Raw genomic sequence first — 113075 nt, 5'->3', positions numbered from 1 at the left:
GCTCTATGACGATGCCAAGATCAGCCTGCATCAGCCGCCGAAAAGCTTCATCAACATCTAATAAGCCATCGTTTGAATGGCGAGCCGTGAGGAAACACCATGAAATACCGCCTGGGCGACGCCCGCGTCGAGACGCACCCAAACAGTTGGGTGGCCCCCAATGCCACGCTGGTGGGCAAGGTCAAGCTGGAGGAGGGCGCCAACGTCTGGTTCAACGCGGTGTTGCGTGGTGACAACGAACTGATCCTGATCGGCAAGAACAGCAACGTGCAAGACGGCAGCGTTATGCACACCGACATGGGTTACCCATTGACCCTGGGCACCGGCGTGACCATCGGCCATAACGCCATGCTGCATGGTTGCACGGTGGATGACTACAGCCTGATCGGCATCAACGCGGTGATCCTCAACGGCGCCAAGATCGGCAAGCACTGCATCATCGGCGCCAATTCGCTGATCGGTGAGGGTAAGGAAATTCCTGACGGTTCGCTGGTGATGGGCTCGCCGGGCAAGGTGGTACGCGAGTTGACCGAAGCGCAAAAGAAGATGCTCGAAGCCAGCGCTGCGCACTATGTGCATAACGCCCAGCGCTATGGGCGTGACTTGGTTGAGCAGGAAGAATGAACACGATTGAACGCCCCGTTGCGTCGCCATGCGTGAGTATTTGCGCGTTGGATGATGACGATATTTGTACCGGTTGCCAGCGTACGGTGGATGAGATTACGCGTTGGGGTCGCATGGACAATGCCGAACGCCGGGTGGTGTTGGGGTTGTGTCATGAGCGGGCGGTGGCGGGGGGGATGGTGTTTATGGTTCCGGGGAAATTGGGCGCCTGATAGATTGCTATCGCAGGCAGCCAGCTCCCACAGTTGATCGCGTTTATCCTGTAGGAATACGGTCAAAATGTGGGAGCTGGCTTGCCTGCGATAGGGCCCTTCCCGACGACATATTTCCAATTGTGAAGTACCCTGTGCGGCATAACCCACAGGTCCACTTCCCCATGCTCTTCCTGATCGCCTACATCAGCAGCGTCGTGCTGATCAACTTCGCCTTTTCCACCGCCCCGCATCTGGATGTCATCTGGTCCGCCTGGGGTGGCTTGGTCTTCATCCTGCGGGACATGGTGCAAACCCGCTTCGGCCACGGTGCAATCGTCGCCATGCTGGCCGCGTTGGTGCTGTCGTATATCACCTCCGACCCGGCCATCGCCCTGGCCAGCGCCACGGCGTTCGCCGTGTCCGAATGCATCGACTGGCTGGTGTTCAGCATCACCAAGCGCCCGCTCCACGATCGCCTGTGGATAAGTTCGGCGCTGAGCATTCCCCTCGATACCTTTATCTTCTTCGGCCTGATCGGCGCGCTTACCCCGGCCGTAGTGGGCACCGCGCTGGCGTCGAAATTCGCCGGGGTCACGGCGGTGTGGCTGATCATGGCCTGGCGCATTCGCCGGCGCGCCGTCGCCAACTGAGGCCAATTCTTCCAGTTCATGTAAAATGCCGGCCTTTCTCCAAACGATCCGCTCCCCTGAGGACCTGAGATGACCCGAATCGGAACTCCATTGTCGCCAACCGCGACCCGCGTTTTGCTGTGTGGCTGCGGTGAGCTGGGCAAGGAAGTGGTAATCGAACTGCAACGCTTGGGCGTTGAAGTGATTGCCGTGGATCGCTACGCCAACGCCCCTGCCATGCAGGTTGCGCACCGTAGCCATGTGATCAACATGCTCGACGGCGCCGCCCTGCGTGCGGTGATCGAAGCCGAGAAGCCGCACTTCATCGTGCCTGAAATCGAAGCCATCGCCACCGCCACCCTGGTGGAACTGGAAGCCGAAGGCTTCACCGTGATCCCGACCGCGCGCGCCACCTCGCTGACCATGAACCGCGAAGGCATTCGTCGTCTGGCCGCCGAAGAACTGGACCTGCCAACCTCGCCGTACCACTTCGCCGACACCTTCGAAGACTACAGCAAGGCCGTGCAAGACCTGGGCTTCCCATGTGTAGTCAAGCCGGTGATGAGTTCGTCGGGCAAGGGCCAGAGCCTGCTGCGCAGCGCTGATGATGTGCAGAAAGCCTGGGACTACGCCCAAGAAGGCGGCCGCGCCGGTAAAGGCCGGGTGATCATCGAAGGCTTTATCGATTTTGACTACGAAATCACCTTGCTGACCGTGCGTCACGTCGGCGGCACCACCTTCTGTGCACCGGTCGGGCATCGCCAGGAGAAGGGCGATTACCAGGAATCCTGGCAGCCACAGGCCATGAGCCCGATTGCCCTGGCCGAATCCGAGCGCGTTGCCAAAGCGGTGACCGAGGCCTTGGGTGGTCGTGGCCTGTTTGGTGTAGAGCTGTTCATCAAGGGTGATCAGGTGTGGTTCAGCGAAGTGTCGCCGCGCCCGCATGACACTGGCTTGGTGACCCTGATTTCCCAGGATTTGTCGCAGTTTGCCTTGCACGCCCGCGCGATCCTGGGCCTGCCGATCCCTTTGATCCGGCAGTTCGGGCCTTCGGCTTCGGCGGTGATTTTGGTGGAAGGCCAATCGACCCAAACGGCGTTTGCCAACCTGGGCGCGGCCTTGAGCGAGCCGGACACGGCGTTGCGCCTGTTTGGCAAGCCAGAAGTGAACGGTCAGCGTCGGATGGGTGTGGCGTTGGCGCGGGATGAGTCGATCGAAGCGGCGCGGGCTAAAGCTACCCGTGCTTCGAGTTCTGTTGTTATAGAGCTGTAACCGAGTCGCGCCCATCGCGGGCAAGCCCCGCTCCCACATTTGACCGCGTTTATCCTGAAGGAATGCGGTCAAATGTGGGAGCTGGCCTGCCTGCGATAGCGGTCTATCAGGCGACCTTGTTCAAATCATTATCCCGCGTCTCTTTCAGGCACAGCACTGCAATCAAGCTAAGCAACGCCGCTGCCGACACATACCCGCCGACATAACTCAGCCCGCCCATCGCCACCAGCTTGGTCGCGAAGAGCGGTGCCGCCGAGGCCCCCACAATCCCACCCAGGTTATACGCCGCCGAAGCACCGGTATAACGCACGCGGGTCGGGAACAGTTCCGGCAGCATCGCGCCCATCGGCGCAAAGGTCACGCCCATCAGGAACAGCTCCAACGCCAGGAACAACGCCACCGCCCAGGTCGAACCGTGGGTCAGCAGTGGCTCCATGGTAAAGCCCGACAGGATCGCCAGGATCGCGCCGACGATCAGTACCGGCTTGCGCCCGTAGCGATCACTGGCCAAGGCCGCCAGCGGTGTCGCCAGGCCCATGAACAGCACTGCAAAACACAGCAACCCTAGGAACGTCTCGCGGCTGTAACCCAGGGTTGAAACGCCGTAGCTCAGGGAAAACGCGGTGGTGATGTAGAACAGTGCATAGCACACCACCATCGACGCGGCACCCAGCAGCACCGGCAGCCAGTGCTGACTGAACAGTTCCACCAGCGGAACTTTGACCGGGGCTTCCTTGGCCACCGCATTGGCGAACACTGGAGTCTCGTGCAATTTCAGTCGCGCATACAGCCCAACCATCACCAGCGCAGCACTGAGGATAAACGGGATGCGCCAGCCCCAACTGCGGAACTGTTCGTCGCTCAGGCTCATGGCCAGGATCAGGAACAGGCCGTTGGCGGCCAGGAAGCCAATCGAAGGTCCCAACTGCGGGAACATACCGAACCACGCGCGTTTGCCCTTGGGGGCGTTCTCGGTGGCCAGCAACGCTGCACCACCCCATTCCCCGCCCAGGCCAAGGCCCTGGCCGAAACGCAGCACACACAGCAGGATCGGCGCCCAGGCCCCGATGCTGTCATACCCCGGCAGCAAGCCGATCAGCGTGGTGCACACGCCCATCAGCAGTAGCGAGGCCACCAGCGTGGATTTACGCCCAATGCGGTCGCCAAAGTGGCCGAACAACGCCGAGCCGAGCGGGCGGGCGATAAAGGCGATGCCGAAGGTCAGGAACGACGCCAGCATCTGCGCGGTGCCGGAGGTCTGTGGGAAGAACACCGGGCCGATCACCAGCGCAGCGGCCGTGGCGTAGATATAGAAGTCGTAGAACTCGATGGCGGTGCCGACGATGCTCGCGGTGGCAACCCGTGCGGTCGAGTTGGTCGGGGCGGCGGTGGTCGCGGCCTCGTTGTAGGTGGTGCTCATGGCGGTATCCCTGGCAGTCATTGCGCGTTTGGACGCGGATTATTATTAGTCGAACACCCATGGATCATGGGTTGTGCGCGGGGTGGCTCGGGATGGGAGCGAACACCGGTCAGACACGGTAAAGCGGTGCCTGGACGCTTGAAGTGCGGGTAGCACGCGGACGGGCGGGGCTTGGGTAAGCCGCAGGGATTATAGGAAGGGGTTTTGAAATACAACAAGAGGGACTGATGCACCGCAAATCAAATGTGGGAGCGGGCTTGCTGTGGCGAGGGAGCTTGCTCCCGTTCGACAGCGTAGCTGGCGGCGGCTTTTTGGGAGCGCTTCGCACTCCAGCGGGAGCAAGCTCCCTCGCCACAACAAGCCCCACATTGGATTGTGTTTTGTCTGGGGCTTAGGCGGCGATCGGCATTCTGCTGGTGTGCCAGATCAGCACCTTGCTCACCCGGTTGTCCTCGGTCTCAAGGATTTCCAGGCGATAGCGCCCGATCTTCAGGCATACCGCACAATCGGGAATGGTCTCCAACGCTTCAGTCACCAAACCGTTGAGGGTCTTGGGGCCGTCGCTGGGCAGGTGCCAGTTCAGGCTCTTGTTCAGCTCGCGGATCGAGGCGGCGCCGTCGATGATGTAGCGGCCATCCGGCTGGGCTTCGATATGCGGGTTGTCTGCGCTCTGTTCACTCTCGAATTCGCCGACGATTTCCTCGAGGATGTCTTCCAGGGTAACGATGCCCAGTACTTCGCCGTACTCGTCAACCACCATGCCCAGGCGCCGTTGCTGCTTGTGGAAGTTGAGCAGTTGCAGTTGCAGGGGCGTGCTTTCCGGGACGAAGTAGGGTTCGTGGCAAGCGGCGAGCAGCGCCTCCTTGGTCAGGCTGGCGTCCGGCAACAGGTGCTGGATCTGCCTGGTATTGAGTACCGCTTCAACCTGGTTGATGTCGCTGTGGAACACCGGCAGGCGGGTGCGCTGGGAGGTGCGCAATTGTTCGATGATCTCGTCGATCGAATCGTCCAGGTTGATGCCGTCCACTTCGCTGCGCGGTACCAGGATGTCATTGACGGTGATGTTGTCCAGGGCGTGGATGCCGGGCATGCCGGGGGTGCGGCCTTCGTCGGCGTTGAGCTCTGGTTCGTCATCATGATCGGGTAGCGGCTCGTCGCTTTTTTTCACCATGCCGGGCTTGCGTGCGAAGGGGCGCAGCAGCAGCAAAGCGATGCCGTTGAGCAGCCAAGCCAACGGGTAAAGGATCTTCAGCGGCACGCCCAGCAACGTGTTGCCAAAACCCAGCACGGCTTGCGGATGGCGTACGGCGAGGGCGCGGGGCAGGTAGTCGGCGAGTATCAGCAAGATGGCACAGGAGATCAGCCAGCCCAGCCATGGGCCGTTTTGTGCCCAGGCGTAGATCGCCAGCAAAGTGCACAGAATCACCACCGCCGCTCGGCACAGGCTGTTGCACAGGATCAGGCTATGGCGTGGAAAGTTCAGGCGTGCGGCGGCTTTGTCGCCCTGGCGTGTGCCGGGGCGCAGGGCCAGTAAATGTTGCTGGGCGGCCTCGATGGCGGTAAACAGCCCTGCCCATAACACCAGCAGGGCGATTACGGCGAGCATCGGTTCCAGGGGCAAGTTGTCCATGTGTGCTGCCCGTCAGATATGCAGGATGTATTCGCGGACCAACTTGCTGCCGAAATAGGCCAGCATCAGCAGGCAGAAGCCTGCCAGGGTCCAGCGGATTGCCTTGTGCCCACGCCAGCCGAGGCGATTACGGCCCCACAGCAGCACGCTGAACACCACCCAGGCCAGGCACGCCAGCAGGGTTTTGTGCACCAGATGCTGGGCGAACAGGTTTTCGACGAACAGCCAGCCGGAGATCAGCGACAGCGACAACAGCGTCCAACCGGCCCACAGGAAACCGAACAGCAGGCTTTCCATGGTTTGCAGCGGCGGGAAGTTCTTGATCAGCCCGGACGGGTGCTTGTGCTTGAGTTGGTGATCCTGCAGCAGCAGGAGCAACGACTGGAACACCGCGATGGTGAACATGCCGTAGGCCAGGATCGACAGCAGGATATGGGCGAGGATGCCCGGCTCTTCATCAATTACTTGCACGGTGCCGGTGGGGGCAAATTGCGCCAGCAGCACCGTCAACAGCCCCAGGGGGAATAAAAGGACCAGCAGGTTTTCTACCGGGATGCGTGCGCAGGCGATCAGCGTCAGGGCAATCACGGCGGCGGCGATCAGGCTGGCGGCACTGAAAAAATCCAGGCCCAGGCCGACCGGCGTCATCAGGTGGGTAAACAGGCTGGCAGCGTGGGCCAGTAGGGCGAGGACGCCAAGGCCTGCCAGCAGGCGTTTGTCAGCCTTGGCGCATTTGGCCAGGCGGGTGCCCTGGTAGAGAGTCGCAGCGGCATATAAAAGGGCGGCGGCGAGGCTGGGTAGCAAACTGGGTGACAAAGGGAGCATAAATCCTGTTAGGCAAGCCCGAAAGGCGCTGAGTTTGGCATACCCCCGCGTAACACGAAAGACTCTCAGGCCAGACAGCGGGTGTGCACGGCGGCAGTCTTCGCTATAATCCGCGACCTGCCCACGCCGCAGGCTCGCCGAGCGCTGTTTTTAATAGCGATTTACCACAGCCTGGGCCGTCATTACCTCGGTCTACCACTGCATTTCGATGAGTAGGGCCTGAAAGGATCGCGCATGTTTGAAAACTTGACTGACCGTCTCTCGCAGACGCTGCGCCACGTAACCGGCAAGGCCAAGCTGACCGAGGACAATATTAAAGACACCCTGCGCGAAGTGCGCATGGCGTTGCTGGAAGCTGACGTCGCCTTGCCGGTGGTGAAGGACTTCGTCAACTCGGTCAAAGAGCGCGCAGTGGGCACCGAAGTGTCCCGCAGCCTGACCCCAGGCCAGGCGTTCGTGAAGATCGTCCAGGCCGAACTCGAAAGCCTGATGGGCGCAGCCAACGAAGACCTGAACCTCAGCGCCGTGCCACCGGCCGTCGTATTGATGGCGGGTCTGCAAGGTGCGGGTAAAACCACCACCGCCGGCAAGCTGGCGCGCTTTCTTAAAGAGCGCAAAAAGAAATCCGTGATGGTGGTGTCGGCCGACGTGTACCGTCCGGCGGCCATCAAGCAGTTGGAAATGCTCGCGGGTGAAGTGGGCGTGACCTTCTTCCCGTCCGACCTGAGCCAAAAGCCGGTCGACATTGCCAATGCGGCTATTAAAGAAGCCAAGCTCAAGTTCATCGACGTGGTCATCGTCGATACCGCCGGTCGCCTGCACATCGATGAAGAGATGATGGGCGAGATCAAGGCGCTGCATGCCGCGATCAACCCGGTCGAGACGCTGTTCGTGGTCGATGCCATGACCGGCCAGGATGCGGCCAACACCGCCAAGGCCTTTGGCGATGCGCTGCCGCTGACCGGTGTGATCCTCACCAAGGTCGACGGCGACGCCCGTGGCGGTGCCGCGCTGTCGGTACGCGCCATTACTGGCAAGCCGATCAAGTTCATCGGTATGGGCGAGAAGAGCGAAGCGCTCGAGCCGTTCCACCCTGAGCGTATCGCCTCGCGCATCCTCGGCATGGGCGACGTGCTCAGCCTGATCGAACAGGCCGAAGCCACCCTCGACAAGGACAAGGCCGACAAGCTGGCCAAGAAGCTGAAGAAGGGCAAGGGCTTCGACCTCGAAGACTTCCGCGACCAGCTGCAACAAATGAAGAACATGGGCGGCCTTGGCGGCCTGATGGACAAGCTGCCGAATATCGGCGGTGTGAACCTGGCGCAAATGGGCAATGCCCAAGGCGCGGCAGAGAAGCAGTTCAAGCAGATGGAAGCCATCATCAACTCCATGACCCCGGCCGAGCGCCGCGACCCTGAACTGATCAGCGGTTCGCGTAAACGTCGGATCGCCATGGGTTCCGGCACCCAGGTGCAGGACATCGGTCGCTTGATCAAGCAGCACAAGCAGATGCAAAAGATGATGAAGAAATTCTCCGCCAAGGGCGGTATGGCCAAAATGATGCGCGGTATGGGCGGTATGTTGCCCGGCGGCGGCATGCCGAAAATGTAAAGAATTCGAGCGGGAGCCTGCTCCTGCTCCGACCCACAGGGATGTGGGATCTCCAGCAAACCCGCCGTTGGCGGGGGCTGACCTGCCGTTTTAATCGACGGCTCTATAGCAGATCTGAATGGCACGCTGATAGGCGCCAGAAAAAGACATTTGCAAAAGTCCGGATATTCCTTAGAATATGCGGCCTTTCGGGCACCTATGCCCGCTGTGCATTTAGATTTGCAGCACCGACTACAGGAACGATGTTCACATGCTAACAATCCGTCTTGCCCTTGGCGGCTCCAAAAAGCGCCCGTTTTACCACTTGACCGTAACTGACAGCCGCAACCCACGTGACGGCTCTCACAAGGAACAAGTTGGCTTCTTCAACCCGATCGCTCGTGGTCAAGAAGTTCGTCTGTCCGTGAACCAAGAGCGCGTAGCCTACTGGCTGAGCGTTGGTGCACAACCATCTGAGCGTGTTGCTCAGCTGTTGAAGGACTCGGCTAAGGCCGCAGCCTGAGCAATATGAACGCGACGCCAGCTGTTGCTGATGATTTGATCGTTATCGGCAAGATTTACTCTGTTCATGGCGTTCGCGGCGAAGTGAAGGTGTATTCCTTTACTGATCCGACTGAAAACCTGTTGCAGTACAAAACCTGGACGCTCAAGCGCGAGGGTAGTGTGAAACAGGTCGAGCTGGTCAGTGGACGCGGGAGCGATAAGTTCCTGGTGGCAAAGCTCAAGGGTCTTGATGATCGTGAAGAAGCTCGTCTTCTGGCCGGTTATGAGATCTGCGTGCCGCGCAACCTGTTCCCTGAATTAACCGACGGCGAGTACTACTGGTACCAGCTGGAAGGTCTGAAGGTTATTGATCAACTCGGGCAATTGCTCGGGAAAATCGATCATCTTCTGGAAACCGGCGCCAATGATGTAATGGTGGTCAAGCCTTGCGCTGGCAGCCTGGATGATCGTGAACGCTTGCTGCCCTATACCGGGCAATGTGTGTTGGCCGTCGACCTGGCAGCGGGCGAGATGAAGGTGGAATGGGACGCGGACTTCTAAGCGTGGCTAATTTGCGCATTGAAGTGATCAGTTTGTTTCCCGAGATGTTCTCCGCCATCAGCGAGTACGGCATCACCAGTCGGGCGGTGAAACAGGGGCTGTTGCAGCTGACCTGTTGGAACCCGCGAGACTACACGACGGATCGACATCACACTGTGGACGATCGCCCATTTGGCGGTGGCCCGGGCATGGTGATGAAGATCAAGCCCCTGGAAGATGCGTTGGCCCAGGCCAAGGCCGCTGCCGGGGAGAAGGCGAAGGTAATTTACCTGTCCCCTCAAGGCCGCCAGCTGAAACAGGCTGCGGTACGCGACATGGCGAATGAGGAAGCACTGATCCTGATTGCCGGTCGCTATGAAGGCATTGACGAGCGTTTTATTGATGCTCATGTCGATGAAGAGTGGTCGATTGGGGACTATGTCCTGTCTGGCGGCGAGCTGCCGGCGATGGTCCTGATAGATGCGGTTACACGACTGCTGCCTGGAGCTTTAGGGCATGCGGACTCCGCGGAGGAAGATTCCTTCACGGATGGTTTGCTGGATTGCCCGCACTACACCCGACCGGAGGTGTATGCGGATCAGCGTGTTCCCGACGTATTGCTAAGTGGCAATCACGCACACATCCGGCGTTGGCGTTTACAGCAGTCCCTTGGTCGGACCTATGAACGACGCGCCGATCTTCTGGAAAGCCGCTCGCTTTCTGGAGAAGAGAAGAAGCTGCTCGAGGAATACATCCTCGCGCGGGACGATAGTTAACAACGTATCGATGGTAGGTCCATTGACTTACCTTAGGAGCACAGCATGACTAACAAAATCATCCTTGCACTCGAAGCAGAGCAGATGACCAAAGAGATCCCTACCTTTGCCCCGGGCGACACTATTGTCGTTCAGGTGAAAGTGAAGGAAGGCGACCGTTCGCGTCTGCAAGCGTTCGAAGGCGTGGTAATCGCCAAGCGTAACCGTGGTGTGAACAGTGCTTTCACTGTTCGTAAAATCTCCAACGGTGTTGGCGTAGAGCGTACTTTCCAGACCTACAGCCCGCAAATCGACAGCATGGCCGTTAAGCGTCGCGGTGACGTACGTAAAGCCAAGCTGTACTACCTGCGTGACCTGTCCGGTAAAGCAGCTCGCATCAAGGAAAAACTGGCTTAAGTCCAGCTTCCCGATGCAGAAAAAAGCAGCCTACGGGCTGCTTTTTTGTGCCTGAAATTTGTCCATTTACCGGTATTTGTCCATGACCACCCGCCTAGAAGAAATCCAGCGCCGTACTGATCTGTCTGTTACCCATGTGACCAAGGCCGTGTTCCCGCCGACCACCAACCACCACAACACCTTGTTCGGCGGCACTGCGCTGGCCTGGATGGATGAAGTGTCGTTTATCACCGCCACACGGTTTTGCCGTTTGCCATTGGTAACGGTTTCTACCGACCGTATCGACTTCAATCATGCGATCCCGGCCGGCTCCATCGTTGAATTGATCGGCCGCGTGATCAAAGTGGGGAACACCAGCCTCAAGGTTGAAGTGGAAGTATTTGTGGAAAGCATGAGTGCCGATGGTCGTGAAAGGGCGATCCAGGGTGTGTTCAGCTTTGTGGCCATTGATGCCGATAAGCGCCCGGTGCCGGTGCTGCCTGGGTTTGTAGACTGATTTGAAATGCACTCCCCTGTGGGAGCGGGCTTGCCCGCGATAGGATGTCACTGACCACACTTTTTCCAGGCCCGAGCCCCCATGCCCGCCATTGACCACCCTCTGATCGACCGCTTCCTCGATGCCCTCTGGCTGGAAAAAGGCCTGTCGGACAATACCCGCCAGGCCTATCGCAGTGACCTGGCCCTGTTTAATGGCTGGTTGCAGGAGAAAAACCTGGAGCTGGCCAACGCCGGTCGCGAGCTGATCCTCGATCACCTGGCCTGGCGTCTGGAGCAAAACTACAAGCCCCGTTCCACCGCACGATTTCTCTCCGGCGTACGTGGCTTTTATCGCTACCTGCTGCGGGAAAAACTGATCGCCCTCGACCCGACCCTGCAGGTCGACATGCCACAACTCGGCAGGCCTTTGCCCAAATCCCTGTCGGAAGCCGACGTGGATGCCTTGCTCGCCGCACCGGACCTAAGCGAAGCCATCGGCCAGCGCGACCGTGCCATGCTCGAAGTGTTGTACGCCTGTGGCTTGCGGGTAACCGAGTTGATCAGCCTGACCCTGGAGCAAGTCAACCTGCGTCAGGGCGTATTGCGTGTGATGGGCAAGGGCAGCAAGGAGCGGCTGGTGCCGATGGGGGAGGAGGCGATCGTGTGGGTTGAGCGTTATATGCGTGATGGCCGCAGTGAGTTGCTTGGCGGGCGCCCCAGCGATGTGTTGTTTCCCAGTCAGCGCGGCGAACAAATGACGCGCCAGACGTTTTGGCACCGTATCAAGCACCAGGCCAAGGTTGCCGGGATTGGTAAGAGCCTGTCGCCCCATACACTGCGTCATGCATTCGCCACCCACTTGCTTAACCACGGTGCGGATTTGCGGGTCGTGCAAATGCTGCTCGGCCACAGTGACTTATCCACAACCCAGATCTACACCCACGTCGCGCGTGCGCGCTTGCAGGATATGCACGCCAAGCACCACCCGCGCGGGTGAATAACGCCAATTTAAGCCGCTGCGGGCTGCCCTGCGGCCCAACTGTGGTAGGCTTTGCCGGTTAGTTAGAGGGATGGCCCAAACCCGTGTTTCCAAGCCGGTGTTCCTGCTCCCATCCCTGCATCTGCCTTCAGGAGTTCCCATGCGCTTGACCCAGATTATTGCCGCCGCAGCCATTGCGTTGGTTTCCACGTTTGCCTTCGCTGATGACGCCGCCGAGCAGACCATCCGCAAGAGCCTGGCCAACCTGCAACTCGATACGCCTATAGAGAGCATCAGCGCCAGCCCCATGGCCGGCCTGTACGAAGTCAAGCTCAAGGGCAGCCGTGTGCTGTACGCCAGTGCCGATGGCCAGTACATCGTCCAGGGCTACCTGTTCCAGCTTAAAGATGGCAAGCCGGTCAACCTCACCGAGAAAGCCGAGCGCCTGGGCGTGTCCAAGCTGATCAACGGCATTCCGGTAGCGGAAACCGTGGTTTACCCGGCCATCGGCGAGACCAAGACCCACATCACCGTGTTCACCGACACCACCTGCCCGTACTGCCACAAGTTGCACGCCGAAGTGCCGGCGCTGAACAAGCTGGGCGTGGAAGTACGCTATGTAGCGTTCCCGCGCCAGGGCCTGGGTTCGCCGGGTGACGAACAGTTGCAGGCAGTCTGGTGCTCGGCCGACAAGAAAGCGGCCATGGACAAGATGGTCGATGGCAAGGAAATCAAGGCAGCCAAATGCGCCAACCCGGTCTCCAAGCAGTTTGCGCTGGGCCAGTCCATTGGCGTGAACGGTACACCGGCCATCGTTTTGGCTGATGGCCAAGTGATTCCGGGCTACCAGCCAGCACCACAAGTTGCCAAACTGGCGCTCAGTGCCAAATAAACCGTATCGTCAATTTTAAGCCGCAGTCGTGCGGCTGTTTTCCACGGCCGACCTCGCGTCGGCCGTTTCATGGGGAGTTCTTCAGTGAAACCGGTCAAAGTAGGCATCTGTGGGTTAGGGACCGTCGGTGGCGGCACCTTCAACGTACTTCAGCGTAATGCTGAAGAAATTTCCCGCCGCGCAGGCCGTGGGATTGAAGTGGCGCAAATTGCCACGCGTTCGCCAAAGCCTCAGTTCCAAACGACCGGTATTGCGATTACCAACGATGTCTTCGCCGTTGCCACCAACCCTGAAATCGATATCGTCATCGAGCTGGTGGGCGGCTACACCGTGGCCCGCGAGTTGGTGCTCAAGGCCATCGAGAATGGCAAGCACGTGGTCACCGCCAACAAGGCGCTGATTGCCGTGCACGGCAACGAGATCTTCGCCAAAGCCCGCGAGAAGGGCGTGATCGTGGCGTTCGAAGCTGCCGTGGCCGGTGGTATCCCGGTGATCAAGGCGATCCGTGAAGGCTTGTCTGCCAACCGCATCAACTGGGTCGCGGGCATCATCAACGGCACCGGTAACTTCATCCTCACCGAGATGCGCGAGAAGGGCCGTACCTTCGAAGACGTGCTGGCTGAAGCCCAGGCCCTGGGCTACGCCGAGGCCGACCCGACGTTTGACGTGGAAGGCATCGATGCCGCCCACAAGCTGACCATCCTGGCGTCCATCGCCTTTGGTATCCCGCTGCAGTTCGACAAGGCCTACACCGAAGGCATCACCAAGCTGACCACTGCGGACGTGAACTACGCCGAAGCCCTGGGCTATCGCATCAAGCATCTTGGTGTGGCGCGCAGCACTCCAGCCGGTATCGAGCTGCGTGTGCACCCGACGTTGATCCCGGCCGACCGGCTGATCGCCAACGTCAACGGCGTGATGAACGCTGTGATGGTCAACGGTGACGCCGCAGGTTCCACGCTGTTCTACGGTGCCGGTGCCGGCATGGAGCCGACCGCTTCGTCGGTGATCGCCGACCTGGTGGACGTGGTTCGCGCCATGACCAGCGACCCGGAAAACCGTGTGCCGCACCTGGCCTTCCAGCCGGATTCGTTGTCGGCCCATCCGATTTTGCCGATCGAAGCCTGCGAAAGTGCCTACTACCTGCGCATCCAGGCCCAGGACCACCCGGGCGTGTTGGCTCAGGTTGCCAGTATCTTGTCGGAGCGCGGCATCAACATAGAGTCGATCATGCAAAAGGAAGTCGAGGAGCAAAACGGCCAAGTGCCGATGATCCTGCTGACCCATCGCGTGATCGAGCAGCACATGAACGATGCCATCGCCGCCCTGGAAGCCCTGCAAGGCGTGGTCGGCCCTGTGGTGCGCATCCGCGTCGAACACTTGAACTAACCGATTTGTTCCAGAGGCCCCGTGCGAGCGGCGGCCTCTGTTCGAGAATGTTTTAGAGGAGCCAGTCATGCGTTACATCAGCACCCGCGGCCAGGCACCGGCCCTGAATTTTGAAGACGTCTTGCTGGCAGGCCTTGCCACTGACGGCGGCCTGTACGTGCCGGAAAACCTGCCACGCTTCACCCAGGAAGAAATCGCTTCGTGGGCTGGCCTGCCGTACCACGAACTGGCATTCCGCGTGATGCGCCCGTTCGTCACCGGCAGCATTCCGGATGCGGATTTCAAGAAGATCCTGGAGGAGACCTACGGCGTCTTTTCCCACAGCGCTATCGCCCCATTGCGTCAACTGAACGGCAATGAGTGGGTACTGGAGTTGTTCCACGGCCCGACCCTGGCGTTCAAGGACTTCGCCCTGCAACTGCTGGGTCGCCTGCTCGACTACGTGCTGCAAAAACGCGGCGAGCGCGTGGTGATCATCGGCGCGACTTCCGGCGATACCGGCTCGGCCGCCATCGAAGGCTGCAAACACTGCGAAAACGTCGACATCTTCATCCTGCACCCGCACCAGCGCGTGTCGGAAGTACAGCGTCGCCAGATGACCACCATCTTCGGTGAGAACATCCATAACATCGCCATCGAAGGCAACTTCGATGACTGCCAGGAAATGGTCAAGAACAGCTTCGCTGACCAGAGCTTCCTGAAGGGCACGCGTCTGGTGGCGGTGAACTCGATCAACTGGGCGCGGATCATGGCCCAGATCGTCTATTACTTCCACGCGTCCCTGCAGTTGGGTGGCCCGGCGCGTTCGGTGTCGTTCTCGGTGCCCACCGGCAACTTCGGCGACATCTTCGCCGGTTACCTGGCGCGCAACATGGGCCTGCCGATCAACCAGTTGATCGTCGCCACCAATCGCAACGACATCCTGCACCGCTTCATGAGCGGCAACCAGTATGTGAAGGAAACCCTGCACGCTACGCTGTCGCCGTCCATGGACATCATGGTCTCGTCGAACTTCGAACGCCTGCTGTTCGACATGCACGGTCGCAACGGCGCGGCGATTGCCGGCCTGATGGACACCTTCAAAAGCGGCGGCGGTTTCAGCGTGGATGAAGAGCGCTGGACAGAAACCCGCAAGCTGTTCGACTCCTTGGCCGTGGACGACGCACAGACCTGCGAAACCATCGCAGAGGTCTACGCCCAGACCGGCGAACTGCTCGACCCGCACACTGCCATTGGTGTGAAGGCCGCCCGCGAATGCCGTCGCAGCCTGGATATCCCGATGGTGATCCTTGGCACCGCCCACCCGGTTAAATTCCCGGAAGCGGTGGAGAAGGCTGGCGTTGGCAAAGCGCTGGAATTGCCGGTGCACCTGGCCGACCTGTTCGAGCGTGAAGAGCGTTGCACGGTGTTGGCCAATGACCTTAAGGCTGTGCAGGCGTTTGTGAGCCAGCATGGCAACCGGGGTAAGCCGTTGTAAGGCGAACCGCGTAGACAAAAACGCCGCTTTCCCTTCCTTGGGTCAGCGGCGTTTTTTGTTTTTTACAGGCCCAGCGGGTGATGAATTATAAGAAAAGCTTAATGGCCATTCCTGTAATGGAAGCAATCGTTGCGACAACGGCCATTGCAACACCCATGGGGTACCAGAAGTTCTCGCGGGTTATTTTGTGAGCCTCGGCGTTGAGCTTGCGTTGCTCCGCATAGATGCGCGATATGTCGGCGTGAATTTTCTCCAATGCAGCATGCTCTTTGTCGTATTCCAGCATCGTCTTCATCCTTCGCAATAAGGGCCTTTTGACATGCGCTTTTATCTGCGTAGCAGCGTGACCAGCGCTCATCGAGTATAGGATTCACCTTCGGCCGCAGCCGCCGCCAAACCCCAAAACAACCACCCATTGCGTAAGCATTCATGTGCGGCCGTTTTTTCCCTGTCATGTTGCAAGCGCATGCTGGAATCCGTCACCCCTGGCGGCCCCATAAAGACGATAAAGCGAACTTTCCTACGTCACGACCAGTCACTTAGGATAGATGCAGCTCCCGTTGAACCGATTGTTCCCGAACTATTGAGTGGTGATCGAGATGGAAAGTATCAGCCTATTGCTCGAAGAAGCACTGAGCCCTTATCAGGTTACGCTGACCACCTCTGGTGTGCAGGACTCCATCGTGACCGTGAAGAACCCTGCCGGCGCCATCGTGGTCGAGCGTGACGTTGACCGGGCCCAATTGATGGACAAGCGTGTGTTGGTGGATGTGGTGGACTGCCTGCTACGGGACATTAAAATCGCCGAAGGGCGTCTGGAACCCTCGGTCATCGCGGCCTTGCGCAGCGCTGCCCAGACGCGCAACGCCGCCGCTGCATGAAGAATTGTTTATAGATGGAAACTTCCTACAACGTGGCCGGTCAGATTTCATAACAGCAAGAGCAAACATTGTGCTCCGGTGTTTGTGCCTTGTTGTACTGGTCTTTATTTACAGGCCACGTTTAACCCCGAAGTGTCTCCCCACGCTTCGGGGTTTCTTTTTGCCTGCGATCCGTCACGGTTCCGGCGAGTCTTGGAAAAAACTTGGATTGTCGTGCAGGTAGCGCTCGCGCATCACCGGGTCCAACCACGAGGCGTAGGACTGTTGTACCTGCTCCAGTGGAATTTCGCGCAGTACCTGGTTGATCCGCTCAATGGCCTGGCGCCCTTGGGCCGTGTCCGAGCAACCAATGTGCGTGCGCTGGTAAGGCGCTGAACCCTTGATGGGATAGAAGCTCAGCTCGTCTGCGGCGATGTCCTGCTGCATCGCGTGGTAGCGGATCTCTGGCCAATAGCCCAGCACCGCCTCCAGCCGCCCCAGGCGTTGCATTTGCAGCAGGCTGCCCAAGGCATCGTTGCCGTAGTGAAGTGCCAGTTTATGGGCATCGGCATATTTGAGTCGTTCATCGATGATGGGCCCATAGCTGCGCTCCGCAATGGCACCCACCCGTGCTTTATGCGCATCGAGGAACGCCTGCAAGTCGAACTGGCCCTCGGAGATGTAAGGTGCCATGGCTTCCTGTTGGCTGCGTCGGATCGTGACCCCATTGCTGGCAACCACAAACGCCTGGCTGGAAAACACGATGTACTTGGCCCGCTCCGCCGTCCACAGCAATGATGGGTCGCAGGTGAAGCTGGGCTCACGCATCATCTGCATGCCGCGCGCGCGATTGACGTGTAGCACCTGATGCCGATACTCCGGCAGATGCTCGATCAGTATCGGCAGCAGTTGGTCCAGCGCGCCCTGGCCTTTGCCTGGCCCTTCGAAAATGGTCAGCGGCGGCAAATCGCGCAGCAACCAAATCAACGTGTCCTCGGCATGCGCAGGCAAGGACCCGCCACCGAGGATTGCGGCGGTGAGGCTTAGCTGCGTGAACCAGCGTTTGCACCATTGGGGCATCAGATTGCGCCTTCCTCACGCAAGCGGATAATGGCGGCGGCGTCATACCCCAGCCCGTTGAGCACCACGCTGTTATGTTCGCCCAGCTGCGGCCCCACCCATTCGCAACTGCCGGGGGTGTCGGACAGCTTGGGCACGATGCCTGGCATCTTGAAGTCTTTGCCGCCGGGCAGTTGGGCCTTGAGGAACATCTCCCTGGCAAGAAATTGCGGGTCACCCAGCATGTCCTCGGCGCTGTAGATGCGGCTCGCTGGCACCTCGGCCTTGTTCAGGGCGTCGACCACCTGGTCCAGCGGCAACGAGTTGACCCAGCGATCAATCACCCCATACAACTCGTCGCGACGGCCATCACGCCCGTCATTGCTGGCAAGCTGCGGATCATTGGCCAGGTCCTCACGGCCGATGGCGGCCATGAAGCGCTTGAAGATGGCGTCACCGTTAGCGCCAATCTGCACATGTTTGCCGTCGGCGCTGGTGTGGATGGAGGAGGGTGTAATGCCCGGCATGATGTTGCCGGTGCGCTCGCGAATGAAGCCGAACACGTCGAACTCGGGGATCATGCTTTCCATCATGGCGAAGATGGCTTCATACAGCGCCACATCCACCACTTGGCCCAGCCCGCCGTTGACCTCGCGATGCCGCAGCGCCATCAGTGCCCCGATCACCGCCCACAAGGCCGCGATGGAATCGCCGATGGAAATGCCCGTGCGCACCGGCGGGCGGTCCTCGAAACCCGTGATGTAGCGCAGCCCGCCCATGGACTCGCCCACTGCGCCAAACCCCGGTTGATCTTTCATCGGTCCGGTCTGGCCAAAGCCTGAGAGGCGCACCATTACCAGCTTGGGGTTGAGCGCGTGCAGGGTTTCCCAGCTTAGGCCGAGCTTTTCCAGCACGCCGGGACGGAAGTTCTCGATCAGGATGTCGGCGTCTGCCAACAACTGCTTGAGGATCGTCAGGCCTTCCGGGTGCTTGAGGTTCAGTGTTAGCGATTGTTTGTTACGCGCCTGCACGAACCACCACAACGAGGTGCCCTCGTACAGCTTGCGCCATTTGCGCAGCGGATCACCGCCGTCCGGGGACTCCACCTTGATCACCTCGGCACCGAATTCGGCGCAGATGCGTGAGGCGAACGGGCCGGCGATCAGGGTGCCGAGTTCGATGACTTTCAGGCCGGCGAGGGGTTTGGCATTAAACGACATGAGGATCCTTGTCTGCGCGATGGCGGTAGCGTTAAGCCTTTTAACATAGGCGGGTGGTCATGGATAAGGATCATGATTCGTTGAATGGCCTCGCCATCGGTTAGACTGGCCGCCTTTCCCTGTCTCTAGAAGTCCGTTCATGGCCCAGCCGTCCACGACCTACAAATTCGAACTCAACCTCACCGACCTTGATCGCTCGGTGTACGAGAGCGTCAAACAGACCATCGCCCGCCATCCTTCGGAAACCGAAGAGCGCATGACCGTGCGCTTGCTGGCTTATGCCCTCTGGTACAACGAGCAGTTGGCATTCGGCCGTGGCCTGTCAGATGTCGACGAGCCAGCGCTGTGGGAAAAAAGCCTGGATGATCGGGTGCTGCACTGGATCGAAGTCGGCCAGCCCGACGCCGACCGCCTGACCTGGTGCTCGCGCCGCACTGAACGCACCAGCCTGCTGGCCTATGGCAGCCTGCGTGTGTGGGAAGGCAAGGTGGTGCCGGTGGCCAATAACCTGAAAAACGTGCACATCGCCGCTGTGCCGCAGGACGTGCTGGAGACCTTGGCCAAGGACATGCCCCGGGTGATCAAGTGGGATGTGATGATCAGCGAAGGCACCATTTTTGTGACCGATGATCGCGGCCAGCACGAAGTGCAGCTGCAATGGCTGGTCGGCGAACGCGGCTGACCCCTGTAGGAGCGAGCTTGCTCGCGAAAAACCTGAGGGCGCCGCGTTAAGCCAGGCAACCCGTGTCATCGTTAACGATTTTCGCGAGCAAGCTCGCTCCTACAGTTGCATTGAAGAGAATTCACCTGCGTCCCATGCGTATCGATCCCCGTCCATTGCCCGCTGTCCTGCCATTCCTCGGCGAATTGCCACCGCTGTTGACCCGTCTCTACGCTGCCCGCGGTGTGCAGTCGCAGGCTGAGCTGGATAAAAGCCTGGCGCGATTGATTCCCTATCAGCAGCTCAAGGGTATCGATGCCGCTGTGGACCTGCTGGTGACGGCTCTGGAACAGCGCCAACGCATCCTGATCGTCGGTGACTTCGACGCCGATGGCGCCACCGCCAGTACCGTAGGCACCTTGGGCCTGCGCTTGCTCGGTGCGGCCCATGTGGATTACTTGGTGCCCAACCGGTTTGAATACGGCTACGGCCTGACCCCGGAAATCGTTGCCGTGGCCTTGCAGCGCGAACCGCAGTTGCTGATCACGGTGGATAACGGCATCTCCAGCGTTGAAGGCGTGGCGGCAGCGAAAGCGGCGGGGCTGCAAGTATTGGTCACTGACCACCACTTGCCCGGGGATGAACTGCCAGCGGCGGACGCGATCGTCAACCCGAACCAGCCAGGTTGCGAGTTTCCCAGCAAGGCCCTGGCCGGTGTGGGCGTGATCTTCTATGTGTTGATGGCCCTGCGTGCGCGCCTGCGCAGCCTGGGCTGGTACGAGAACAAACCCCAGCCGAATATCGGCGAACTGCTCGATCTGGTGGCCCTGGGCAGCGTGGCTGACGTGGTGCCGTTGGACGCCAACAACCGCATCCTCGTGCACCAGGGCCTGGAGCGCATTCGTGCTGGTCGTGCGCGGCCGGGGATCAAGGCGATCCTTGAAGTGGCCAAGCGCGATGCGGCGCGTATCACCTCTACCGACCTGGGTTTTATTCTCGGGCCACGCTTGAACGCAGCGGGGCGCCTGGATGATATGAGCCTGGGCATCGAATGCTTGCTCACCACCGACTTCGCCGCCGCCCGGGAAATGGCCGCGCAGTTGGACGGTATGAACCAGGACCGCAAATCCATCGAGCAAGGCATGCAGCGCGAGGCCTTGGCCCAGCTCAAGGACTTGCCGGTGGAGTCGATGCCTTATGGCTTGTGCCTGTTCGACCCGGAATGGCACCAAGGCGTGATCGGCATCCTGGCCTCACGTATGAAAGAGCGCTACTTCCGCCCGACCATCGCCTTCGCCGATGCCGGTGATGGCCTGCTCAAGGGCTCAGGGCGCTCTGTGCAGGGCTTTCACATCCGTGATGCGCTGGCGGTGGTGGCGAGCCAGCATCCCAACCTGATCGCCAAATACGGCGGCCACGCCATGGCGGCGGGGCTGACACTGCCGGAGGAAAACTTCCCACTGTTCGCCGAAGCGTTTGACGCCGAAGTGCGTCGGCAACTGCGTGAAGAAGACCTGACCGGACGCTTGCTGTCCGATGGCACGCTGGCGGTGGAAGAGTTTCACCTGGAACTGGCCCGTGCACTGCGCCATGCCGGTCCTTGGGGCCAGCACTTTCCCGAGCCGGTGTTTCACGGTGTGTTCCAGTTGGTGGAGCAGCGCGTGGTGGGTGAGCGGCACCTGAAGGTGGTGCTCAAGACCGAGTGCGGGTCGGTGAAGCTCGATGGCATTGCGTTTGGGGTGGATCGTGAGGTGTGGCCGAACCCGACGGTGAAGTGGGTGGAGTTGGCCTACAAGCTGGATGTGAACGAGTTTCGGGGCAATGAAACGGTGCAATTGATGATTGCCCATATCGAACCGCGCTAAATCTCAAGAACACCACAAAACCAAATGTGGGAGCGGGCTTGCTCGCGAAGACGGAGTGTCAGTCAATGTTGCTGTGACTGATCCACCGCTTTCGCGAGCAAGCCCGCTCCCACATTTTTAAACCGCGTACAGCCTGAAGTTACTCAGCTTTATTCTTGGCCTGATGCTTGACGATGATATCCACCAACCGCTTGGCCAGCGCCGGGTAGTTCTCATCGAAGTGATGCCCGCCTGGTAGCTTCAAGGCTTCACCCACTGCGGTCTTGTCGGTGCAACCACTTTCATCGACTTCTTCGGCACCATAGATGCACACCACTTTGTCCGCCGGCAGCTTGGCCATTTCCGGGCCGGTGGCGGCTTCTTTACCGGCGTTACCCAGCCAGCCTTCCACTTCGATCTCAAAGCTGCCAGTACGGGCGAATGCCAGCAGGATGATCGCGTCTACACGCTGCTGCTCGTTCTCCGGCATGCGGTTGTAGATCGCGGGCAGCACGTCGGCGCCGAACGAGTAACCGGTCAGCACGAAGCGCTTGGTGCCCCACTTCTGCCGGTAGTGCTGCATCAGCTCGGTGAGGTCCTTGGCGCTTTGTTCGGGAGTCTTGTGCTGCCAGTAGTAGCGCAGGGTGTCGATGCCCACCACCGGGTAGCCGATCTTGGCCATCTCGCCGGCCACGTCGCGGTCCAGGTCACGCCAGCCGCCGTCACCGGAGAGGAACAGGGTGACGGTGTCCTTGGCTTGGCCAGCGGGTACTTCGACCACTGGAATTGCCAGGCCGCCGTTGTCCGAACCCACCAGTTGCTTGCGCAGCTCGTTGTTCAGCACCTGTGGGTAGTGAATGTCGTAGTCGCTGATGCTGGTGGTGGCGCGCGGTGTATCGCGTACGAAGCTGGCGCTTTCATCGTCAGGGTTATCGTTCCAGGCCACCAGCCAGTTGCCGTGGGCCGAGGTTTTTGGCAGTGGGTCTTTGCAGCCTTCCTGTACCAGGGCGAAGCCAACGGAGATGGCATTGGCCTTGTCGTCGCTCTGGGTGGCCAGCCAGCGCCAGGCGAGGGCTGCGCCAGGGCCGATGCCGCTCACCAGCGTTGCCGGGCCCTTGAGCTGGCCCAGGGCGCTTTGCAGCGCTTGTTCCTGCTGCGTGCAGTCATCCTTGGGCAGGATCACCTGAACAATCTGCGCCTTGCCACCCTGGCTCAGGGCAATCAGTTGGCTGTCGGTCAGGATTTCATCGGCCATCACCGCCACGGCAACGCGGGCTTTGGGCGTGCCGTTGGGGGTCACGCGGGTCATCACCGAGCCATCAGCCTGGGGCAATTGCTCCAGGGTCGGCTGCGGGGCAGGGCGGTTCCAGTACCAATAGCCGCCACCCAAGACCAGGGCGAGCAGCACTACAAAGGCCAATACATACCGCCAGGAGCGTCGAATCATCAGCGTTTCACCAATCCAGTCAAGCCGCCCGCGATCAGGGCGGCGGTATCGGCCAGTGCCACCAGCGGATCAAGTCCTGCGGGCACGGCCATGTAACGGGGTTCCCAGTCAGGCTGGAACTTGTCTTTGAAGCGGCGCAAACCTTGGAAGTTATACAGTTGCTCGCCACGGCGGAACACCATCGAGCCCAGGCGTTGGGTGAGCGGTGCGCCCCGGCGCGGCTGCAGGCCCGACAACGGCACCATGCCAAGGCTGAAACGGGCGTAACCGTGACTCTTATAGTGTTGAATCAAGCCGACCATCATGAACTCCATGGTCAGCTTGGGCGCGTCCGGGTGGGCACGCATCAGGTCGAGACTGGCCAAGTCGTGGTTGTAGGTCTCGAGCAGGTTGGCGAAGGCCACCGGGCGCCCTTCGAAGCGAATGATCGCCATGCGAAAGTGCTTGAGGTAGTCGTCGCTGAAGCGTCCCAGGGAAAAGCCCTTTTCCCGCACGTTCTTGCCGGTCAGCCAGGCGTCGGAGATGACTTTGAGTTCATCCATCGGCGCCATGCCCGGCTCATGGATCTCCAGGGACAGGCCGTCCCGGGTGCCACGGTTCCAGGTGTAGCGCAGGTCCTTCATCTCTTTGCCCTTGGCTTCCAGGTCAAAGCGCTTGAGGTCTACGCGGGCTTCTTCGCCCAACTTGATCGCGGTGAGGCCGATGTCCATGTAGTACGGCAGGTTCTCTGCCCGCACCTGGTAGAACACCGGGCGCGCATGGTGAATGTCGCACAGGTCGCGGAACTGCCAGATCATCTCGGCGCGGGGTTGGGTCGGGCCGATCGGATCGTACAAGGCTACCAGGCTGCGCCCGCGGCGGGCGTACATGAGGAAAGCTTCATCATTGGGATGGAACAGCAGTGCCTTGTCGCCAGTGAGCGCCAGTCCGCCGTCGGGCTGGGACGAAGCCATCAGGATCTTGGTGGCGCGTTCCAGTTCATCCGGTGTGGGCAGGTGGATCACCGGGCGCGCTGTACGCAGCAGCCAGGTCAGCGACACGATTACTAACAGCACGGCCGCACCGAGCAACGAGCGCAAGCCGCGCGGGGCGTTGGCGTCGAGGGTGAACTGCCACCACAGTTGATGGCTGTAGGGTACGTCTTGATAGGCAAACAGCAGCAGCCAGATCGAAGCGCCGAGCACGCACACGCTGGCTACCAGGTACAGCGGCGAGAACGGCAGTTCGGTCAGACGGCTGGCGCGGTAGAACGAGCGACGGAAGATTGCCAGCAGGATCGCCGTCATGGTCATCAGGCTGGCTTCTTCCCAGTCAAAACCCTTGAGCAGCGAGAGCAGGGCGCCGGTCAACAGCAGCACCATGGTCAACATCCAGGCGGCCGACAAGCGTCGGCGCAACCCCTGGGCCAGCAACAGGCACAGCACGCCGATCAGGCTGGCGCCGAAGTGGGAGGCGTCAATCAGGCGATGGGGAATCAGGAAGCCGATGTTTTCCAGGCGTGAGTCGATCTCCGGCGTGGCGCCGGAAAACAGCAGGACCACGCCGGACAAAAAAACCAGTACGGCCAACACCGGCGCCGCGAGACCCGAGGCCACCCGCAGGCTCTGCTGGGTCTGGAACAGGCGCTGGGCCTCGTTGACCAGCAGGAACACACAGGCGATCAGCAGCGGCAGCACCACGTAGATCATGCGATATAGAAGCAGGGCCGCAGCCAGGGGCGCCGCACCGAGCTTATCGGCAAAGGCGGCAAGCAGGATCGCTTCGAATACACCGACCCCACCCGGTACATGGCTGAGCACGCCAGCGGCCAGGGCCAGCAGGTACACCAGCAAGAACGGGCCGAAGGGCGGTGCCTCGGGGAGCAACATATAAAGGACGGTGGCGGCAGCGGCTACGTCCAGTGCGGTGATGATCAGTTGCAGGAAGGTCAGGCGACGACCCGGCAGGCGCAGCGTGCGACGGCCAGCCTTGACCAGCAGGTTGTCCGGGTAGGGTTGCTCCGGCAGGCGACGGCGATAAATACCGATGCACAACACGGCCGACAACAGCAGCACCGCGCCAGCAATCCCGCCAAGCACCGCTTGTGGCAAATGCAGGTAGGTCGATGCGGCGGGCAGGTTGCTCAGTGTCGCCAGCGCAGCCAGCGGCGGCAGGGCAGTGCCCAGGGCCAGGCTGGCAAACACGGTCATGTGGGCCACTTCCGAAGCCCCGATGCCGTGGCGCGCATATAAACGGTAACGCACCGAACCGCCGGAGAGCATCGACAAGCCAATGGCATTACCGATGGCAAAGGCGGTAAAGCCGCCGAGGGCCAGGGTCTTGGCGGGCAGGTTTACCCCGGCGTAACGCGCACCGGAAAACTCATAGCCCAAGAGAATGACGAACCCTGCGACGGCCGCCGCAAACGCACCGAGCAACGCGGGCTTGGGGACTTCCAGGATCGAGTCGTGGAGCGCGTAGAGGTCCAGTTCCAGCAGCAGGTGTCGGCAGGCGATCAGGGCAATGGCGAACAGCAACAGTGTAACGGCCAGCCCAATGGGTTGCCGGTATTTACTCACCAGATCCAGCCAACGCAAACGTGTGGGAGTGATCGGTTGTTCTGCTGTGACGGTGTCTTGTGGTTCAGACGAGTTGGCGCGCATCAATCACCTCGTGGATTGTGCGCGACAGGATGGAGGTATCCAGCCAAGTTACCAATCCCTATGGACAAAATAATTACAAATATTAACGCGTATCACCGGGTGGGGCGACTGCGGCCATTGGTCGTAGAAGGTAGCGCTTGAGCGTTGAGCATAGCTTGCAAAGAGATGGACTCAACAAACCGCGCAGGGTTTCATGAAATATGCCATCTCATTGTTTCAGAAGAACTTTTTCACCGGATACAAAAAAGGCCACTCTTTCGAGTAGCCTTTTTTGATGTTTGGTTGCGGGAGCCGGATTTGAACCGACGACCTTCGGGTTATGAGCCCGACGAGCTACCAGACTGCTCCATCCCGCGTCTGTGGGCGGCATTCTACAGCCAAGCGGCGGGGTGTCAACTGTTAATGGATATATTGGTCAAATAAGTGTGAATTAACCGTAGCTTGCCGGCTGAGCACCTTAAGTGCGCGATAGACAAAGGTTTTTTGTCCGACAATCAAAAAACAGGCGCGCACAAAAAAGGCCACTCTTTCGAGTAGCCTTTTTTGATGTTTGGTTGCGGGAGCCGGATTTGAACCGACGACCTTCGGGTTATGAGCCCGACGAGCTACCAGACTGCTCCATCCCGCGTCTGTGGGCGGCATTCTACAGCCAAGCGGCGGGGTGTCAACTGTTAATGGATATATTGGTCAAATAAGTGTGAATTAACCGTAGCTTGCCGGCTGAGCACCTTAAGTGCGCGATAGACAAAGGTTTTTTGTCCGACAATCAAAAAACAGGCGCGCACAAAAAAGGCCACTCTTTCGAGTAGCCTTTTTTGATGTTTGGTTGCGGGAGCCGGATTTGAACCGACGACCTTCGGGTTATGAGCCCGACGAGCTACCAGACTGCTCCATCCCGCGTCTGTGGGCGGCATTCTACAGCCAAGCGGCGGGGTGTCAACTGTTAATGGATATATTGGTCAAATAAGTGTGAATTAACCGTAGCTTGCCGGCTGAGCACCTTAAGTGCGCGATAGACAAAGGTTTTTTGTCCGACAATCAAAAAACAGGCGCGCACAAAAAAGGCCACTCTTTCGAGTAGCCTTTTTTGATGTTTGGTTGCGGGAGCCGGATTTGAACCGACGACCTTCGGGTTATGAGCCCGACGAGCTACCAGACTGCTCCATCCCGCGTCTGTGTGTCGGCATTCTACAGAGGAACGCGGGTGTGTCAACCTGTGAATTGAAGAAAAGCGCTTGTGGTTCAATTGGTTAGCTCTCCAAAGCGGTGCTCGGAAGCCTTCGGGGCCAGTCTGGCTAGGGCTTTCAGCTCTATTGGAAGCTCAGATTCGATTGAAAAAATAAATTCATCTGGGAATCTTCCTACCGCTTATGCGGAAGATTCAAACTACTGGTGCTATATACAGGGGTGAGTGCGATACTGGTCGCCCGTTGAATCAACCCTCTGTTTATATGACGCAACGCAAAATCATCCACGTCGACTGTGATTGCTTTTACGCCGCCATCGAGATGCGCGATGACCCGAGCCTGGCGCAAAAACCCTTGGCAGTGGGCGGTTCGGCAGACCGACGTGGTGTGATCGCGACCTGCAACTACGAGGCGCGGGCGTACGGGGTGCGTTCAGCCATGTCGTCCCGCCATGCCTTGAAGCTGTGCCCGGACCTGACCATCGTCAAGCCGCGCATGGATGCCTATAAAGAAGCATCGAAGGAAATCCAGACGATCTTTCGCGACTACACCGACTTGATCGAACCGTTGTCCTTAGATGAAGCCTATCTGGATGTGTCCGACAGCCCACACTTTGGCGGCAGCGCGACGCGTATTGCCCAGGACATTCGCCGCCGCGTGTCCAACCAGTTGCATATCACCGTTTCTGCAGGCGTGGCGCCGAACAAGTTCCTGGCCAAAATCGCCAGCGACTGGAAGAAGCCTAATGGTTTGTTTGTGATTACCCCGGACCAGGTCGAAGACTTTGTCTCGCAGTTGCGGGTGAGCAAGTTGCACGGCGTGGGCAAGGTCACTGCCGACAAGCTGGCCCGCCTGGGCATTGAAGACTGTTTGCAACTGCGCGAGTGGAACAAGCTGGCGCTGGTGCGGGAATTCGGCAGTTTTGGTGAGCGGCTGTGGAGCTTGGCGCGTGGGATTGATGACCGAGTGGTGCAGAACGACAGCCGCCGGCAATCGATCAGCGTAGAAAACACCTACGATGTGGACTTGCCGGACCTTTCAAGCTGCCTGGCCAAACTCCCCGAATTGATGGAAACCTTGGCCGGGCGCATGGCGCGCATCGACAGCAGTTACCGAGCGGGCAAGCCGTTCGTGAAGGTGAAGTTTCATGACTTTACCCAGACGACCTTGGAGCAGGCGGGGGCGGGGCGGGATTTGGAGAGTTATCAACAGCTGCTGACGCAGGCGTTCAATCGGGGTGGGAAGCCGGTGCGGTTGTTGGGGATTGGGGTGAGGTTGCTTGATCTGAGCAGCGGCAACGAACAACTCGAATTTTCCTGGTAGAAACCGGATAAAGCTGTGGGAGCTGGCTTGCCTGCGATGGCATCACCTCGGTGTTACTGACACTCCGAGGTGTCTGCATCGCAGGCAAGCCAGCTCCCACATTTAGATCTGCGGCGTTTGTAACATGTCAGCGAGCGCCGGGGTCTGCCACCAACCGCCCCGCATCCTTGGTCAGCGCCTGCAAAAACTCCTGCTGCAACTCCGGATCATTGCGAGTCAGTTCAATCAAGCTCTGTTCCAGCTCACTGGCTTCTTCTTCCAGTCCCAGTTCCGACAGGCGTTTGACCCGGTGCACCCACTGGTTCACCTCGTCATCTTCCAGGTCGTCATAGATCAGGCCGTGGGCTTCCAGCAACTTGCCGCGCAACGTACTGCTAATCGCCAGGGTCGAGTCCGAATGCACATCGTCCTGGCCATCTTCCACGCTGATCTTCAAGGTGCTGATGCGGTTCAGGTCCTGTTCGGCAAATGGGCTGTCCAGCAGGTTCAGGCGCAGTACGCCGTTGCGGTCGGTGGTCAGCTCATGGGTTTGCTTGCCGGCGGTGACCTGCACCGGGCGTTCGCTCCAGGGTAGGCTCGAATACTCCACGCGCTTGTCGCGCTGGACTTCATCAATGCCCGCCAGGTTCTGTTGCGCACGGCCGTGGGACTGCACGTTCATGAACGGGTTGAGGCCGTCCACGCCGTAGGTCAGCCAGTCGCGGGTCACGCTGGTGGGCAGGTTGCCAAGGGCGAAGATATTCACCACGTTGGCACCTGCGCCAGCCACCAGGGCTACGGCGCCCAACGGCATCTCGTAGACTTTGCGCCAGGGTTGGTAAGGGGTGTAGCGGTCGTAGCGACGGGTGACTTCGAACTCGGTGACCTCAAAGGTCTTCTGTTCGTGAATCCGCACCCGGCGTTGCGGCAGCTCCAGCACTTTGGGTTCGCCTACATCGATCTGCAGGCTGTGGTCGAGCAACTTACGCTCAACCCGCTCCTCGTGCTCACTGCGTTGCGACATCTGGTTGGCGCAGCCGCTGACCAGCAGGGCGCCGCACAAGGCGGCGCCCCCCAGGGCTCTGGTGTTTCGCTTGAACATGACTTCTCTTGATCTGGTTTTCAGCGACGAATACGCGCCTGAAGGAAAGACAGCACGTCAGCCACCGGCAACGGTTGGGCTTCGGCTTCGGTCCGGCTCTTGTATTCCAGATTGCCATCGGCCAGGCCGCGGTCACTGACCACGATCCGGTGCGGGATGCCAATCAGTTCCATGTCGGCGAACTTGATGCCCGGGCTGGTTTTCTTGTCCCGGTCATCCAGCAGCACTTCGAAACCTGCGGCCGTCAGTTCGGCATACAGTTTGTCGGTGGCTTCGCGTACTTGCTCGGTTTCGTAGCGCAGGGGCACGAGGGCGATCTGGAACGGCGCCAGGGTGTCGCTCCAGATGATGCCGTTTTCGTCGTTGTTCTGCTCGATGGCAGCGGCAACCACACGGGAAACGCCAATGCCGTAGCAACCCATTTCCAGGATCACCGGCTTGCCGTTTTCACCCAGCACCTTGCAGTTCATCGCCTGGCTGTACTTGTTGCCCAGCTGGAAGATGTGCCCGACTTCGATGCCGCGCTTGATCTCCAGGGTGCCCTTGCCGTCCGGGCTTGGGTCGCCAGCCACCACGTTGCGCAAGTCGGCCACGGTTGGAACCGGCAGGTCACGCTCCCAGTTCACGCCGAAGTAGTGCTTGTCGTCGATGTTCGCGCCGATACCGAAGTCGCTCATCAGCTCAACCGAGCGGTCGATGATGATCGGCAGCGGCAGGTTCAGCGGGCCGAGGGAACCGGCACCGGCGCCAATGGCGTCGCGCAGTTCGGCATCGGTGGCCATGACCAGCGGGCTGGCCACGCCAGGTTGCTGGGCCGCCTTGATTTCGTTGAGTTCGTGGTCGCCGCGGATCACCAGGGCGATCAGCTTGCCTTCTTCCTCGGCGCGCACGATCAGGGTCTTGATGGTCTTTTCAATCGGCAGATTGAATTTTTCCACCAGGGCCGCGATGGTCTTGGTCTCTGGGGTGTCTACCAGGCGCAGTTCTTCGGCCGGTGCAGGACGGGAGGTTTCCCGTGGCACGGCTTCGGCTTTCTCGATGTTCGCCGCGTAGTCGGAGCCGTTGCTGAACACGATATCGTCTTCGCCGGACTCGGCCAGTACGTGGAACTCGTGGGAGCCGGCACCGCCGATGGAGCCGTTGTCCGCTTCAACCGGGCGGAATTTCAGGCCCAGGCGCGTGAAGACGTTGCAGTAGGCCTGGTGCATGCGGTCGTAGGTGACCTGCAGGGACGCCTGGTCAGCGTGGAACGAATAGGCGTCCTTCATGATGAATTCGCGGCCGCGCATCAAGCCGAAGCGTGGGCGAATTTCATCACGGAATTTGGTCTGGATCTGATACAGGTTCAGCGGCAGCTGTTTGTAGCTGCTCAGCTCGTTGCGCATCAGGTCGGTGATCACTTCTTCGTGGGTCGGGCCAGCGCAGAAATCGCGGCCATGACGGTCCTTGAAGCGCAGCAACTCAGGGCCATACTCTTCCCAGCGCCCGGATTCCTGCCACAGTTCAGCCGGTTGGGTGCTCGGCATCAACACTTCCAGAGAGCCGGCGGCGTTCATTTCTTCGCGAACGATGGCTTCGACCTTGCGCATCACCTTCAAGCCCATGGGCAGCCAGGTGTACAGGCCGGAGGCCAGTTTGCGGATCATACCGGCGCGCAGCATCAGTTGATGGCTGATTACGACGGCGTCGGAAGGCGTTTCTTTCTGTGTGGCGAGCAAATATTGACTGGTACGCATGGTAGGCCGTTGTCGGTTGCTTGGACTTGAAATGACTTGGGATTGTACGGGCGGTTGTCGCTCGCGTACAGGCATGAGCTATGTAGGAGCGAGCTTGCTCGCGAAGATAGTCAACGATGACGTGGGAAACCGGAAAAAACGCGGTATCTGTGAGTTCTTCGCGAGCAAGCTCGCTCCTACAAAGGATCCGTTTCTTCAGAGGGATTGAGCCGCGCCCGGCGATTTTCCTGGAACCAATGCAACGCAATCAAAAACAGCGTCGGCACGCCTAGCATGCAGGTGATGAGGAAGAAGGTGTGATAGCCGAACTTCTCGACCATCACCCCCGAGTACCCGCCGATCAGGCGCGGCAACAGCAGCATGATCGAACTGAGCAGCGCATATTGGGTGGCGGAGAACTTGAGGTTGGTCAGGCTCGACAGGTAGGCCACGAACGCCGAAGTGGCCAGGCCTGAGCTGAAATTGTCGAGGGAGATGGTGAAGATCAGCATCTGCAGATCCGGGCCCATGTCAGCGAGCGCGACGAACAGCAGGTTGGTGCCGGCCGAAGCCACGCCGCCGATAAACAGGATCGGCAGAATACCGAAACGCACAATCAGCAGGCCGCCCATGCCGGCGCCCAGCAGGGTCATAATCAGGCCGAAGATCTTGCTCACCCCGGCAATCTGGTCCTTGGTAAAGCCCTGGTCGATGTAGAACACGTTGGCCATCACGCCCATCACCGTGTCGGACATGCGGTAGGTGGCAATCAGCCCCAGCAACAGCAACGCCTGCCAGCGGTAACGCAGGATAAAGTCGTTGACCGGCGTGAGCACCGGCGCCAAGCCGCGGCGGCCCATGGCTGACAGGCACAGCGCGGTGAGGGTGATATATAGGATGGCGCGCAGGAAGGCGCGGTCATCCATCAGCAAGTCCCACAGGCTCATGCCGTGAAACAGCACGCTTTCGAAGTCGGTGTTGAACAACTGGGTGAACATCGCCGGTACGGACACCAGCAGCACAATCAGTACAAACACCGACACCAGTTGATGCACAAAGCTGTAGCGCCCAGCCTGCAACTGGGTACGCAGCGGCACGTTCGGCTCACGCATGAACAGGGTGGTCAGCAGCGCCGGGATCATCAGCACGCCAAACAGCACGTAGGTGCCGGTCCAGGCCGAGTGTTTATAGTTGAAGCCGGTGGAGCCGAACCCTTCGGCAAAGAACAGCGCGCCCGCCGTGGCCAGCAGGGCGGCGATGCGGTAACCGGACATGTAGCTGGCAGCCAGTGCGGCCTGGCGGCTGTCGTCGGCGATTTCCAGGCGGTAGGCGTCGACGGCGATGTCCTGGGTCGCGGAGGCGAAGGCCACGATAACGGCAATGGCGATCAGCCAGGACAGGTGCTTTTGCGGGTCGCAGAACCCCATACCGATCAATCCGAGGATCACCAGCGATTGGGCCAGTACCAACCATGAACGACGTCGGCCGAGTTTGCCGAGCAGCGGCAGACGCCATTGGTCGAGCAGCGGCGACCAGACCCATTTGAAGGCGTACGCCAAACCGATCAGGCTGGCATAGCCAATGGTCTCGCGGGCCACACCGGCCTCACGCAACCACACCGAAAGCGTCGAGAACACCAACATGTAAGGCAGGCCGGCGGCAAAGCCGAGCAACAACAAGACTAACGTCGAAGGGCTGGCATAGGCAGCGAGCGCGGCGCGCCAGGTTTTACGGGGCATGGGCTGGAGTCTGCCTCAGGTTTGCGGAAACAAAGCGCGCACTCTAACCGCTGTGCTCTACCGGGCGCCAGCCATGGCGCTGAATATCCACGCGATTGTTGCGGACAGTGACGCCCTCGTCCCGCAAACGCGCGCGTTGTTCGTCCCCCGAGGCGCTGCCCACCGGCAGGCTTATCCGACCACCGGCACCCAGCACGCGGTGCCAGGGTAGCTTTGTACCCTCGGGCAACTGGCTGAGCGTACGTCCCACCCAACGCGCGGCGCGGCCCAGCCCGGCCAAGTGGGCCAGCTCGCCGTAACTCACCACGCAACCTGCGGGCACTTGTGCCAGGGTCAGGTACAGCGCCGTTCGGCGCATATCGGCGGGGCTTTGCGGGGTTTCGGCGGGTTGATTCACTGTGGGCATATCCGTCTAGATCGTCGGTGTTTCTGTAAGAAACGTCTGTAAACATGCGGGTGAGCATTGAACTCAACACAAATCCTTGAGTCAGTCCTAGCTATCTAACACGATAACGCGCCCTTTGCGCCAACCTCGAGCCCCAGTCCGCTTATGTTGTCCAGAACCCTGCTGTGCCTTGCTGTTTTCAGCGCCTCTACGCCCTTGCTGGCCGACACCGTTTGGTTAAAAAACGGTGATCGCCTGACCGGTAAGATCAAAGTCTTCGATGGTGGCAAGTTGCTGATTCAGACCGACTACGCAGGCGCCATTCCCGTTGACTGGAAGCAGGTCAAAACCCTGGAAAGCGACCAGGAACTGTTGGTCAAGCAGGACGCTTATACCGGCGAGAAGGCCAAATCCTTGAAGGCGGCGGATGATGGCAAGGTAACATTGGCCAATGGCGAAGCGCCCAAGACCGTGGAGCTGGCAAGCATCCAGCAGATCATCAAGCCCAAGCCTGTGATCGAAGACCTGGTGTGGAAGGGCAATGTCGACCTGGCGCTGGATTACAAGCGCGCCGAAAATGACACCAACGACTACGACATCGACTTCAAGACCTCTGCGCGTCACGGCCAGTGGCGCCACACGGGGCAGGGCGAATACAACCGCGAGTTCCAAGACGACGTCACCACTACCGACAACTGGTCCCTGGAATACGACCTCGACCGCTTCCTTACTGAACATTGGTTCTGGCAGGGCCGTCTGACCTACAAGCGTGACAAAGTTGAAGACCTGGCTCGCCAACGCACCGTCGGCACTGGCCCGGGCTACCAGTTCTGGGATGACGAGTTGGGGGCCTTCTCCCTGGGGTCGCTGGTCAACCGCACCGACTATGAATACGCCACGGGCGGCAAAGACAACTTCTACTCGGTGGCCATGAAGTGGAACTACAACCGCTACCTGGTGGGCAAGACCGTTGAGTTCTTCACCAACGGCGAACTGGGCCGTCCGATCGATGGGCCGATTGATTACTCGCTGGATGCGGAAATGGGCCTGCGTTACAAAGTCACCGAATGGGCCTCCCTGAACCTCAAGGCCGAGCGCGACATTATCAGTGGCGACTCCGACAGCAGCCTGAGCAAGACCCGCTACACGGCAGGCTTCGGCGTAGCTTGGTAATGTAGCCTGGTAATAAGGTCGAACAAAACACGCTTGGCAACCGCTGCGCATATTGATTACCTTGTGTTGAGATCCATTCCCATATGCCATGGGCGGCGCAATTCGCGAGGAGTCATAAGTTGAGCACACAGGTTGCCAAGAACGCCCGAGAGCTGTTGCTCAAGGAATACCGTGGGGCGCTTTCCACGCTGTCCAAAGCCATGCCCGGTTTTCCTTTTGGCTCGGTCGTGCCGTATTGCCTCGACGAGCAGGGGCGCCCGCTGATCCTGATCAGCCGCATTGCCCAGCACACCCATAACCTGCAGAAAGACCCCAAGTGTTCGTTGCTGGTCGGCGAGCGCGAGGCTGATGATGTGCAGGCGGTCGGTCGCCTGACCTACCTGGCAGAAGCGGAAAAACTGGAGGAGGCGGCTGCCATCGAGGCGGCTGCCGAGCGTTACTACCGCTATTTCCCCGATTCGGCCAACTACCACAAGGCCCACGATTTCGACTTCTGGGTGCTTAAACCCGTGCGTCACCGTTATATCGGCGGGTTTGGCGCGATTCACTGGGTTGACCAGTTGACCCTGGCCAACCCCTTCGCCGGCAAGGCCGAGCTGAGCATGGTCGAACACATGAACAGCGACCACACCAAAGCTATCGCCCATTACGTCGACCTGGCGGGTTTGCCCACCACTGAGCCTGCGCAGTTGGCTGGCATCGACAGCGAGGGCATGCACCTGCGCATTGGCCAATCGTTGCATTGGCTGCCCTTTGCAGAGTCTTGCAACACGCCGACACAAGTGCGCGAAGCCTTGGTTTCATTGGCCCACGCCCAGGCCTGGCCGAAAAAAGCAGCGGTCAACGCTTGAATTCACGAAACGGCGACGTCATCTAAGGTGGACTGGCAAGGCATTCTTGCGTTGAGGAACCATTTGATGCGCCCTTTTTTATTGCTCTTTCTGCTGTTCCCGGTGCTGGAGCTGTTCGTATTCGTTCAAGTCAGCAGTGCGATCGGGTTTTTCCCGGCATTACTGCTGATTATTCTCGGCTCGATGCTCGGCGTGCTGGTGTTGCGCGTCGCTGGCCTGGCCACGGCGCTGCGTGCCCGTGAAAGCCTGAACCGCGGCGAACTGCCGGCCCAGACCATGCTCGAAGGCCTGATGATGGCCCTGGCTGGCGGCCTGTTGATCCTGCCGGGTTTCATCAGCGATGTGGTCGGCCTGGTCATGCTGCTGCCGTTCACCCGCAAGCTGCTGGCCGGCAAGATGCGCCAGCGTGCCGAAGAGGCCGCGCTTCGCCAGCGCGCGTTCGCCGACGACCTGCAACCCCGAGGCGGTCCGGCTCCACGCCAACCGCTGGGGCGTGAAGGCGATGTGATCGAAGGCGAGTTCGAACACCGCGACAGCAAATAACCGCTTCACTGGCACGGCACCTTCGGGTGCCGTGTTTGCTTTAGGGCTGCGGTACAGGTAAAAAATTTCCGCCGTGGCCCCTTGTAATAAGCTTATGCGCCCTTATGTAACGGTCACCGCAAGGTTTCTGGTGGCGACACCAGACAGACTTCCGCGACTTGCTTGGCGAGCCGCGACCGGCACAGCCGGAATACAACCCGCCGGTACTGACACCGGCCGATGAAAAACACAATTAGGAGAGATCGACAATGAGCAAGCTTCGTCCTCTGCACGACCGCGTCGTAATCCGTCGCAGCGAAGAAGAAAAGAAAACCGCTGGCGGTATCGTTCTGCCAGGTTCGGCTGCTGAAAAAGCCAACCACGGTGTGATCGTCGCTGCAGGCCCAGGCAAGACTCTGGAAAACGGTGATCTACGTGCGCTGGCCGTTAAAGTCGGTGACAAGGTTGTATTCGGCCCTTACTCCGGCAGCAACACTGTGAAAGTCGACGGCGAAGACCTGCTGGTTATGGCTGAGAACGAAATTCTCGCCGTTCTGGAAGACTGATTTCCCCGCTCATTTTCCCGTTACTACAAAGTATTTAAGGAATATCGATCATGGCTGCTAAAGAAGTTAAATTCGGCGATTCCGCCCGTAAAAAAATGCTCACCGGTGTCAACGTCCTGGCTGACGCAGTAAAAGCGACCCTGGGCCCTAAAGGCCGTAACGTGATCATCGAGAAGAGCTTCGGCGCTCCGACCATCACCAAGGACGGCGTTTCCGTAGCAAAAGAAATCGAACTGGAAGACCGTTTCGAAAACATGGGCGCGCAGCTGGTCAAAGACGTTGCCTCCCGTGCCAACGATGACGCAGGCGACGGCACCACCACCGCAACCGTTCTGGCTCAGGCCATCGTCAACGAAGGCTACAAAGCCGTCGCTGCCGGCATGAACCCGATGGACTTGAAGCGCGGCATCGACAAGGCGACCATCGCTATCGTTGCTGAGCTGAAAAACCTGTCCAAGCCTTGCGCTGACACCAAGGCTATCGCTCAGGTAGGTACCATCTCCGCCAACTCCGACAGCTCCATCGGCGACATCATTGCCGAAGCCATGGAAAAAGTCGGTAAAGAAGGCGTGATCACCGTTGAAGAAGGCACTGGCCTGGAAAACGAACTGTCGGTTGTAGAAGGCATGCAGTTCGACCGTGGCTACCTGTCCCCGTACTTCGTCAACAAGCCGGAAACCATGGTTGCCGAGCTGGACAGCCCGCTGATCCTGCTGGTCGACAAAAAGATCTCCAACATCCGCGAAATGCTGCCAGTACTGGAAGCCGTGGCTAAAGCCGGCCGCCCACTGCTGATCGTTTCCGAAGACGTTGAAGGCGAAGCCTTGGCGACTCTGGTTGTGAACAACATGCGTGGCATCGTTAAAGTCGTAGCCGTCAAGGCTCCAGGCTTCGGCGACCGTCGCAAGGCCATGCTGCAGGACATCGCTGTCCTGACCGGCGGTACCGTTATCTCCGAAGAGATCGGCCTGAGCCTGGAAAGCGCCACCATCGAAAACCTGGGTAGCGCCAAGCGCGTGACCGTCAACAAGGAAAACACCATCATCGTTGACGGTGCTGGCGTTGAGCAGGACATCCAGGCGCGTATCTCCCAGATCCGTGCCCAGGTTGCCGAGACTTCGTCCGACTACGACCGTGAAAAACTGCAAGAGCGCCTGGCCAAGCTGTCCGGCGGCGTTGCAGTGATCAAGGTTGGCGCTGGTTCCGAAGTAGAAATGAAAGAAAAGAAAGCCCGCGTTGAAGACGCCCTGCACGCAACCCGTGCGGCCGTTGAAGAAGGCGTGGTACCTGGCGGTGGCGTTGCGCTGATCCGCGCGCTGGAAGCCCTGACCAACCTGACCGGCGACAACGCTGACCAGAACGTCGGTATCGCTGTACTGCGTCGCGCTGTTGAAGCGCCACTGCGCCAGATCGCTGCCAACTCCGGCGACGAGCCAAGCGTTGTGGTCAACGAAGTCAAGAACGGCAAAGGTAACTACGGTTACAACGCTGCGACTGGCGTCTACGGCGACATGATCGAAATGGGCATCCTGGACCCTACCAAGGTGACCCGTTCCGCGCTGCAAGCAGCAGCCTCCATCGGCGGCCTGGTACTGACCACCGAAGCTGCAATCGCTGACAAGCCAAAGGCTGAAGGCGCTGGCGGTGGCGGTATGCCAGACATGGGCGGCATGGGTGGCATGGGCGGCATGATGTAAGCCAGCCTTACCCTCGCTCTGAAAAAGCCCCGCCTACATCACTGTAGGCGGGGCTTTTTTGTGGGCGCTAACCCCTGTAGGAGGGGGCTTGCCCCCGATGACTGAGGGTCAGTTTATACATATGCTGGCTGGCTCACCGCCATCGTGGGCAAGCCCACTCCCACAGTTTGATCTGCACCAGAGCTAGAGTCCGCTCAATTGGTGAGTACTCTCCTTCGGCGCCTTCCAACTCAACAACTGCTGTTTGAACCCATAACTGGCCGCCTGGTAATAGGTGATCGCCCGTTGAACCAACGGATCATCACTGCCCACCCGCGACTCCTGGCTCTCGCCCAGTGCCTGATCGTGGCGCCGCAATCCCAGGCGGGGGCTGAGGATGGCCAGGTCTGTACCGTCAAATAAACCCAGATGCTGGTAGTTGCCCACGACTACCCGAGGCGGCAGTGGGTTGTCTTGCAGCAGGTTACGGCCAAAGAAGGTCGACTCGTAGCTCAAGTTGATCAACCCCAGCAAGGTGGGGGCGATATCAATCTGGCTGGCCAGTTGCGCGGTTTCCTGGGCGTCGATCAGCTTGGGTGCATAGATGAACAGCGGAATCTGGTAGTTGGTGATGGGCAAGTCTTCCTTGCCCGCGCTGCCGGCGGTGTGGTCGGCGACGAACACAAAGATCGTATTGTCGAACCAGGGCTTTTGGCGCGCAGCGGTGAGGAATTCGCCGATGGCGTGGTCGGTGTATTTCACCGCGCCGTCGCGACCGTTGCCCGATTTGATATCGATGCGACCGTCCGGGTAGGTGTAGGGGCGATGGTTGGAGGTGGTCATCAGTTGCAACAGGAACGGCTGCTGCTTGGCGTAATCGGCATCCGCCAGTTTCAGGGTTTGTTTGTAGAGGTCTTCGTCAGCCATGCCCCAGGCATTTTTGAAGGAGATGTCGGATTCTGCCACGCTGCTCTGGTCGACAACCCGGTAACCGTTGCCACTGAAGAACGCATTCATGTTGTCGAAGTAGCCGCGCCCGCCGTAGACAAACACACTGTCATAGCCGATGGCACTGAGCTGTTGGCCCAGGCTGGCGAAACCGCTTTCGCGACCGATGCGTTTGACGATCGAACGCCCAGGCGTCGGAGGAATCGCCAGGGTAATGGCCTCCAGGCCGCGATCTGTGCGGGTGCCGGTGGCGTAGAAATTATTGAAGTACAGGCTTTGTTTGCGCAGTGCATCCAGGTTGGGCGTGAGGTTGCGCCCATCGCCGTTACTGCCCATGTACTTGGCGCTGAAGCTTTCGATGGTCACCAGCACGATGTTGGGTTTGCGCAAGGTGCCGGGGTTGTCGATGGCGCGGCGGATATCCAGCGGGTCCTTGCCGATAAAGCGCGCATTCGGCTCGCTGAGTTCGGCACGCAGTTGTTTAGCGACAACGTCCGTTGGCAAGCTTTTATAGAACTGGGCGTAGTCCAGTTCGTTGTTACGGAACGCCGCGAAAAATTGATACGGACCATTGCTGGCCAGTTCGTTCATGTAGGCATTGCCGCCTTGTGTGCGAGGGCTGTCCTGGCTGATCAACTGCAAGCTGAGGCCAGCGACCACCAGCAGCCCCAAGGCATTCACCAAGCGACCCCGCAGGGGCGGTAGCGGTGCGTTCAGCGCGGCATTGAACGCCTTGCGCAGGGCCAGGCTCAGCACAATGGCCAGCATCGCCAGCAAACTGAGGAGCTTGCCGATCGGGTAGGACTCCAGCAGGTTGTTCAGCACTTCATCGGAATACACCAAGTAATCGACGGCGATGAAGTTGAAGCGCACGCCGAATTCATCCCAGAACAGCCATTCGGCCACCGAGGTAAACAGCATGGCGAACAGGCTGACGGTCAGCACCGCTTGCAGGAACCAACGGTGGCCACGGCGTCGCCATAGTGCGGGCGGGCACAGCAGCAGGTATAGGCCCAAGGGCAGGGCGGCATAGGCCAAAAAGCCCAGGTCGTAGAGCAAGCCCACGCCAAACACCGGCAGCACGTTGCCGCCGACTTCGTCCAAGTGGGTAATGAGCAGTACGCTGCGGGTGAGCAGGAAAACCAGGAGCCAGGCACCGGTAACCAACAGCAAATAGCGCATAGGCGCTGTCTTGAGAAACCCCATGTCTAACTTCCTTATATCAATGGGCGGCGATCTTCGCCCTGACACTGTAGTCAGTTTGTGAAGCTATAGTGAAAATCTCGTTCAACTAAATTATCGGTTGAAAACCTTTATCGGCGTGGCTTCCAGGTCTATCCCTGAGCCCCGCTTGGCCTTAAGCTGCGCGAGCCAACACGGCCGTTACCGCGTACGGAGACACTGCCCATGCGAATTTTATTGGTTGAAGACAACCGCGATATTCTGGCCAACCTGGCCGACTACCTGGGGCTAAAAGGCTATACCGTGGACTGTGCGCAGGACGGTTTGTCGGGCCTGCACCTGGCTGCCACCGAGCATTACGACTTGATCGTGCTCGACATCATGCTGCCCGGTATCGACGGCTACACCCTGTGCAAACGCCTGCGCGAAGACGCGCGCCGCGACACGCCGGTGATCATGCTCACCGCCCGCGACCAATTGGATGACCGGCTGCAGGGCTTCAAGTCTGGTGCCGACGACTACCTGCTCAAACCCTTTGCCCTGTCGGAACTGGCCGCCCGCATCGAAGCGGTGCTGCGCCGTGCCCAAGGTGGCGGCCGCCGTGCGCTGCAAGTGGGTGACCTGTGCTATGACCTCGACACCCTCGAAGTCACCCGCGAAGGGCGCCTGCTCAAGCTCAACCCGGTCGGCCTTAAATTGCTGGCAGTGCTGATGCAAAAAAGCCCCCACGTACTGCGCCGTGAGATCCTCGAAGAAGCCCTGTGGGGCGATGACTGCCCCGACAGCGACAGCCTGCGCAGCCACGTCCACCAATTGCGTCAGGTGATCGACAAGCCATTCGCCAAGCCGCTGCTGCAAACGGTACACGGCGTGGGTTATCGCTTGGCCGAGGGTCGTGATGGAGTTTAAGCAAAGCCTTGCCCAGCGGATCATCATCGCCTTTGCCTTGATGAGTGCGTTGGTGGCAGGCGCCTTCGCCATGGGCATTGTCGCGACCGTGCACCTGGTGGAAGAGAAACTGATCTCGGCGGGCCTGGGCGGTGACTTGCAACGCTTGTTGCTGATGGACACCGTCGAGGACTGGCGCCACCGGCCCGAGCCGGACCAGCTGTTTTATTTCAGCGGCGGCCCCGGGGATTTCGAACTGCCCAAGGACCTGCGGCACCTCGAGCCCGGTTTTCATGAAGTGTTCCGCGAAGCGCTGTCGTACCACGCCATGGTCGAAGTGGTGGATGGTCGGCGCTATGTACTGCTGCAAGACCAGAGCGATTTCGAAGAGCGCGAGCGCGTGCTGTTTGCCGTGGTGTTGGTGGGCTTTGTGCTCAGCCTGGCACTGGCGGTGTTCCTGGGATGGGTATTGGCGCGCAAAGTGATGGCACCGGTGGTGCGCCTGGCGCGCCAGGTACGTCATCGCGACCAGTTGCTCGGCCTTGCGCCACCCTTGGCGCCAGACTACGCGGCCGATGAAGTGGGCGAACTGGCGGTGGCCTTTGATGCCACCTTGGGACGGCTGCGCCAGGCCTTGTCCCGTGAACAACTGTTTACCAGCGACGTGAGCCATGAGTTGCGCACGCCGTTGATGGTCCTGGCTAGCTCCTGCGAATTGCTGCTGGAAAACCCGGCCATCGATCAGCGTGGGCGCAACCAGGTGGAACGCATTGCCCGTGCCTGTGAAGAAATGCGCGAACTGGTGCAGACCTTCCTGATGCTGGCCCGTGCCCAGCATGACGATGCCGCCATGTCACCTCGGGTGACCCTGACCCAAGTGGCTGAGGATTTACTCGGCATCTGGCGCGAGCCTATCCAGCACAAGGGCCTGGAACTTATCTACCAGCCGGGCAACCCGCTGGATACGCGCTACAACACCACCTTCCTGCACGCGGTGATGGGCAACCTGTTGCGTAACGCCCTGCATTACACCGAGCAGGGTTTTATTCGGCTGACCCTGGAACCCAATGGTTTTGTGGTGGAAGACTCGGGCGTCGGCATTCCTGAGGAAAAGCGCGAAGCCATGTTCGAGCCCTTCGTACGGGGTGCCGAGAAGCGCGGCGACGGCTTGGGCCTTGGGCTGTCGCTGGTGCAGCGCATTTGTGAGAACCAGGGCTGGAGCGTGAGCCTCAGCACCATGGAACCCAATGGCTGCCGCTTTCATGTCGAGCTGAGCCAAGTCAACGCCTGAGGCCTTGGCTTGCCGTTAAGCTGCGCTAGGGCCATGTCGATTTTCGGCGAAGATGGCCCCATGATACTGAATGTGTCTGTAAAGTCTTGAAATGTATGGGATTGGACAGGACAAGTTTTTCACAAAGAGTTGACCTAGTGATCACAGTCGGATGCTTAAGGTTGTATGCATCAGCAACTGGAGATCCGTTGATGTCTAACCCGATCAAGCTCGAATTTTCCGATAAGTACGACGATCAGCACGCCGAAGAATATTTGCTCAAGCACAAGGACAACTTGGCCCGCCGGTTGTCCCACAAACGCGACGAGCAATTGGCCCGTGGCGCGCTGGCCATGGCCGGTGAGCCCGGCCTGGTGCTTGACTTGCCCTGCGGGGCTGGACGCTTCTGGCCGTTGCTGGCGGAAAAGCCCAATCGCGTGATCATCGGCGCCGACAATTCGGCCTCGATGTTGAAGGTTGCAACAGCCGCCCAGCCCGCCGATGTGGTGAAACGGGTACGACCCTTGCAGACATCTGCCTTTGATATCGATCTGCCGGACAACTCGGTCGACAGCATTTTCTGTATGCGCCTGCTGCACCACATCGGTGATCCGGCTCATCGACTGGCGATACTGCGTGAGTTTCAACGTGTTACACGCGACAGCGTGATCCTTTCGCTGTGGGTGGATGGCAATTTCAAGGCGTGGAAACGTAAGCGCCTCGAAGGACAACGCCGTAGGAAAGGTGAGCAGGAAGGTTACCAAAACCGATTTGTGTTACCAGCTGCTACTGTTGAAGACGAATTTGAGCAGGCCGGTTTCCGCGTTCAGGAATCCCTGGACTTCATGCCGCTCTACGCCATGTGGCGAGTGTATGTATTGCGAAAGAGGTAACAGGATGGCAGTTGAGTGCGTAGCAGGCAGTCACGTAGCTCCCGAAGAACGCTTCGATTATTTCTGGCGCCAGCAGGGCGAGTGGGTCGAGGAACCCAACCGTCGGCGGGGTGGTGAAAGTGGTGTGCAGCGGGTGATGAGTGCCAATGGCAACTTGCTCTACAGCAAGCGCCAGACCGGTCATATCTACCGCAGTTGGCTGCACCCGTTTGGTCGGCCCACAGTATTGCGTGAGCGCGATGCCATCAAAGGCCTGCGCTTGTTGGATGTGCGTGTCCCGGACATGGTCTTTTGCGAGGCGCGTCGTGACCCGCAGCACCAATGGAAGGCATTGCTGGTCACGGCCGCCTTGGAGGGCTTCGACGAAATCGAAAACTGGTACGCAGCCGGTGGTCGTGAACAGTACGGCGAGTTGGTGCATGAACGCGTGCTCAAAGAGTTGGCCGGTACCCTGGCCCGTATGCACAAGGGCCGCTGGCAGCACGGCTGCCTGTACATCAAGCACATTTTTGTGCGGGTGACGGGGCAGGGCGATGCGGCCAACGTGGAAGTGGCCTTGCTGGATTTCGAAAAGTGCCGCCAGCGCTTGACCGCTTATCGGGCCGCCTCCCACGACATGCTGCAACTGCGCCGCCATTCGTCGTGGAACAGCGCTGACTGGGCAAAACTCAGCTACTTTTACGAGACGGCGTTTGGCAGCGCTATCAAGGGTTTAACCAGATGAAGCTAGAAATAGCACGAGGTGTGTTCTTGGTCGGGGCGTTAGGTGTTGCAGCCTTGGCGCTGGCGGCCTGGGAACAGCCTCGCACACAGGTGCTCAGTACTACGCAGGGTGGCGCGCAATGCCTGTTGCCGCGCGTCGCCAAGGCGAGCACCGCAGCCAAGCCTGATCATGAGTTATTACTGTTCATGTTTGGCATGTCTCAAGGGATGAGGCCACAGAGTTGAAACGATTCAACCCCCCGTAAAAGGGCCTTGCGATGCAAGGCCCTTTTTTTGTCCGCAGGGTTACTGGTGTTCCGCGCTGCCGTCGGGCGCCCACCTGTGGGTCTTTCTGTTACCTGGCTCAATGGCGGATGTCGATATCAAATCCCCTGATCCTGTCTGCTCATCAACGTCCCCATCGACAGTAAGCGTTATTACACCGTCGGCACGCCCGCGGTCACTATTGCGACGTTCATTCGCGACCTGGGTTTGGAACAAACCTGGATTGATCGGAAGATGGAACAGCTCTTGTATCCCGCCAGCATGGGGGTGATACCTGGCTTCGTCGGCACCCGGTGGCGCATAACTGAGCAGTAATGGCGCTTGAGGAAGCCTTTTCACATGCCCCAAACCACCCGATGAGGGGGGGTAAAACGGTAGCAACACAGGCGAACCTGGCAGCCCACCGGGATTGGCCAGCAAGGTGTAGAAGCAAGGCACTACAAACAGCGTGAACAGGGTGCCAACGGTCATGCCCGTGGCGATGACCAGGCCAATATCAAATCGACTGGCCGCGCCAGCGCCTGTCGACAGGAGCAACGGTACGACGCCCAGAACGGTGGCCACCGTGGTCATCAGGATTGGCCGTAGGCGCGTCGCGGCTGCCTGCTCGGCGGCTTCGCGAATGCTCATGGTCTGCTGTCGGCGTAGTTGGTTGGCAAACTCGACAATCAGAATCCCATGTTTACTGATCAGACCGATCAGCGTGACCAGGCCGATCTGTGTATAGATATTCAGGCTCGACCACCCCACGAACAGCGCGATCAGAGCCCCGCACACCGATAGCGGTACGCTCACCAATATCACCAGTGGGTCGCGAAAGCTTTCGAACTGCGCCGCAAGTACCAGGCCTATGAATGCCAGTGCCAGGCCAAACGTGCCCCATAACGTATTGCCTTCCTGGACGAATTGGCGGCTGGCATTGCTGTAGTCAAAGGTGAAACCGGGCGGCACCTCCTCTTTCACGATGGCGTGCAGGGTATCGATGGCCTCGCCCATCCCCACGAGCGGGAAGCCTGAGATCAACACCGAGTTCATTTGCTGGAACTGATTGAGTTGGCGCGGCCGGGCCTGTTGTTCGGATACCGTGATCAGCGTCGAGAGCGGCAATAACTGGCCTTTGGCGCTCTTGACGTAATAGTGGTTGAGCCAGTCAGGGGTATTTCTGAAGGCTTGTTCGACCTGGGCAATCACTCTGTAAGGGCGGCCCTCAAGGTTGAAGCGGTTGATCTCAGTTTCAGCCAGCAGCGTCGACAAGGTCAGCCCGAGATCTTGCATCGATACGCCCATCTGCGCAGCTTTGTTGCGGTCGATGTCGATCACGATCTCCGGCCGGTCGAAGGCCAGGTCCATGTCGAGGTAGGCGAACTTGCCAGAGTCGACGGCGCGCTGTTTGACCCGCTCGGCGACGCTGAGCAGCGATTGATGATCGCCAGGCGTGCTGATCACAAAGCCAAAGGGTAAGCCTTCACCCGTTCCCGGCAACGCGGGCAGGTTGAATGCCAGCACCTTGAGGCCGGGCACGCTGTCGAGTTTCTCGCGCAACTGCGCCAAGACCTGCATCTGCGTGCGCTCGCGTTCCGCCCAGGGCTTGAGCAGGAAGCCACCGATGCCGGACTGCACGCCATTAAAGCCATTGATCTGAAAGGAGGCCTGGTACTCCGCAAGCGTTTCAAACAGCGCGACAAAGTCTTTTGTATGGGCGTTCAGATACGCAAGATTGGCAGCTTGTGGTGCGTGGGTTTGCATGAAAACCACGCCCTTGTCCTCCACCGGCGCCAGTTGTGTGGTCGTAAACGTCAGCATTGCCGGAATCAGCAACAAAACAATCAGCGCGAACACCATCACCACGCTCGGCGAATCAAGTACTGCCTGCAGTACTCGCAGGTAACGCTGCTTCAGGCGTTCGAACAGGCGATCCAGTGCTGCCGGCATTCCCCGATCAGACGCCGCGGGGCGTAACAACAACCCACACATTATCGGCGACAGGGTCAGTGCGACGATGCCTGAAATCACCACGGCCCCCGCGAGCGTCAAGGCAAACTCCTTGAACAATGCGCCGGTCAGCCCCTGCAAAAAACCAATGGGCGCGTAGACCGCTGCGAGCGTGATCGTCATGGCAACGACCGGGCCACACACCTCCCGTGCGCCGATGATGGCGGCTTCGAGGGGGGACCAACCTTTCTCGATATGCCTGTAAACGTTTTCCATCACCACAATGGCGTCGTCCACCACCAGGCCGATGGCCAGCACCATGGCCAGCAGTGTCAGTACGTTGATGGAGTAACCCATCAATTGCATAAAAAACATCACCCCGATCAGTGACAACGGGATTGTGATAACCGGAATGATCACCGAGCGCAGCGCGCCGAGGAACACAAACACCACCACCACGACGATCAGCACGGCTTCTAGCAAGGTGATCAGCACTTCATCCAGCGAGGCTTGAATAAATTGCGTGGAGTCAAAGGCGATGGTGGCCTCAAGTCCGGGCGGCAGTTTTGATTGCATGTTCTGCATGAGGTTGCGCACCTGCTCGCCCAACTCCAGTGGGTTGGCGTCTGGCGTCGGTTTGATGCTGATATAGGTGGCAGGGATGCCATTGAAGGAACTGAAGCTGTCAGAGTTTTCGGTGCCCATTTCCACGCGTGCGACGTCGCCGAGGCGAACCTGGCTGTCATCGGCGCTTTTCAGGGTGATTGCCTTGAAGTCTTCGGCCGAGCGCAGCAGGGTGTTTGCGCTGATGCTGGTCACCACGTAATCGCCGGTGACCTCGCCGGCTGTCGACTGCACGTTGTAGCCACTGACGGCCTGGCTGATATCGCTGGCACTCAAACCGAAGCCGGCGAGCTTGATGGGGTCCAGCCACAGGCGCATGGCGAGGGTCTGGTTACCGATGATGTCGGCTTCGGCCATGCCAGGCAATGTCGCCAGTTGGGGTTGAATCACCCTTTGCAGGTAGTCGGTGACGTGCGCACTGTTCATCGTATTGCTGGAAAAACTCAGGTACATCAGCGCAGTGGCTTCAGCTGCCACTTTGTTCAAAACCGGGTCTTGTGCTTCCTTGGGCAGTTGGTTGCGAGCTTCGTTGACCTTGGCCAGCAGTTCGCTAAACAACCGATCACTGTCGGCACCGCTGCGGCCATAAATCGAGATCACCGACACGTTTTGCCGGCTCGCCGACTTCATGTAGTCGATGCCTTCGGCGCTCGCGAGTTTTTTTTGCAGCGGCTGGGTCACCAGGCTTTGCAAGGTCTCAGCGTTGGCCCCGGGGTACACGGTGGTCACCGTGATCAGCGCATTGTTCATCTGCGGGTATTGGCGCAACGATAACTGCTGGTACGCCTGCAACCCCAGCAAAAGCATCAACAGACTGACCACCACGGCGAGTACAGGGCGACGAATAAACAGGTCGGTAAATTTCATGGCGCGCCAACCCGGTTGCCGGAGACGGCGTCCGCAGTGACGCGGATGGGGGTGCCTTGTTCAAGCTTTTGCTGTCCCGCTGTCACCACCTGTTCACCTGGGGTCAACCCCTCAAGAATGATGACTTGGCCATCGCGCCGTTCACCCGTCTTGACCTGGCGCTGTTCGGCGATGTTCCCGGCGGCTTTTTTGTGCTGTGACACCACATACACATACTGACCATAGGGGCTGTAGGTGATGGAGCCCTCCGGAATCACGACCTGGGGGACCGGTGCAGCCAATTGCACCTGCAAGCTGGCGAACATGCCCGGCAACAGGCGGTTATGCGGGTTGGGCAATGTTGCCCGTACCCTGACGTTACGTGTGTTGTCGTCGACGATGGGGTTGATGGCGCTGACCGTGGCAACGGTATGTTGCCCCGGCCGGGCGGAAACGGTCACCTGTATCGATTGGCCGATTTCGATCAGTTGGACGGCCTGTTCCGGCACATGAAAGTCGACGTACAGACTGCTGGTGTCCTGAAGGCTGGCGACGACGGCGGTACTTTGCAGGTAGTCGCCGACGTCGACCTGGCGAATGCCTATCGTGCCGCTGAATGGCGCGGTCAGGTGCTTTTTGGCCAGTGCCACGGTGGATTGCTTGACCAGCGCCTTGTGCCGATCGAGTTCTGAGGAGAGCCGGTCGAATTCGCTTTTGGAGATCGCCTGGATCTGCACCAGTTGCTTGCCCCGTTCAAAGTCCTGGCGGGCCAGGCCGAGATTGGCCAGGGCAATATCCAGCTGCGCCTGTTCCAATTGGTTATCCAACTGCAACAAGGGTTGCCCAGCGGTGACCGTTTGGCCTGAGTCGAATTGCACGTGGGTGACGACGCCGGGTACTTCGATACTCAGATCGATTCCCTGGAGCGCCTTCAAGGTGCCTGCCGCCGGCATTTGATGCTGCCAGGGTTGCTCGATCACCGCGGCCACTGCCACGCTGACCGGCGGCTTGGGCGCGTGCAGTATGTGCAGTTGCTGTTTGATCCAGAAGGCTTTGTACCCCGCCAGCAGGGACACCGTGCTGAGGACGATGACAAGCATCGCGACCATACGGCGGCCAGGCATAGAGGACTCCTTGGGTAACAGTTGGCGAAGGGGCGGCAATTGTCACGAAGGGAGAGGCGCTCGATAAGGCGAGAAGGCGCAGGGTGGTGTGGGAAGAGTGATCTGCAGGAGCCGGACGGTTGCCGTAAGGCTTGTAGGGAAAATGGCGTCAAGTGCTCTCATTGGCCGTAATGGGAGCGACTTCACACCACTGGGTTTCAGATCAGATGCAGGTGGTTGTCCCAGAGCCCAGCTGGCAATTCCAACGGCTTGGCGACCAACGGTTTCTGGCGGCAATCGTAGAAGCGGCAGCGGCCCTGACCCGAGGTCACTACAAACCCGTCGGCCACAGCGCCAACGCCGGCACAGTCCGGCAGGGGCCCGTCCAGGCGTAGTTCGCCGCTGTCCATGTCCCAGATAAAGAAGCGGTTGCCACGCGGTGCGGTGAGTGCCACCAGGCGTAATTCGCTGTGCACTGCGACGCTGGCGGTGTAGTGCCCCATCGCCTGCAACTGCTCGTCCGCCACCGGGAACGCCGCGAACGGCTGGCCAGGTCGCTTGATCGCCAACAACTCGGAACGTTCCTGGGACGGCCCCATGAACTGCTGCCCGGTGAGGATGGTGCCATCGCTGGCGATCCCCATATGGCGCACGCTGTTCATCTGCTGGCTCAGGGTTTCCTTGCTGATCAGCGTGCCGTCGCGGTGCATCAGCACCAGGCTTGGCTCCATGGCGTTGAGGTTCATCTCCACGCGGCTTTCGGCCTCGGTGCGAATGCCGCCGTTGGCCACCACCAGGGTTTCGCCGTCGGGCATCCACGACACCTGGTGTGGGCCGATGCCATGGGTGGAAATCTCGCCGGTGTGCACCAGTCGCTCGCCTTCGAACTTGTACACGCCGAGCAGGCCACGGCCGGGGTCGGTGGTGTCATTTTCGGTGGCATACAGCCAGTCACCACTTTTGTGGATCACGGCATGGCCATAGAAGTGGCGATTGGCCTTGGACGTGATGGTTTGCAGCAGCGCGCCATCACGCAGGTCGATCAGGTAACTTTCGGTGCCTGGCCTACGGGCGACGAACAGTGCAATCGGCAGTGTCGGGTGGTTGATGATGTCGTGGCAGCGCTGGCCGACCTGGGTGGCAAACACTTGCTTGCCGTCCAGTCGAAAGCCCACGGCGTAGTGCTTGCCGTCGGCATCATCGCGGGCCGAGAGCAGCAGCGGGCCCTTGTCCTTGCCTTTGAATAGCGTCCAGCCACCCAGCGTGATTGCGCTGAGCAGCAGGCTGCCAACCGCCAAAGCCTGTCGCCTGAGCATCATCAGTCACCGTCGTTGGCGTTAAAGCCCAGTTGGATGCCCAGCGCCTTGGCCAGCTCGCCTTCGTGCAGGCGGTGGACGACGTTGAGGCTGTCGTAGATATCGTTGAGTTGCTGGCGCCCAGTGTCGTCGCCCAGCAGTTCATTGAGGGTGCGCTGGTTGCTGGCGAACAGTTTCAGGGACGCGGTATAGGCGGCATCGATCTTGTCGGCCAATGGCTTTTGATCGGATGGCAGCAAGCCGCGCAGGCCTTTGTTGTCGACACCGACCCACACGGTCTGGGCGGCAGCCAGGCTGGCCTCCAGGCTTTGCAGGGACGACTGGCTGCGCCAGGCATCGGCCTGGAACGGCTGCGGGATGCCCTTGGTCTGGCGGCCCATAGGTGTGCCGAGCTTCTTCTTCAAGGTGTCCAGTGCGGTCACCTGCACGCGCAGTAGATCGGCGATGGCTTCGTGGGAATCGGCGTAGCGCTGGTTCGGAAATTTGGTCATCTGCGCCAGCATGCCGTCGGTACTGTTCCAACTGGCCAGGATCTCTTCGGCCAGGGCCTTCTGGCGTTCGCCAATGGCCACCAGCAGCGGGCAGTAACGGGCTTTTTGAGCTTCGTCGGCAACGTCGGTCTTGGCGTCGTAGAGGATGTATTCGTAGGCCGAAAGACCCTGCACCACCACGCTCGATTTGGCCAACGCGGCGCCATCGATCTGCGGCTGTGCGGTCACCAACTGTTCAACCTGGCGACCCACCAGGTTCTTTTTGTCCGGCCAGAACTGCACTTGCCACGAACGGTTGCCCTCGGCCAGCGGGCCGATCAGCAGCGGTTGCAACTCGGCCCAGGCTTTTTGCGCGTGCAGGAAATCGGCGCGGGCGGTCTCCAGGCTTTCCTTGCCCTGGCAGTAGGCCAGGGCGCTGACGGCCAGTTGGCGGTCAGCTTCGACCCAGCGGCTGTAGGTCGGCAGGATCACTTGCTTGGCGATGGCCGCCGAGGTCACGGCTTGCGGGTCTTGCGGCGAGCAGGCGCCCAGGGCGAGGGCGGCAAGGCTGGTGAACAACAACTTGGGACGGAACATGTAGAGCTCCCTTCTGTAATTGGGGCACAGCTTATAAAGAATTCAGGAACGCCAGCAACGCAGCGCGTTGTTCGGCATTAAAGGACAACACATGCTGCTGCGCCGCTTGTGCTTCACCGCCGTGCCACAGCACGGCTTCCAGCAGGTTGCGGGCGCGGCCATCATGCAAGAACTGGGTGTGGCCACTCACGGTTTGCGTCAGGCCAATGCCCCACAACGGCGCGGTGCGCCAGTCGCGGCCACCGGCCTTGAATTCACTGCGGTTGTCGGCCAGGCCTTCGCCCATGTCGTGCAGCAGCAGGTCGCTGTAGGGGCGGATCACCTGATTGGCCAGTTCAGGTTCGGCTGCGTTGGCGGCCGTGGTGAATGATGGCTTGTGGCAACCCTGGCAACCGGCTTGATAGAACAGGTTTTTACCCGCGAGCACCTGCGGCGTGTTGACGCCACGGCGTGCAGGAACGGCGAGGTTGCGGGTGTAAAACAGCACCAGGCGCAGGATGTTATCGCTGACCTCCTGCTCGCCCTCCTGGCCATTGCCATTGGGCGCCTGTTTGCAGGCCACTTGGGCGTCGGTGCAGTCATCGAAGGGTCTCAGGGAAGTGGTGAGGCCCATATCACCAGAAAACGCGTGAACATTTTGTTGATTGAGGTTGGGTTGCCCGGCTTTCCAGCCAAAACGCCCGAGAACGGTTTTGTGCTGGGCGTCATCCCAGACCCAATTGGCGCGGCCAGGGAGGGCTTCTTTGTCGGCGGTCTTGGAGTCGGTGTTGCGCAGGATATCGGCATCACTGATGGCTTCCAGCAGGCCGAGGCCAATCATCGGTGGGGCGATGCGCGCTGAAAAAAGTGTATCCGGATGCATCGGGCCATAACCGAGCTGGGTGATTTGCAGGTCCGGCTTGCGCAGTTCCACCACGCTGCCGTCCTTGAACGTCACGTTGACCGCTGTGTAGTCGACTCGCACCTTGCCTTCGGGCAGTACGCCGGGCACTGCCATGTCCTGGAGTTGCCCGCCGTAGACCGGCTCGGGCACTACGCCTATGTGTTCAATGGCCTTGGCATACTCAGGCGCATCGGGAATCGACAGGCGTACCAGCATGGATACCGCGTTGGCCGCGTCAGGCAGCGGCGGATGCCCGCGACCATCCTTGATATGGCAGTTCTGGCAGGCATTGGTGTTGAACAGCGGTCCCAGGCCATCACGGGCCGTGGTGGTGGACGGCGCGATCACCCAGGGGCTGCGAAAGAAGCTGTTACCGACGCTGAAATCCAGGCGGCGTGTGGGCGACAGGTTGGCCGAGGGCAGGGAGAACGCGTTCTGGTCGCGCTTGTTCACCGTCGCAGCGCCGCCAGCCCGCGCTTCACCCGGCTCGGCCTTGGTGAAGCGAGGGGCGTCATCGCAGGCTGCCAGGCTTAAGGCCAGCAATGCTGCGCACAGGCGAAAGAACGAACGGAACATCGAGTTTCCTGAACGACTGGGGAAAATAAGGTCGCAAAGTCTAACAGGGCATGGCCGAATGAATAAGAGCAATTATCGTTTGGTGGGTGGCGCTGCATTCCCGCTAGAATGACCGCACATTTTTTTCTGGAGGTGGCCAATGCAGGCTCTCGACGCTTTGCTCAACCGTGTTTCCGTGCCGCGTTTGCTGGAACCGGCACCGACCCAGGAGCAGCGCGACGTGCTGTTCGCCGCCGCCATGCGTGCGCCGGACCACGGCCAGTTGCGCCCGTGGCGTTTCCTTACCGTGGAAGGTGCTGCCCGCGAGCAAATGGGCACGCTGTTGGCCGAAGCTGCACGCCTGCAAGACGCCGATGCCCCGCAAGCAGTGATCGACAAGGCCCAGAACGGCCCATTGCGCGCGCCGTTGGTGGTGGTGGTGATTGCGCGCTTGCAGGAACACTTCAAGGTGCCCAAATCCGAACAATTGCTGGCGGCGGGTTGTGCGGCCCACGGTATTTTGCTGGCGGCTTACGCTCAGGGGATCGGTGCGGTGTGGCGCACCGGTGAGTTGTCGTACTCGGCTCATGTCGCCAAGGGGTTGGGGTTGACGGCGGATGAGGAGGTGATTGGCTTCCTGTACCTGGGTACGCCGCAGAATCCGCCGCGTACGGCGGCGAAGGAAGAACCGGCAGTCAGCGCCTGGACCGGGCTTTAAGCCAACAGTGATCTAAATGTGGGAGCGGGCTTGCTCGCGAAGGCGGAGTGTCAGGCAGCAAATCTGGCACTGATACACCGCATTCGCGAGCAAGCCCGCTCCCACAGGGGATCTCCATAGGTTTCAGGGCCATGGTTCAGACCCGAAACTGATCCATCAACTTCATCTGCTGGCTGGCCAATGCATTGAGCTGGCTACTGATGGCCGCCGACTCGGTCGCTTGGCCGGTGAGGGTCTCGGTCACAGTGCGGATCGCCGAAACGTTGCGGTTGACCTCTTCGGCCACGGCGCTCTGCTGTTCGGCGGCGCTGGCGATTTGCAGGTTCATGTCGCTGATCACGGTCACCGCATCGCTGATTTTGCCCAACGCCTGCGCCGCTTGATGGATCTGCCCGGCATTGCTCTGGGCCTGGCTCTGGCTCGAATGCATGGTGGCCACCACGCCCCGGGTGCCGCTCTGGATACGTTCGATCACATGGCGAATTTCTTCCACCGAATCCTGGGTACGCTTGGCCAGGTTGCGCACTTCGTCGGCCACCACCGCAAAGCCTCGTCCGCTTTCGCCGGCGCGTGCCGCTTCGATCGCGGCGTTGAGGGCCAGCAGGTTGGTTTGCTCGGCAATGCTGCGGATCACTTCCAGCACCGAGCCGATCTGCTCGCTGTTCACCGCCAGCGCCTCGACTTCACCCACGGCCTTGCTGACTTCTTCGGCGAGGGTGGTGATATCGCGGGTGCTCTGTTCGATGATCGACATGCCTTCACGCGCCGACTGATCGGCGCCACGCGCTGCACTGGCGGCGTTCGACGCGCTGTTGGCCACGTCGTGGGCCGTGGCGCTCATTTCATTGGAGGCGGTGGCCACCTGGTCGATTTCGCGGAACTGCACCTGCATGCCTTCGCTGGTCTGGCGAGCGATGGCCGAGGATTGGTCGGCGGTGCCGCGGGCTTCCGTGATGCTTTGCTTGATCTGGGCGATGGTCGGTTGCAGCTTGTCGAGGAAGCGGTTGAACCAGTTCACCAGTTCGCCCAGTTCGTCTTTCTTGGCGTAGGTGAGGCGTTGGGTCAGGTCGCCGTCGCCGCTGGCAATGTCTTTGAGCATGGCGGCTACGCTGTTGATCGGGCGGGTCACGCCGGTGGCGGTCAGCCAGATCAGCAACAAGCCAAGCAGACCGGCGACGGCGCCGACCAACAAGGCTTTGAGGGTGCCTTCGTCTTGGGCGTCGTCGAGCAGGGTTTGCAGTTTGAGGGTGTCGGCCAGCATCACCTGCTTGGGCAGTTTGATCACCACGCCCCAGGATTTGGCGTCGCTGATGGGCTTGACCGGGTATACGGCACGGATGGTGTCGTCCTGTTCGCGGATCATGCGGGTGTCACTGGCCAGCAGTTGCACGATTTCCTTGCCTTCGGCGCCGATGGTGTCGATCAGGTTCTTGCCGACGCGGCCGGGCTCGCCGCTGTAGGCCGCAATCAGGCCGGTGCTGGAAATGATTTCCAGGTGGGCGGCGCTGTCGAACAGCTCTTTTTGCGCGACGTCCGTGGTGGCTTGCAGGGTGTTGAGGGCGATATCGATACCGACTACGCCAATGACCTTGCCATCGACGATCAACGGCAGGGAAATGGTGGTCATCAGCATCGATTTGCCGGCCACTTCGTCGGCATACGGGTCCAGCAGGCACACGGTGCGGGTGTCCCGTGGGCAGGTGTACCAGATGTTGTAGGGCGTGCCGCTGAGGTTGAGGGTGGTCTTGGTCAGGTCTTCCTCGACCATGATCGTATTCAGGCCTGAGCCGCCGGCACGGCTCCAGTAGCTGGAGAAGCGGCCTTTTTCGTTGGAAACGCGAGCCTTGTCGTCGATGAACTCGCTGTCCTTACCGTCCAGGCCGTTGGGTTCGAACGACAGCCAGATACCCAGCGCCTTGCTGTTGCGTTCAAACGCGGTCTTTACGCTTTGGTTGAGTGCTTCGCGCAGCGCGCCAGGTTCAAGGCCGCGCTGGGTGGCGAGGTTGCGCAGGTCTTTGACTTGATCAGCCAAGGCGGTGACCGCCTGCAGGTTTTCGCCGAAGGTCTTTTGCAGCTGCACTGCTTGTTCGGCTGCCTTGGCCTGCAGCAGGTCCTGCACGCTGTGCGTGAGCATTCGCGAGCTTGAGTCGCTGACCATGTGACTGTTCTGGTCGGTCTCGTAGAGATTCACGCCGACCACCAGCGCGATCACCCCCAGCAGGCAAAGGCCGGACAGCAGTACGATTTTCAGGCGGATGGAGAGGGTGTTGAACATAGGTTCACTCGCGAATGGACTTGTTGATAGACACGCAGGGCGAGCCAAGTCCATTCGGCGCTATGTCCGGAACATCGGCGTACGGGGATGTTTCATGAGGAGGAGGCGATGAGCGGTAGGAAAAAGACTACATGCGCCGTTATACGGGGGCTGCAAGCCGTTCCGGGCGTGACCAGATCCACAGGTTGCCCAGGCCCATCCCGGCAATGGCCAGGTAGATCGGCCAGCCGTGGTCGAGCATCACCAACATCAGGATCGCGCACAGCAACATGCTCACGGTGGCGCTGACCTTGGCGCGGCGGGCGATGATCTTGCCATTGCGCCAATTGGACAGGATCGGCCCGAACAGCCGATGGTTTTCCAGCCAGGCACTGAGGCGCGGCGAGCTTTTGGTGGCGGCCCAGGCGGCCAGCAAGATGAATTCGGTGGTAGGCAAACCCGGTATCACAATCGCCACCAGCCCGATGCCCAGGCTGACGTAGGCCAGCAGGCCGAAGAGGATCTGGGCGATTTTGGAGGAGGATTGGGGTTTGCCGGTCATGGGTAGGGGTATCACAGAAAATCAGCTTGAAATGAGATCCAAGTGTGGGAGCGGGCTTGCTGTGGCGAGGGAGCTTGCTCCCGTTCGACTGCGTAGCAGTCGCCGGCTTTTGGGGGCCGCACCCCAGCGGGAGCAAGCTCCCTCGCCACACAAGCCCGCTCCCACATTTTTTATCGCATTCCAATCAAGGCTTAGGCCAGTTCAGGGGCGCTAGCGTACGCCTGTTCCAGCAGTACGGTGAAGCGCACAAACGCATCGACCGCACCTTTTTCCACGCCAGCCTCTTCCTCGGCGCTGAACTCCAGCCCATCAAGGGTACGGGTAAAGCTCTTCCAACCTTCGGCACGACCACCGGCCGGTTCGCCCAAGTGACGGGCACCGAAGGTTTCACTCAGGCCCAGGCCTACGGCACGTTTGATCAGGAACGCGGCGCCCAGCTTGGAACCTTCGGAGACAAACAGCCAGCCCAGGGCTTCGGCTTTGCTGGGGTTTGTCACGGCACCTGCCACGGGGGCTGGCACTTCGGTGTCCAGGTCGGCCAGGTCGAGCTTGGCAGCTTCGGCGCGGCAACGTGCGGCCAGGTCCGGGACGATCTTGGTCAATTCGGCATCGTTGTACAGGGCCACCAGCTCCGACTGGAACAGGTATTGCGCCACCACGAAACGGGCAAAGTTGGCCTGGGTCTCAAATGGAGCGTGGGCCTTGACCAGTGCGTCGAGCTTGGTGTGGGGCTCGTTGGTGATCTGGTTCAGGCGCTGGGAGCGCAGGCTTGGGCGTTCTGCGGTGGGAGATGCAGTCATGAAAAAAGTCCTTGAGAAGGGGAGCGCCTTTTTGCTCTAAAGAGAGCTGTTATCAACTAGACGAACAAGAAGACGCAGCACAGTAAAAAATCCTCACCCCGTCGATAAAAAATCGACGGGGTGAGGCGGGCGCTATCAGATGTCCCAGATCACGTTGATCGCAAAGTTGCGACCCGGCTGGGTCAGGCGGTCGATGTTGGCAGGAGCGGTCACGCCGGCTTCACCGATGCTGTCGAAGCTGCGTACATCGTCCCAGTTCCAGTACTTCTTGTCGGTGAGGTTGTAGACGCCGCCGTTGATGGTCACATCGTTGGTGACCTTGTAGAACCCGGTCAGGTCGACGATGCCAAAGCCTGGGGTCTTGAACGGTGCCTTGGTGGTGTCACCGTCTGGGGAGAAGAAGGTGGCGCTGTCGACACGGTTTTGCTTCTTGACCAGCGTCCAACTGACTAGCGCGCCGTAGCTTTCCTGTTCATAACCCAGGCCAAACACGCCCTTGAGCGGGTTGACGCTGTTGAGCGGTTCACCATTGTCATCATTACGGCCATAGGCATAGGCCACCGAGCCCTGGGTATACAGGCCCTGTGGGGCACCGAAGGCGTCGAGGTTCAAACGGCCTTTGGCCTCCACGCCCTGAATGGTGGCGCGCTTGATATTGGTGGCCTTGTACACGGCGCTGGTGGGCGATAACTGCACGGCATCTTCGTTAATGAAGTTGTCGTACTTGTTATAGAACACCGCCACGTCGAAGTTGCCCGACTCAAAGTTACCGCGCAGCCCGGTTTCAAAGCTTTTGCTGCTCTCAGGCTTGAGGTCCGAATTGGGCTCCACCACGTAGCCTTCCTGTAGGTTTTCAAAGCGTCCATACAGCGATTTGGCCGACGGGGTGCGGAAGCCTTCGGCGTATTGGCCGAACCAGGTGTAATGGTCAGTCAGGGCGTAAGTCAGGCCGAATTTCGGCGAGACGCGATGCCAGGTCTTGGGGCTGTCGTCGTGCGGGTAGATCCGGTTCGGGTCGGTGGCGTTGAGGAAGTCTTCGGTCAGCTTGGGCTTGAGCTGGGTGTAGTCATAGCGAACGCTGGGCAGGAAGGTCCAGTCGCCCCAGCTGATCTGGTCCTGGGCGAACAGCGCGTAGGTGTTGATGGTCGGGTCCGGGAAGTCGCTGGACGGTACGACTTTGTCCGAGGCCAAGGTGCTTGGGCCGCCAATAGTCGGGCAGTTGGCGCTGACGGTCAGGCACGTTGCGCTGCCGGTGCGTGAACCAGTGACTTTGGCTTGTTTGATCGTGGCGCCATAGGTCACCAGGTGATCGGTCTCACCGATGGCAAACGCCTTGTCCAGTTGGGCGTCGAGCACCCATTGTTTTTCCTCATAGAGCGTCTGCCGATTGCGCTGCAGGTTACGCGCCCCCGACACGTAGTGTTCGACCGTGGTCTGGTCGGTCTTGCCGATCTGGTAGTTGAGGCTGGTCTTGATGCGGTCGGCAAACAACGTGTCGACAGCGATGCTGTTTTCCAGGCCAAAGCGTTCGCGGGTGATGGTGTCGTTGCCCGAGCGAGCGCGGTACAGGTTGCTGTTGAACCCGGTGTTGTACGGGCCGCCCACGGCGCTTTTCTGGTTGGTGTCGCGGTCGTCCTTGTACTTCTCGTAGGTGAAGCCCAGGCGGTTGTCATCGCCATAGTTCCAGCCCAGCTTGGCCAGCACGTTGGTGGTGCGTGCGTCTTCCGGGTTGGCGCCGGTGCGGTTCAGGCCGGTGACGTTGTTGCCGTCGTAGGTTTCGGTCTCGTGGCCGTTGCGCTGGCTCAGGTGCAGCAAGCCGTCGAAGTCCTGCACGCGACCGGCGATGGTGCCGGAGGTCAGCCAGCTTTCGTCGGCGGAGCTGTAGCCGGTTTTCAGGCGGGCGTCCACGTCCTGGCCGGGCTTGATGATGTCGTCGGGGTCGAGGGTGAAGTAGCTTACGGCGCCGCCGATGGCGCTGCTGCCGTAAAGGGCCGAGGCCGGGCCGCGCAGGATCTCGACGCGCTTGACGATTTCCGGATCGACGTAGTTGCGGCGGGTTTGCGCATAGGGGCCATTGGAGAAGTGGTCGGGCACTTCGACGCCATCGACCTGGGTGAGGATGCGGTCGCCGTCGATGCCACGGATATTGAACCCGGCATTACCGGAGCGCGTGCCGGCACCGCCCACGGAAACACCGGGCTCGTAGCGCACCAAGTCGCGGCTGTTGCCCGCGTTGAGGCGGTCCAGTTCCTGGCGATCGTGCACGCTGACGGTGCTCGGTACGCTGGTGACATCCTGTTCATGACGGGTGGCGCTGATGGTCACCTGTTGCAGGTTGAGGGTGCTGCCGGCGGCGCGCTTTTCCAGGACGATGCTGTTGCTGCCCATTTTGCGGTAGCTCAGGTTGGTCCCCACCAACAGCTGGTCCAGGGCTTTTTCCGGCGACAGCGGGCCACGTACGCCAGGGGACGACACACCCTGGCCCAGCTCTGCCGGCAGGCCGACTTGCCAGCCGGTCACGGTAGTAAAGGCGTTAAGTGCCGAGACCAGCGGCTGCTGTTCGATGCTGAAGTTGTAGTTGCCATGGCTGCGCGACGCAGGTTCAGCGGCGCTGGCGCTCATCACCGGCGCCCCCGCGAGCAGGATGGCAGCGGTCAGCAAGGACAGGACGGGCAAAGGAGACCGGCGGTTGAAACAAGAGGACATCGAGAGCGCTCCGGGGTACGAATCTTTTTAGTTGCGAACTGAACAAATAGGAATCAGTTGCATTGGCTAAGACGAGACGTACCGTCGGCGGTTATCGAGTAAAAATAATTCTCATTTAGTTCAGGATCACCAAAGCGGGGTATTCGGTGAGCTTGGCCGAGGTGATGTGGGCCAGGGAGCGCACCACGTCCAGCGGCTGGTCGAGGCGGTAGTTGCCGGTGACGGCTGTGCTTGCGAGTTGATCGTTGGTGTTGACGATCCAGCCCGGGTAATAGCGACGCAACTCGGCGAGCACTTCGCTCATCGGGCAGTTCTCGAAGATCAGTCGGCCTTGCACCCAGGCCAGGTCCTTGTTGGCATCCAGCTTGGCGGGTGGGCTGAAGCCTTTGGGGCCGACGCGGATACTTTCTCCAGCACTCAGGCGCACACGGGCGTCGTCGAAGGTGTTGCTCAAGTCCACGTTGCCGCGCTGCACCTGCACTTGCGCCTCGCCATTGAGGTAGCGCACGGCAAAGTCGGTGTCACGCACGCTGGCGCGCACCGGGCCGGCGTCGATTTCCAGGGGCAAGCCGTGGTTGGGCATGATTTCGAAAAACGCTTCGCCTTGATACAGCCGGGCGATGCGCTGGTGGTCTTTGATGCTGCTGGAAAACGCCGAGTTGGTGTTGAGCAAGACTTTGGCGCCATCGTCCAGTTGCAGGCGCTGGCGCTCGCCCACCACGGTGAGGTGGTCGGCTTGCAGGCGCACCGGCAGGTTGCTGAAGCTGAACAGGCCGATCAGCAGCACCGCGGCGGTGGCCAAGGGCTTCCAATGGGGTTTGATCCGCCGCCAGGCACTCGGCTTGCGCGGCGCCGCCAGGGCGACGGCGGCACTGTGTACCGGCGCGCCACCCCAGGCGGCCTGGGCCTTGGCGAAGGCGTCAACGTGGGCCGGGTCGCTCGCCAGCCAGGTTTCGAATTCGGCCTGTTGCCCAGCTTGCGGGCACTGCAAGGCGATCAGCCAGTCGAGGGCTTGGTCCATAGCCTGGTCTTGCAACACCTCATGAGCCAGCTCATGGGGGGGCAGTTTGTTCGGGTCCGTCACGGTGTGCCTCGGGTCTTCGCCACGTTTTACTCAACTGTCCTACAACTCTGGTCGAATGAAGCTTACGACCGATCCAACCTTTGGGCCACACCTACGCAGATGGCCATGATCAATTTCAGTTCCTTTTGCACCGTGCTCAAGGACACTTCCAACTGATCGGCAATCTCCTGGTAGCTGCACCCATGCAGGCGGCTGAGGATAAAGATCTGCTGTTGGCGGGCGCTCAACTGGCCCAGGCTGACACTCAGGTGCTCGAGCATTTGCTCGGCTTGGGTCGCGTCTTCGGGGGTGCTGATAGGGGCGGCGACGCTTTGCAGCACGTCCAGCGGCACATCTTCCTGCAGTGTGCGGGCCTGGATCCTGCGCGAGCGCAGGTGATCCAGCGCCAGGTTGCGCGCGGTTTGGTAGACGAAGGGTTCGAGGTGATCGATAGGCCGCTCACTCAGGGCCCGGGTGACGCGCAGGTAGGTTTCCTGCAACAGGTCCTCGGCGGTGCTGTGGTTATTTACCATGCGCTGCAAGGTGCGTAGCAGAATCACCCGTTGGGTGAGAAAGACTTGGTTGAAGCGAGATTGGCTCACAGTGATACCAGACCGATTTGCAGTTAATGATAATGCTTATCATCAACGCAAATTGCAAGGCACACTTTTGAGGGTTGACGCAGGACAAATGTGGGAGCGGGCTTGCTCGCGAAAGCAGTGGGTCAGACAAAGCATCTATAACTGACAGACCGCATTCGCGAGCAAGCCCGCTCCCACACAAGCCCGCTCCCACAGGGAATCTCTATTGGGCCGTTATTCGGCGTTACACAACGCCAGGCAGTTATCCAGCATGCGATTGGAGAAACCCCACTCGTTGTCGTACCAGGCCAGCACTTTCAGCAATTTGCCACTGACTTTGGTGTGATTGGCATCGAAAATCGACGACAGCGGGTTGTGGTTGAAGTCGCTCGAAACCAGCGGCAGGGTGTTGTAGCCCAGGATCGTCGAGTGCTGGCTGGCTTCCTTGAGCAGTGCGTTGACCTGTTCGGCACTGGCTTCTTTCTTCAGTTGTACGGTGAGGTCCACCAGCGATACGTTGATCACCGGTACACGCACGGCCATGCCGGTCAGCTTGCCCGCCAGTTCCGGCAGCACCAGGCCTACCGCTTCGGCGGCGCCGGTCTTGCTCGGGATCATGTTCTGGGTGGCCGAGCGCGCGCGGTACGGGTCGGTGTGGTAGACGTCTGTCAGGTTCTGGTCGTTGGTGTAAGCGTGAATGGTGGTCATCAGGCCGCTTTCGATGCCCAGTTCGCGATGCAGCACCTGGGCGACCGGTGCCAGGCAGTTGGTGGTGCACGAGGCGTTGGAGATGATCTGGTGGGATTGGCGCAGAATGTCGTGGTTCACGCCGTAGACCACAGTGGCGTCCGCGCCCTTGGCCGGTGCGGAAATGATCACCTTGCGTGCGCCGGCGGTAATATGGGCGGCCGCCTTGTCACGGTCGGTGAACAGGCCGGTGCATTCGAACACCACGTCGATCTTGTGCGCAGCCCACGGCAGGTCGGCGGGGTTGCGAATGGCACTGACGGCGATCCGGTCACCATTGACGGTCAGGCTTTCCTGATCGTGGGCGACCTCTGCTTCGAAAGTGCCATGCACGGTGTCGTATTTGAGCAGGTGGGCGTTGATCGAGCTGTCGCCCAGATCGTTGATGGCGACGATCTGCAGATCCTGGCGGTAGCCTTGGGTATACAGTGCGCGCAGGACATTACGGCCAATACGGCCAAAACCATTGATTGCGATACGAAGAGTCATTGGAAAGTGCCTGTCGTCGATTTGTTGTAAGAATTACAAGATTATTCGCATAAAAATAGAAAACAAGCCTTTTTAGTGGCAATATTTTGTTCAATCTACAACGAGTGACCTGAATCAACTGGTCCGATTGGTCAAGTAACACCCTGCCAACCTCTTCGCGGCGGGCGTTTGACCAGCATAGACACTCAGGTCGCCACATCCGTTAGCCTGGAGTTCTACACATGCATCCCCGCGTCCTTGAGGTCACCGAACGGCTTATCGCCCGTAGCCGCGCCACCCGCGAGGCTTACCTTGCGCTCATTCGCGGCGCAGCCAGCGACGGTCCGATGCGCGGCAAGCTGCAATGCGCCAACTTTGCCCACGGCGTGGCCGGTTGCGGCACTGAAGATAAAAATAGTCTGCGAATGATGAATGCCGCCAACGTGGCAATTGTTTCGTCATATAACGACATGCTCTCGGCGCACCAGCCGTACGAACATTTCCCCGAACAGATCAAGAAAGCCCTGCGTGAAGTCGGTTCGGTTGGCCAGTTCGCCGGTGGCACTCCCGCGATGTGCGACGGCGTAACCCAAGGCGAGCCGGGCATGGAGCTGAGCCTGCTCAGCCGTGAAGTGATTGCCATGTCCACGGCGGTAGCGCTGTCCCACAACATGTTCGACGCCGCGCTGATGCTGGGCATCTGCGACAAGATCGTTCCCGGCCTGATGATGGGCGCGTTGCGCTACGGCCACCTGCCGATGATCTTCGTACCCGGCGGCCCGATGCCGTCCGGCATCTCCAACAAACAGAAAGCCGATGTGCGCCAGCGCTACGCCGAAGGCAAGGCCACCCGCGAAGAGCTGCTGGAATCGGAGATGAAGTCCTACCACAGCCCTGGCACCTGCACCTTCTACGGCACCGCCAACACCAACCAGTTGCTGATGGAAGTGATGGGCCTGCACCTGCCGGGCGCCTCGTTCGTCAACCCGTACACGCCGTTGCGTGATGCGCTGACCCGCGAGGCCGCACACCAAGTCACGCGCTTGACCAAGGCCAATGGCAGCTTCATGCCGATCGGCGAGATCGTCGATGAGAAGTCCATCGTCAACTCCATCATCGCCCTCAACGCCACCGGCGGTTCCACCAACCACACCCTGCACATGCCGGCCATTGCCATGTCGGCGGGGATCATTTTGACTTGGGACGACATGGCCGACCTCTCCGAGGTGGTGCCGACCCTGTCCCACGTGTATCCAAACGGCAAGGCTGATATCAACCACTTCCAGGCAGCGGGCGGCATGTCGTTCCTGATCCGCGAACTGCTCGAAGCCGGCCTGCTCCACGAAGACGTCAACACCGTGGCCGGCAAGGGCTTGAGCCGCTACACCCAGGAGCCGTTCCTGGTGGACGGCGAGCTGATCTGGCGCGACGGCCCTATCGAAAGCCTCGACGAAACCATCCTGCGTCCCGTGGCCCGTGCATTCTCACCGGAAGGCGGCTTGCGCGTGATGGAAGGCAACCTCGGCCGTGGCGTGATGAAAGTCTCCGCCGTGGCCCCTGAGCACCAGATTGTCGAAGCACCGGCGGTGGTGTTCCAGGACCAACAAGACCTGGCTGATGCATTCAAGGCCGGCCAGCTGGAAAAAGACTTTGTCGCAGTGATGCGCTTCCAGGGCCCGCGCTCCAACGGCATGCCCGAACTGCACAAGATGACCCCGTTCCTCGGCGTGTTGCAGGACCGCGGCTTCAAAGTGGCGTTGGTAACAGACGGGCGCATGTCCGGCGCCTCGGGTAAGATTCCCGCCGCTATCCACGTCAACCCCGAAGCCCAGAGCGGCGGGCCGCTGGCGCGGGTGCGCGATGGCGATATCATTCGCGTCGATGGCGTGAAGGGCACCCTGGAGCTTAAGGTGGACGCCGAAGAATTTGCAGCGCGCGCGCCTGCCACGGGCCTGTTGGGCAATAACGTGGGAGCCGGTCGCGAGCTGTTTGCATTTATGCGCTTGGCCGCAAGCTCCGCAGAGCAAGGCGCCAGCGCCTTTACCTGTGCCTTGGAGACGCTTAAGTGAAGCTTGCGCTGGTCGGTGACATCGGTGGAACCAACGCCCGTTTTGCGTTGTGGCGGGACCAGGAGCTGCATTCGATCCGCGTGCACGCCACGGCGGATCATGCCAGCCCTGAGGACGCGATCAAGGTTTACCTCAAGGAAGAAGGCCTGCAAATCGGCGACATCGGCGCCGTGTGCCTGTCGGTGGCAGGTCCCGTGAGTGGCGATGAATTCAAGTTCACCAACAACCACTGGCGCCTGAGCAAGACAGCGTTTTGCAAGACGTTGCAGGTGGATGAACTGCTGTTGGTCAACGACTTCTCGGCCATGGCCCTGGGTATGACCCGCCTCAAACCCGACGAATTCCGCGTGGTCTGCGAAGGCACGCCGGAACCGTTGCGCCCGGCGGTGGTGATCGGTCCGGGCACCGGCCTGGGCGTTGGCACCCTGCTGGACCTGGGCGCTGGCCGCTTTGCCGCGCTGCCGGGGGAGGGCGGCCATGTCGACCTACCCCTGAGCAGCCCGCGTGAAACCCAGCTGTGGCAGCACATCCACAGTGAAATCGGCCACGTCAGCGCCGAAACCGCCTTGAGCGGTGGCGGCTTGCCGCGTTTGTACCGGGCTATTTGTGCGGTGGATGGGCACACGCCGGTGCTGGACACACCGGAAGCCATCACGGCCGCAGGCCTGGCCGGCGACCCGGTGGCGATGGAAGTATTGGACCAGTTCAGCATCTGGCTCGGCCGGGTAGCGGGCAACAATGTGCTGACCACCGGTGGACGCGGCGGTGTGTATATCGTGGGTGGCGTGATACCGAGGTTTGCCGACTTCTTTATCAACAGTGGTTTCGCCAAGAGCTTTAGTGACAAGGGCTGCATGAGTGACTACTTCAAGGGTATTCCTGTGTGGTTGGTGACGGCGCCGTATTCCGGGTTGACTGGGGCTGGAGTCGCGCTCGAACAGGCTTTTGCGTAGGCACTTATGGCCTCATCGGGAGCAAGCCCCCTCCCACAGTTGATCGGGTTCACACGGTCAAAATGTGGGAGCGGGCTTGCTCGCGAAGGGGGCCTCAAGGGCAACAAATGACTTAAGCTTGGCCATAACAACAAGGAGGCCCCCGTGAGCGTAATCAGTAAATCCATTCTCCTCGTCGACGACGACCAGGAAATTCGCGAATTGCTGCAAACCTACCTCAGCCGCGCCGGTTTCCAGGTACGTGGCGTGCCGGATGGTGCGGGGTTCCGCCAGGCGATGAACGAGGCGCCGTGCGACCTGGTGATCCTCGATGTAATGCTGCCGGACGAAGATGGCTTCAGCCTCTGCCGCTGGATTCGCCAACACCCGCGCCAGGCGCAGGTGCCAATCATCATGCTCACCGCCAGCTCTGACGAGACCGACCGGGTGATCGGCCTGGAGCTGGGCGCCGACGATTACATCGGCAAACCCTTCAGCCCCCGCGAGTTGCAAGCACGCATCAAGGCCCTGTTGCGCCGTGCCCAATTCGGTCAGGAGCGCAGCGGCAGCAGCGACGTGTTGGTGTTCGACGAGTGGCGCCTGGACATGATCAGCCACCGCTTGTTTCACGAGGATGGCGAAGAAGTGATCCTCTCCGGTGCCGACTTTGCCCTGCTCAAGTTGTTCCTCGACCACCCGCAACAGATCCTCGACCGCGACACCATCGGCAACGCCACCCGTGGCCGTGACCTGATGCCGCTGGACCGTATCGTCGACATGGCCGTGAGCCGCCTGCGCCAACGCCTGCGCGATACCGAAAAGCCACCGAGGCTGATCCGCACCGTGCGTGGCAGCGGTTACCAACTGGCAGCCAGCGTGGTTGCCGGCAATGCGCACTGAGCAACTGGGCGAACACCTGAGCGAACGCCGCCGGCGTTTTCCGGTACCGCGCTCGTTGCTGGGGCGCATGTTGCTGCTGACCTTGCTCGCGGTGTTGTTCGCCCAGGCGCTGTCCAGCGTGATCTGGGTCTCGCAACTGCGTGCCACCCAACTCGAAGGGCTGGTCACCAGCGCCCGCAGCCTGGCGCACTCGATGACCGCCAGCGTGAGTTATTTCCGTTCATTGCCGGTTGCCTATCGCCCGTTGGTGCTGGACCAATTGCGTAGCATGGGCGGCACGCGTTTTGTCGTAACCCTCAACGACCGTCCGCTGGACATGCAGGTGCTACCGGAAACACCGCGTAAACAGGCGGTGCTGGTGGCCGTGGATGAAGTGTTGCGCCAGACGTTGGGCGCTGATGTGCATATCTCGGTGGAGTTCGTCAGCGCTGAAGACCTGCGTATCTTCAACGCCGGCTTGAAACTCGATGAATTGCCACGCTCCTGGGCCCATTACGCACTGACCCTGGAGCCGGTGAATCCGCCGGTGTTGGTCACCCAGATCCAACTGGCGCCCGGCGAGTGGTTGTACATTGCCTCGCTATTGCCCGAGCCCTACACCAGCCTTGAAGAGCAAGGCCTGCCGTCCCAGCAAGTGTGGTTTATCGTGCTGACCAGCGGCTTTTTGCTGCTGTTTATCGGTCTATTGGTGCACTGGCAAAGCCGGCCGCTCAAGCGTTTGGCGCGGGCAGCGCGGGACATGTCCCTGGGCGCCGACGTAGAGCCGGTGGCCGAAGGCGGCGGCAGCGAAGTGGTGGAAGTGGGCCGCGCCTTCAACGCCATGCGCGAACGCATCAGCCGTTACCTCACCGAACGCAGCCAACTGTTCAGCGCGATCTCCCACGACTTACGCACGCCCATCACGCGCCTGCGCCTGCGGGTGGAGCTGTTGGAAGACGAGAACCTGCAAATCAAATTCGGCCGCGACCTGGATGAGCTGGAGTTGTTGGTCAAAGGCGCGCTGCAATGCGTGAAAGACACCGACATCCACGAGAACATCGAGCCGGTGGACCTCAACCATGTGCTCGATTGCCTGGTGGAGCCGTACCTTGCGCCCCACGGCAATGGCCGTGTCACCCAGCACGGGCGCGCACTGGTCACCTACCCTGGCAAACCGCTGGCGCTCAAGCGCTGCATTGGCAACCTGATCGACAACGCCTTGAAGTACGGACAGAACGCCCATTTGCATATCGAGGACGACGGTGCTGAGTTCATCCTGCATGTGGATGACGAAGGTCCAGGCGTACCGGAGCAACGGTTGGAGCAGGTGTTTGAACCGCATTTCCGCCTGGCCGGGCAGCAGCAGGGTTATGGCTTGGGCTTGGGTATTGCGCGCAATATTGCTCACAGCCATGGGGGGGAGGTGAGTTTGCAGAATTTGCGGGAGGGAGGCCTACGGGTCACCTTGCAATTGCCGCGTGGCTTGGACTAGAGATCGCCGCTCCCACATTTTTGATCTCTGTTTAATCAGAGGGTTTGGCGCAGACGAGCCAAGTCTCGCAAGGGCGGCGCGCCGAATAACCGGCTGTATTCCCGACTGAACTGCGACGGGCTCTCATACCCCACCCGATACCCCGCCGCCGAGGCTTCCAAGCCTTCGGCAATCATCAACCGCCGCGCTTCCTGCAAGCGCAGCTGCTTTTGATACTGCAACGGGCTCATGGCAGTGATCGCCTTAAAGCGGTGGTGCAAAGTCGACACGCTCAGGTTCACTTCCTTGGCCAGGTCGTCGATGCGCAGCGGCTGTTCATAGTTGCCGTTCAACCACGTGATCGCCTGGCTTACTCGATGGCTCTGGCTGTTGGCCACGGCAATTTCATACAGCCGGTAGCCCTGCGGCCCACGCAACAGGCGGTAGAGAATCTCGCGGTTGATCAACGGTGCCAGCATCGCGATGTCTTTGGGCGTGTCCAGCAATCGCGCCAGGCGCAGTACCGCGTCGAGCAGTTGGGTGTCGATACGGTCCACATACATCCCGCGAGAAGTCGGCCGCGACGGCACACCCATGGGACCTGCCTCGGCGATCAGTGCCGTGAGCTGCGCCGGGTCGATATTGATGCGCACCGACAGGTTCGGGTCTTCGGCCGTGGCCTCGATGATGCGCCCAGCCACCGGCATGGCCACCGAAAACACCAAGTAGTTGAGCGGGTCGTAGGCAAAGATCTCGTCGGCCAGGCGCACTTCCTTGCTGCCACTGGCGAGGATGCACAGCGCAGGCTCCACCAGCACCGGCATGAAGTCACGTGGCGCGTTGTGGCGGTTGAGGTACAGCGAGGTGACAGCGGTGCCGTAGGAACCATCCTCCCACGTATGCCGGTGCACGATACTGGCCAGTTCGGCGCGCTGCTTTTCCATCTCGGCATCGAGGGGAATGGACGGGTGATCAGGCGACGACATGGGGTGTCCTCTACAGGCTTTTTTGATGAGGCAAGCTTAGCGGCGGCTTTTCCAAAAGTGGTAGGTCGATTCTGCACAATCCTTGCCTGATCCTGCGCCATAGCGTGAATCAGGCAAGCGCGCGTGCTGTCATCTCTCTGAAACAAGGCGTTTAACCGTGGAATAAAACCAGGGGCACCCACGTCCCCTCTACGCTTCTGGCAGGATTGTGCAATAAGCCAGCAGGAATCGACTAACCGTAGTCACCTGCGCGCCGCTATCGTTGATCCTGTGGCAACACACCCTCACCGTGCTTGCCGAGCATCACTTCTCAACGGGAGAGTCGCACATGTCCACCCCCATTCCCGCGAGCCATATGGCCTTTATCCGTGCCCGTACCGGGTGCAGCACCGAACTCGGTGCACGCTTGAGCAGTTTGATCGAACCGGGCCGCCAGGCTCAGGGCTGCCTGCAATTCTCGTTGCAGCATTCCCAGGTTGACCCCGATGTGTGGCTGGTCTCGGGTTTTTGGAGCAGCGAGCAGGCCATGAGCGCCTACTTCAACTCGCCGGCGCTGATGATCTTTACCGAGCTGTTGAATGACATGGTGGTGCGCAGCATGGACTTCCAGACCTTCACCGATGCATCCGCCGCCCATGCCTATGGCGAGTACCTGCAATTGGCGGGTTAGAATGGCCGCCTTTCCATTGTCCAGGACCTGCAACATGGCACGTAAAGAGTTTGCCCACCACGAAGCCGTTTCCGCCGTAGTGCCGGGAGAAGGTGGCTACAGCGCCGCCGTCGCCGTCAAGGCACTGGATGGCATGGGCGCACCGCGTTTTCACAAGATCCTTGATGGGCAGACGTTCAAGACGGCGTCTGATGCCGATGATGCGGCTGCGTTGCAGCTTGAACGCTTGGTTGATGTGGATGAAGAGGGCCAGTTGGCTTGGGCAACTGCCTCAATCTAAACAACACCGCCGCTCCCACATTTTTTACTGTGTTTCAGTCAGGGGCGGCTGACACCCGGGCGATACATCTTGAACAGTGCCTCCGGCCCCAACTGGAAGTAATCCGCCGGCCCACCCCCGCGCAGAATCGGCTCTGCCGCCGCCGTGTCGTAAATGCCATCCTTGAGCAGCCATTTGGCAATGTGCACCGCTACCACCTCACCCAGCACCAGCCAGCTCGGCACCAGCGCCTTGTCGGCTCGCTGCAACTGAATGATCTGCGTCACCTTGCATTCAAACGCCACCGGGCTCTCGCCCACCCGTGGCACACTGATGATTTTCGAGGCCACCGGCGTCAGCCCGGACAGCTCGAACTCATTCACCTCAGGTGCTACCGCTGCACAGCTTTGGTTCATTTGCTCGGCCAGCGGACGGGTCGCCAGGTTCCACACAAACTCGCCGGTCTGTTCGATGTTGTTCAGGCTGTCTTTGCGCCCGACACTGGAAAAACCAATGATCGGCGGAATGTAGTTGAACGCATTGAAGAAACTGTAGGGCGCCAGGTTCAGGCGGCCCTCGCTGTCCTGTGACGAGATCCAGCCAATCGGGCGTGGGCCGACGATGGCATTGAAGGGGTCATGGGGCAGGCCGTGGCCGTTGGCGGGTTCGTAGAAATGAATGTCGTCAGGCATGGCCGGGGTTCCTGCGGTTGAGTTCAGTGAAGCCGCCATACTGCAAGGCATGGCGGCGGATTTCCATCAACGATATGGAATTTTCATACAGCGCCCACCTATTTTTCACAGCTCCACGTTCAGTCTGCGGCCAATTGAATGACTGCGCTTCGGAGCCTCCCACCCCATGAATAAACTTCCTCAGATCACCCTCGCGTTCTGGGTCATGAAAATCTGCGCAACCACCCTGGGCGAAACCGCCGGGGATTTGCTCTCGATGACCCTGAATGTCGGCTATGCCCTCAGCTCGATGATCCTGATCAGCGTGTTCCTGGTCACGTTGGTGACGCAGCTGTGGTCGAAAACCTACAACCCGGTGCTGTACTGGATCGTGATCCTGTCCACCAGCACCGCCGGCACCACCATGTCGGACTTCATGGACCGCACCCTGGGCCTGGGTTACGCCACGGGCTCGATGATTCTGATCGTGATCCTGATGATCATTTTTGCGATGTGGCACCTCAGCGGTGATTCGCTGAACGTGAACAAGGTGCAGACCTTTCGTGGGGAACTGTTCTACTGGATGGCAATTCTGTTTTCCAACACCTTGGGTACGGCGTTGGGGGACTTCCTGGCAGACGACTCGGGGCTTGGTTTTGCCGGCGGCGCCTTGCTGATCGGCTCGACCATTGCAGCCGTGGTGGCGCTTAAGTACTTCACGCAGATCTCGTCGGTGTTGTTGTTTTGGGTGGCGTTTGTGTTGACCCGGCCGTTTGGCGCGACCTTGGGGGACTTCCTCACCAAGCCCCATGAAAAGGGCGGGCTGGATTTCGGCACCATTGGCTCGTCGGCGGTGTTGGCGGCGGTGCTGGTGGTGATGATTGCCGGGGCGGCGTATGCGCAGCGGCGGTATGGACCTGACCGCATTAGCCAGGCGACACAAAACTAAACTGTGGGAGCGGGCTTGCTGTGGCGAGGGAGCTTGCTCCCGCTGGGCTGCGAAGCGGCCCAAGATTTTGGGAGCGCTCCGCACTCCAGCGGGAGCAAGCTCCCTCGCCACAAAAGCCCGCTCCCAGCGTTTTTAGTCGGTGGTAATCCGCGAATGTTTGCGGGTGTCCTTCATGGTCACATAAACCAGCAGCGACACCGCGATACACCCAGTCACGTACCAGTAATACCCGGTCTCCATGCCAATGCTCTTGAACCACAGCGCGATGTATTCAGCCGTACCACCGAAGATCGACACGGTCAGCGCATACGGCAGGCCTACGCCCAGTGCACGGATCTCGGTAGGAAACAGCTCGGCCTTCACCACGGCGTTGATCGAGGTGTAGCCGCTGACGATGATCAGCGCGGCCATGATCAGGAAGAACGCGCCCCACCAGGTCTGGATGGTGTGCAGGGTGGTGAGGATCGGCACGGTGAACAGCGTACCCAGGATGCCGAAGGCGATCAGGATTGGCCGACGGCCGATTTTGTCTGACAGCCCACCTACCAGGGGTTGCAGGCACATAAACAGAAACAGCGTCGCCGCCGAAATGGTGGTGGAGTCAGAAATGCTCATGCCGACGGTGTTCACCAGGTATTTCTGCATGTAGGTGGTGTAGGTGTAGAAGGCCAGGGTGCCGCCCATGGTCAGGCCGACCACGGTCATCAGTTCCTTGGGGTGACGCATCAAGGTGCGCATCGCGCTTTCCTTGGCTTTTTCCTTCTTGGTGAACGACTCGGTTTCTTCCATGCCGCGACGCAGATAAAGAGCGACCACTGCGCACAGGGCGCCGATGGCGAACGGGATACGCCAGCCCCAGGCGTACAGTTGCTCGGTGGTGAGCAGCTGTTGCAGCACAATCAGCACCGCCAGGGCGATGAGCTGGCCGGAGATCAGGGTTACGTACTGGAAGCTGGAGTAGAAACCACGGCGTTCCTTGGTGGCCATCTCGCTGAGGTAGGTGGCGGAGGTGCCGTATTCGCCGCCCACCGACAACCCCTGCAGCAAGCGGGCAAACACCAGCAGGATCGGCGCACCGATACCGATGATTTCATAACCTGGGCTCAGGGCAATCAGCAGCGAGCCGAAGCACATCAGGTACACCGAGGCCATCAGGGCTTTTTTACGCCCGACTTTGTCGGCATAGAGGCCCATCAGCCAGCCACCGATGGGGCGCATCAGGAAGCCCACGGCGAAGATCGCAGCAGTGTTGAGCAGTTGGGCGGTAGTGTCGCCTTTCGGGAAGAAGGTCTTGGCGAAATACAGAGAGAAGGCGGCGTAGACGTACCAGTCGTACCACTCGACCATGTTGCCGACGGAACCACTGAAAATCGATTTGATGCGGCTGGAAGTGGTGCGCTCTTTCGTCGGCGCGGCCGCCGACCCCAGAGGCAGGGCGTTGGAGTTATCCATTGAAGGATCCTTCATTTAGTTGTTTTTATGGAGCGTGCCGGGGCACAGCCTGGCTGGGGCTATAGCAGGAGCTGTGCCAAGTAGATGAAGGCCCTGAATAGAGGGCTTGGGGGATTTTTTTGAGCGGAATGTTGCTGATGATTCTTGGGTGACGAGCGGAAATCCGCTTATGGCTGCTGGCCTCATCGCAGGCAAGCCAGCTCCCACTCTTGAATGTGTTCACAGATCAAAATGTGGGAGCCGGGCTTGCCCGCGATGGCGGCCTGGCAGGCACCACAACGGGCTATCTAGAGAAAAGTCTCCCTCACCAACCCATGCCGCTGCATCTTCTCATTGAAGGTCCGCCGTGGCAGTTGCAGCTCCGCCAACACCGCCTTGATATCGCCTTTGTGCCGGGTCAGCGCCGCTTTCAGGCAATGTGCCTCAAAGGCCTCCTGCTGCGCCGCCAACGATTGCCCGGCTTCGATTCCTTCCGGCTCCGGATCGCCCAGCCCCAGCACTTGGCGTTCGGCGAAGTTGGCCAGTTCTCGCACGTTACCCGGCCAGTCATGGCCGAGCAGCCGCCCCAACTGCGCGCCGCTCAAGGGCTCGACACTGCGCCCCAGGCGTTCACCAGCGCTGTGGGCAAAGTGTTCGAACAACAGCGGAATGTCTTCGCGCCGCTCGCGCAAGGGTGGCAGGCGCAGTTGCGCGACGTTCAGCCGGTAGGCCAAGTCTTCGCGAAAACGCCCGGCGCGGGCTTCTTCCAGCAGGTCTGGTTTGGTCGCGGCGATGATGCGCAAGTCCACATGGATGCTTTGATTGGAGCCCAGCCGTTCCAGCTTCTGTTCCTGCAACACCCGCAGCAGTTTCACTTGTTGGGCCAGGGGCATGCTTTCGATTTCATCGAGGAACAAGGTGCCGCCGTGGGCATATTCCAACTTGCCGATGCGCTTGCCCTGAGCGCCGGTGAACGCGCCGCTCTCATGGCCGAACAACTCGGCTTCAAACAATTGCTCGGGGATCGCCGCGCAGTTGAGCGCCACGAAGGGCTTTTTCGCCCGAGGGCCAAAGTCATGCAGGCAGCGTGCGACCAGTTCCTTGCCGCTGCCGGTTTCGCCACGGATCAGTACGTTGACCGGCAAGCTCGCCAGGTCCAGCACCTGGCGGCGCAGGTTCTGCAAACCCCGGGACACGCCTAGCAGCGTCGACTCCAATTGCGTGCGATGGTCGGCTTGTTGATGCAGGCGGCGGTTTTCCAGGATCAGCCCGCGCTTGTCGAGGGCGCGGCGCAGGCTGTTGAGCAGGGCGTCAGGGCTGAAGGGTTTTTCCAAGAAATCGTAGGCACCATCGCGCATGGCTTCGACCGCCATCGGTACATCACCGTGGCCGGTGAGCAGGATCACCGGCAGGTCGGCATCGCGGCGGCGAACTTCGGCCAACAGTTCCAGGCCGCTGAGCCCGGGCATGCGCACATCGCTCAGGATCACGCCAGGGAAGTCCTTGGGTAATTGCGCCAGGCATTGCTCGGCGCGGCTGAACAGCTGCACCTCGAACCCCGACAGGCTCAGCCATTGCTCCACGGCCGTACGAATACTGGCTTCGTCATCGACCACAATCACCGCGTTCAACATAGGTCGGGTGTCTCCAGCGCGATGGGCAAGGTCAGGGTAAACACGGCGCCGTCGCCACGGTTACCGGCGATCAGGCGCCCGCCCAATTCATGCACGATGGCGTAAGACACTGCCAGCCCCAGGCCAAGCCCATCGCCCACCGGTTTGGTGGTGAAGAATGGGTCGAACACACTGTTCAGGTGCTCCTCGGCAATGCCGCCACCGCTGTCGCTGACGGTCAACACCCAAAGCTGCTGGTCGGCATGCAGACGTATCTCCAGGCGTTTGCGCGGCTTGTCGGCCATGGCGTCGAGCGCATTACGCAGCAGGTTGATCAGCACTTGCTCCAGGCGGATCGCGTCGCCGCGCACCCAGGCCGGGCGGGTCAGGTCGAGTACGACGCCAATGCCTTCATCGCGCAGTCGAGCGTCGAGCAAGTGCAGGGATTGGTCGACCACCAGCGCCAGGTCCAACCGCTCGCGCAGGCCGCTGGGGCTTTTGCGCGCGAAGGTCTTGAGGTGACCGGTGAGCGCGGCCATGCGCGTGAGCATTTCGTCCAGCGGGGTGAGGGCCTTGTAGGCATCGTCCACGCGACCGTGGTCCAGCAGCAGGCGCAAGGTGGCCAGTTGCATGCGCTGGGCCGTCAGCGGTTGGTTGATCTCATGGGCGAGGGCGGCGGACATCTGCCCCAGCGCCGCCAGCTTGGCCGATTGCACCAGGCCGTCCTGGGCGGTGCGCAGCGCCTGGGTGCGCTCTTCCACCAGTTGCTCCAGCTCTTCGCGGCTGCGCTGACGCAAACGGGCCAGGCGCCAGCGTTGGGTCAGGAACAGCACCAGGAACACCAGCGCCAGCCAGGAGCCTGCGGCAGCAAGCCCCGCGTTGCGTTGGTCCTCAAAGGCGAACTGCGGTTTGCGCAGCAGGTGCAGGGTCCAGCCCTCAGCTTTGAGCGGCAGCGATTCCCAGATGTAATTGGCGTTGCCGTCGGGACCGTTGACGCGCATCAGGTGGCTGTTGTCGTCAAAGCGTTGCAGTGGCTGGGTCTCCAACGGTTGCAGTTGTTTCTTGTCGTATTGGCGAGTGGCCTTGAGTTCGGCCAAGTCGTTGTCCGACAGTGGTCGCAGGTTGCGGTAACGCCAGCCCGGTTGGTTGGCGATAAACACAATGCCCCGCGCGTCGCTGACCAACAGTAGGTCGTTGCCCTGAGCCCATTCGCGTTCAAGCTCGGGGAACTCCAGCTTGACCACCATGGCGCCGAGGAACTGCTCGTGTTCATCCACCACGGCGCTAGAGAGGAAATACCCAGGTACACCCGTGGTCACGCCCACGGCAAAAAAGCGCCCGGTGCCTTGGCTCAAGGTCTGGCTGAAATACGGCCGGAATGCATAGTTATGCCCGACGTAACTGCTAGGCAGGTTCCAGTTGCTGGCAGCCACGGCCAGGCCGGTGCGGTCCATCAATTCCAGGGTGGATGACTGCGCGGCACCGTTGATGCGCTCCAGCTTGCGGTTGAGCACGTCCTGGGTGGTGGCATCCAGCGGACCTTTCAAGGCGCTGATCATTTCCGAGTCCAGCGCCAGCACGGCGGGCAGGGCACGGTAGCGTTCGATCAGGGTGTGCAAGGAGTTGCCGTACAGCATGAGTTGCTGATTGGCACGGGCGGCGTCGTCCACCAGGGCTTGGCGTTCGGCATGGCGGGTGGCCAAGGCTGCGGCCAGCAGTGCGCCGGCGATGATCAGCAAGGAATAGAAGGTCAAGCGCAGGGGGCGAGGGATCACGATCATACGGTGATGAACAGGCGCAGTAAGGGGAGTGCACCATACCATGCGCCATAAAAAAGGCGACTGGGCCATGGGGCTGCAGTCGCCTTTATCCGTGCGGGGAAGCGCTTACTGCACTTCTACCGCCAGGCTTTCACTGATCTTTTTCTGCCAGATGGCAGGACCTGTGATGTGTACGGATTCGCCCTTGCTGTCCACCGCAACGGTGACCGGCATGTCTTTGACGTCGAACTCGTAGATCGCTTCCATACCCAGCTCGGCGAACGCGACAACGCGGGACTTCTTGATGGCTTGCGCCACCAGGTAAGCGGCGCCGCCAACGGCCATGAGGTACACGGCCTTGTGGTCCTTGATCGCTTCGATGGCGGTCGGGCCGCGCTCGGATTTGCCGATCATGCCCAACAGGCCGGTTTGCTCCAGGATCTGACGGGTGAACTTGTCCATCCGCGTTGCCGTGGTCGGGCCTGCCGGGCCAACCACTTCTTCGCGCACCGGATCAACCGGGCCGACGTAGTAGATAAAGCGACCCTTGAGGTCCACCGGCAGGGTTTCACCTTTGTTCAGCATCTCGACCATGCGCTTGTGCGCGGCGTCGCGACCGGTGAGCATCTTGCCGTTGAGCAACACGGTTTCGCCCGGCTGCCAGCTCTGCACTTCTTCCGGGGTCAGGGTGTCGAGGTTGACGCGGCGGGCCGATGGGCCGGCTTCCCAGACGATTTCCGGGTAGGCGTCTAACGGTGGCGCTTCCAGCGACGCCGGGCCCGAACCGTCGAGCACGAAGTGCGCGTGACGGGTGGCGGCGCAGTTGGGGATCATGCACACCGGCAGGGAAGCTGCGTGGGTTGGGTAGTCCATGATCTTCACGTCGAGCACGGTGGTCAGGCCACCCAGGCCCTGGGCGCCGATGCCCAGTTGGTTGACCTTCTCGAACAGCTCCAGGCGCATCTCTTCGATACGGTTCTGCGGGCCGCGCTTTTTCAGTTCGTGGATGTCGATGGACTCCATCAACACTTCCTTGGCCATGACGGCGGCTTTCTCGGCGGTGCCGCCGATGCCGATGCCCAGCATGCCCGGTGGGCACCAGCCGGCGCCCATGGTCGGAACGGTCTTCAAAACCCAGTCAACGATCGAGTCGGACGGGTTGAGCATGGCCATTTTCGACTTGTTCTCGGAGCCACCGCCCTTGGCCGCCACGTCCACTTCCACGGTGTTACCCGGGACGATGGAATAGTGGATGACCGCCGGGGTGTTGTCCTTGGTGTTTTTACGCGCGCCCGCCGGGTCGGCGAGGATGGATGCACGCAGGACGTTTTCCGGCAGGTTGTAGGCGCGACGCACGCCTTCGTTGATCATGTCGTCCAGGCCCATGGTGGCGCCATCCCAACGTACGTCCATGCCTACGCGCACGAACACGGTGACGATACCGGTGTCCTGGCAGATCGGGCGATGGCCGGTGGCGCACATGCGCGAGTTGATCAGGATCTGGGCGATGGAATCACGGGCCGCTGGCGATTCTTCGCGCAGGTAGGCTTCGTGCATGGCCTGGATGAAATCAACGGGGTGGTAGTAGGAAATGAATTGCAGGGCGTCGGCAACGCTCTGAATCAGGTCGTCTTGCTTGATCACGGTCATGAGTCGCGCTCCTCTATAAGGGAACATTCAATAAAGGTGGGCTCAGTGGGGTGTATCGGTCGGCTGAGTCCACCTTTCCAAGGCACGCCAAAATGCTGCAGGCGCGACGCTAAAAAGGCGCGGCAGTATAACCCGGCGCGGTGGCCGATACACCCGACTATGGTCAAACTGTCGCAGGCATGATTCCCTGTGCCCATCCCCTGAGATTGAGTCCTTTATATGCCTGAACTGCACGTCGGCGAACGCCACTGGTCGGTCCCCACCGGCAGCAATCTGCTGGATGCGCTGAACCAGGCGGGTGTGGCCGTGCCCTACAGTTGCCGTGCCGGCAGTTGCCATGCCTGCCTGGTACGGTGCCAGGGCGAAGTCGAGGACAAGCAGCCCGATGCCTTGAGCCCTGCGCAGCGTCAGGAAGGCTGGCGGCTGGCGTGCCAGTGCCAGGTCAGCGGGGATGTGCGGGTCGAGACCTATGATCCGACGCGTGACGGTCTGGCGGCGCAAGTGGTAGGGCTCGATTGGTTGAGTCCGACGGTGCTGCGCCTGCGTCTGCAACCGGAACGTGGCCTGCGTTACCGCGCCGGTCAGCACGTGGTGGTGTGGGCAGGCAAGGTGGCGCGGCCGTATTCGCTGGCGAGCTTGCCCCAGGAAGATGCGTTCCTGGAGTTTCACCTCGATTGCCGGCTGCCCGGCGAATTCAGCGATCGCGCTCGGCAGTTGCAGGTTGGCGACAGTTTGCGTCTGGGCGAACTGCGGGGTGGCGCGTTGCAATATGATCCGGACTGGCAAGCCCGGCCGCTATGGCTATTGGCGTCCGGCACGGGGCTTGGTCCTCTTTGGGGTGTGTTGCGTGAGGCCTTGCGCCAGGATCATCAGGGCGATATTCGTGTGATTCACCTGGCCCATGATGCGGGCGGGCATTATTTGGCCGAACCCCTGGCGCAATTGGCTGCGCAGCATTCAAACGTGTCAGTGGCACTGTGGACAGCGGCCGAGTCGGCCCAGGCATTGGCGCAACTGCGGCTTGTTTCGCGGCAAACGCTGGCCTTACTCTGCGGACACCCCGTCCATGTCGAGGCCTTTTCCAAGCGCCTGTTCCTGGCGGGACTGCCGCGCAATCAACTGCTGGCCGATGTGTTCCTGCCCCGTGGTTGAGCGCTGAATTCCACAGCCACGAGATTTGCCATGACCGATGCCATTTTGCAGCACCGCGAAGGCGGGCTGCTGACCTTGCAGCTCAACCGCCCGGACAAGAAAAACGCCCTGACCCGTGCCATGTACACCCAATTGGCCGAGGCGCTTGAACAGGCTGATGCGGATCCCGGTGTGACTGCGGTGCTGATCCACGGCAGTGCTGACTGCTTCACTGCTGGCAACGACATTGGCGACTTTCTTGAGCAACCGCCCAGCGACCTCGAGAGCCCGCCGTTTCATTTTATGAAGAGCCTGCTTAACTGCCGCAAACCGGTGATTGCCGCTGTGGCGGGAGCCGCGGTAGGGATCGGTACGACACTGCTTTTGCATTGCGATTTGGTCTATGTCAGCCACGATGCGCGTTTGCGGATGCCGTTCGTCAACCTGGGGCTGTGTCCTGAATTTGGATCGAGCCTGATTTTGCCGCGCTTGCTGGGGCATGCGAAAGCGGCTGAGTTGTTGCTGTTGGGCGAAGGCTTTACCGGCGAGCAGGCGGCGGCGTGGGGGATTGCCACCGAGGCGTTGGGCAGTGGTGAAGCGGCGTTGGCCAAGGCGCGAGAAGTGGCAGGACGTTTTGAAACGTTGGCGCCGGGGGCGGTGCAGGTGACTAAGCAACTTATGAGGAGCGTGGATCGTGAGCAGTTGCGGCAGGTGATCGAGGAGGAGGGTGCGCTGTTTACCCTGCGGTTGAAGTCGCCAGAGGCGGTAGCGGCGTTGTCGGCCTTTGTGGCCCGGCGATGAAGGTAGGCTGACTGATCGGACCTCATCGCGGGCAAGCCCGCTCCCACAGGGGACCGCGATTAAACTGTGGGAGCGGACTTGCCCGCGATGAGGTCCTCTGCCGCCACACAAAGACACCAGGCATAAAAAAGCCCCGAACCAGTCGGGGCTTTTGATTTTCAGCGCGTCACTCAGACCTGCGGGTCGCCCACATGCAGGATCTTCATGCCGTTGGTGCCACCAGTGGTGTGGTAGCTGTCGCCCTTGGTCAGGATGACCCAGTCGCCTTTTTCCACGACGCCACGCTTGACCAACTCGTCGATGGCCGCTTGGCTGACTTCATTGGGTGCCAACGAAGCCGGGTCGAACGGCACGGTGTACACGCCACGGAACATCGCCGCGCGAGCCTGGGCTTCGCGGTGTGGGGTGAACGCGTAGATCGGCACCGAGGAACGGATGCGCGACATGATCAACGGTGTGTAGCCACTTTCGGTCAAGGCGATGATCGCTTTAACGCCAGGGAAATGGTTGGCCGTGTACATGGCGGCCAGGGCAATACTCTGGTCGCAGCTTTCGAACTCTTTGCCAATACGGTGGCTGGAGGTCTTGCTGGTCGGGTGCTTTTCAGCGCCGACACAGATACGTGCCATGGCTTGTACCGCTTCCAGCGGGTACGGGCCAGCAGCGCTTTCAGCCGAGAGCATCACGGCGTCGGTGTAGTCGAGCACGGCGTTGGCCACGTCGGACACTTCGGCGCGGGTCGGCATCGGGTTCTGGATCATCGACTCCATCATCTGGGTCGCCACGATTACCGCTTTGTTGTGGCGGCGTGCGTGCAGGATGATCTTCTTCTGGATACCGATCAGCTCGGCGTCACCGATTTCCACGCCCAGGTCACCACGGGCAACCATGACGGCGTCGGAAGCCTTGATCAGGCCGTCGAGGGTTTCGTCATCGGCCACGGCTTCTGCGCGTTCGATTTTGGCTACCAGCCAGGCGGTACCGCCGGCTTCGTCGCGCAATTTACGGGCGTATTCCATGTCGGCGGCGTCGCGAGGGAAGGACACGGCGAGGTAGTCCACTTCCATTTCGGCGGCGAGCTTGATGTCGGCCTTGTCTTTTTCAGTCAGGGCCGGTGCGGTCAGGCCACCACCACGACGATTGATACCTTTGTGGTCCGACAGCGGGCCACCGATGATCACGGTGCAGTGCAGTTCAGTCGGGGTGGCGGTGTCGACGCGCATCACGACGCGACCGTCGTCCAGCAGCAGTTCGTCGCCGACGCCGCAGTCCTTGACCAGGTCCGGGTAGTCGATACCTACGACTTGCTGGTTGCCTTCGGTCAGCGGGTGGCTGGTGGAGAAGGTGAACGGGTCACCGATCTTCAGCTCGATACGTTTGTTGGCGAATTTGGCGATACGGATTTTCGGGCCTTGCAGGTCACCCAGCAGTGCCACGAAGCGGCCGTGCTTGGCGGCCAGGTCACGCACCAGCTTGGCGCGAGCCTTGTGCTCGTCCGGGGTGCCGTGGGAGAAGTTCAGACGGGCGACGTCCAAACCAGCCAGAATCAGCTGTTCGAGGACTTCCGGCGAGTTACTGGCCGGGCCAAGGGTGGCGACGATTTTGGTACGACGGACGGACATGCACAGACTCCTGAGTTCAAGCGCTGGGGAAGGCTACTATGCTCTTTCGTTGTAGTCATTGTTCGTTTGCACTACTTATCGACGATTGACTTGTTTTCGCGGTGGCCAATTGCGAACAACCTTGAAGATTTTCGACGAGGGGTCGATACATTGCACAAGACAGGAGAACCCTCATGCGAATTTTGCTCGTTGCTGCCCTGGCCGTCAGTGTTGTCGGCTGCACCCGCTGGTCGATGGACCACCATTTGAATAACGCTTATCGCGCCTACAAAGTCGGCGATTGCGAGCGCGTCACCCTGGAATTGTCCCAAGTCGACCGTGAGAGCCGCACTCGGCGTTATGTACAACCAGAGGTTTCGATGTTGCGCGGGCAATGCCTGGAGCGTCAGAAATTGTTCGTCGACGCGGTGCAAACTTACCAATTCATCATTAATCAGTACCCTTCGAGTGAGTACGCCTACCGTGCCCGTGCACGGCTCGATACCCTGCAACAACTGGGGCATTACCCCGGTGCGAGCGTCGCTCAACCGCGTCCGGCCTCCTTGTAATGATATTTGTCATTCTATAACTGGCCTGCTGCCAGTCTTGGTCTATCCTTTGAATGTTCGTTTGTACAAGTTTCTATTCGAACGAATGCGGGGCCCGGATTCGGCAGCAGTCTAGTGACAAAACGCTGTCTTTTGTCGCACCGAGATCCAGGGAGAGCGAGCGGTTCTGCTCGTTCCGAATCACTGGCACGGCCAGAGTCATGGCCATAGGATGGCGATCTCACCATGTTTACCGACCGACGGATCGAGCGGCATCAGTTACCTTACTTTCTGCAAGTGTTTAACCGCCTCACCGACAAGCCCATAGGCTTTTTGGGCAACGTCTCGGAGGAGGGGCTGATGCTTATCAGCCAGTTGCCCATGATGGTCGACGTGGACTTCGAGCTACGTTTGAAGATTCCAGGGGCAGACGGCACCTTCCATGCAATTGACCTCACGGCGACTTGTCTGTGGAGCCATGAAGATATCAACCCGCAACATTACGATTCAGGGTTCAGCGTGCACCAGGCGCCCGAGGAATACGGGCAACTGATTAACGTCTTGTTGAATTACTTCAGTTTTGACCCTCTCCAGGCTTCTGCCTAGTTCCTGCGCGTCGTAGGCCCGGTTTGGGTGTTGTTTGCCCTCACCGTGGTCATGCGTTGACGCCCGAATTTCTGCATTCACAATACACCGGCTTTCTTCCAGCCCAGGTAGCGCGTGACCAAGGCCTCGCCAAGGTTAGAAGGCAAGGTATCCAGCACTGAAAGCCCGTGAGCGTTCAAGCGATCATGCAATTGGTCCCGAGTATTTAGGTAATCGACGGTGCCGCTGTATACCAAGGCTTCGGGCAGGGTTTGTACAGGCGACAGGCGCAGTTGATCGAGTACTTCTTCGCGCAAGCTGGCTACAAGCACCCGATGTTGTCGGCCTATACGGTTCACTGCTGTCAGTAATGCCTCATCGTCCTCATCCCGAAGGTTGGTGACCACGATCACCAGTGCCCGACGTTTCTGCCTGGCCAATAGTTGGCTGGCGGCCGCCTGGTAGTCAGCGGCTCGGCGAGTGGTGTCCAGGTCATAGACCGCGTTGAGCAACAGGTTCAATTGGCTACTGCCCTTGACCGGCGCCAGGTAGCGTTGCTGCTCGCTGGCGAAGGTACACAACCCCACCGCGTCGCCCTGGCGCAGGGCGACGTAGCTCAGCAACAGGCAGGCGTTGAGGGCGTGGTCAAAATGTGACAGCTCATCGTCCTGGCTGCGCATGCGTCGGCCGCAATCGAGCATGAATACAATCTGCTGGTCACGCTCGTCCTGGTATTCCCTGGCGATGGGGGTGCGTTGGCGTGCGGTGGCCTTCCAGTCGATCTGGCGCAGGCTGTCGCCTTCGCGAAATTCGCGCAACTGATGAAACTCCATCCCAAGGCCACGTCGTTGGCGTTGATGCACCCCCAACTGGCTCAGCCAGTTATCCACCCCCAGCAACTGTGCGCCGTACAGGCGGGCAAAGTCCGGGTAGACACGGGTAGTGTCGCCGACCTCGATAAAACGCCGCGCAGACCAAAGCCCCAAAGGACTAGGAAGGTGGATTTCACAGCGGGTGAATGTGAAGTGACCGCGCCGCACAGGGCGCAAACGATAGCCCAGTTCACTGCGTTCACCGGGGCGCAGTTCGATGGCCTGGGGCATGTTTTCCACGGTCAGCCCGTCGGGAGCATGGTCGAACACGTGCACCGTCAGCGGCTGCGGGTAGTCATGCTCCAACGTCAGGCGCACTTCGCCCCAACGCCCCAGTGCCAGGCTGCCTGGCACTTTTCGTTGCACCCGCACCGATGGCCGGCGACGAAGGCGTATGGCATCCAGCAGGGTCAGCAGCAACAGGGCCAGTAGCAAACCCCACGCCACCGAATGCAACGTGTCGGGCACCTTGAACTGCAATGCTGCCGCAGCGCCCAGCAAGGTGTTCAAGCCCAGCAGTACGCCAAGCCAACTCAGCAGTAGACGGGTTGGTTTCATGGGCAGCTCATTGCCGGGGAGCCGGGATCTGGTCCAGCAACTGCTGGAGCACCTGGTCGACCTCCAGGCCATCAATGTCCAGCTCCGGTGCGATGCGTACCCGGTGGCGCAGCACGGCTAGCGCGCAGCCCTTGATGTCATCCGGCGTGACAAATTCGCCCCCGCGTAGCAGCGCGCGGGCGCGGGCGCCGCGTACCAAGGCGATGGACGCCCGGGGGCCTGCACCAATGGCCAGTCCCGGCCAACTGCGGGTAGCACGCGCCAAGCGTACGGCATAGTCGAGTACCTGCTCGTCCAGGGCCATTTCGCTAGCGGTCTGCTGCAATTGCAGTACGTCCTGAGCCTGCAGCACGGTACGCAGTGGATGCACATCCAGCATGTCGGCCCGGGACGAGCGGGTCACTTCGCGCACCATATCCAGTTCCTGCTGCGCATCGGGATAATCCATGCGCACCTTGAGCATGAAGCGGTCCAGTTCGGCTTCTGGCAGAGGGTAAGTACCTTCCTGTTCGATGGGGTTTTGGGTCGCCAACACCATGAACGGCTGGCCGATAGGCAGCGCCTCGCCTTCGAGGGTCACTTGCCGTTCCTGCATGGCTTCAAGTAGGGCTGCCTGGGTCTTGGCCGGCGCACGGTTGATTTCGTCGGCGAGCAATAGGTGGGTGAATACCGGCCCCTTGCGCAGTTTGAATTGTTCGGTGTGCAGGTCGTACACCGCATGGCCGGTGACATCGCTGGGCATGAGGTCAGGCGTGAACTGGATGCGTGCGAAGTCTCCATCGAAGCACCGCGCCAAGGCGCGCACCAACAAGGTCTTGCCCAGGCCTGGCACGCCTTCAAGCAGCACATGGCCGCCAGCGAACAGTGCGGTGAGGACATCATCGATCACCTGGTCCTGGCCAATCACGGCCTGACGCAATTCAGCGCGCAGGGCTTGGGCCAATTGTGTGGCACGTTGCAGGGTTTCGCTGGTCAGGGCAGTAGCCGTTGGAAATTCACTCATAGGGCGTTCCTGAGGGTTTGCAGGCACGCCACTTGACGGCTGAAATCGGCGCTGGAGAGCCGTTTTGCCGGGAGTGGGCCGAGGGCCTGGCTGATGACGTGAGAGGGTTGATGCGTCAGGTGTTCGAGCACCTGCCACTGTTCAGCGTTTTCGAGGTGTTCAAAGCCGGGATGACGGCGGCGGGCGGCGCGTAGGATGTCACGCTGCAACGCCTGTAGCAGGGTGCCCTGGCCTTTGCGGCGCAGCAGGAAGTCAGCGCTGGCTTTCAAGTGTTCCTGCAACTGTCGACGGGCCTTGGGGGCCGGCGCCTGGATCGGGCCCTGGCGCATGCCGACGTGCCAGAGAGCGAGCCCGATCAGGGCCGCGAGCGTCACCAGGGCCTGGGGGAAGTAACGGATCAGCAAGGTGAGCAGGTCATCCACATCGCTGTTGAACAGCAGGGTGACGGCGGTGCCCAGGCCCAGGTACCACAGCAGCCAGGCGTTATCGTGCTTACCGATGCCGGGGGTTTTCCACAGGTCGCTGTCGGTGATGATCGTCACGCGACCTTCTCCGAGGTTGAGTTGCATCAGGTGGCTGGAGTTGGCGCTGTTGGCCGAAAATTGTGCCAGGTGCCTGGGGTCGGTGAGGTTGAAATCGGTGTCGAAGTTGAAATAGGCCGGTGCGGTTTCATTGTCGACGTAGAGCTTGGTGAGGTCCGGCGCGGTCTTTTTACGAGTCGGGGCAGGCTCGTCGGGCTCGTCACTCAACGTCTGGTAGATATGCAGGCGATCAAGCAGCAGGTCGCCGCTTTTACCCGTTTCTTCATCCCAGAGCGCTTCGGCTACCAACAGCAGATGGCCGCCGGCCTTGACCCATGCCAGTAGTTGTTCGGCTTGGCGGGGCGACATGTTGCTACGTTCGCCCAGCAATAGAAGGCTATTGCCTTTGGAGGGCAGGGTTGCCAGCCGTTCAAGGCTATTGGCGTGCTCCACGACCAGCCCTTGCTGACGCAAAAAATGCTCGGCAGCCAGATACGGATTGGCGAGGGCCTCGGGGGAGGGGCCTCGATCTATCACTTCTTCATAGGGTATCGCCTTGTGCCAGGCGTAAAAGGCGCCGGCTCCGAGCAGGCACGCCAGCAGCAGGCCGACCCACAGCAATAGGCGATTCATTTCGCACCCCCCGAACTGAACAGCGCGCGCCAATCGCTACACAGCTTTAGCCGGGCAGACGCGGGGGGAAGCTGATGGCCGTAGGCAAGGTTTTGCCAGTGTTGGGTCAGTTCATCACTGAAGGCCAGCAGTTGCGGTTGTTGCAGTTGGTGAATATGCCCCAGGACCTGGCCCTCAGTGTCGGCGCTTTTCAGCGGCAGGTTGAAGTCATGCAGTAATCTGCTCAGCAGGCCGCGATACAGTAGGCCCAGGGCTTCCCGTGGCTGGGTTGCCCACAGTTGCTCGGCGGTACTGGCGATATCATCGGGCAATGTTTCTGCGCCAAGTTCCAGTCCGAACAGTTGCGTGGGGACAGGCTTGGCGGCTTTGGGCGTGCGTGGTCGGCGGCGGCTGACAAAGGTATGCAGCCAATCGCGATAGCGCCAGATTCCTATCGCTACGCCCGCAACCAACAGGCTCCATAGCAGCACTTCCAGGCCTTGGGCAACATGCTTGAACGAGTTGCTGTTGAGGCTATCCAGCAACGCCTGAAGCCACGCCGGAAGTTTTCCGTCGCTGTGCACTTTGTTTTTTATCGCAGGCTTTTCTTCGCCGAAACGATAGCGCGTAACGGTTTCCGGGTTTTTGAAGGGCGGTTTTTCCATCAGTGATTTGATGGATTGGCTCGCCCCTTGGGGGCTCAGTGGCTTGGTGCTATCTGCCATGGCCGGAGGGTTGAAAGACAGCAGCATCAGCCCGACAACCAATAAGGCCGACGACGCCACCGTGCTCAGGCGCTGGCGCAGGCGCCGGAAGACCAGTTCAAGGTCCCAGGCTTCCAGGACGGTCCGGCGATTGAGGTATAGGCTGAAGCCGCAGGCGACGTAGATGGGCTCCCAAAACACCAGGATCAAGGCGTAGAACCCATTGCTTAAGTGTTCCAGCCACAGTGCTTGCGAATTTGAAGCCAGTGCCAGGCGCTGCCAATTCCACCCCAGTTCAACCTGTTGCGGGATAAATAGATAAAACAGTGCCATGCAGCCGAACCAGAGGCCGATTTCCAGATGCACGCCTATGGTGGTCAGCCAGCGCGCTGCTCCGGCGTTACGTTGAAGCAGAACACCCAGGCGTTTTTGCCGCGCATCACCATCCAGGCCCTCAAGCTGGCTGACGGGCATGACAAAACTGCGGCTCAGACTGAGCCGTCGCCAGGTCAGGCTGGCCAACAGTTGGCCTTTGAGTAAGCGTGGCCATTGGCGCACCGCCTGCTTGAGTGTGGGCGTTTCGCCAAACAAGGCCTTGGACAGGATATACAGCGGCAGGCGGTCGAACGCAGGCTTGAACCACCAGAACACGAACATTGCTATCGACGGCGATTTCCACAGCAACGCAGTGAGTAGGGCAAACACAGGCAACGTCACCAGTGCCCAACTGCTCATCAACAGCAGTCGATGTTCTCGAGCCATTAACACGCCAAGGTCCATGGCTTCCCAAGAGGTGCGTGGGCGAATCACCACGCTGGCATCACTCAGGCGCATGACGAATCCTTCCGGCAAGGGTCAGGTAGGCGGCCACCAACAACCAGAGCAGCGTACCCACCAAGTATTTGATCCAGGGGGCGATCTGGGTAGTGGACGACCAATAGGCCTCGATAAATGCCGCAATCAGCAGGAACACCATCACACCGCACAGCATCCGCACGCTTTTAAGTGCCGCCAGCCGCAAGGACTCGCTACGCGCCAACTGCCCGGGGGCGATCAATGCCCAGCCCAGTTGCAGGCCAGCTGCACCGGCCAGGGCGATGGCGGTTAGCTCGAAGGCTCCATGGCCGATAACGAAGGACCAGAAGGTTTGGCCATAGCCGATCTCGGTCAGGTGCCCGGATATCGCACCAATGATCAGGCCGTTGAAAATCAGGAAAAACACACTGCCGAGGCCAAACAGCAACCCAGCGGCAAAGGTCTGGAAAGCGATACCGATGTTGTGCATCACGTAGTAGCCGAACATCATCCAGTCTTCGCTCGATGCACGTTCGGCAGCACGTCCCAGGCGGCTGGCATCGGGGTCGTACATGCCCTGCATCTCGGCCACCTGCTGGGGGCTGACGATGCTGTAGATCAGGTCGGGAAAGCAGTAGACCAGCAAGGCGATACCCGCCAGGCTGCCAAAAAAAAGCAGGCTGGCAATCAGCACGAACCGCCACTGTTCCCGCACCAGCCGAGGGAAGTCGGCCAGTATGAAAGCCAGCACGTTTGTCGCCAGTTGGCTGCGATGCCGGTACAGCTGTTGGTGGCCGCGCAAAGCCAGTTGTTGCAGTGGATCTACCAGATAACTGCTATAGCCGCGCTCCTGAGCCAGGGCTAGGTGTTGGCACAGGCGCCGGTATTGATGAGGGAAGTCGGCTACGTCACTGGCCTTGACCCTGCCTTGTTCCAACTGCTTGAGTTGATCAGCGAAGGCTTGCCATTGGGCCTGGTGGCGGTTTTCGAACAGGCTCTGTTTCATGTCGGCCCCAACAGGCCACGGGCCACACCATTAAGCTGTTCTACTGCGCGGCCCGGTGAAACCTGCAATGGGGTCGAGAGGATCGAGGCCAGTTCATGTACCCGTTCCGTAGACAGCTCACCCTGGCGCTCCGCGAAGCCAAGGATCGCCCGTTGTTCGCTCAACTCCAAGGCAAAGGGTAGGCGCAAGGCACTCGCAGGAGGAATTTGAGGGCGTACCAACGGCTTTTCGCTATAAATCACCAGCGTGCCAGCGGCCAGGTCACCGAGGCGTTTGAAGTGAGGATGCTGCAGGCAACTGATGGCGCCGAGAAAATAGCCGAAAGGCAGCATATCGACAAAGCGCAACAGGTTGCGGATCAGTGAGGCGGACCAGCCGATAGGCGTGCCGTCGTCTTGCACCACGCGCAACCCCATGACCTGTTTGCCGGGGGAGCACCCCTGATTGAGCACTTCGAACAGCACCATGTACCACCAACTGACCAGGAACAATAGCAGCGAACCCAGGCCGATACCGATATTGCCCAGCAACGCCAGGGGCACCAGCAGCACGCCCATGACCACTCCTCTTACGCCTAGATCGAAAGCAAAGGCCAGGGCACGTGGTACCAGGCCTGCCGGGCGCAGGGGCAGGTCGATACCTTCCGGGGTCTCGATCTGGTAGCGGGTGTCCAATGGGGCTGATGGCATCGCGATCCTTGGCAGTGCAGAGCGGCTGGGAGACACGGATGCTAGCAGTGTCGGCGATGGAAGCAACCATTCAAGATTTTACTGGATGTTTGTACAGTGTATTTGGCGCTGGCCGTAAGGGCTGCTCAACGCCTAGACTTTGTCGATCTTCAGTACAGGAATAGCCCGTGACCTCCATTTTCTGGTACGACTATGAAACCACCGGCATCAATCCGCGCAATGATCGCCCCCTTCAGGTAGCCGGTATGCGTACGGACCTTGAGCTCAATGAGATCGGCTCGCCAGTCAATCTCTATTGCCAGCCCAGCGACGATATCCTGCCCCACCCGGCCGCTTGCGCGATTACCGGCATAACCCCGGGGGTATTAGCGGAAAAAGGCCTGGCCGAGGCGGACTTCATGACCCGCGTACACGCGGAACTGGCCGCCCCCGGCACCTGTGGCGCCGGTTACAACACCTTGCGTTTTGACGATGAAATGACGCGCTACAGCCTGTATCGCAATTTTTTCGACCCCTACGCACGTGAATGGCAGGGCGGCAACAGCCGCTGGGACTTGATCGATGTGGTTCGTGCCGCTTACGCACTGCGCCCGGACGGGCTCGTTTGGCCGCAACAGGACGGGCGTGTGACCCTCAAGCTGGAGCGCCTGACCGAAGCCAATGGTATCGACCATGGCCAGGCCCACGATGCGCTGTCCGATGTCCGCGCGACGATTGCGCTGGCCCGATTGGTTCGCGAAAAACAGCCCAAGTTGTACGACTGGTTGTTCCAACTGCGCAGCAAACAAAAGGTGATGGACCAGATACGGCTGTTGCAACCGATGGTGCATATTTCCGGACGTTTTTCGGCTGAACGCCATTACCTGGGTGTGGTACTGCCCCTGGCCTGGCACCCGCGTAATCGCAATGCGTTGATCGTTTGCGATCTTGGTCTCGACCCCCAAGGGCTGCTGGACCTGGACGCTGATACCTTGCGCCAGCGTCTATATACCCGCCGTGATGACCTGGCTGCCGGCGAGTTGCCCGTGCCACTCAAATTGGTGCATATCAACCGCTGCCCGGTGGTCGCACCGTTGAATGTATTGCGGGCCGAAGACCGTGAGCGCCTGCAATTGGATATGGATAGTTATCAGGCACGCGCACTGCGGCTAACCGCCGCACAAGAACTTTGGCGCGATAAGTTGGCGGCCATCTACGCCGAGGAGGAGTTCGCACCGAATGCCGACCCGGAACAGCAGCTTTACGATGGCTTTATTGGCGACCGGGATCGGCGTTTATGCGAACAAGTCCGGGCTGCTGAGCCCTCGCAATTAGCCCGCCAGCAGTGGCCTTTTGATGATCAGCGTTTGCCTGAATTATTGTTTCGCTACCGGGCGCGTAACTTCCCCGATACCTTGAACAGCGAGGAGCAACAACGCTGGAAACTTTTCTGTCAGCAACGCTTGTCAAACCCGGAGTGGGGGGCGCCGAATACCCTGGAAGCATTTAATAATGCGCGGCTGGAGTTGGCAGTTAGTGCGACGCCATTTCAGCTTGGGGTTCTGGACCAATGGCAGGAATATGCGGACTGTTTAGCCGCCCGTGTGAATCTGTAGTCGGTTTTACCCAACAGACAGGCAATAAAAAACGCCAGCGAGCTGGCGTTTTTCAATGTGTCGCGTTTCAAGCGTAAGCTTTGCGAGGCTTAGCCCAGCAGGGTAGCCCAGCCTTCAACCACGTCACCGCCCCACTTGGCTTTCCACTCTTTCAGAGTTTTGTGGTTGCCACCTTTGGTTTCAATCACTTCGCCGTTGTGTGGGTTTTTGTATTGTTTGACCTTGCGAGCACGCTTGGTGCCGGTAGTTTTCACGGCGCCGCGCGGTGCTTTAACTTTCGACTCTGGATCCAGCAGCGCGATGATGTCACGCAGGGATTTGGAGTATTCACCCATCAGGGTGCGCAGTTTGCCTTCGAATTCCAGCTCGGTTTGCAGTTTGTCGTCTTGGGACAGGTTCTTCAAACGAGCTTGCAGCTCTTTGATAGCTTCTTCGGTGGCGCGGTATTCGTTGATCAGAGACATGTGGACTACCTTATGTAGAGCGCTGATTGACAGGGAGAGTGGCTCAATAATAGTCAGGCGATTTCCTCAAGTAAACATTTAAGGACGCATTTAGGTGAATTACTTTGAATGTTTTTAGCAAACCCCTGCAATCGAGTTAATTACTAGGTCGTATGCCTAAAGATAATTTTCTTGAAAGGCCCGAAGCGGACAGAGCATGACGCGCAAGAATCATATTAAGGTGGTAAACCCATAGGCTATTAAGGGAGAAGCCGGAGGGGGCGATCAGAATAGGCGTTAACCAATAATGCAGTTTTGCTGCGCAATCGCTAGAATGGCGGCCTTTGCGAAGTTCTGGAGTCTCCCCCTAATGCGCACTTTTCGGCTGGTGATTGCTTGCCCGGACCGGGTAGGTATCGTTGCCAAAGTCAGTAACTTTCTGGCGTCCCACAACGGCTGGATCACCGAGGCGAGCCATCACTCGGACAATCTCAGCGGTTGGTTCTTCATGCGTCACGAAATTCGTACCGATTCGCTGCCGTTCGGCCTGGATGCCTTCCGCGAGGCCTTTGCGCCCATCGCCGAAGAGTTTTCGATGACCTGGCACATCACCGACACCGAGCAGAAAAAACGCGTGGTGTTGATGGCCAGTCGTGAGTCCCACTGCCTGGCCGACTTGCTGCACCGTTGGCACAGTGATGAACTCGATTGTGAAATCGCCTGCGTAATCTCCAACCATGACGACCTGCGCAGCATGGTCGAATGGCACGGCATTCCTTACTACCACGTGCCGGTCAATCCGCAGGACAAAGAACCGGCGTTCGCCGAGGTGTCCCGTCTGGTCAAGCAGCACGAGGCCGACGTCGTAGTACTGGCGCGTTACATGCAGATTCTGCCGCCGGAACTGTGCCGTGAATACGCTGGCAAGGTGATCAACATTCACCACAGCTTCCTGCCCTCGTTTGTCGGTGCCAAGCCTTACCACCAAGCTTCGCTGCGTGGCGTGAAGTTGATCGGCGCGACCTGTCACTACGTGACCGAAGAGCTGGACGCCGGCCCGATCATCGAGCAGGACGTTGTACGCGTCAGCCATAGCGACAGCATTGAAGACATGGTGCGTTTCGGCCGCGATGTCGAGAAGATGGTCCTGGCCCGTGGCCTGCGTTACCACTTGGAAGATCGCGTGCTGGTGCACGGCAACAAGACTGTCGTGTTCTGATCGACGGGTTTGAGATTGAAGAATAAAGGGCCTGGGCGTTAAATCGTCCCAGGCCCTTTTTCTTTGCCCGCTGTTAAGGAGTGACCGATGAGCGACCCACTGGACAAAGCCACTTCCAAAGCCCCAGCGACGTTGGGGGAGGGTTGTTTGAGCCGTTATGACCCGGATGACCTGAGCACTGAAGACGGCACCGATTTTCCAGGTGCCGCCGAGTTGTGGGAGCGTGAGCAGGGTAAGTCCGAGCCCAAGGGCGACTAGCGGCTCGTGCAATCAGATGCGGAAACTGCCCACCAGTTGCTTCAGGCGTGCGGCCTGCTGTTCCAGGTCGGCACAGGCGCGCAGGGTTGATTGCAGGTTTTCTACACCTTCCTGGTTGAGGGTGTTGATCTCGGTAATGTCCATGTTGATCGACTCCACGACCGAGGTCTGTTCTTCGGTGGCGGTGGCGACCGATTGGTTCATGCCGTCGATCTCGCCAATGCGCTGGGTCACGCTGTTCAGGCGTTCGCCGGCCAGGTTGGCGATCTCTACGCTGTCATGGCTGTGACGCTGGCTTTCACTCATGGTGCTGACCGAATCCCGGGCGCCGACTTGCAGCTCTTCGATCATCTTTTGCACCTGTTGGGCCGATTCCTGGGTGCGATGCGCCAAGTTACGCACTTCATCGGCAACCACCGCAAACCCACGGCCGGCTTCCCCTGCACGGGCCGCTTCGATGGCAGCATTCAGCGCCAGCAGGTTGGTCTGCTGGGAGATGCTGGTGATCACTTCCAGAATCTGCCCGATATTCACCGTCTTGCTATTGAGCGCTTCGATGTTGCTGCTGGAGGCGCTGATCATCGCCGACAGTTGGTTCATCGCCTTGATATTGCGCTCTACCACTTGCTGGCCGTCTTCGGCCAAGTGCCGGGCGTCGCTGGCCTGATGTGAGGCCTGTGCGGCATTGCGGGCGATTTCCTGGGCGGCGGCCCCCAGTTCATTGATGGCGGCGGCGACGCTATTGGTGCGGTTGGCTTGCTCGTCGGAATTGACCATCGACGAGTTGGATGCGCTGACCACCCGCAGTGCCACTTCATTGACCTGCTCGGTGGCCGAGGACACTTCGCGGATCGATGTGTGAATGCGCTCCACGAAGCGGTTGAATGCGTTACCCAGGGTGCCGAACTCGTCGTGATTCTGGATGGTCAAGCGGCGGGTCAGGTCGCCCTCGCCATCGGCGATATCCTGCATGGCGCGGGTCATCAGGTGTAGAGGTTGCAGCAGGACGCCGATCAGCATGCCCAGCAAGGCGATGATGATCACCACGGCAATGACGGTGGCGATCACCGCCGAGTTGCGGAATTCGCTGAGCATGGCGAAGGATTTGTCTTTATCCACCGAAATGCCGAGGTACCAGTTCACCGATGGCAGGCCCTTGATGGGGGTAAAGGTCACGATGTTGTCTTTGCCGTTGGCTTCGACTTCGCTGAAATCACTGCTGATCTTCGGTGTGTTTTTTGGATACATGTCGGCCAGGGTTTTCATCACCAGGGCTTTGTCCGGGTGCACCAGTACCTTGCCATCGGCGCTGACCAGGAACGCATAGCCGCGGCCACCGAATTTCAGCGCGCCAATGTTATCCACCAGGGTTTGCAGGCTCAGGTCGCCACCGACCACGCCGATGCTCTGGCCGGCCTTGGTGCTTGGGGTGGCGATGGAAATGATCAATTGGCCGGTGGCCGCATCGATATAGGGCTCGGTCAGGGTTGAACCGTTGCTGCTTTGGGCACCCTTGTACCAAGGGCGCACACGCGGGTCGAAACCGTCCGGCATCTTGGTGTCGGGGCGGATAGTAAAGGCACCTGTACTGTCGCCCACGTAGGTAGCCATGAACGAAGATGTCAGGGTTTTCTGTTCCAACAGGCTGGCAGCGGCCGAGGGGGCGGTGGCGATGTTCTGCGCGGCGTTCTCTACCAAGGCAATGCGCCCGGTGAGCCAGGTTTGAATGTTGCCGGCGGTGACATCGCCCATTTCATGCAAATAGTTGTTGAGGTCGTTACGCAGGGCGTTGCGTTGCAGGTAGTCGTTGTAGAGGGTAAACAGCGCAAAAGCGGCGATGACGATAAGGGAGGCTGCAAGCAGGATTTTGTGGCTGAAGCGCAGATTTTTGTTCATGGCTTGTAGGGTCCGCTAAGGTCTTAATATCAATGCGCGCCCTTGTGGGAGGCGCAGAATGGCAGCGTCAAAAAAGGTGTGATACTTCTTGTGATAGTTCCTTTTGTTTTGTGGGAATCATCTGACCTATTTTTAGACTTTGTGGGTCTCACATCCGTCTGTATCGACCTGGCGGCACTTAAGATTAACCATGGGTGACAAAATGCCTCACGCCTCGCAACTCTTGATCGGCGCAGACCTTGAAGGCCAGCCAATCGCCCAGGCGATGCGCCTGGCCAATCGCCATGGGCTTATTGCCGGTGCCACCGGTACGGGCAAGACCGTCACCTTACAACGCCTGGCGGAAGCCTTCAGTGATGCGGGAGTGGCGGTGTTCGCTGCCGATATCAAAGGCGACCTGTGCGGCCTCGGTGCCGCCGCCAACCCTCAGGGCAAGGTGGCCGAGCGTATTGCCGGCATGCCGTTCCTGGATTACACAGCCAAGGCATATCCGGTGACGTTGTGGGATATCCACGGTCAGTCTGGTCATCCGTTGCGTACCACCATCAGCGAAATGGGCCCGTTGTTGCTCGGCGCCCTGCTGGAACTCACCGACAGCCAACAATCGGCGCTCTACGCCACCTTTAAGGTGGCGGACCGTGAGGGTCTGTTGCTGCTGGATCTCAAAGACCTCAAGGCGTTGCTCAATCACCTGCGTTATCACCCCGAGTTGCTGGGGGACGATGCTGCACTGATGACCACCGGTTCCAGTCAGGCGCTGTTGCGGCGCCTCGCGGTTTTGGAGCAACAGGGCGCCGAAGCCTTGTTTGGCGAGCCGGCCCTGCAACTGGAAGATATCTTGCAGCCGACCAGTGACGGCCGCGGGCGTATTCACCTGCTGGACGCCAGCCGCCTGGTGCACGAGGCGCCGAAGGTGTACGCGACCTTCCTGTTGTGGCTGCTGGCTGAGTTGTTCGAGCAGTTGCCGGAGCGCGGCGATGCGGACAAGCCGCTGCTGGCGTTGTTTTTCGATGAGGCGCATTTGTTGTTTGCCGATACTCCCAAGGCGTTGCAAGAGCGCCTGGAGCAGGTCGTGCGGTTGATTCGCTCCAAAGGGGTTGGCGTGTATTTCGTCACGCAGTCACCCGGTGACCTGCCAGACAGCGTGCTGGCGCAACTTGGGCTGCGTATCCAGCATGGCCTGCGGGCATTTACCACCAAAGAGCAGAAGTCTCTGCGGGCGGTGGCGGACGGTTTCCGGCCAAACCCGGCGTTTGATGCCTTGGCGGTGCTGACTGAGTTGGGCACGGGTGAGGCGTTGGTGGGAACCTTGCAGGAAAAAGGCACGCCGGAGGTGGTCCAGCGCGTGTTGGTGGCGCCGCCACAGTCGCGGATCGGGCCACTTAGCGAGGCCGAGCGCGCCGCACTGATTGCCAGTTCTCCACTGCTGGGGCGCTACGACAAACCCATCGACCGGGAGTCTGCCTATGAAGTGCTGATGGCGCGTAAGGAGCTGGGCCCGACGGAGGGCGCCGCGCCTGCGGCCGAGGAGCCGAGCTTTACCGACAAGGCCGGTGCGTTTCTGGGGACTACGGCGGGCAAGGCGCTCAAGTCGGCGATGCAGCAGGCGGCCAATCAGATGGGGCGTCAGTTGGTACGTGGGCTGTTGGGCTCGTTGCTGGGCGGCAGTAAGCGCAAATAACGGTTCAGGCCTTGGGCTTGGCGTGAGCGGCCAACCGCTCAAGCGCTGCGCGCAAGCCTGGGTCGCTGATGCCGTCGGCCGTTGCCTGAATGGTTTCGGCCGCATTCTCCGATAAGTCCATGGTATGCCCCACCGCACCTTGCTGGACGGTCGGTGGCTGCACCTTGAACTGGATACGCATCAGGCTGGCGAACTCGTCAAAAGCCATTAATTGCCGTTGCAGGCGTTTTTGCTGGTAGCGCAAGCGGGTCGCCCAATGGCCATCCGTGACAATTAGCAGCAGGTTGCCCTCACGCCACGACGCCACATGACAATGTTCACGTGCTGCCGGTTGCAGTTGGCTTTCGAGCAGGCGTTGCAGATGGCCCAAGCGTTGCGCATGGCCAAAGATGGCTTTCAACGGCTTGGCTTCGCGAAGCAACACGCTGGGCGCGCGGGCTGTAAGAGGGCGAAATGCCATGATTAGACACCTTAAGTAACAGAGCGGCCATCTTAGCAGAAAGCGCCCAAGGCCCCCCAGGCAATGCATCGGCGGCTTTTTACTCGTCAAATCAACTGTTAACTTCTGCGCTCCATGGGTTGAAGTTCCAGTAAAAGCCCTTATTTTAAACAAGCCCTCTCACAGCACCATGCCAGCATCGGGGAATAACGCCACTTTCCTCACCCACGAATCCGGGTAGAATGCGCGTTCGCATGCGGCCGTGAGGGCTGCTCGGGCCACTCACGGTGCGCCCTCCATCCCTATGTGTGGAAGAACCTGCCGATATGTTTGCGCCTTTGTTAAAGAAACTTTTTGGAAGCAAGAATGAGCGCGAAGTCAAACGCATGCTCAAGACGGTGCAGCTGGTCAATGCCTTCGAAGAGCAGATGGTTGCCCTGTCGGACGAGCAATTGCGCGCCAAGACCCAAGAGTTCAAGGCCCGCATAGCCAAAGGTGAAACCCTCGACAAGCTGCTTCCCGAAGCCTTTGCGGTCGCCCGTGAAGCCGGTAAGCGTGTCATGGGCATGCGCCACTTCGACGTCCAGTTGATCGGCGGCATGACCTTGCATGAAGGCATGATTGCCGAAATGCGTACTGGTGAAGGCAAGACCCTGGTAGCCACCCTGGGTGTTTACCTCAACGCACTGTCCGGCAAGGGCGTGCACGTTGTGACGGTGAACGACTACCTGGCTCGCCGGGACGCCAACTGGATGCGCCCGCTCTATGAGTACCTGGGCCTGACCGTCGGCGTGGTAACGCCGTTCCAGCCGCCGGAAGAGAAACGCGCTGCCTACGCGTGCGACATCACCTACGGCACCAACAACGAATTCGGTTTCGACTACCTGCGCGACAACATGGCGTTCAGCATGGATGAAAAATTCCAGCGCGAACTCAACTTTGCCGTGATCGACGAAGTCGACTCCATCCTCATCGACGAAGCGCGTACCCCGCTGATCATCTCCGGCCAGGCCGAAGACAGCTCGCGCCTGTACACCGAGATCAACAAGTTGATCCCGCGTCTTGAGCAGCACATCGAGGAAGTGGAAGGCGTGGTGACCAAAGAAGGTCACTTCACCATCGACGAGAAGACCCGCCAGGTCGAACTCAACGAAGCCGGTCACCAGTTCGTCGAAGACATGCTGACCCAGATCGGCCTGCTGGCCGAGGGCGAGAGCCTCTACTCGGCGCACAACCTGGGCCTGTTGACCCACGTCTACGCTGGCCTGCGTGCCCACAAGCTGTTCCATCGCAACGTCGAATACATTGTGCAGGACGGCCAGGTTGTCCTGGTTGACGAACACACCGGCCGTACCATGCCGGGTCGTCGTTTGTCCGAGGGCCTGCACCAGGCCATCGAAGCCAAGGAAGTGCTCAACATCCAGGCCGAAAGCCAGACGTTGGCGTCCACCACCTTCCAGAACTACTTCCGTCTGTATAACAAGCTGTCCGGCATGACCGGTACGGCCGACACCGAAGCGTTCGAATTCCACCAGATCTACAGCCTGGCCGTGATGGTGATCCCACCGAACAAGCCGTTGGCCCGTAAAGACTTCAATGACCTGGTGTTCCTGACTGCCGAAGAGAAGTACGCGGCAATCATCAACGACATCAAGGACGGCATGGCCCAGGGGCGTCCGATCCTGGTGGGTACCGCTACCATCGAGACTTCCGAGCACGTATCGAACCTGCTCAACAAGGAAGGCATCGAGCACAAGGTCCTCAACGCCAAGTTCCACGAAAAAGAAGCCGAGATCATCGCCCAGGCCGGTCGCCCAGGCGCACTGACCATCGCCACCAACATGGCTGGTCGTGGTACCGACATCCTGTTGGGCGGTAACTGGGAAGTGGAAGTGGCTTCCCTGGAAGATCCGACGCCTGAGCAGATCGCCCAGATCAAGGCCGACTGGCAGAAACGCCACCAGGCCGTGCTGGAATCCGGCGGCCTGCAGGTGATCGCTTCCGAGCGTCACGAATCGCGCCGTATCGACAACCAGTTGCGTGGTCGTGCCGGCCGTCAGGGTGACGCTGGTTCCAGCCGCTTCTACCTGTCGCTGGAAGACAGCCTGATGCGTATCTTCGCCTCGGACCGGGTGAAGAACTTCATGAAGGCACTGGGCATGCAGTCCGGTGAGGCGATTGAGCACCGCATGGTGACCAACGCCATCGAGAAGGCCCAGCGCAAAGTTGAAGGTCGCAACTTCGATATTCGTAAGCAACTGCTGGAGTTCGATGACGTCAACAACGAACAACGTAAAGTGATTTATCACATGCGTAACACGTTGCTGGCCGCCGACAACATTGGCGAAACCATCGCCGACTTCCGCCAGGACGTGCTTAACGCCACCGTCAGCGCGCATATCCCGCCACAATCGCTGCCTGAGCAGTGGGATGTTGCCGGCCTGGAAGCTGCGCTGAAAAGCGACTTCGGTGTGGACTTGCCGGTTCAGCAATGGCTGGACGAAGACGATCACCTGTACGAAGAAACCCTGCGCGAAAAACTGATGGCCGAATTGCTGGCCGCGTACAACGAGAAAGAAGAGCAGGCGAGTGCCGAAGCACTGCGCACCTTCGAGAAGCAAATCGTACTGCGCGTGCTGGACGACCTGTGGAAAGACCACCTGTCGACCATGGACCACCTGCGTCACGGCATCCACCTGCGTGGCTACGCCCAGAAGAACCCGAAGCAGGAGTACAAGCGCGAGTCGTTCACGTTGTTCTCCGAACTGCTGGATTCGATCAAGCGCGATTCGATTCGCGTGCTGTCCCACGTTCAGGTGCGTCGCGAAGACCCGATCGAGGAAGAAGCCCGCCTGCGTCAGGAAGCCGAAGCGCTTGCTGCGCGCATGCAGTTCCAGCACGACGAAGCGCCGGGCCTGGAAGCACCTGAAGTACTGGGCGAGGAGGTCGATGTGGCCCTGGCTCAGACGCCGGTTCGCAATGACCAGAAGCTGGGCCGCAACGAGCTGTGCTACTGCGGTTCGGGCAAGAAGTTCAAACACTGCCACGGCCAGATCGAATAAGATTTTGGCCTGACGCTGCAACACCCTGCGCCGCGACCGGCCTGTGCCGTCGCGGCGTTTTGCCATTAATTTCACCGTCGCTCACGACGGCACAGATATCACCTAATTTTTGAGGAGCGCATTCATGGCTGTTGGTCTTGGTCCTTTGCCCACTTTGCACCCGGTTGCCGGTTTTGAACTCGGTATCGCTTCGGCCGGCATCAAGCGCCCGGGGCGCAAGGATGTGGTGGTGATGCGCTGTGCCGAAGGCTCGACCGTCGCCGGTGTGTTCACCCTCAATGCTTTTTGCGCGGCACCCGTGATCCTGGCCAAGCAGCGTGTGGCCGGCACCATCCGCTACCTGCTGACCAACACTGGCAATGCCAACGCCGGCACCGGTGAGCCAGGCCTGGTGGCGGCTGCGCGCACCTGCGCCAAACTCGCCCAACTGACCGGCGTGGATGCCAGCCAAGTGCTGCCGTACTCCACCGGCGTCATCGGTGAACCGCTGCCGGTCGAAAAAATCGAAGGCGCACTGCAAGCCGCGCTGGACGACCTGTCTGTGGATAACTGGGCTGCGGCCGCCACCGGCATTATGACCACCGACACCCTGCCCAAAGGCGCGAGTCGCCAGTTTGTGCACGAGGGCGTGACCGTCACCGTGACCGGCATCAGCAAGGGTGCAGGCATGATCCGCCCGAACATGGCCACCATGCTTGGCTACATCGCCACCGACGCCAAAGTCTCCCGCGACGTGTTGCACAGCCTGATCCTGGACGGCGCCAACAAGTCGTTCAACCGCATCACCATCGATGGCGATACCTCGACCAACGACTGCTGCATGCTGATCGCCACCGGTCAGGCCAACCTGCCGGAAATCACTTCCGCCAGCGGCCCGCTGTTTGCCGCGCTGAAGCAGGCGGTGTTCGAGGTGTGCATGGAAGTGGCCCAGGCCATCGTGCGTGACGGCGAAGGTGCTACCAAGTTCGTCACCGTTGAAGTCAACGGCGGCGGCAACCATCAGGAATGCCTGGACGTGGGCTACACCGTCGCCCACTCGCCGTTGATCAAGACCGCACTGTTCGCCTCCGACCCGAACTGGGGCCGTATTCTCGCCGCCGTCGGCCGTGCCGGTGTGCCAGACCTGGACGTGAGCAAGATCGACGTGTTCCTTGGTGATGTGTGCATCGCCAGCCGTGGCGCCCGCGCCGAGACCTACACCGAAGCCCAGGGCTCGGCAGTGATGCAGCAGGAAGAAATCACCATCCGTATCGAGTTGGGTCGCGGTGAATGCAGCGAAACCATCTGGACCACGGACCTGTCCCACGAGTACGTGAAGATCAACGCGGAATACCGTACCTGATAGCAAAGAGGATAAGCGCGGTGAAACGAGTGCATGTAGCAGCAGCGGTGATCCGCGGTGTCGACGGCAGGATCCTGCTGGCGCGCCGCGCCAACACTCAGCATCAGGGCGGCCTTTGGGAGTTTCCCGGTGGCAAGGTGGAGGCCGGTGAGTCGGTCGCCGCTGCACTGTCCCGCGAATTGCAGGAAGAACTGGGTATCCAGGTCACTGCGGCGCGGCCGCTGATCAAGGTGCAGCACGACTACCCGGACAAACAGGTGCTGCTGGATGTCTGGGAAGTTTCGGCGTTTACCGGCGAGCCCCATGGCGCCGAAGGGCAACCGCTAGAATGGGTGGCCCCTCGGGATTTGCCCAACTATGAGTTCCCGGCGGCCAATGCCCCGATCGTTGCGGCTGCGCGCTTGCCGGCCGAGTATCTGATCACCCCGGGTGAACTGGAAACGCCAACGTTGCTGCGCGGAATCCAGAAAGCCATTGCCGGGGGCATCAAGCTGGTTCAACTGCGTGCGCCCAACGGTTACGACCCCAAGTACCGTGACCTGGCGGTGGACGCCGTTGGCCTGTGCGCCGGTAAGGCGCAGTTGATGCTCAAGGGGCCGTTCGAATGGCTGGGGGATTTCCCTGCGGCCGGCTGGCACATGACCTCAGCGCAACTGCGCAAGTACGCGAGTAAAGGTCGGCCACTGCCCAAGGATCGGTGGTTGGCGGCTTCGTGCCACAACGCTGAGGAGTTGGCGCTGGCAGAGTTGATGGACGTGGATTTCGTCACCCTGTCGCCGGTGCAGCCGACCCAGACGCACCCCGATGCTCAACCGTTGGGTTGGGAGCAGGCGGCGCAGTTGATCAGTGGTTTTAGTAAACCGGTGTTTCTGTTAGGTGGGGTTGGGCCTGCTGAGCGGGAGAAGGCTTGGGAGGTTGGGGCTCAGGGCGTTGCCGGGATTCGGGCGTTCTGGCCACAGCTTTGATGTGGCTTTGCCGGCCTCATCGCAGGCAAGCCAGCTCCCACACTTGGATGTATTCACACATCAAATGTGGGAGCGGGCTTGCCCGCGATAGGGCCAGGCTCTACAAAATCATCAGTGTGGCTTGGCAGCCGCCTGCCACAACACCTCTGCAACACCTTGGCGCTTGGCAATCACCCGCGCCGCCACAAACAACAGATCCGACAACCGATTGATATACGCCAACCCCACCCCCTCCAGCGGCTCGACCGCATTCAACTGCTGACACCGCCGCTCCGCACTGCGCGCCAGGCTGCGGCACACATGGGCCTGGGCAATCAACGCCGAGCCACCGGGCAGGATGAAGTTCTCCAGCGGGCCTACTTCTTCGTTCCAGCGATCAATCGCTGCTTCCAGGCGGTCCACCTCGGCTGCATTCAGCGCTTTGTACACCGGCATCGCCAGTTCGCCACCGAGGTCAAAGAGGCGATGCTGGCAAGGTGTGAGCACCTCAATCACGTCCTTTAACGCCGGGTGCTTGCCGCTTTGTTCTTCCAGGTTGGCCAACAACAGCCCAAGTTGGCTGTTCAACGTGTCCACCTCACCGATAGCCTCCACCCGAGGGTGATCCTTGGGCACGCGACGGCCGTCGCCGAGGCCGGTTTCACCCTTGTCCCCGGTGCGGGTGTAGATCTTCGACAGGCGAAAGCCCATGGTCATTGCTCCAGTTGGGTGAGTTCATAAGGCGGCAGTTGGCTGCCAGCCAAGGGCAGGCGCAGGGTGAAGCACGTGCCTTGGCCGAGGGTGGAATGCACTTCCATCTGGCCCTTGTGGTTGTTGGTGATGATGAAATACGACACCGACAGCCCAAGCCCGGTGCCCTGGCCGATTTCCTTGGTGGTGAAGAACGGCTCGAAGGTACGTTTACGCACGTTTTCGCTCATGCCAATGCCGTTGTCTTCCACTTGGATCTCCGCCCACGGTGGGTTGAGGCGGGTGCGCAGGATGATGCGCCCCGGCTCGCTGTCGTCGCCCCGCAGGTGAATGGCCTGGGCGGCGTTTTTCAGCAGGTTGAGCAACACTTGTTCAAGCTCGTTGGCGGTGCCCGGTACGGGGCCCAGTTGCGGGTCGAACTGACGGGTGATCGCCTGGCCCTTGAAGTCGAAGCCGATGGCCAGGTCGAAGTCGTTACCGGCGATTTCCACTGCTTGGTCGATCAAGGCCGGTAAGTCGCACGGGGCCATTTGCCGGTTGCTGCGGCGGCTGAAACTGAGCATATGGGTCACGATCTTCGCCGCTCGCGCGCCAGCCTGTTGGATACCGTCGAGCAGTTGCGGTACTTCACGGCTTTGCAGGTAGCGGTTGACCGTCTCCAACTCGATGCCTGCCTGTTCGGCGTGCTCCAGGTTCTTGGGCAAGTCGGGCGAGAGGCGGCGGCGGATGTTCTGCACGTTATGCAGAATCGCCCCCAGTGGGTTGTTGATCTCGTGGGCCATACCGGCGGCCAGCCCACCCACGGAGAGCATTTTCTCCGATTGCACCATCATTTCTTCCAGGGACAGGCGCTGGGTGATGTCATCGATACGGATTACCACGCCACGCCCGGCGCCGCCCATCAGGGGGTAGAAGGTCAGGGCGTAATGCTTGGGTTCGTCGTCTTTCACCCAGGTGACACGCTCGATGCGCTCCACGGTGTGTTGCTCGACGGCGGCCTTGATCTGCGGCAAGTAAGGTTTGAGCGGTTGAAAGGCCAAGTAAATCGGCTGGTTCAAGGCTTCGTCCAGGCGGGTGCCGGAGAGGGCGCTGGCTTCCTGGTTCCATTGGGTGACATAGAGCTGTTCATCCAGGGCAATCAGCGCCGAGGGCATGGAGTCGATGATGCTGTTGAGGTAGTTCTGAAAACCGGTGAGTTTCTTTTCGATCTTGCTGCGCACCTGCACTTCCAGCTCCAGCTTGCGGTTGGTGTGGCGGGTTTCTTCGGCCAGGCCTTGGGCTTGATCGTACGCGGCCTGGGAGTCATCCCGCGCGCGCTTGAGCTGCTGCTCGCGCGCTTCGATACGCGAGAGCATGGTGTTGAAGGCTTCGGCCAGGCTGCCGATTTCATCGTGGTTGCCACGGCCGGCGCGCAGGGCGTAGTTCTCTTCGCGGGTGACTTGGCGCGACAGTTCTTCCAGCTCGTGGATCGGCCGGGTGATCAGGCGTTTGATCTGGCGGGCAATGATCAGCCACAGCAGTACGCTGAAAATCAGGATGCCCAGGCTGGCCGTCAACGTGCCGGTATAAAACGCCACCGGCAGCTCGCTGCTGGCCACCAGCAACAGGTGCCCGGACGGCTGGCCAGCGCGGGGCAGGGTGATGACCTGGTTGCTGCGAAACTCGGTGACGCGCCAGGCTTCGATATGTTTGTAAGTGTCTGGCAAGTGCAGGCGGTCGCCGTGTTGCATCTGCGCCAGGCGGTTGCCGTCGCCGTCGTACAGGGCTGCGGCGCGCAAGGGTGAATAGCTGGTCAGCTCATTGAGCAACGCATCGGCTTTGGCCGGCGATTCGAGGGCTTCGGCGGCGAGGGATGGGTTGGACACCAGGCGACCGATGGCCTGCAAGGCCTGTGGGGCCATGCTTTCCTGGGAGATCCAGTAGGCGGCGCTGATAAAGGTGAGGTTGGCCACCAGCAAGACGGTGGTCAACAGCACCAGCAGGGCGGCCAGCAGTTTCTGCCCTACCGGTAGATTTTCAAGACGCTGGCGCAGCGGCATCAGGGTTTTCCCAGGTGATAGACAGGCGGGCAGGGTAGCGCGTGGCTCAGTCGTGGGGCAATCGGCGTGCAAGCAGTTCGTCCACCAGCCGCACGTGCAGCTGTTGCAGGTGCGGCAAGTTCAATCGGTGACGCGCCGCTGCCTGGCAAGCATAGCCCAATAGGTAGCTGATTTCGGTACGCCGCGCATTGGCCACGTCCTGGTACATGGAGGAGTAATTGGCGGCGGTGGCATGGATCACCCGCTCGACTTCGTGTTGCAGGTCCACGGCAGCGGCGGGCTGGCCGCAGCATTCCAGCAGTTCAGAGAGTTCGGCGCACAGGGTGGCCACTTCGCATTGGTGGGCTTGCAGTTCGCCATTGCGGCATTGATACAGCACGGTCAGCGGGTTGATTGCGCAATTGAGCGCCAGTTTGCGCCACAGGCGGGTCAGGATGTCGGTGCTCCATTCGTGGGGAATGCCAGCAGCCTCCAGGTCGTCCAGCCACAGCGGTGGCGTTGGGTGGCCCGTGTCCCCCAACCAGGTGTAGCCATGGCCGGCGAAGACCACGCGCCAATCACCGTCGCGAAAGGCGCCTTCGGTGCTGGAGGCAAAAATGCAGCGGGCCTGGGGCAGTTGCGCGGCTACGGCGTCCTGGCTGCCGAGGCCGTTCTGCAACAGGATCAGTTCGGCATCGGGTGCCAATCGGTGTTGCAACTGTGCGACGGCGTTTTGGGCATCGTAGGCTTTGCAGGCCACCAGCAGGCGCTGGATGGGTTGCGGGCTGTCGGGCGTTTCGGCGATCACCGGGTAAGTGTGCGCTACGCCCTGTTCCACCAGCGTCAGCCCTGGCGCTGCCTGGTAACTGGCCAACCGCGCCTCGTCGCGCAGGATCAACCGCACCGGCAAACCCGCCCGGGCCAGGCGGGCGGCCCAGAGTGTGCCCAGGCTGCCAGCGCCGAGAATATGCCAGGTGGTCGACATCAGTTTGTGCTCCGTGGGGTTGCCTGCAGTGAACGCGGCGAAAGAACCGCTATAATGCCCCGGCATTTTAGCTCGGGCGCGCTCCATCTCTACTGAGCCCGCCCCTTATATTGGAGAAATCACATGCCTTCGTTCGACGTGGTATCTGAACTGGACAAACACGAAGTCACCAACGCCGTCGAGAACGCCGTCAAGGAACTGGACCGTCGCTATGACTTGAAAGGCAAGGGCAGCTTCGAATTCAAGGAAAAGGAACTGACCGTCAACCTGACCGCTGAAGCCGATTTCCAGCTGGAAGCGATGATCGAAATCCTCAAGCTGTCGTTGGTCAAGCGCAAGATCGACGCGCAGTGCCTGGAAATCAAGGACGCTTACGCTTCGGGCAAGCTGATGAAGCAGGAAGCCGTGCTCAAGGAAGGCATCGACAAGGAGCTGGCGAAGAAAATCGTCGCTCACGTCAAGGATGCCAAGCTGAAAGTCCAGGCTGCCATTCAGGGTGAGCAGGTACGCATCACCGGTAAGAAACGTGACGACCTGCAAGAGGCAATCGCCGCCCTGCGCGCCAAGACCTTTGACATGCCGCTGCAGTTCAATAACTTCCGCGACTGATGGCACTTTGGGGAACCTGCGAGCGTTTTTGACGTCCCACGCCCCAGAACCTGCGCCCACCATTGAGCCCTTCGGGGCTCAATTGCGTTAGTGAATCTTCAAATTAAGTGAGACAGGAGAGAGTAGATGGATATGAACGCTGAAGTGGATCAGTTGATCAAGACTTCGCAGTCATGGATCCCGATGATCATGGAGTACGGCAGCCGCTTTCTGCTGGCGGTCCTCACCCTGGTCATCGGCTGGTGGCTGATCAACGTCTTGACCGGTCGAGTGGGGCGCTTGCTGTCCCTGCGCAACGCCGACATGGCACTGCAACACTTCATCACCAAGCTGGCTAACATCGCGCTCAAAATCATGCTTGTGGTCAACGTGGCCTCGATGATCGGCGTCGCGACCACCTCGTTCGTGGCTGCCATTGGTGCCGCTACCCTGGCCATTGGTATGGCTCTGCAAGGCAGCCTGGCGAACTTTGCCGGTGGTGTGCTGATCCTGTTGTTCCGCCCGTTCCGCATTGGTGACTGGATTGAAGCCCAAGGCACTTCGGGCACCGTGGACAGCATCCAGATCTTCCACACCGTGCTGCGCACTGGGGACAACAAGACGGTCATCATTCCCAATGGCAGTTTGTCCAACGGCATCATCACCAACACCAACCGTCAACCTACCCGCAAAGTCGTGTTTGACGTGGGGGTGGACTACGAGGCAGATCTGCAAAAAGCCCGTGAGGTGCTGCTGGAACTGGCCAAAGACCCGCGCGTGCTGACCGACCCGGCAGCGGTGGCGGTGGTTTCGACCCTGGGAGATAGTTCGATTACCGTCTCCCTGCGTTGCTGGACCAAGACGGCGGATTATTGGGACGTGATGTTTATGTTGAACGAACTTGCACGTGATCGCTTAAAAGCGGCGGGGATTGATATTCCTTTTCCGCAGCGGGTGATTCGCGTGGTTCAGGAAGCGGCTGTGCAATAAGTCGCTTTCCTGACTTGGCCTTTTGGTCAACTAATAGTGTTCAAGACAAGGGGCTCCAGGCCCCTTGTTTGTTGTCAGGCTCCTTGGCAACTATCAACTTAAAAGCAGCACTGCCGATGGCAACTAGCAAATACGGCTTACTTAGTTAGCTTGCTATTTAAGTGACTGGTCTCGTATAGGCTTTTTTGTTGGGCATAAAAAAACCGGCGACCTCATTCGGCCGCCGGTTTTTTATTAGCATTACGCGTTAGCGCAATCAGCTGAGCATCGAAATTACAAGATGTTCAGTGGGTACTCTACGATCACACGCGTGTCGTTCAGGTTGTCGTAGTTGGTGCCACGGTAATCGGCGTTGGAACCACGATAGATCGCGTTACGCACACGGAAGGACAGGTCTTTGGCCGGGCCTTCTTGCACCACGTACTTGGCTTCTACGTCCCACTCGTGCTCTTTGCCATCGCTGGAAGAGTCCGGAACGCTGACGCCGCTACCGCGAGTGTAGCGAGTCATGAAGCTCAGGCCTGGCACGCCAAAAGAGGCCATGTTCAGGTCGTAGCGAGCCTGCCAGGACTTCTCGTCTTTACCGACGAAGTCGGAGATCTGCACGGAGTTGGCCAGGTAAACGGTACCGCCACCGTCGACGCCGTAGTTGTAACCGGTTTGACCCGAGGATTTCTGGTAAGCCAGGGTGAACTTGTGGGCTTCGAAGGTATAGGCAGCTGCCAAGCTCCAGACACGGTTGTCTAGTTCGCCGTTCAGTTTCTTGCCGTCGTCCTTGCTGCGGTAGCCGTTGAAATCAAGACTCAGCGACTGTTTGTCACTCAGCGGCAGGGTGTAGAACACGTTGACGTACTGCTTCTTCCAGTAGTCTTCAACGTCCGAGGCGTGAACGGCCAACACCAGGTTGTCAAAACCCGAGTAGGTTGCGCCAGCGATGTTCGCCGCGCTCAGCCCTGCTCTTTGCGCGCCGGTTGTACCGTCGCGACCGTTGATGGTGTCACGGCCCATGCCGGTTTGTGCGCTCAATGCGGTGAAGCGACCGCCGATCAGCTCGAGACCTTTGATCTCGTTGCTGGTGATCAAAGTACCGGTAGCGACTTCAGGCAGCAGACGGCCGTCGTCGGTGGTGAACACCGGGCTGGATACGAATTGGTTACCGTATTTGAGTACGGTGTTGGAGATGCGCAGCTTCGCCGCCCCAGCCAGTTTGGACTGAGTATTTTCGGGTTCGCCGGAACCATTGGTGGCGAACAGACCGTTACCGGAAGTGCCCGAACCGCCGTCGAGTTTTACGCTGCCCATGGCCATGGCATCAAGACCGAAACCAACGGTGCCCTGAGTGAAGCCCGACGTGTAGGTGAGCAGCTCGCTGATACCGGTGTCTTCACGGTAGCCGCTAAGTTTGTTGGCGGTGCCGGTGGTGTTGGTACCGGCCGGACGACGCGTGTTGCCCACGCCATCTTTGTAGTCACGGTTCATGTACATGGCACGGGTTTTCGCGGTCAGGGTGCTATCTTCGATAAAGCCCTTTGCGTCGTCCTGGGCGGACGCCATTGCGAACTGCGAGGTGCCTGCTGAAACAGCCAGGGCGATCATGCTCCACTTCATCACGCGCATCGTGATTTGCTCCTTTGGTTTTAGGAAGAGTACTGCCGTCCCACCTGTATTTTTGTCTGGGCGGCTCTTTCTTTTTGTGTCGGCGCAAAGTTATATCACGCTGACAATCTTGGCGATACTTGCTCAACTTTCCTTTCAGCTTCTTTACGAGCTAGTCGTAAATTGCTATGTCCATGTCGCAATTTCACAGCCTCACTGTAACGAGGCTGACAACTTCAATACTGTTTTAAATCATTGGAAAGTACGCCTGAAACGTCACTTTCAAAGTTTTAAATCTTCCCTGGTACGTATTGAATCGCTAGTGTTTTTCATCGCGAAACACCTGCTTCCTTTCCGGTGCCGTTGCCGACGATGTGGGGATGAATGCAACAAGCGCGCCCAAACCGGTAACCGAATGTCATTTTTTCGTGAAAAGCCTTATGGCTGGGTAAAAACCGCATAAGCACGGGGTTTTTACGCCGATTGGTTTGGCCTTGACGCCTGTGCTCTGTGTCTGTCCGGTGGTGCATAAATACCAAGCGTGTGTAAAACGTTACCGGTTCACCCCAGTCAGTGGGTACTCGGCGGATCTCTTTGAGGCGTAAGTGGGTCATTTTGGTGCGGTGGTCTGAATCGTCCCTGAACCAACTGATGGCTTAATGCCTTGTTTTTTGAGGGCTCTGTATCGGGGCTCTCGTGGATGTTTTTTAGCCAGTACGTGAATGAAGGCAGGGGGATTGGCCTGAGAGCGTAGTTCAAATAAACACTCGTCTCGAAATGGTGCATTTTTTCGCCTTGCCTCGCCTGGGCACGTATTCGCCGGCGTGAAGCGTCAGCCATTCGCAGGTATGCTGGGCGCCTTGAACCTGACCTGCCGAACGGAGAGCCTGCGGTGTTCGCCTTAGATCAACGCCTTCAACAAGACACACTGGTCATCGGGGATTTCCCCCTGAGCCGCCTGTTGCTGTCCAACGACTCGAACTATCCCTGGTTCATCCTGGTGCCGCGCATCGACGGTATCAGCGAAGTGTTTCAGCTGGATGTCGCTGACCAGCAGCGGTTGTGGCAAGAGACCACGGCCTTGGCGCAGTTGCTGAATGAGGGGCTTGCGGCCGACAAGATGAACATCGGTGCGCTGGGTAACGTGGTCAGCCAGCTCCACGTACACGTGATTGTGCGCAAGCGTGACGATGCAGCCTGGCCGGCACCGGTCTGGGGCAAGCACCCGGCCAAGCCTTACAGCGATGCGCAAGTGAGCGCTATCCGCGCACGTCTGCGGGAGCTGTTGCCCGCCGACTTTATCTTTACCCAGGGCTGACTTATGGATTTGCAAGACCGCATCACCGACCTGGAAAGCCGTCTGGCTTTCCAGGACGACACTATCGAGACCCTCAATGACATCCTCGTCACTCAGCAGCGGGCCGTCGAGCGCCTGCAATTGCAGATGACCGCGCTGCTCAAGCGCCAGGAAGAGATGGGAGGGCAGTTCGAAACGTCCGAAGAAGAAGCACCGCCTCCCCACTATTAATACGCGGGCAATAAAAAACCGCGATCCAGTCAGCGCTGGATCGCGGTTTTTTTTGCAGCGCCGGCTGGGATCAGCGGCGTGGCAGTGCAGCGATCACGTCTTCGGCCTGCAGGCCTTTGTCGCGATTCATCACGGAGAACTCCACGCGCTGGCCTTCCACCAGGACGCGATGGCCTTCGCCGCGAATGGCCCGGAAGTGGACGAAGATATCGTCGCCCGAATCACGGGAAATAAAGCCGAAGCCTTTGGAAGTGTTGAACCACTTGACGGTACCGGTATCCCGATTGGTCATGTCGTAGGTTTGCGACGAGGCCGCTGGGGACGAACGGTAGAAGCTGATGGCCAGGTGAAGAACGATGGCGACCACAGCAATCACCAGGCTGAGCAGGATGGCCGGGTGGCCGCCGACTTCAGGCATGGGTGCCAGGAGGGTGAGGGTTTGTACGACAACAGTCAGCACCAGCAGCGCACTGACCAGGTTTTGCAGTTGATGACGTGTGCCTTTGTTCCAGTAAGGAATGACCGGTGCCAGCGTCAGGTTAAGAAGGCCGAACAAGGCCAGGTACAGAGCGTCGTGTTGTTGCAGGTAGGGCAGGCTTTCAGGCTGCAGGCTCGGGATAAAGGACAGCAGCAAAGCTGCAACGCCCGATAGCAGGTGGACGATTTTCAACATTTTGATTAACTCACGTTAAGACGGATCACAAGGAAGAGCTGACGGGCACGGTTCGCTTCTGAACAATTGAAGGCGTTGGGCACGTGCACGGGTATCAGCCTATGCCGCTGCCGCGCAAAGTAACGGCAGTGACACGCTGTCTATTTAACAGCAAAGGCTGTGCCTACTCAAATCAAGCCTCTGCGGGGGTTGAAAGGGGTACGGCATTTCTGCGGGAAACGCTTGTCCTAGACAGGTGCAGGTGTTTTTGTCTGCTTGCAGGGGGAATTTCCTACGCAACCCAAAGGCGCGCCTGGCACTGGCCGGCAGCCCGGCCAGGGGCGATTTGTCGCACGTCGCCTGGGTATGGGGGGCGGCGCGTTACCCGCACTCTTGCTAGAGTGGTTCTGCACCTGATCAATGAATGCTCGTCAATTGAAGGGGAAAAACATGGCAATCGATATTGGTATCAGTGAGCAAGATCGTAAATCCATCGTCGATGGGCTTTCGCGGCTGCTGTCCGATACCTACGTGTTGTATCTGAAGACCCACAACTTTCACTGGAACGTCACGGGCCCCATGTTTCGTACGCTGCACTTGATGTTTGAAGAGCAGTACAACGAACTGGCGCTGGCGGTGGACTCCATTGCCGAGCGTATCCGTGCCCTGGGCTTCCCGGCACCGGGCGCCTATTCGATCTATGCGCGGCTTTCCTCCATCAAGGAGGAGGAGGGCGTACCCAGTGCTGAGGAAATGATCAAACAGTTGGTTGCAGGCCAAGAGGCGGTCACCCGCACCGCACGGGGTATTTTCCCACTGCTGGACAAGGTCAGCGATGAGCCGACCGCCGACCTGTTGACCCAACGCATGCAGGTTCACGAGAAAACCGCGTGGATGCTGCGTTCCCTGCTCGAAAACCAATAACCCTCAGCCCGTAGCGGCGCCGTCCTGGCGTCGCTTGCTTGTTTCCGCGCATTTCCTGGCGTTGTCCTACGCCTATCAACTCTCCGTCTTCTGGCTGCGTCTGCCTGCCTGCTGTTTTATAGGGCCATCGTCCAATGGGAGGCCCCATGGACTGCTGTTTGGCAATGGAGTGTCAGGTGTATGTCACGCGCAGTAGGTAGTGGAATGATGGAAACCGGAGGTTTTCATAAGTTGAGGGTCGACCCTTTTATCAAAGGGTTCGATATGGGGCTGGCCAAGCCATTGTCTCGATCGGTCAGGCTTAATGGGTTTTCCACCTGTCTGCGGCTGGAGCAGATCTATTGGAATATCCTCACGGAAATCGCCAGGCTCAATGCCTGTTCCGTCAGCGCCTTGCTGTCTTACGTCGACCGGGAAGTGCATTTGCGCTATGGCGGCGTGAAAAACTTCAGTGGGTTGGTCAGGGTGGTGTGCGTGGTTCACCTGCTCAAAGGTCGGGTTGAACCCTGAACCATCAGGCAGTCCCGGCGCCGCTCCACCGCTCGGGTGGGTGAGGCGCCGGGCAGAAAGCCGGCTGCGCTGCCTCGATTTACCAGATATAATCCCGCGCTTTGCTGCGCATGCAGGGCTTGGCCCGGAACAGGCGTGGCGCAGTAACGTTCTGATCGCCGAGACATCGCCATGCCCATGTACGACTATCAATGTGCTTCCTGTGGTCATCAGTTGGAAGCCATTCAGAAGATCAGCGCAGCGCCGCTGGTCGATTGCCCGGCCTGCCAGGCGCCGGAACTCAAGAAGATGTTGTCCATGCCAGGCTTCCGCCTGAGCGGCAGCGGCTGGTACGAGACCGATTTCAAAACCGGCTCGAAGAAGAATCTGGCGGGCGGCGACAAAGCAGACTGAGTTGAACTCTACGCGCAGGCTCCTGCATTATCCGTCCCCTGCTTTAATGTGCGGTGACGAGGCGGGCCTCCACCGAATTTCGAATTACGAGAAGTGAAACCACTACCATGATGCGCAGCCACTATTGCGGCCAACTGAACGAGACCCTGGATGGTCAGGAAATCACCCTTTGCGGATGGGTTCACCGTCGCCGCGACCACGGCGGGGTGATCTTCCTCGATATCCGTGATCGTGATGGTCTGGCCCAGGTGGTGTTCGACCCGGACCGCGCTGAAAGCTTCGCCGCCGCCGACCGTGTGCGCAGCGAATACGTCGTGAAAATCACCGGCAAGGTTCGCCTGCGTCCGGGCGGTGCCGTGAACAAGAACATGGCGTCCGGCGGCATTGAAGTGCTGGGCTACGAACTGGAAGTGCTGAACGAGTCGGAAACCCCGCCGTTCCCACTCAACGAATACTCCGACGTGGGCGAAGAAACCCGCCTGCGCTACCGCTTCCTGGACCTGCGTCGTCCGGAAATGGCCGAGAAGCTGCGCCTGCGTTCGCGCATGACCACCAGCATCCGCCGTTTCCTCGACGA

At 59.8% G+C, this 113075-nt stretch carries 100 protein-coding genes, 4 tRNA genes and 4 pseudogenes (2 of these 108 only partly in view); 56 read left to right on the top strand and 52 right to left on the bottom strand.

All coding sequences use genetic code 11. The annotated features are described in order from the left end of the window. From ACLD1Y_RS12360 to purT, 5 genes are all read left to right on the top strand, one after another. Positions 1 to 61 carry the final stretch of a CoA pyrophosphatase gene (locus ACLD1Y_RS12360; protein ID WP_016971944.1) on the top strand. Its footprint begins 542 nt before the window's first position, so the window shows 61 of its 603 coding nt (coding positions 543–603); its start codon lies beyond the left edge, outside the window; its stop codon occupies positions 59 to 61. A gap of 38 nt (positions 62 to 99) precedes the next feature. Then, positions 100 to 624, top strand: a complete 525-nt coding sequence (locus ACLD1Y_RS12355) for a gamma carbonic anhydrase family protein (RefSeq protein WP_257780331.1) — start codon at positions 100 to 102, stop codon at positions 622 to 624. Beyond that, a complete protein-coding gene (locus ACLD1Y_RS12350) occupies positions 621 to 836 on the top strand; it encodes a DUF1289 domain-containing protein (RefSeq protein ID WP_429478239.1) in 216 nt (71 codons plus the stop codon). Before ACLD1Y_RS12355 ends, ACLD1Y_RS12350 begins: the two co-directional genes overlap by 4 nt. A 164-nt stretch (positions 837 to 1000) precedes the next feature. Then, positions 1001 to 1468 carry a preQ0 transporter gene (locus tag ACLD1Y_RS12345; protein ID WP_429478238.1) on the top strand — a complete coding sequence of 156 codons (468 nt, stop codon included), beginning with the start codon at positions 1001 to 1003 and terminating at the stop codon, positions 1466 to 1468. A 69-nt stretch (positions 1469 to 1537) separates the two neighbouring features. Next, positions 1538 to 2719 carry a formate-dependent phosphoribosylglycinamide formyltransferase gene (gene purT / locus ACLD1Y_RS12340; protein WP_429478237.1) on the top strand — a complete coding sequence of 394 codons (1182 nt, stop codon included), beginning with the start codon at positions 1538 to 1540 and terminating at the stop codon, positions 2717 to 2719. Positions 2720 to 2825: 106 nt separating this feature from the next. Here purT and ACLD1Y_RS12335 read toward each other — a convergent pair whose 3' ends face one another. The 3 genes from ACLD1Y_RS12335 to ACLD1Y_RS12325 all read right to left on the bottom strand — a co-directional run bounded on the left by ACLD1Y_RS12335 (position 2826) and on the right by ACLD1Y_RS12325 (position 6594). Further along, complete coding sequence (locus tag ACLD1Y_RS12335) at positions 2826 to 4139, bottom strand: MFS transporter (protein ID WP_429478236.1); 1314 nt, start codon at positions 4137 to 4139, stop codon at positions 2826 to 2828. Between the two features lie 391 nt (positions 4140 to 4530). Then, a complete protein-coding gene (locus ACLD1Y_RS12330; RefSeq protein ID WP_429478235.1) occupies positions 4531 to 5769 on the bottom strand; it encodes a transporter associated domain-containing protein in 1239 nt (412 codons plus the stop codon). Between the two features lie 12 nt (positions 5770 to 5781). Next, positions 5782 to 6594, bottom strand: coding sequence for a cytochrome C assembly family protein (locus ACLD1Y_RS12325; protein WP_429478234.1), 813 nt, complete (start codon positions 6592 to 6594; stop codon positions 5782 to 5784). Positions 6595 to 6828: 234 nt separating this feature from the next. Between ACLD1Y_RS12325 and ffh the strand changes: the two genes are divergently transcribed. From ffh to thrC, 10 genes are all read left to right on the top strand, one after another. After that, entirely contained in the window at positions 6829 to 8205 is a 1377-nt protein-coding gene (gene ffh, locus ACLD1Y_RS12320; protein ID WP_003193965.1) for a signal recognition particle protein, read from the top strand. A gap of 250 nt (positions 8206 to 8455) precedes the next feature. Beyond that, a complete protein-coding gene (gene rpsP, locus ACLD1Y_RS12315; protein ID WP_025854836.1) occupies positions 8456 to 8707 on the top strand; it encodes a 30S ribosomal protein S16 in 252 nt (83 codons plus the stop codon). A gap of 5 nt (positions 8708 to 8712) precedes the next feature. Continuing rightward, entirely contained in the window at positions 8713 to 9249 is a 537-nt protein-coding gene (gene rimM / locus ACLD1Y_RS12310) for a ribosome maturation factor RimM (protein WP_056858695.1), read from the top strand. Next, a complete protein-coding gene (trmD, locus tag ACLD1Y_RS12305; RefSeq protein WP_185708141.1) occupies positions 9231 to 10004 on the top strand; it encodes a tRNA (guanosine(37)-N1)-methyltransferase TrmD in 774 nt (257 codons plus the stop codon). The genes rimM and trmD overlap by 19 nt, the downstream gene beginning before the upstream one ends. Before the next feature lie 45 nt (positions 10005 to 10049). After that, positions 10050 to 10400, top strand: a complete 351-nt coding sequence (gene rplS, locus ACLD1Y_RS12300; RefSeq protein WP_003175895.1) for a 50S ribosomal protein L19 — start codon at positions 10050 to 10052, stop codon at positions 10398 to 10400. Positions 10401 to 10482: 82 nt separating this feature from the next. Next, positions 10483 to 10896, top strand: coding sequence for an acyl-CoA thioesterase (locus ACLD1Y_RS12295; protein WP_017736774.1), 414 nt, complete (start codon positions 10483 to 10485; stop codon positions 10894 to 10896). Between the two features lie 81 nt (positions 10897 to 10977). After that, positions 10978 to 11874 carry a site-specific tyrosine recombinase XerD gene (gene xerD / locus ACLD1Y_RS12290; protein WP_429478233.1) on the top strand — a complete coding sequence of 299 codons (897 nt, stop codon included), beginning with the start codon at positions 10978 to 10980 and terminating at the stop codon, positions 11872 to 11874. 142 nt (positions 11875 to 12016) lie between these two features. Beyond that, positions 12017 to 12748, top strand: coding sequence for a thioredoxin fold domain-containing protein (locus ACLD1Y_RS12285; protein WP_010207987.1), 732 nt, complete (start codon positions 12017 to 12019; stop codon positions 12746 to 12748). An 84-nt stretch (positions 12749 to 12832) separates the two neighbouring features. After that, entirely contained in the window at positions 12833 to 14137 is a 1305-nt protein-coding gene (locus ACLD1Y_RS12280; RefSeq protein WP_429478232.1) for a homoserine dehydrogenase, read from the top strand. A gap of 67 nt (positions 14138 to 14204) precedes the next feature. Next, positions 14205 to 15614, top strand: a complete 1410-nt coding sequence (thrC, locus tag ACLD1Y_RS12275; protein WP_429478231.1) for a threonine synthase — start codon at positions 14205 to 14207, stop codon at positions 15612 to 15614. An 85-nt stretch (positions 15615 to 15699) separates the two neighbouring features. Here thrC and ACLD1Y_RS12270 read toward each other — a convergent pair whose 3' ends face one another. Beyond that, positions 15700 to 15900: a hypothetical protein gene (locus ACLD1Y_RS12270; protein ID WP_429478230.1), complete on the bottom strand. Its 201-nt coding sequence runs from the start codon at positions 15898 to 15900 to the stop codon at positions 15700 to 15702. 313 nt (positions 15901 to 16213) lie between these two features. On the opposite strand from ACLD1Y_RS12270, the gene ACLD1Y_RS12265 reads away from it, so the two are divergent. Then, a complete protein-coding gene (locus ACLD1Y_RS12265; RefSeq protein WP_429478229.1) occupies positions 16214 to 16495 on the top strand; it encodes a DUF3509 domain-containing protein in 282 nt (93 codons plus the stop codon). Positions 16496 to 16669: 174 nt separating this feature from the next. Here the strand turns inward: ACLD1Y_RS12265 and ACLD1Y_RS12260 are convergent, their stop codons facing one another. Then, complete coding sequence (locus ACLD1Y_RS12260) at positions 16670 to 17554, bottom strand: TIGR02285 family protein (RefSeq protein ID WP_429478228.1); 885 nt, start codon at positions 17552 to 17554, stop codon at positions 16670 to 16672. After that, positions 17554 to 18753 carry a CaiB/BaiF CoA transferase family protein gene (locus ACLD1Y_RS12255; RefSeq protein WP_429478227.1) on the bottom strand — a complete coding sequence of 400 codons (1200 nt, stop codon included), beginning with the start codon at positions 18751 to 18753 and terminating at the stop codon, positions 17554 to 17556. The genes ACLD1Y_RS12260 and ACLD1Y_RS12255 overlap by 1 nt, the downstream gene beginning before the upstream one ends. A 139-nt stretch (positions 18754 to 18892) precedes the next feature. On the opposite strand from ACLD1Y_RS12255, the gene ACLD1Y_RS12250 reads away from it, so the two are divergent. Further along, positions 18893 to 19435, top strand: a complete 543-nt coding sequence (locus ACLD1Y_RS12250) for a YaeQ family protein (RefSeq protein WP_429478226.1) — start codon at positions 18893 to 18895, stop codon at positions 19433 to 19435. A 134-nt stretch (positions 19436 to 19569) separates the two neighbouring features. Further along, a complete protein-coding gene (gene recJ / locus ACLD1Y_RS12245) occupies positions 19570 to 21279 on the top strand; it encodes a single-stranded-DNA-specific exonuclease RecJ (protein ID WP_429478225.1) in 1710 nt (569 codons plus the stop codon). A gap of 139 nt (positions 21280 to 21418) precedes the next feature. Here the strand turns inward: recJ and ACLD1Y_RS12240 are convergent, their stop codons facing one another. The 6 genes from ACLD1Y_RS12240 to ACLD1Y_RS12215 form a co-directional block, all read right to left on the bottom strand. Continuing rightward, complete coding sequence (locus ACLD1Y_RS12240) at positions 21419 to 22705, bottom strand: virulence factor family protein (RefSeq protein WP_429478224.1); 1287 nt, start codon at positions 22703 to 22705, stop codon at positions 21419 to 21421. Further along, entirely contained in the window at positions 22705 to 25347 is a 2643-nt protein-coding gene (mprF, locus tag ACLD1Y_RS12235) for a bifunctional lysylphosphatidylglycerol flippase/synthetase MprF (RefSeq protein ID WP_429478223.1), read from the bottom strand. The genes ACLD1Y_RS12240 and mprF overlap by 1 nt, the downstream gene beginning before the upstream one ends. Before the next feature lie 279 nt (positions 25348 to 25626). Beyond that, positions 25627 to 25703, bottom strand: a tRNA-Met gene (locus ACLD1Y_RS12230). A 195-nt stretch (positions 25704 to 25898) separates the two neighbouring features. Beyond that, positions 25899 to 25975: transfer RNA gene (locus ACLD1Y_RS12225), tRNA-Met, on the bottom strand. A 195-nt stretch (positions 25976 to 26170) separates the two neighbouring features. After that, positions 26171 to 26247, bottom strand: a tRNA-Met gene (locus ACLD1Y_RS12220). A gap of 195 nt (positions 26248 to 26442) precedes the next feature. Next, a tRNA-Met gene (locus ACLD1Y_RS12215) sits at positions 26443 to 26519 on the bottom strand. A 279-nt stretch (positions 26520 to 26798) separates the two neighbouring features. On the opposite strand from ACLD1Y_RS12215, the gene dinB reads away from it, so the two are divergent. Continuing rightward, positions 26799 to 27857 carry a DNA polymerase IV gene (dinB, locus tag ACLD1Y_RS12210; protein WP_314533891.1) on the top strand — a complete coding sequence of 353 codons (1059 nt, stop codon included), beginning with the start codon at positions 26799 to 26801 and terminating at the stop codon, positions 27855 to 27857. Positions 27858 to 27984: 127 nt separating this feature from the next. Here dinB and ACLD1Y_RS12205 read toward each other — a convergent pair whose 3' ends face one another. The 4 genes from ACLD1Y_RS12205 to ACLD1Y_RS12190 form a co-directional block, all read right to left on the bottom strand. After that, entirely contained in the window at positions 27985 to 28938 is a 954-nt protein-coding gene (locus ACLD1Y_RS12205) for a hypothetical protein (protein WP_429478222.1), read from the bottom strand. 20 nt (positions 28939 to 28958) lie between these two features. Further along, positions 28959 to 30674: a proline--tRNA ligase gene (locus tag ACLD1Y_RS12200; RefSeq protein ID WP_429478221.1), complete on the bottom strand. Its 1716-nt coding sequence runs from the start codon at positions 30672 to 30674 to the stop codon at positions 28959 to 28961. A gap of 176 nt (positions 30675 to 30850) precedes the next feature. Next, positions 30851 to 32392 (bottom strand): AmpG family muropeptide MFS transporter, encoded by a 1542-nt coding sequence (locus ACLD1Y_RS12195; protein ID WP_429478220.1) that lies wholly within the window; start codon positions 32390 to 32392, stop codon positions 30851 to 30853. A gap of 43 nt (positions 32393 to 32435) precedes the next feature. Further along, complete coding sequence (locus ACLD1Y_RS12190; RefSeq protein WP_429478219.1) at positions 32436 to 32798, bottom strand: MGMT family protein; 363 nt, start codon at positions 32796 to 32798, stop codon at positions 32436 to 32438. Positions 32799 to 32942: 144 nt separating this feature from the next. On the opposite strand from ACLD1Y_RS12190, the gene ACLD1Y_RS12185 reads away from it, so the two are divergent. The 5 genes from ACLD1Y_RS12185 to groL all read left to right on the top strand — a co-directional run bounded on the left by ACLD1Y_RS12185 (position 32943) and on the right by groL (position 37586). Further along, on the top strand, positions 32943 to 33950 hold the full coding sequence (locus ACLD1Y_RS12185) for a DUF481 domain-containing protein (protein WP_429478218.1): 1008 nt from the start codon (positions 32943 to 32945) through the stop codon (positions 33948 to 33950). A gap of 119 nt (positions 33951 to 34069) precedes the next feature. Continuing rightward, a complete protein-coding gene (locus ACLD1Y_RS12180) occupies positions 34070 to 34801 on the top strand; it encodes a HugZ family protein (RefSeq protein ID WP_429478217.1) in 732 nt (243 codons plus the stop codon). 66 nt (positions 34802 to 34867) lie between these two features. Continuing rightward, positions 34868 to 35344, top strand: coding sequence for an FxsA family protein (locus tag ACLD1Y_RS12175; protein WP_135292051.1), 477 nt, complete (start codon positions 34868 to 34870; stop codon positions 35342 to 35344). Between the two features lie 248 nt (positions 35345 to 35592). Then, complete coding sequence (locus ACLD1Y_RS12170; protein WP_429478216.1) at positions 35593 to 35889, top strand: co-chaperone GroES; 297 nt, start codon at positions 35593 to 35595, stop codon at positions 35887 to 35889. A 50-nt stretch (positions 35890 to 35939) separates the two neighbouring features. Further along, positions 35940 to 37586, top strand: a complete 1647-nt coding sequence (gene groL / locus ACLD1Y_RS12165) for a chaperonin GroEL (RefSeq protein ID WP_429478215.1) — start codon at positions 35940 to 35942, stop codon at positions 37584 to 37586. Positions 37587 to 37769: 183 nt separating this feature from the next. Here the strand turns inward: groL and ACLD1Y_RS12160 are convergent, their stop codons facing one another. Next, complete coding sequence (locus ACLD1Y_RS12160) at positions 37770 to 39719, bottom strand: LTA synthase family protein (protein WP_429478214.1); 1950 nt, start codon at positions 39717 to 39719, stop codon at positions 37770 to 37772. A gap of 201 nt (positions 39720 to 39920) precedes the next feature. Here ACLD1Y_RS12160 and colR point away from each other — a divergent pair, with 201 nt between their 5' ends. The 5 genes from colR to ACLD1Y_RS12135 all read left to right on the top strand — a co-directional run bounded on the left by colR (position 39921) and on the right by ACLD1Y_RS12135 (position 43694). Continuing rightward, positions 39921 to 40604, top strand: a complete 684-nt coding sequence (gene colR / locus ACLD1Y_RS12155; RefSeq protein ID WP_429478213.1) for a two-component system response regulator ColR — start codon at positions 39921 to 39923, stop codon at positions 40602 to 40604. Continuing rightward, entirely contained in the window at positions 40594 to 41874 is a 1281-nt protein-coding gene (locus ACLD1Y_RS12150) for a sensor histidine kinase (protein WP_429478212.1), read from the top strand. Before colR ends, ACLD1Y_RS12150 begins: the two co-directional genes overlap by 11 nt. A 191-nt stretch (positions 41875 to 42065) precedes the next feature. Further along, positions 42066 to 42746 (top strand): class I SAM-dependent methyltransferase, encoded by a 681-nt coding sequence (locus ACLD1Y_RS12145; protein ID WP_429478211.1) that lies wholly within the window; start codon positions 42066 to 42068, stop codon positions 42744 to 42746. Between the two features lie 4 nt (positions 42747 to 42750). Then, on the top strand, positions 42751 to 43470 hold the full coding sequence (locus ACLD1Y_RS12140; RefSeq protein ID WP_429478210.1) for a lipopolysaccharide kinase InaA family protein: 720 nt from the start codon (positions 42751 to 42753) through the stop codon (positions 43468 to 43470). Further along, positions 43467 to 43694, top strand: coding sequence for a hypothetical protein (locus ACLD1Y_RS12135; RefSeq protein WP_429478209.1), 228 nt, complete (start codon positions 43467 to 43469; stop codon positions 43692 to 43694). The genes ACLD1Y_RS12140 and ACLD1Y_RS12135 overlap by 4 nt, the downstream gene beginning before the upstream one ends. A 444-nt stretch (positions 43695 to 44138) precedes the next feature. On the opposite strand, the pseudogene ACLD1Y_RS12130 reads toward ACLD1Y_RS12135, so the two are convergent. The 5 genes and pseudogenes from ACLD1Y_RS12130 to ACLD1Y_RS12110 all read right to left on the bottom strand — a co-directional run. Then, a pseudogene (locus tag ACLD1Y_RS12130) lies at positions 44139 to 47156 on the bottom strand (multidrug efflux RND transporter permease subunit); the annotation flags it as partial. Continuing rightward, a complete protein-coding gene (locus tag ACLD1Y_RS12125) occupies positions 47153 to 48259 on the bottom strand; it encodes an efflux RND transporter periplasmic adaptor subunit (protein WP_429478208.1) in 1107 nt (368 codons plus the stop codon). The gene ACLD1Y_RS12125 and the pseudogene ACLD1Y_RS12130, both read right to left, overlap by 4 nt. A gap of 197 nt (positions 48260 to 48456) precedes the next feature. Further along, on the bottom strand, positions 48457 to 49554 hold the full coding sequence (locus tag ACLD1Y_RS12120) for a DUF1513 domain-containing protein (protein ID WP_429478280.1): 1098 nt from the start codon (positions 49552 to 49554) through the stop codon (positions 48457 to 48459). A 2-nt stretch (positions 49555 to 49556) separates the two neighbouring features. Next, positions 49557 to 50621: an imelysin family protein gene (locus ACLD1Y_RS12115; RefSeq protein WP_429478207.1), complete on the bottom strand. Its 1065-nt coding sequence runs from the start codon at positions 50619 to 50621 to the stop codon at positions 49557 to 49559. 31 nt (positions 50622 to 50652) lie between these two features. Then, a complete protein-coding gene (locus ACLD1Y_RS12110) occupies positions 50653 to 52080 on the bottom strand; it encodes a di-heme oxidoredictase family protein (RefSeq protein WP_429478206.1) in 1428 nt (475 codons plus the stop codon). A gap of 139 nt (positions 52081 to 52219) precedes the next feature. On the opposite strand from ACLD1Y_RS12110, the gene ACLD1Y_RS12105 reads away from it, so the two are divergent. After that, positions 52220 to 52777: an NAD(P)H nitroreductase gene (locus ACLD1Y_RS12105; protein ID WP_429478205.1), complete on the top strand. Its 558-nt coding sequence runs from the start codon at positions 52220 to 52222 to the stop codon at positions 52775 to 52777. Between the two features lie 136 nt (positions 52778 to 52913). Here the strand turns inward: ACLD1Y_RS12105 and ACLD1Y_RS12100 are convergent. From ACLD1Y_RS12100 to gap, 8 genes and pseudogenes are all read right to left on the bottom strand, one after another. Then, positions 52914 to 53444 (bottom strand): annotated as a pseudogene (locus ACLD1Y_RS12100) (methyl-accepting chemotaxis protein); the annotation flags it as partial. Positions 53445 to 53819: 375 nt separating this feature from the next. Continuing rightward, positions 53820 to 54911 (bottom strand): annotated as a pseudogene (locus tag ACLD1Y_RS12095) (chemotaxis protein); the annotation flags it as partial. Positions 54912 to 55191: 280 nt separating this feature from the next. Further along, positions 55192 to 55593 (bottom strand): YbaN family protein, encoded by a 402-nt coding sequence (locus ACLD1Y_RS12090; RefSeq protein WP_429478204.1) that lies wholly within the window; start codon positions 55591 to 55593, stop codon positions 55192 to 55194. Positions 55594 to 55784: 191 nt separating this feature from the next. Further along, positions 55785 to 56393, bottom strand: coding sequence for a biliverdin-producing heme oxygenase (locus tag ACLD1Y_RS12085; RefSeq protein ID WP_429478203.1), 609 nt, complete (start codon positions 56391 to 56393; stop codon positions 55785 to 55787). 135 nt (positions 56394 to 56528) lie between these two features. Further along, on the bottom strand, positions 56529 to 59099 hold the full coding sequence (locus tag ACLD1Y_RS12080; RefSeq protein WP_429478202.1) for a TonB-dependent receptor: 2571 nt from the start codon (positions 59097 to 59099) through the stop codon (positions 56529 to 56531). A gap of 115 nt (positions 59100 to 59214) precedes the next feature. Beyond that, positions 59215 to 60183, bottom strand: coding sequence for a FecR family protein (locus tag ACLD1Y_RS12075; protein WP_429478201.1), 969 nt, complete (start codon positions 60181 to 60183; stop codon positions 59215 to 59217). Between the two features lie 62 nt (positions 60184 to 60245). Then, positions 60246 to 60764, bottom strand: a complete 519-nt coding sequence (locus tag ACLD1Y_RS12070; protein ID WP_429478200.1) for an RNA polymerase sigma factor — start codon at positions 60762 to 60764, stop codon at positions 60246 to 60248. A 213-nt stretch (positions 60765 to 60977) separates the two neighbouring features. After that, complete coding sequence (gene gap, locus ACLD1Y_RS12065) at positions 60978 to 61979, bottom strand: type I glyceraldehyde-3-phosphate dehydrogenase (RefSeq protein ID WP_429478199.1); 1002 nt, start codon at positions 61977 to 61979, stop codon at positions 60978 to 60980. Between the two features lie 221 nt (positions 61980 to 62200). Between gap and edd the strand changes: the two genes are divergently transcribed. The 4 genes from edd to ACLD1Y_RS12045 all read left to right on the top strand — a co-directional run bounded on the left by edd (position 62201) and on the right by ACLD1Y_RS12045 (position 67330). After that, on the top strand, positions 62201 to 64027 hold the full coding sequence (edd, locus tag ACLD1Y_RS12060) for a phosphogluconate dehydratase (protein WP_429478198.1): 1827 nt from the start codon (positions 62201 to 62203) through the stop codon (positions 64025 to 64027). Next, positions 64024 to 64980 (top strand): glucokinase, encoded by a 957-nt coding sequence (locus tag ACLD1Y_RS12055; RefSeq protein ID WP_429478197.1) that lies wholly within the window; start codon positions 64024 to 64026, stop codon positions 64978 to 64980. The genes edd and ACLD1Y_RS12055 overlap by 4 nt, the downstream gene beginning before the upstream one ends. Before the next feature lie 144 nt (positions 64981 to 65124). After that, positions 65125 to 65859 carry a response regulator gene (locus ACLD1Y_RS12050; RefSeq protein WP_429478196.1) on the top strand — a complete coding sequence of 245 codons (735 nt, stop codon included), beginning with the start codon at positions 65125 to 65127 and terminating at the stop codon, positions 65857 to 65859. Then, the gene (locus tag ACLD1Y_RS12045; protein WP_429478195.1) at positions 65849 to 67330 is read left to right on the top strand and encodes an ATP-binding protein; all 1482 of its coding nucleotides are present in this window, start codon (positions 65849 to 65851) and stop codon (positions 67328 to 67330) included. Before ACLD1Y_RS12050 ends, ACLD1Y_RS12045 begins: the two co-directional genes overlap by 11 nt. Positions 67331 to 67365: 35 nt before the next feature. Here ACLD1Y_RS12045 and ACLD1Y_RS12040 read toward each other — a convergent pair whose 3' ends face one another. Next, the gene (locus tag ACLD1Y_RS12040) at positions 67366 to 68295 is read right to left on the bottom strand and encodes an AraC family transcriptional regulator (RefSeq protein ID WP_429478194.1); all 930 of its coding nucleotides are present in this window, start codon (positions 68293 to 68295) and stop codon (positions 67366 to 67368) included. A gap of 328 nt (positions 68296 to 68623) precedes the next feature. On the opposite strand from ACLD1Y_RS12040, the gene ACLD1Y_RS12035 reads away from it, so the two are divergent. Both ACLD1Y_RS12035 and ACLD1Y_RS12030 read left to right on the top strand, forming a co-directional pair. Beyond that, complete coding sequence (locus ACLD1Y_RS12035) at positions 68624 to 68965, top strand: antibiotic biosynthesis monooxygenase family protein (RefSeq protein WP_016975490.1); 342 nt, start codon at positions 68624 to 68626, stop codon at positions 68963 to 68965. A gap of 34 nt (positions 68966 to 68999) precedes the next feature. Further along, the gene (locus ACLD1Y_RS12030) at positions 69000 to 69245 is read left to right on the top strand and encodes a hypothetical protein (RefSeq protein WP_429478193.1); all 246 of its coding nucleotides are present in this window, start codon (positions 69000 to 69002) and stop codon (positions 69243 to 69245) included. A gap of 38 nt (positions 69246 to 69283) precedes the next feature. Here the strand turns inward: ACLD1Y_RS12030 and ACLD1Y_RS12025 are convergent, their stop codons facing one another. Further along, positions 69284 to 69916, bottom strand: a complete 633-nt coding sequence (locus ACLD1Y_RS12025) for a flavin reductase family protein (RefSeq protein ID WP_429478192.1) — start codon at positions 69914 to 69916, stop codon at positions 69284 to 69286. Between the two features lie 166 nt (positions 69917 to 70082). Between ACLD1Y_RS12025 and ACLD1Y_RS12020 the strand changes: the two genes are divergently transcribed. After that, positions 70083 to 70844 carry a COG4705 family protein gene (locus ACLD1Y_RS12020; RefSeq protein ID WP_429478191.1) on the top strand — a complete coding sequence of 254 codons (762 nt, stop codon included), beginning with the start codon at positions 70083 to 70085 and terminating at the stop codon, positions 70842 to 70844. A 132-nt stretch (positions 70845 to 70976) separates the two neighbouring features. On the opposite strand, the gene ACLD1Y_RS12015 is transcribed toward ACLD1Y_RS12020, so the two are convergent. The 4 genes from ACLD1Y_RS12015 to ACLD1Y_RS12000 form a co-directional block, all read right to left on the bottom strand. Beyond that, positions 70977 to 72296: an MFS transporter gene (locus ACLD1Y_RS12015; protein ID WP_429478190.1), complete on the bottom strand. Its 1320-nt coding sequence runs from the start codon at positions 72294 to 72296 to the stop codon at positions 70977 to 70979. 287 nt (positions 72297 to 72583) lie between these two features. After that, entirely contained in the window at positions 72584 to 73909 is a 1326-nt protein-coding gene (locus ACLD1Y_RS12010; protein ID WP_429478189.1) for a sigma-54-dependent transcriptional regulator, read from the bottom strand. Continuing rightward, entirely contained in the window at positions 73903 to 75669 is a 1767-nt protein-coding gene (locus ACLD1Y_RS12005; protein WP_429478188.1) for an ATP-binding protein, read from the bottom strand. Before ACLD1Y_RS12005 ends, ACLD1Y_RS12010 begins: the two co-directional genes overlap by 7 nt. 105 nt (positions 75670 to 75774) lie before the next feature. Further along, positions 75775 to 77298, bottom strand: coding sequence for a fumarate hydratase (locus ACLD1Y_RS12000; protein ID WP_016971118.1), 1524 nt, complete (start codon positions 77296 to 77298; stop codon positions 75775 to 75777). A gap of 219 nt (positions 77299 to 77517) precedes the next feature. Here ACLD1Y_RS12000 and ACLD1Y_RS11995 point away from each other — a divergent pair, with 219 nt between their 5' ends. Together ACLD1Y_RS11995 and ACLD1Y_RS11990 are read left to right on the top strand one after the other, a co-directional pair. Continuing rightward, positions 77518 to 78450, top strand: a complete 933-nt coding sequence (locus tag ACLD1Y_RS11995; RefSeq protein WP_429478187.1) for an iron-sulfur-binding ferredoxin reductase — start codon at positions 77518 to 77520, stop codon at positions 78448 to 78450. Between the two features lie 30 nt (positions 78451 to 78480). Beyond that, positions 78481 to 79230 carry an enoyl-CoA hydratase-related protein gene (locus ACLD1Y_RS11990; protein WP_429478186.1) on the top strand — a complete coding sequence of 250 codons (750 nt, stop codon included), beginning with the start codon at positions 78481 to 78483 and terminating at the stop codon, positions 79228 to 79230. Positions 79231 to 79400: 170 nt separating this feature from the next. Here the strand turns inward: ACLD1Y_RS11990 and pyk are convergent, their stop codons facing one another. Further along, positions 79401 to 80852, bottom strand: coding sequence for a pyruvate kinase (pyk, locus tag ACLD1Y_RS11985; RefSeq protein ID WP_124524970.1), 1452 nt, complete (start codon positions 80850 to 80852; stop codon positions 79401 to 79403). 173 nt (positions 80853 to 81025) lie between these two features. Here pyk and ACLD1Y_RS11980 point away from each other — a divergent pair, with 173 nt between their 5' ends. Next, positions 81026 to 81400: a hypothetical protein gene (locus ACLD1Y_RS11980; protein ID WP_071496513.1), complete on the top strand. Its 375-nt coding sequence runs from the start codon at positions 81026 to 81028 to the stop codon at positions 81398 to 81400. Between the two features lie 225 nt (positions 81401 to 81625). After that, the gene (locus ACLD1Y_RS11975) at positions 81626 to 81985 is read left to right on the top strand and encodes a PilZ domain-containing protein (RefSeq protein WP_429478185.1); all 360 of its coding nucleotides are present in this window, start codon (positions 81626 to 81628) and stop codon (positions 81983 to 81985) included. Between the two features lie 77 nt (positions 81986 to 82062). Here ACLD1Y_RS11975 and ACLD1Y_RS11970 read toward each other — a convergent pair whose 3' ends face one another. The 6 genes from ACLD1Y_RS11970 to ACLD1Y_RS11945 are packed head-to-tail and all read right to left on the bottom strand — an operon-like array spanning position 82063 to position 88724. After that, on the bottom strand, positions 82063 to 83394 hold the full coding sequence (locus ACLD1Y_RS11970; protein WP_429478184.1) for a DUF58 domain-containing protein: 1332 nt from the start codon (positions 83392 to 83394) through the stop codon (positions 82063 to 82065). 7 nt (positions 83395 to 83401) lie between these two features. Beyond that, on the bottom strand, positions 83402 to 84397 hold the full coding sequence (locus tag ACLD1Y_RS11965; RefSeq protein WP_429478183.1) for an AAA family ATPase: 996 nt from the start codon (positions 84395 to 84397) through the stop codon (positions 83402 to 83404). Beyond that, on the bottom strand, positions 84394 to 85551 hold the full coding sequence (locus ACLD1Y_RS11960) for a DUF4350 domain-containing protein (protein ID WP_429478182.1): 1158 nt from the start codon (positions 85549 to 85551) through the stop codon (positions 84394 to 84396). Before ACLD1Y_RS11960 ends, ACLD1Y_RS11965 begins: the two co-directional genes overlap by 4 nt. After that, the gene (locus ACLD1Y_RS11955) at positions 85548 to 87068 is read right to left on the bottom strand and encodes a DUF4129 domain-containing protein (protein WP_429478181.1); all 1521 of its coding nucleotides are present in this window, start codon (positions 87066 to 87068) and stop codon (positions 85548 to 85550) included. The genes ACLD1Y_RS11960 and ACLD1Y_RS11955 overlap by 4 nt, the downstream gene beginning before the upstream one ends. Further along, a complete protein-coding gene (locus ACLD1Y_RS11950) occupies positions 87055 to 88035 on the bottom strand; it encodes a stage II sporulation protein M (protein ID WP_429478180.1) in 981 nt (326 codons plus the stop codon). The genes ACLD1Y_RS11955 and ACLD1Y_RS11950 overlap by 14 nt, the downstream gene beginning before the upstream one ends. Continuing rightward, positions 88032 to 88724 (bottom strand): RDD family protein, encoded by a 693-nt coding sequence (locus ACLD1Y_RS11945; protein ID WP_429478179.1) that lies wholly within the window; start codon positions 88722 to 88724, stop codon positions 88032 to 88034. Before ACLD1Y_RS11945 ends, ACLD1Y_RS11950 begins: the two co-directional genes overlap by 4 nt. Positions 88725 to 88891: 167 nt before the next feature. On the opposite strand from ACLD1Y_RS11945, the gene sbcB reads away from it, so the two are divergent. Further along, positions 88892 to 90319 (top strand): exodeoxyribonuclease I, encoded by a 1428-nt coding sequence (sbcB, locus tag ACLD1Y_RS11940; protein WP_429478178.1) that lies wholly within the window; start codon positions 88892 to 88894, stop codon positions 90317 to 90319. 89 nt (positions 90320 to 90408) lie between these two features. On the opposite strand, the gene mvaT is transcribed toward sbcB, so the two are convergent. Next, positions 90409 to 90783 carry a histone-like nucleoid-structuring protein MvaT gene (gene mvaT, locus ACLD1Y_RS11935; RefSeq protein ID WP_005790963.1) on the bottom strand — a complete coding sequence of 125 codons (375 nt, stop codon included), beginning with the start codon at positions 90781 to 90783 and terminating at the stop codon, positions 90409 to 90411. Positions 90784 to 91132: 349 nt separating this feature from the next. Here mvaT and purU point away from each other — a divergent pair, with 349 nt between their 5' ends. Together purU and ACLD1Y_RS11925 are read left to right on the top strand one after the other, a co-directional pair. Continuing rightward, positions 91133 to 91981, top strand: a complete 849-nt coding sequence (gene purU / locus ACLD1Y_RS11930; RefSeq protein ID WP_429478177.1) for a formyltetrahydrofolate deformylase — start codon at positions 91133 to 91135, stop codon at positions 91979 to 91981. Positions 91982 to 92068: 87 nt separating this feature from the next. After that, positions 92069 to 92239 carry a hypothetical protein gene (locus ACLD1Y_RS11925; RefSeq protein WP_429478176.1) on the top strand — a complete coding sequence of 57 codons (171 nt, stop codon included), beginning with the start codon at positions 92069 to 92071 and terminating at the stop codon, positions 92237 to 92239. Positions 92240 to 92251: 12 nt separating this feature from the next. On the opposite strand, the gene ACLD1Y_RS11920 is transcribed toward ACLD1Y_RS11925, so the two are convergent. Both ACLD1Y_RS11920 and ACLD1Y_RS11915 read right to left on the bottom strand, forming a co-directional pair. Then, positions 92252 to 93016 carry a methyl-accepting chemotaxis protein gene (locus ACLD1Y_RS11920; protein WP_429478279.1) on the bottom strand — a complete coding sequence of 255 codons (765 nt, stop codon included), beginning with the start codon at positions 93014 to 93016 and terminating at the stop codon, positions 92252 to 92254. Between the two features lie 93 nt (positions 93017 to 93109). Then, positions 93110 to 94135: pseudogene (locus ACLD1Y_RS11915) on the bottom strand (HAMP domain-containing protein); the annotation flags it as partial. A gap of 202 nt (positions 94136 to 94337) precedes the next feature. Between ACLD1Y_RS11915 and ACLD1Y_RS11910 the strand changes: the two are divergent. Beyond that, positions 94338 to 95816, top strand: a complete 1479-nt coding sequence (locus ACLD1Y_RS11910; protein ID WP_429478278.1) for a helicase HerA-like domain-containing protein — start codon at positions 94338 to 94340, stop codon at positions 95814 to 95816. A gap of 4 nt (positions 95817 to 95820) precedes the next feature. Here ACLD1Y_RS11910 and ACLD1Y_RS11905 read toward each other — a convergent pair whose 3' ends face one another. Continuing rightward, positions 95821 to 96276, bottom strand: coding sequence for a DUF721 domain-containing protein (locus ACLD1Y_RS11905; RefSeq protein WP_429478175.1), 456 nt, complete (start codon positions 96274 to 96276; stop codon positions 95821 to 95823). Between the two features lie 305 nt (positions 96277 to 96581). On the opposite strand from ACLD1Y_RS11905, the gene secA reads away from it, so the two are divergent. The 3 genes from secA (at position 96582) to ACLD1Y_RS11890 (ending at position 101624) form a co-directional block, all read left to right on the top strand. Further along, the gene (gene secA / locus ACLD1Y_RS11900; RefSeq protein ID WP_429478174.1) at positions 96582 to 99317 is read left to right on the top strand and encodes a preprotein translocase subunit SecA; all 2736 of its coding nucleotides are present in this window, start codon (positions 96582 to 96584) and stop codon (positions 99315 to 99317) included. A 124-nt stretch (positions 99318 to 99441) separates the two neighbouring features. Further along, complete coding sequence (gene argJ, locus ACLD1Y_RS11895) at positions 99442 to 100659, top strand: bifunctional glutamate N-acetyltransferase/amino-acid acetyltransferase ArgJ (protein WP_429478173.1); 1218 nt, start codon at positions 99442 to 99444, stop codon at positions 100657 to 100659. 20 nt (positions 100660 to 100679) lie between these two features. After that, positions 100680 to 101624, top strand: a complete 945-nt coding sequence (locus tag ACLD1Y_RS11890) for a Nudix family hydrolase (protein ID WP_429478172.1) — start codon at positions 100680 to 100682, stop codon at positions 101622 to 101624. A 111-nt stretch (positions 101625 to 101735) separates the two neighbouring features. Here ACLD1Y_RS11890 and ACLD1Y_RS11885 read toward each other — a convergent pair whose 3' ends face one another. Genes ACLD1Y_RS11885 through ACLD1Y_RS11875 form a run of 3 tightly spaced genes read right to left on the bottom strand, consistent with a single transcriptional unit; the run spans position 101736 to position 105317 of the window. Beyond that, positions 101736 to 102314, bottom strand: coding sequence for a cob(I)yrinic acid a,c-diamide adenosyltransferase (locus ACLD1Y_RS11885; protein ID WP_429478171.1), 579 nt, complete (start codon positions 102312 to 102314; stop codon positions 101736 to 101738). A 2-nt stretch (positions 102315 to 102316) separates the two neighbouring features. Then, complete coding sequence (locus ACLD1Y_RS11880) at positions 102317 to 104353, bottom strand: ATP-binding protein (protein WP_429478170.1); 2037 nt, start codon at positions 104351 to 104353, stop codon at positions 102317 to 102319. A gap of 46 nt (positions 104354 to 104399) precedes the next feature. Further along, positions 104400 to 105317, bottom strand: a complete 918-nt coding sequence (locus ACLD1Y_RS11875) for a putative 2-dehydropantoate 2-reductase (protein WP_429478169.1) — start codon at positions 105315 to 105317, stop codon at positions 104400 to 104402. A gap of 123 nt (positions 105318 to 105440) precedes the next feature. On the opposite strand from ACLD1Y_RS11875, the gene ACLD1Y_RS11870 reads away from it, so the two are divergent. Beyond that, positions 105441 to 105926: a YajQ family cyclic di-GMP-binding protein gene (locus tag ACLD1Y_RS11870; RefSeq protein WP_003209785.1), complete on the top strand. Its 486-nt coding sequence runs from the start codon at positions 105441 to 105443 to the stop codon at positions 105924 to 105926. A 126-nt stretch (positions 105927 to 106052) separates the two neighbouring features. Then, positions 106053 to 106895 (top strand): mechanosensitive ion channel family protein, encoded by an 843-nt coding sequence (locus ACLD1Y_RS11865; RefSeq protein ID WP_429478168.1) that lies wholly within the window; start codon positions 106053 to 106055, stop codon positions 106893 to 106895. A gap of 273 nt (positions 106896 to 107168) precedes the next feature. Here the strand turns inward: ACLD1Y_RS11865 and ACLD1Y_RS11860 are convergent, their stop codons facing one another. After that, positions 107169 to 108512 carry an OprD family porin gene (locus tag ACLD1Y_RS11860; protein WP_429478167.1) on the bottom strand — a complete coding sequence of 448 codons (1344 nt, stop codon included), beginning with the start codon at positions 108510 to 108512 and terminating at the stop codon, positions 107169 to 107171. 871 nt (positions 108513 to 109383) lie between these two features. Between ACLD1Y_RS11860 and ACLD1Y_RS11855 the strand changes: the two genes are divergently transcribed. Next, on the top strand, positions 109384 to 109809 hold the full coding sequence (locus ACLD1Y_RS11855; RefSeq protein ID WP_429478166.1) for an HIT domain-containing protein: 426 nt from the start codon (positions 109384 to 109386) through the stop codon (positions 109807 to 109809). A 3-nt stretch (positions 109810 to 109812) separates the two neighbouring features. Then, positions 109813 to 110019 carry a SlyX family protein gene (locus ACLD1Y_RS11850; protein WP_429478165.1) on the top strand — a complete coding sequence of 69 codons (207 nt, stop codon included), beginning with the start codon at positions 109813 to 109815 and terminating at the stop codon, positions 110017 to 110019. A 70-nt stretch (positions 110020 to 110089) separates the two neighbouring features. Here ACLD1Y_RS11850 and ACLD1Y_RS11845 read toward each other — a convergent pair whose 3' ends face one another. Then, positions 110090 to 110692 (bottom strand): cold shock domain-containing protein membrane protein, encoded by a 603-nt coding sequence (locus tag ACLD1Y_RS11845; protein WP_429478164.1) that lies wholly within the window; start codon positions 110690 to 110692, stop codon positions 110090 to 110092. Between the two features lie 429 nt (positions 110693 to 111121). On the opposite strand from ACLD1Y_RS11845, the gene ACLD1Y_RS11840 reads away from it, so the two are divergent. The 4 genes from ACLD1Y_RS11840 to aspS form a co-directional block, all read left to right on the top strand. Beyond that, positions 111122 to 111595, top strand: a complete 474-nt coding sequence (locus ACLD1Y_RS11840; RefSeq protein WP_176994313.1) for a Dps family protein — start codon at positions 111122 to 111124, stop codon at positions 111593 to 111595. A 180-nt stretch (positions 111596 to 111775) separates the two neighbouring features. Beyond that, positions 111776 to 112105 carry a ribbon-helix-helix domain-containing protein gene (locus ACLD1Y_RS11835; protein WP_429478163.1) on the top strand — a complete coding sequence of 110 codons (330 nt, stop codon included), beginning with the start codon at positions 111776 to 111778 and terminating at the stop codon, positions 112103 to 112105. 171 nt (positions 112106 to 112276) lie between these two features. Beyond that, a complete protein-coding gene (locus ACLD1Y_RS11830) occupies positions 112277 to 112498 on the top strand; it encodes an FmdB family zinc ribbon protein (RefSeq protein ID WP_010208103.1) in 222 nt (73 codons plus the stop codon). Positions 112499 to 112605: 107 nt separating this feature from the next. Further along, on the top strand, positions 112606 to 113075 hold the beginning of the coding sequence (gene aspS / locus ACLD1Y_RS11825) for an aspartate--tRNA ligase (protein WP_429478162.1). The gene runs 1306 nt beyond the window's last position; the window shows 470 of its 1776 coding nt (coding positions 1–470); its start codon is at positions 112606 to 112608; the stop codon falls past the right edge of the window.

The sequence above is a fragment of the Pseudomonas sp. 18175 genome, assembly GCF_050432925.1.
Taxonomy (GTDB): Bacteria; Pseudomonadota; Gammaproteobacteria; order Pseudomonadales; family Pseudomonadaceae; genus Aquipseudomonas.
Note: the sequence above shows the minus strand (reverse complement) of the source record. Positions and strands in the feature narration are given on the sequence as shown.

Coding starts and splice junctions, on each gene's coding strand:
- recJ (WP_429478225.1), top strand. CDS start 19,570: ATGCGTATCGATCCCCGTCCATTGCCCGCTGTCCTGCCATTCCTCGGC.
- ACLD1Y_RS11865 (WP_429478168.1), top strand. CDS start 106,053: ATGGATATGAACGCTGAAGTGGATCAGTTGATCAAGACTTCGCAGTCA.
- ACLD1Y_RS12350 (WP_429478239.1), top strand. CDS start 621: ATGAACACGATTGAACGCCCCGTTGCGTCGCCATGCGTGAGTATTTGC.
- ACLD1Y_RS12250 (WP_429478226.1), top strand. CDS start 18,893: ATGGCCCAGCCGTCCACGACCTACAAATTCGAACTCAACCTCACCGAC.
- ACLD1Y_RS11860 (WP_429478167.1), bottom strand. CDS start 108,512: ATGCGCGTGATGAAGTGGAGCATGATCGCCCTGGCTGTTTCAGCAGGC.
- ACLD1Y_RS12145 (WP_429478211.1), top strand. CDS start 42,066: ATGTCTAACCCGATCAAGCTCGAATTTTCCGATAAGTACGACGATCAG.
- ACLD1Y_RS11965 (WP_429478183.1), bottom strand. CDS start 84,397: ATGAGTGAATTTCCAACGGCTACTGCCCTGACCAGCGAAACCCTGCAA.
- ACLD1Y_RS12335 (WP_429478236.1), bottom strand. CDS start 4,139: ATGAGCACCACCTACAACGAGGCCGCGACCACCGCCGCCCCGACCAAC.
- purT (WP_429478237.1), top strand. CDS start 1,538: ATGACCCGAATCGGAACTCCATTGTCGCCAACCGCGACCCGCGTTTTG.
- ACLD1Y_RS12135 (WP_429478209.1), top strand. CDS start 43,467: ATGAAGCTAGAAATAGCACGAGGTGTGTTCTTGGTCGGGGCGTTAGGT.
- ACLD1Y_RS12240 (WP_429478224.1), bottom strand. CDS start 22,705: ATGATTCGACGCTCCTGGCGGTATGTATTGGCCTTTGTAGTGCTGCTC.
- ACLD1Y_RS12030 (WP_429478193.1), top strand. CDS start 69,000: ATGGCACGTAAAGAGTTTGCCCACCACGAAGCCGTTTCCGCCGTAGTG.
- ACLD1Y_RS12175 (WP_135292051.1), top strand. CDS start 34,868: ATGCGCCCTTTTTTATTGCTCTTTCTGCTGTTCCCGGTGCTGGAGCTG.
- argJ (WP_429478173.1), top strand. CDS start 99,442: ATGGCTGTTGGTCTTGGTCCTTTGCCCACTTTGCACCCGGTTGCCGGT.
- ACLD1Y_RS12015 (WP_429478190.1), bottom strand. CDS start 72,296: ATGGATAACTCCAACGCCCTGCCTCTGGGGTCGGCGGCCGCGCCGACG.
- ACLD1Y_RS12085 (WP_429478203.1), bottom strand. CDS start 56,393: ATGACTGCATCTCCCACCGCAGAACGCCCAAGCCTGCGCTCCCAGCGC.
- ACLD1Y_RS11970 (WP_429478184.1), bottom strand. CDS start 83,394: ATGAAACCAACCCGTCTACTGCTGAGTTGGCTTGGCGTACTGCTGGGC.
- ACLD1Y_RS11875 (WP_429478169.1), bottom strand. CDS start 105,317: ATGTCGACCACCTGGCATATTCTCGGCGCTGGCAGCCTGGGCACACTC.
- thrC (WP_429478231.1), top strand. CDS start 14,205: ATGCGTTACATCAGCACCCGCGGCCAGGCACCGGCCCTGAATTTTGAA.
- ACLD1Y_RS12355 (WP_257780331.1), top strand. CDS start 100: ATGAAATACCGCCTGGGCGACGCCCGCGTCGAGACGCACCCAAACAGT.
- xerD (WP_429478233.1), top strand. CDS start 10,978: ATGCCCGCCATTGACCACCCTCTGATCGACCGCTTCCTCGATGCCCTC.
- ACLD1Y_RS12160 (WP_429478214.1), bottom strand. CDS start 39,719: ATGGGGTTTCTCAAGACAGCGCCTATGCGCTATTTGCTGTTGGTTACC.
- ACLD1Y_RS11850 (WP_429478165.1), top strand. CDS start 109,813: ATGGATTTGCAAGACCGCATCACCGACCTGGAAAGCCGTCTGGCTTTC.
- ACLD1Y_RS12010 (WP_429478189.1), bottom strand. CDS start 73,909: ATGTTGAACGCGGTGATTGTGGTCGATGACGAAGCCAGTATTCGTACG.
- ACLD1Y_RS12265 (WP_429478229.1), top strand. CDS start 16,214: ATGGAAAGTATCAGCCTATTGCTCGAAGAAGCACTGAGCCCTTATCAG.
- ACLD1Y_RS11990 (WP_429478186.1), top strand. CDS start 78,481: ATGACCGATGCCATTTTGCAGCACCGCGAAGGCGGGCTGCTGACCTTG.
- ACLD1Y_RS12285 (WP_010207987.1), top strand. CDS start 12,017: ATGCGCTTGACCCAGATTATTGCCGCCGCAGCCATTGCGTTGGTTTCC.
- ACLD1Y_RS12120 (WP_429478280.1), bottom strand. CDS start 49,554: ATGCTCAGGCGACAGGCTTTGGCGGTTGGCAGCCTGCTGCTCAGCGCA.
- pyk (WP_124524970.1), bottom strand. CDS start 80,852: ATGTCCGTCCGTCGTACCAAAATCGTCGCCACCCTTGGCCCGGCCAGT.
- ACLD1Y_RS12345 (WP_429478238.1), top strand. CDS start 1,001: ATGCTCTTCCTGATCGCCTACATCAGCAGCGTCGTGCTGATCAACTTC.
- trmD (WP_185708141.1), top strand. CDS start 9,231: ATGGGACGCGGACTTCTAAGCGTGGCTAATTTGCGCATTGAAGTGATC.
- ACLD1Y_RS12080 (WP_429478202.1), bottom strand. CDS start 59,099: ATGTCCTCTTGTTTCAACCGCCGGTCTCCTTTGCCCGTCCTGTCCTTG.
- ACLD1Y_RS12200 (WP_429478221.1), bottom strand. CDS start 30,674: ATGCGTACCAGTCAATATTTGCTCGCCACACAGAAAGAAACGCCTTCC.
- rimM (WP_056858695.1), top strand. CDS start 8,713: ATGAACGCGACGCCAGCTGTTGCTGATGATTTGATCGTTATCGGCAAG.
- secA (WP_429478174.1), top strand. CDS start 96,582: ATGTTTGCGCCTTTGTTAAAGAAACTTTTTGGAAGCAAGAATGAGCGC.
- ACLD1Y_RS12035 (WP_016975490.1), top strand. CDS start 68,624: ATGTCCACCCCCATTCCCGCGAGCCATATGGCCTTTATCCGTGCCCGT.
- ACLD1Y_RS11885 (WP_429478171.1), bottom strand. CDS start 102,314: ATGGGCTTTCGCCTGTCGAAGATCTACACCCGCACCGGGGACAAGGGT.
- ffh (WP_003193965.1), top strand. CDS start 6,829: ATGTTTGAAAACTTGACTGACCGTCTCTCGCAGACGCTGCGCCACGTA.
- ACLD1Y_RS11870 (WP_003209785.1), top strand. CDS start 105,441: ATGCCTTCGTTCGACGTGGTATCTGAACTGGACAAACACGAAGTCACC.
- rplS (WP_003175895.1), top strand. CDS start 10,050: ATGACTAACAAAATCATCCTTGCACTCGAAGCAGAGCAGATGACCAAA.
- ACLD1Y_RS12110 (WP_429478206.1), bottom strand. CDS start 52,080: ATGTTCCGTTCGTTCTTTCGCCTGTGCGCAGCATTGCTGGCCTTAAGC.
- ACLD1Y_RS12020 (WP_429478191.1), top strand. CDS start 70,083: ATGAATAAACTTCCTCAGATCACCCTCGCGTTCTGGGTCATGAAAATC.
- ACLD1Y_RS11830 (WP_010208103.1), top strand. CDS start 112,277: ATGCCCATGTACGACTATCAATGTGCTTCCTGTGGTCATCAGTTGGAA.
- ACLD1Y_RS11945 (WP_429478179.1), bottom strand. CDS start 88,724: ATGCCATCAGCCCCATTGGACACCCGCTACCAGATCGAGACCCCGGAA.
- ACLD1Y_RS11980 (WP_071496513.1), top strand. CDS start 81,026: ATGCGAATTTTGCTCGTTGCTGCCCTGGCCGTCAGTGTTGTCGGCTGC.
- ACLD1Y_RS12190 (WP_429478219.1), bottom strand. CDS start 32,798: ATGCCCACAGTGAATCAACCCGCCGAAACCCCGCAAAGCCCCGCCGAT.
- ACLD1Y_RS12090 (WP_429478204.1), bottom strand. CDS start 55,593: ATGACCGGCAAACCCCAATCCTCCTCCAAAATCGCCCAGATCCTCTTC.
- ACLD1Y_RS12115 (WP_429478207.1), bottom strand. CDS start 50,621: ATGTTCCGTCCCAAGTTGTTGTTCACCAGCCTTGCCGCCCTCGCCCTG.
- colR (WP_429478213.1), top strand. CDS start 39,921: ATGCGAATTTTATTGGTTGAAGACAACCGCGATATTCTGGCCAACCTG.
- ACLD1Y_RS11950 (WP_429478180.1), bottom strand. CDS start 88,035: ATGAAACAGAGCCTGTTCGAAAACCGCCACCAGGCCCAATGGCAAGCC.
- ACLD1Y_RS11910 (WP_429478278.1), top strand. CDS start 94,338: ATGCCTCACGCCTCGCAACTCTTGATCGGCGCAGACCTTGAAGGCCAG.
- ACLD1Y_RS12000 (WP_016971118.1), bottom strand. CDS start 77,298: ATGACCGTGATCAAGCAAGACGACCTGATTCAGAGCGTTGCCGACGCC.
- ACLD1Y_RS11905 (WP_429478175.1), bottom strand. CDS start 96,276: ATGGCATTTCGCCCTCTTACAGCCCGCGCGCCCAGCGTGTTGCTTCGC.
- ACLD1Y_RS12125 (WP_429478208.1), bottom strand. CDS start 48,259: ATGCCTGGCCGCCGTATGGTCGCGATGCTTGTCATCGTCCTCAGCACG.
- edd (WP_429478198.1), top strand. CDS start 62,201: ATGCATCCCCGCGTCCTTGAGGTCACCGAACGGCTTATCGCCCGTAGC.
- ACLD1Y_RS12195 (WP_429478220.1), bottom strand. CDS start 32,392: ATGCCCCGTAAAACCTGGCGCGCCGCGCTCGCTGCCTATGCCAGCCCT.
- mprF (WP_429478223.1), bottom strand. CDS start 25,347: ATGCGCGCCAACTCGTCTGAACCACAAGACACCGTCACAGCAGAACAA.
- ACLD1Y_RS12045 (WP_429478195.1), top strand. CDS start 65,849: ATGCGCACTGAGCAACTGGGCGAACACCTGAGCGAACGCCGCCGGCGT.
- ACLD1Y_RS12140 (WP_429478210.1), top strand. CDS start 42,751: ATGGCAGTTGAGTGCGTAGCAGGCAGTCACGTAGCTCCCGAAGAACGC.
- ACLD1Y_RS12205 (WP_429478222.1), bottom strand. CDS start 28,938: ATGTTCAAGCGAAACACCAGAGCCCTGGGGGGCGCCGCCTTGTGCGGC.
- ACLD1Y_RS12025 (WP_429478192.1), bottom strand. CDS start 69,916: ATGCCTGACGACATTCATTTCTACGAACCCGCCAACGGCCACGGCCTG.
- ACLD1Y_RS11975 (WP_429478185.1), top strand. CDS start 81,626: ATGTTTACCGACCGACGGATCGAGCGGCATCAGTTACCTTACTTTCTG.
- ACLD1Y_RS11955 (WP_429478181.1), bottom strand. CDS start 87,068: ATGCGCCTGAGTGATGCCAGCGTGGTGATTCGCCCACGCACCTCTTGG.
- ACLD1Y_RS11840 (WP_176994313.1), top strand. CDS start 111,122: ATGGCAATCGATATTGGTATCAGTGAGCAAGATCGTAAATCCATCGTC.
- ACLD1Y_RS12260 (WP_429478228.1), bottom strand. CDS start 17,554: ATGCCCCAATGGTGCAAACGCTGGTTCACGCAGCTAAGCCTCACCGCC.
- dinB (WP_314533891.1), top strand. CDS start 26,799: ATGACGCAACGCAAAATCATCCACGTCGACTGTGATTGCTTTTACGCC.
- ACLD1Y_RS12150 (WP_429478212.1), top strand. CDS start 40,594: ATGGAGTTTAAGCAAAGCCTTGCCCAGCGGATCATCATCGCCTTTGCC.
- ACLD1Y_RS11960 (WP_429478182.1), bottom strand. CDS start 85,551: ATGAATCGCCTATTGCTGTGGGTCGGCCTGCTGCTGGCGTGCCTGCTC.
- ACLD1Y_RS12040 (WP_429478194.1), bottom strand. CDS start 68,295: ATGTCGTCGCCTGATCACCCGTCCATTCCCCTCGATGCCGAGATGGAA.
- ACLD1Y_RS11880 (WP_429478170.1), bottom strand. CDS start 104,353: ATGCCGCTGCGCCAGCGTCTTGAAAATCTACCGGTAGGGCAGAAACTG.
- ACLD1Y_RS12295 (WP_017736774.1), top strand. CDS start 10,483: ATGACCACCCGCCTAGAAGAAATCCAGCGCCGTACTGATCTGTCTGTT.
- ACLD1Y_RS11920 (WP_429478279.1), bottom strand. CDS start 93,016: ATGGTCAATTCCGACGAGCAAGCCAACCGCACCAATAGCGTCGCCGCC.
- ACLD1Y_RS11835 (WP_429478163.1), top strand. CDS start 111,776: ATGTCACGCGCAGTAGGTAGTGGAATGATGGAAACCGGAGGTTTTCAT.
- ACLD1Y_RS11925 (WP_429478176.1), top strand. CDS start 92,069: ATGAGCGACCCACTGGACAAAGCCACTTCCAAAGCCCCAGCGACGTTG.
- groL (WP_429478215.1), top strand. CDS start 35,940: ATGGCTGCTAAAGAAGTTAAATTCGGCGATTCCGCCCGTAAAAAAATG.
- ACLD1Y_RS12105 (WP_429478205.1), top strand. CDS start 52,220: ATGCAGGCTCTCGACGCTTTGCTCAACCGTGTTTCCGTGCCGCGTTTG.
- ACLD1Y_RS12325 (WP_429478234.1), bottom strand. CDS start 6,594: ATGCTCCCTTTGTCACCCAGTTTGCTACCCAGCCTCGCCGCCGCCCTT.
- ACLD1Y_RS12330 (WP_429478235.1), bottom strand. CDS start 5,769: ATGGACAACTTGCCCCTGGAACCGATGCTCGCCGTAATCGCCCTGCTG.
- ACLD1Y_RS11995 (WP_429478187.1), top strand. CDS start 77,518: ATGCCTGAACTGCACGTCGGCGAACGCCACTGGTCGGTCCCCACCGGC.
- ACLD1Y_RS12185 (WP_429478218.1), top strand. CDS start 32,943: ATGTTGTCCAGAACCCTGCTGTGCCTTGCTGTTTTCAGCGCCTCTACG.
- purU (WP_429478177.1), top strand. CDS start 91,133: ATGCGCACTTTTCGGCTGGTGATTGCTTGCCCGGACCGGGTAGGTATC.
- ACLD1Y_RS11845 (WP_429478164.1), bottom strand. CDS start 110,692: ATGTTGAAAATCGTCCACCTGCTATCGGGCGTTGCAGCTTTGCTGCTG.
- ACLD1Y_RS12270 (WP_429478230.1), bottom strand. CDS start 15,900: ATGCTGGAATACGACAAAGAGCATGCTGCATTGGAGAAAATTCACGCC.
- ACLD1Y_RS12170 (WP_429478216.1), top strand. CDS start 35,593: ATGAGCAAGCTTCGTCCTCTGCACGACCGCGTCGTAATCCGTCGCAGC.
- gap (WP_429478199.1), bottom strand. CDS start 61,979: ATGACTCTTCGTATCGCAATCAATGGTTTTGGCCGTATTGGCCGTAAT.
- ACLD1Y_RS12005 (WP_429478188.1), bottom strand. CDS start 75,669: ATGATCGTGATCCCTCGCCCCCTGCGCTTGACCTTCTATTCCTTGCTG.
- mvaT (WP_005790963.1), bottom strand. CDS start 90,783: ATGTCTCTGATCAACGAATACCGCGCCACCGAAGAAGCTATCAAAGAG.
- rpsP (WP_025854836.1), top strand. CDS start 8,456: ATGCTAACAATCCGTCTTGCCCTTGGCGGCTCCAAAAAGCGCCCGTTT.
- ACLD1Y_RS12255 (WP_429478227.1), bottom strand. CDS start 18,753: ATGTCGTTTAATGCCAAACCCCTCGCCGGCCTGAAAGTCATCGAACTC.